This window comes from Salinivibrio sp. ML290, assembly GCF_001995695.1.
GTDB classification, from domain to species: domain Bacteria; phylum Pseudomonadota; class Gammaproteobacteria; order Enterobacterales; family Vibrionaceae; genus Salinivibrio; species Salinivibrio siamensis.
The window spans coordinates 1-115,343 of the sequence record NZ_MUEY01000008.1 but is presented as its reverse complement, the minus strand read 5'-3'; the positions used below and the strand labels follow the sequence as shown (position 1 = coordinate 115,343).

108 protein-coding genes and 5 pseudogenes (1 of these 113 running past the window's edge) are annotated in these 115,343 nt (G+C 52.0%); 81 read left to right on the top strand and 32 right to left on the bottom strand.

Translation table 11 applies throughout. The features are described 5' to 3' along the window. The 6 genes from ubiB to hemB form a co-directional block, all read left to right on the top strand. Positions 1–459 carry the final stretch of a ubiquinone biosynthesis regulatory protein kinase UbiB gene (ubiB, locus tag BZG23_RS09520; protein ID WP_046074592.1) on the top strand. It extends 1,188 nt beyond the left edge of the window, so 459 of the gene's 1,647 nt are visible here — the last part of the coding sequence; the start codon falls outside the window, past its left edge; the stop codon is at positions 457–459. A gap of 53 nt (positions 460–512) precedes the next feature. After that, the gene (gene tatA, locus BZG23_RS09515) at positions 513–761 is read left to right on the top strand and encodes a Sec-independent protein translocase subunit TatA (RefSeq protein ID WP_046074591.1); all 249 of its coding nucleotides are present in this window, start codon (positions 513–515) and stop codon (positions 759–761) included. Between the two features lie 3 nt (positions 762–764). Next, positions 765–1,118, top strand: coding sequence for a Sec-independent protein translocase protein TatB (gene tatB / locus BZG23_RS09510; protein ID WP_046074590.1), 354 nt, complete (start codon positions 765–767; stop codon positions 1,116–1,118). Positions 1,119–1,156: 38 nt separating this feature from the next. Further along, complete coding sequence (tatC, locus tag BZG23_RS09505; RefSeq protein ID WP_046074589.1) at positions 1,157–1,909, top strand: twin-arginine translocase subunit TatC; 753 nt, start codon at positions 1,157–1,159, stop codon at positions 1,907–1,909. Beyond that, positions 1,906–2,688, top strand: coding sequence for a TatD family hydrolase (locus BZG23_RS09500; protein ID WP_077606786.1), 783 nt, complete (start codon positions 1,906–1,908; stop codon positions 2,686–2,688). Before tatC ends, BZG23_RS09500 begins: the two co-directional genes overlap by 4 nt. A gap of 68 nt (positions 2,689–2,756) precedes the next feature. After that, on the top strand, positions 2,757–3,809 hold the full coding sequence (gene hemB, locus BZG23_RS09495) for a porphobilinogen synthase (RefSeq protein WP_046074587.1): 1,053 nt from the start codon (positions 2,757–2,759) through the stop codon (positions 3,807–3,809). 75 nt (positions 3,810–3,884) lie between these two features. Here the strand turns inward: hemB and asnC are convergent, their stop codons facing one another. Next, positions 3,885–4,346, bottom strand: a complete 462-nt coding sequence (asnC, locus tag BZG23_RS09490) for a transcriptional regulator AsnC (protein WP_046074586.1) — start codon at positions 4,344–4,346, stop codon at positions 3,885–3,887. A 128-nt stretch (positions 4,347–4,474) separates the two neighbouring features. Between asnC and BZG23_RS09485 the strand changes: the two genes are divergently transcribed. The 4 genes from BZG23_RS09485 (at position 4,475) to BZG23_RS09470 (ending at position 9,374) form a co-directional block, all read left to right on the top strand. Further along, positions 4,475–7,624 carry an ABC transporter substrate binding protein gene (locus BZG23_RS09485; RefSeq protein ID WP_241837204.1) on the top strand — a complete coding sequence of 1,050 codons (3,150 nt, stop codon included), beginning with the start codon at positions 4,475–4,477 and terminating at the stop codon, positions 7,622–7,624. A gap of 35 nt (positions 7,625–7,659) precedes the next feature. Next, positions 7,660–8,439, top strand: coding sequence for a class I SAM-dependent methyltransferase (locus BZG23_RS09480; RefSeq protein ID WP_077606785.1), 780 nt, complete (start codon positions 7,660–7,662; stop codon positions 8,437–8,439). Continuing rightward, positions 8,440–8,706: a hypothetical protein gene (locus BZG23_RS09475; protein WP_077606784.1), complete on the top strand. Its 267-nt coding sequence runs from the start codon at positions 8,440–8,442 to the stop codon at positions 8,704–8,706. Positions 8,707–9,020: 314 nt separating this feature from the next. Further along, complete coding sequence (locus tag BZG23_RS09470) at positions 9,021–9,374, top strand: Hpt domain-containing protein (RefSeq protein ID WP_052708052.1); 354 nt, start codon at positions 9,021–9,023, stop codon at positions 9,372–9,374. Between the two features lie 85 nt (positions 9,375–9,459). Here BZG23_RS09470 and gorA read toward each other — a convergent pair whose 3' ends face one another. Continuing rightward, the gene (gorA, locus tag BZG23_RS09465; protein WP_046074583.1) at positions 9,460–10,815 is read right to left on the bottom strand and encodes a glutathione-disulfide reductase; all 1,356 of its coding nucleotides are present in this window, start codon (positions 10,813–10,815) and stop codon (positions 9,460–9,462) included. 283 nt (positions 10,816–11,098) lie between these two features. Here gorA and prlC point away from each other — a divergent pair, with 283 nt between their 5' ends. Continuing rightward, a complete protein-coding gene (gene prlC, locus BZG23_RS09460; RefSeq protein ID WP_077578166.1) occupies positions 11,099–13,141 on the top strand; it encodes an oligopeptidase A in 2,043 nt (680 codons plus the stop codon). 68 nt (positions 13,142–13,209) lie between these two features. Here prlC and gppA read toward each other — a convergent pair whose 3' ends face one another. Together gppA and rhlB are read right to left on the bottom strand one after the other, a co-directional pair. Continuing rightward, on the bottom strand, positions 13,210–14,724 hold the full coding sequence (gppA, locus tag BZG23_RS09455) for a guanosine-5'-triphosphate,3'-diphosphate diphosphatase (RefSeq protein ID WP_077578167.1): 1,515 nt from the start codon (positions 14,722–14,724) through the stop codon (positions 13,210–13,212). Positions 14,725–14,754: 30 nt separating this feature from the next. Beyond that, positions 14,755–16,044, bottom strand: coding sequence for an ATP-dependent RNA helicase RhlB (gene rhlB, locus BZG23_RS09450; RefSeq protein ID WP_077578168.1), 1,290 nt, complete (start codon positions 16,042–16,044; stop codon positions 14,755–14,757). A gap of 112 nt (positions 16,045–16,156) precedes the next feature. On the opposite strand from rhlB, the gene trxA reads away from it, so the two are divergent. The 5 genes and pseudogenes from trxA to fre all read left to right on the top strand — a co-directional run bounded on the left by trxA (position 16,157) and on the right by fre (position 21,460). Further along, on the top strand, positions 16,157–16,483 hold the full coding sequence (gene trxA / locus BZG23_RS09445; protein WP_046074579.1) for a thioredoxin TrxA: 327 nt from the start codon (positions 16,157–16,159) through the stop codon (positions 16,481–16,483). A gap of 183 nt (positions 16,484–16,666) precedes the next feature. Then, entirely contained in the window at positions 16,667–17,932 is a 1,266-nt protein-coding gene (gene rho / locus BZG23_RS09440; protein WP_077578169.1) for a transcription termination factor Rho, read from the top strand. Positions 17,933–18,068: 136 nt separating this feature from the next. Next, positions 18,069–19,085: a hypothetical protein gene (locus BZG23_RS09435; protein ID WP_077606783.1), complete on the top strand. Its 1,017-nt coding sequence runs from the start codon at positions 18,069–18,071 to the stop codon at positions 19,083–19,085. Positions 19,086–19,159: 74 nt separating this feature from the next. Next, positions 19,160–20,599, top strand: a pseudogene (gene ubiD, locus BZG23_RS09430) (4-hydroxy-3-polyprenylbenzoate decarboxylase); the annotation flags it as partial. Between the two features lie 144 nt (positions 20,600–20,743). Continuing rightward, positions 20,744–21,460, top strand: a complete 717-nt coding sequence (gene fre, locus BZG23_RS09425; protein ID WP_046074576.1) for an NAD(P)H-flavin reductase — start codon at positions 20,744–20,746, stop codon at positions 21,458–21,460. 83 nt (positions 21,461–21,543) lie between these two features. Here the strand turns inward: fre and BZG23_RS09420 are convergent, their stop codons facing one another. Together BZG23_RS09420 and BZG23_RS09415 are read right to left on the bottom strand one after the other, a co-directional pair. Continuing rightward, positions 21,544–22,443, bottom strand: coding sequence for a carboxylate/amino acid/amine transporter (locus BZG23_RS09420; protein ID WP_077606782.1), 900 nt, complete (start codon positions 22,441–22,443; stop codon positions 21,544–21,546). A gap of 153 nt (positions 22,444–22,596) precedes the next feature. Then, a complete protein-coding gene (locus tag BZG23_RS09415; RefSeq protein ID WP_046074574.1) occupies positions 22,597–23,022 on the bottom strand; it encodes a universal stress protein in 426 nt (141 codons plus the stop codon). A gap of 221 nt (positions 23,023–23,243) precedes the next feature. Between BZG23_RS09415 and ftnA the strand changes: the two genes are divergently transcribed. The 5 genes from ftnA (at position 23,244) to BZG23_RS09390 (ending at position 28,766) form a co-directional block, all read left to right on the top strand. Next, positions 23,244–23,774 carry a non-heme ferritin gene (gene ftnA, locus BZG23_RS09410; protein WP_046074610.1) on the top strand — a complete coding sequence of 177 codons (531 nt, stop codon included), beginning with the start codon at positions 23,244–23,246 and terminating at the stop codon, positions 23,772–23,774. Between the two features lie 52 nt (positions 23,775–23,826). Then, positions 23,827–24,174: a universal stress protein UspB gene (locus tag BZG23_RS09405; protein ID WP_077578171.1), complete on the top strand. Its 348-nt coding sequence runs from the start codon at positions 23,827–23,829 to the stop codon at positions 24,172–24,174. Between the two features lie 97 nt (positions 24,175–24,271). Further along, complete coding sequence (locus tag BZG23_RS09400) at positions 24,272–25,384, top strand: mechanosensitive ion channel family protein (RefSeq protein ID WP_077606781.1); 1,113 nt, start codon at positions 24,272–24,274, stop codon at positions 25,382–25,384. A gap of 76 nt (positions 25,385–25,460) precedes the next feature. After that, on the top strand, positions 25,461–26,645 hold the full coding sequence (locus BZG23_RS09395) for an NAD(P)/FAD-dependent oxidoreductase (RefSeq protein WP_077606780.1): 1,185 nt from the start codon (positions 25,461–25,463) through the stop codon (positions 26,643–26,645). Between the two features lie 240 nt (positions 26,646–26,885). Beyond that, entirely contained in the window at positions 26,886–28,766 is a 1,881-nt protein-coding gene (locus tag BZG23_RS09390; protein ID WP_046074570.1) for a methyl-accepting chemotaxis protein, read from the top strand. Between the two features lie 57 nt (positions 28,767–28,823). Here the strand turns inward: BZG23_RS09390 and BZG23_RS09385 are convergent, their stop codons facing one another. Together BZG23_RS09385 and BZG23_RS09380 are read right to left on the bottom strand one after the other, a co-directional pair. Next, positions 28,824–29,534: a tRNA-uridine aminocarboxypropyltransferase gene (locus BZG23_RS09385; protein WP_077606779.1), complete on the bottom strand. Its 711-nt coding sequence runs from the start codon at positions 29,532–29,534 to the stop codon at positions 28,824–28,826. 87 nt (positions 29,535–29,621) lie between these two features. Continuing rightward, entirely contained in the window at positions 29,622–31,127 is a 1,506-nt protein-coding gene (locus tag BZG23_RS09380) for a hypothetical protein (protein ID WP_131825376.1), read from the bottom strand. Between the two features lie 94 nt (positions 31,128–31,221). On the opposite strand from BZG23_RS09380, the gene BZG23_RS09370 reads away from it, so the two are divergent. After that, positions 31,222–31,677 (top strand): EVE domain-containing protein, encoded by a 456-nt coding sequence (locus tag BZG23_RS09370; RefSeq protein ID WP_077606776.1) that lies wholly within the window; start codon positions 31,222–31,224, stop codon positions 31,675–31,677. Positions 31,678–31,724: 47 nt separating this feature from the next. Here the strand turns inward: BZG23_RS09370 and BZG23_RS09365 are convergent, their stop codons facing one another. From BZG23_RS09365 to BZG23_RS09355, 3 genes are all read right to left on the bottom strand, one after another. Continuing rightward, complete coding sequence (locus tag BZG23_RS09365; protein ID WP_077606775.1) at positions 31,725–32,534, bottom strand: Cof-type HAD-IIB family hydrolase; 810 nt, start codon at positions 32,532–32,534, stop codon at positions 31,725–31,727. A gap of 101 nt (positions 32,535–32,635) precedes the next feature. Further along, entirely contained in the window at positions 32,636–33,655 is a 1,020-nt protein-coding gene (locus tag BZG23_RS09360; RefSeq protein WP_052708049.1) for an alpha/beta fold hydrolase, read from the bottom strand. 136 nt (positions 33,656–33,791) lie between these two features. Then, positions 33,792–35,390 (bottom strand): AbgT family transporter, encoded by a 1,599-nt coding sequence (locus BZG23_RS09355; protein WP_046074566.1) that lies wholly within the window; start codon positions 35,388–35,390, stop codon positions 33,792–33,794. 250 nt (positions 35,391–35,640) lie between these two features. On the opposite strand from BZG23_RS09355, the gene BZG23_RS09350 reads away from it, so the two are divergent. From BZG23_RS09350 to BZG23_RS09335, 4 genes are all read left to right on the top strand, one after another. Next, positions 35,641–36,651, top strand: coding sequence for an acyltransferase (locus BZG23_RS09350; protein WP_077606774.1), 1,011 nt, complete (start codon positions 35,641–35,643; stop codon positions 36,649–36,651). A gap of 144 nt (positions 36,652–36,795) precedes the next feature. After that, positions 36,796–37,155, top strand: a complete 360-nt coding sequence (locus tag BZG23_RS09345; protein WP_046074564.1) for a DUF4145 domain-containing protein — start codon at positions 36,796–36,798, stop codon at positions 37,153–37,155. A gap of 139 nt (positions 37,156–37,294) precedes the next feature. Then, positions 37,295–37,930 (top strand): lysoplasmalogenase, encoded by a 636-nt coding sequence (locus tag BZG23_RS09340; protein WP_046074563.1) that lies wholly within the window; start codon positions 37,295–37,297, stop codon positions 37,928–37,930. Position 37,931: 1 nt separating this feature from the next. Further along, positions 37,932–38,231 (top strand): putative signal transducing protein, encoded by a 300-nt coding sequence (locus tag BZG23_RS09335; protein ID WP_077606773.1) that lies wholly within the window; start codon positions 37,932–37,934, stop codon positions 38,229–38,231. Positions 38,232–38,234: 3 nt separating this feature from the next. On the opposite strand, the gene BZG23_RS09330 is transcribed toward BZG23_RS09335, so the two are convergent. Both BZG23_RS09330 and rsmD read right to left on the bottom strand, forming a co-directional pair. Further along, positions 38,235–38,501 (bottom strand): DUF1145 domain-containing protein, encoded by a 267-nt coding sequence (locus BZG23_RS09330; RefSeq protein WP_046074561.1) that lies wholly within the window; start codon positions 38,499–38,501, stop codon positions 38,235–38,237. Between the two features lie 10 nt (positions 38,502–38,511). Then, positions 38,512–39,123 carry a 16S rRNA (guanine(966)-N(2))-methyltransferase RsmD gene (gene rsmD, locus BZG23_RS09325; RefSeq protein WP_077606772.1) on the bottom strand — a complete coding sequence of 204 codons (612 nt, stop codon included), beginning with the start codon at positions 39,121–39,123 and terminating at the stop codon, positions 38,512–38,514. An 87-nt stretch (positions 39,124–39,210) separates the two neighbouring features. Between rsmD and ftsY the strand changes: the two genes are divergently transcribed. From ftsY to BZG23_RS09285, 8 genes are all read left to right on the top strand, one after another. Then, positions 39,211–40,455 carry a signal recognition particle-docking protein FtsY gene (gene ftsY / locus BZG23_RS09320; protein ID WP_077606771.1) on the top strand — a complete coding sequence of 415 codons (1,245 nt, stop codon included), beginning with the start codon at positions 39,211–39,213 and terminating at the stop codon, positions 40,453–40,455. Between the two features lie 2 nt (positions 40,456–40,457). Continuing rightward, the gene (gene ftsE, locus BZG23_RS09315; protein WP_046074629.1) at positions 40,458–41,126 is read left to right on the top strand and encodes a cell division ATP-binding protein FtsE; all 669 of its coding nucleotides are present in this window, start codon (positions 40,458–40,460) and stop codon (positions 41,124–41,126) included. Further along, complete coding sequence (ftsX, locus tag BZG23_RS09310) at positions 41,119–42,057, top strand: permease-like cell division protein FtsX (protein WP_077606770.1); 939 nt, start codon at positions 41,119–41,121, stop codon at positions 42,055–42,057. Before ftsE ends, ftsX begins: the two co-directional genes overlap by 8 nt. Positions 42,058–42,190: 133 nt before the next feature. After that, positions 42,191–43,042: an RNA polymerase sigma factor RpoH gene (gene rpoH, locus BZG23_RS09305; protein ID WP_369795704.1), complete on the top strand. Its 852-nt coding sequence runs from the start codon at positions 42,191–42,193 to the stop codon at positions 43,040–43,042. Positions 43,043–43,361: 319 nt separating this feature from the next. Continuing rightward, positions 43,362–43,700 (top strand): thiosulfate sulfurtransferase GlpE, encoded by a 339-nt coding sequence (gene glpE / locus BZG23_RS09300; RefSeq protein WP_046074632.1) that lies wholly within the window; start codon positions 43,362–43,364, stop codon positions 43,698–43,700. Positions 43,701–43,720: 20 nt separating this feature from the next. Next, positions 43,721–44,551, top strand: a complete 831-nt coding sequence (gene glpG, locus BZG23_RS09295) for a rhomboid family intramembrane serine protease GlpG (RefSeq protein ID WP_077606769.1) — start codon at positions 43,721–43,723, stop codon at positions 44,549–44,551. A 252-nt stretch (positions 44,552–44,803) separates the two neighbouring features. After that, positions 44,804–46,165, top strand: coding sequence for a glycerol-3-phosphate transporter (gene glpT, locus BZG23_RS09290; protein ID WP_046074634.1), 1,362 nt, complete (start codon positions 44,804–44,806; stop codon positions 46,163–46,165). Positions 46,166–46,252: 87 nt separating this feature from the next. Continuing rightward, positions 46,253–47,047, top strand: a complete 795-nt coding sequence (locus tag BZG23_RS09285; RefSeq protein ID WP_046074811.1) for a DeoR/GlpR family transcriptional regulator — start codon at positions 46,253–46,255, stop codon at positions 47,045–47,047. Here the strand turns inward: BZG23_RS09285 and BZG23_RS09280 are convergent, their stop codons facing one another. After that, positions 47,048–47,464 carry a flagellar basal body-associated protein FliL gene (locus BZG23_RS09280; protein WP_046074635.1) on the bottom strand — a complete coding sequence of 139 codons (417 nt, stop codon included), beginning with the start codon at positions 47,462–47,464 and terminating at the stop codon, positions 47,048–47,050. 157 nt (positions 47,465–47,621) lie between these two features. Between BZG23_RS09280 and BZG23_RS09275 the strand changes: the two genes are divergently transcribed. Together BZG23_RS09275 and ubiA are read left to right on the top strand one after the other, a co-directional pair. After that, positions 47,622–48,164 carry a chorismate lyase gene (locus BZG23_RS09275; protein WP_046074636.1) on the top strand — a complete coding sequence of 181 codons (543 nt, stop codon included), beginning with the start codon at positions 47,622–47,624 and terminating at the stop codon, positions 48,162–48,164. After that, a complete protein-coding gene (gene ubiA, locus BZG23_RS09270) occupies positions 48,161–49,015 on the top strand; it encodes a 4-hydroxybenzoate octaprenyltransferase (RefSeq protein WP_077606768.1) in 855 nt (284 codons plus the stop codon). The genes BZG23_RS09275 and ubiA overlap by 4 nt, the downstream gene beginning before the upstream one ends. Before the next feature lie 86 nt (positions 49,016–49,101). Here the strand turns inward: ubiA and plsB are convergent, their stop codons facing one another. Beyond that, positions 49,102–51,552 (bottom strand): glycerol-3-phosphate 1-O-acyltransferase PlsB, encoded by a 2,451-nt coding sequence (plsB, locus tag BZG23_RS09265; protein WP_077606767.1) that lies wholly within the window; start codon positions 51,550–51,552, stop codon positions 49,102–49,104. A 213-nt stretch (positions 51,553–51,765) separates the two neighbouring features. Between plsB and lexA the strand changes: the two genes are divergently transcribed. The 6 genes from lexA (at position 51,766) to BZG23_RS09235 (ending at position 57,732) form a co-directional block, all read left to right on the top strand. Beyond that, positions 51,766–52,392: a transcriptional repressor LexA gene (lexA, locus tag BZG23_RS09260; RefSeq protein ID WP_077456800.1), complete on the top strand. Its 627-nt coding sequence runs from the start codon at positions 51,766–51,768 to the stop codon at positions 52,390–52,392. 120 nt (positions 52,393–52,512) lie between these two features. Continuing rightward, positions 52,513–53,307 (top strand): class I SAM-dependent methyltransferase, encoded by a 795-nt coding sequence (locus BZG23_RS09255; RefSeq protein ID WP_327294138.1) that lies wholly within the window; start codon positions 52,513–52,515, stop codon positions 53,305–53,307. 310 nt (positions 53,308–53,617) lie between these two features. Continuing rightward, entirely contained in the window at positions 53,618–54,727 is a 1,110-nt protein-coding gene (gene coxB, locus BZG23_RS09250; protein ID WP_077667401.1) for a cytochrome c oxidase subunit II, read from the top strand. Between the two features lie 9 nt (positions 54,728–54,736). Beyond that, positions 54,737–56,338 (top strand): cytochrome c oxidase subunit I, encoded by a 1,602-nt coding sequence (gene ctaD, locus BZG23_RS09245; protein ID WP_077578180.1) that lies wholly within the window; start codon positions 54,737–54,739, stop codon positions 56,336–56,338. Next, positions 56,328–56,855 carry a cytochrome c oxidase assembly protein gene (locus BZG23_RS09240; RefSeq protein ID WP_077606765.1) on the top strand — a complete coding sequence of 176 codons (528 nt, stop codon included), beginning with the start codon at positions 56,328–56,330 and terminating at the stop codon, positions 56,853–56,855. Before ctaD ends, BZG23_RS09240 begins: the two co-directional genes overlap by 11 nt. Positions 56,856–56,865: 10 nt before the next feature. Beyond that, positions 56,866–57,732: a cytochrome c oxidase subunit 3 gene (locus tag BZG23_RS09235; RefSeq protein WP_046074643.1), complete on the top strand. Its 867-nt coding sequence runs from the start codon at positions 56,866–56,868 to the stop codon at positions 57,730–57,732. 1 nt (position 57,733) lies between these two features. Here BZG23_RS09235 and BZG23_RS09230 read toward each other — a convergent pair whose 3' ends face one another. After that, the gene (locus tag BZG23_RS09230) at positions 57,734–57,940 is read right to left on the bottom strand and encodes a DUF2909 family protein (protein ID WP_074213800.1); all 207 of its coding nucleotides are present in this window, start codon (positions 57,938–57,940) and stop codon (positions 57,734–57,736) included. A gap of 45 nt (positions 57,941–57,985) precedes the next feature. Here BZG23_RS09230 and BZG23_RS09225 point away from each other — a divergent pair, with 45 nt between their 5' ends. From BZG23_RS09225 to cyoE, 4 genes are read left to right on the top strand one after another with little or no spacing between them, the layout of a single operon-like run. Further along, positions 57,986–58,693, top strand: coding sequence for an SURF1 family protein (locus tag BZG23_RS09225; RefSeq protein WP_158011371.1), 708 nt, complete (start codon positions 57,986–57,988; stop codon positions 58,691–58,693). Next, positions 58,690–59,211: a hypothetical protein gene (locus BZG23_RS09220; protein WP_077606763.1), complete on the top strand. Its 522-nt coding sequence runs from the start codon at positions 58,690–58,692 to the stop codon at positions 59,209–59,211. Before BZG23_RS09225 ends, BZG23_RS09220 begins: the two co-directional genes overlap by 4 nt. A 2-nt stretch (positions 59,212–59,213) precedes the next feature. After that, on the top strand, positions 59,214–60,236 hold the full coding sequence (locus BZG23_RS09215; RefSeq protein WP_077606762.1) for a COX15/CtaA family protein: 1,023 nt from the start codon (positions 59,214–59,216) through the stop codon (positions 60,234–60,236). Next, positions 60,211–61,113, top strand: coding sequence for a heme o synthase (gene cyoE / locus BZG23_RS09210; RefSeq protein ID WP_046074647.1), 903 nt, complete (start codon positions 60,211–60,213; stop codon positions 61,111–61,113). The genes BZG23_RS09215 and cyoE overlap by 26 nt, the downstream gene beginning before the upstream one ends. Positions 61,114–61,117: 4 nt before the next feature. On the opposite strand, the gene BZG23_RS09205 is transcribed toward cyoE, so the two are convergent. Then, complete coding sequence (locus BZG23_RS09205; RefSeq protein WP_077606761.1) at positions 61,118–61,366, bottom strand: DUF3862 domain-containing protein; 249 nt, start codon at positions 61,364–61,366, stop codon at positions 61,118–61,120. Between the two features lie 248 nt (positions 61,367–61,614). On the opposite strand from BZG23_RS09205, the gene dinF reads away from it, so the two are divergent. Continuing rightward, positions 61,615–62,955, top strand: coding sequence for an MATE family efflux transporter DinF (gene dinF, locus BZG23_RS09200; RefSeq protein WP_077606760.1), 1,341 nt, complete (start codon positions 61,615–61,617; stop codon positions 62,953–62,955). A 58-nt stretch (positions 62,956–63,013) separates the two neighbouring features. On the opposite strand, the gene nfuA is transcribed toward dinF, so the two are convergent. After that, positions 63,014–63,673, bottom strand: a complete 660-nt coding sequence (nfuA, locus tag BZG23_RS09195; protein WP_152795962.1) for a Fe-S biogenesis protein NfuA — start codon at positions 63,671–63,673, stop codon at positions 63,014–63,016. A gap of 36 nt (positions 63,674–63,709) precedes the next feature. Then, complete coding sequence (locus BZG23_RS09190) at positions 63,710–64,441, bottom strand: ComF family protein (protein WP_077578185.1); 732 nt, start codon at positions 64,439–64,441, stop codon at positions 63,710–63,712. 39 nt (positions 64,442–64,480) lie between these two features. On the opposite strand from BZG23_RS09190, the gene bioH reads away from it, so the two are divergent. The 3 genes from bioH (at position 64,481) to BZG23_RS09175 (ending at position 66,256) form a co-directional block, all read left to right on the top strand. Next, positions 64,481–65,260: a pimeloyl-ACP methyl ester esterase BioH gene (bioH, locus tag BZG23_RS09185; RefSeq protein WP_077578186.1), complete on the top strand. Its 780-nt coding sequence runs from the start codon at positions 64,481–64,483 to the stop codon at positions 65,258–65,260. A 98-nt stretch (positions 65,261–65,358) separates the two neighbouring features. After that, a complete protein-coding gene (locus BZG23_RS09180) occupies positions 65,359–65,718 on the top strand; it encodes a hypothetical protein (protein ID WP_046074653.1) in 360 nt (119 codons plus the stop codon). 64 nt (positions 65,719–65,782) lie between these two features. After that, positions 65,783–66,256, top strand: a complete 474-nt coding sequence (locus BZG23_RS09175; protein ID WP_046074654.1) for a hypothetical protein — start codon at positions 65,783–65,785, stop codon at positions 66,254–66,256. 63 nt (positions 66,257–66,319) lie between these two features. On the opposite strand, the gene BZG23_RS09170 is transcribed toward BZG23_RS09175, so the two are convergent. Both BZG23_RS09170 and greB read right to left on the bottom strand, forming a co-directional pair. Then, a complete protein-coding gene (locus BZG23_RS09170; protein ID WP_077578187.1) occupies positions 66,320–68,617 on the bottom strand; it encodes a Tex family protein in 2,298 nt (765 codons plus the stop codon). A 90-nt stretch (positions 68,618–68,707) separates the two neighbouring features. Next, complete coding sequence (gene greB, locus BZG23_RS09165; protein ID WP_046074656.1) at positions 68,708–69,202, bottom strand: transcription elongation factor GreB; 495 nt, start codon at positions 69,200–69,202, stop codon at positions 68,708–68,710. Between the two features lie 221 nt (positions 69,203–69,423). Between greB and ompR the strand changes: the two genes are divergently transcribed. From ompR to BZG23_RS09150, 3 genes are all read left to right on the top strand, one after another. Beyond that, positions 69,424–70,140, top strand: a complete 717-nt coding sequence (gene ompR / locus BZG23_RS09160) for an osmolarity response regulator transcription factor OmpR (RefSeq protein WP_046074657.1) — start codon at positions 69,424–69,426, stop codon at positions 70,138–70,140. A 2-nt stretch (positions 70,141–70,142) separates the two neighbouring features. After that, the gene (gene envZ, locus BZG23_RS09155; protein WP_077578188.1) at positions 70,143–71,468 is read left to right on the top strand and encodes a two-component system sensor histidine kinase EnvZ; all 1,326 of its coding nucleotides are present in this window, start codon (positions 70,143–70,145) and stop codon (positions 71,466–71,468) included. Between the two features lie 99 nt (positions 71,469–71,567). Beyond that, positions 71,568–71,963 carry a GntR family transcriptional regulator gene (locus tag BZG23_RS09150; RefSeq protein WP_046074659.1) on the top strand — a complete coding sequence of 132 codons (396 nt, stop codon included), beginning with the start codon at positions 71,568–71,570 and terminating at the stop codon, positions 71,961–71,963. Here BZG23_RS09150 and recG read toward each other — a convergent pair. The 5 genes from recG to gmk all read right to left on the bottom strand — a co-directional run bounded on the left by recG (position 71,948) and on the right by gmk (position 77,987). Then, positions 71,948–74,026: an ATP-dependent DNA helicase RecG gene (recG, locus tag BZG23_RS09145; RefSeq protein ID WP_046074660.1), complete on the bottom strand. Its 2,079-nt coding sequence runs from the start codon at positions 74,024–74,026 to the stop codon at positions 71,948–71,950. The genes BZG23_RS09150 and recG overlap by 16 nt on opposite strands. A gap of 39 nt (positions 74,027–74,065) precedes the next feature. After that, a complete protein-coding gene (gene trmH / locus BZG23_RS09140; protein WP_046074661.1) occupies positions 74,066–74,767 on the bottom strand; it encodes a tRNA (guanosine(18)-2'-O)-methyltransferase TrmH in 702 nt (233 codons plus the stop codon). Between the two features lie 82 nt (positions 74,768–74,849). Continuing rightward, positions 74,850–76,949, bottom strand: coding sequence for a bifunctional GTP diphosphokinase/guanosine-3',5'-bis pyrophosphate 3'-pyrophosphohydrolase (spoT, locus tag BZG23_RS09135; protein ID WP_046074662.1), 2,100 nt, complete (start codon positions 76,947–76,949; stop codon positions 74,850–74,852). A gap of 27 nt (positions 76,950–76,976) precedes the next feature. Beyond that, complete coding sequence (rpoZ, locus tag BZG23_RS09130) at positions 76,977–77,249, bottom strand: DNA-directed RNA polymerase subunit omega (protein WP_046074663.1); 273 nt, start codon at positions 77,247–77,249, stop codon at positions 76,977–76,979. A gap of 114 nt (positions 77,250–77,363) precedes the next feature. Then, positions 77,364–77,987 (bottom strand): guanylate kinase, encoded by a 624-nt coding sequence (gene gmk / locus BZG23_RS09125; RefSeq protein ID WP_046074664.1) that lies wholly within the window; start codon positions 77,985–77,987, stop codon positions 77,364–77,366. Between the two features lie 381 nt (positions 77,988–78,368). Here gmk and BZG23_RS09120 point away from each other — a divergent pair, with 381 nt between their 5' ends. Both BZG23_RS09120 and BZG23_RS09115 read left to right on the top strand, forming a co-directional pair. After that, positions 78,369–79,286: a phytanoyl-CoA dioxygenase family protein gene (locus BZG23_RS09120; RefSeq protein ID WP_077606759.1), complete on the top strand. Its 918-nt coding sequence runs from the start codon at positions 78,369–78,371 to the stop codon at positions 79,284–79,286. 131 nt (positions 79,287–79,417) lie between these two features. After that, the gene (locus BZG23_RS09115) at positions 79,418–80,521 is read left to right on the top strand and encodes a glycerophosphodiester phosphodiesterase (RefSeq protein ID WP_241837203.1); all 1,104 of its coding nucleotides are present in this window, start codon (positions 79,418–79,420) and stop codon (positions 80,519–80,521) included. Positions 80,522–80,711: 190 nt separating this feature from the next. On the opposite strand, the gene BZG23_RS09110 is transcribed toward BZG23_RS09115, so the two are convergent. Continuing rightward, on the bottom strand, positions 80,712–82,028 hold the full coding sequence (locus tag BZG23_RS09110) for an MATE family efflux transporter (protein WP_077606758.1): 1,317 nt from the start codon (positions 82,026–82,028) through the stop codon (positions 80,712–80,714). 679 nt (positions 82,029–82,707) lie between these two features. Here BZG23_RS09110 and BZG23_RS09105 point away from each other — a divergent pair. The 14 genes and pseudogenes from BZG23_RS09105 to BZG23_RS16760 form a co-directional block, all read left to right on the top strand. After that, positions 82,708–83,733 carry an ABC transporter permease subunit gene (locus BZG23_RS09105; RefSeq protein ID WP_046074667.1) on the top strand — a complete coding sequence of 342 codons (1,026 nt, stop codon included), beginning with the start codon at positions 82,708–82,710 and terminating at the stop codon, positions 83,731–83,733. Position 83,734: 1 nt separating this feature from the next. After that, positions 83,735–84,778 carry an ABC transporter permease gene (locus BZG23_RS09100; protein WP_077606757.1) on the top strand — a complete coding sequence of 348 codons (1,044 nt, stop codon included), beginning with the start codon at positions 83,735–83,737 and terminating at the stop codon, positions 84,776–84,778. A 46-nt stretch (positions 84,779–84,824) separates the two neighbouring features. Continuing rightward, positions 84,825–86,651 (top strand): extracellular solute-binding protein, encoded by a 1,827-nt coding sequence (locus BZG23_RS09095; RefSeq protein WP_077606756.1) that lies wholly within the window; start codon positions 84,825–84,827, stop codon positions 86,649–86,651. 8 nt (positions 86,652–86,659) lie between these two features. Beyond that, positions 86,660–87,526 carry an ABC transporter ATP-binding protein gene (locus BZG23_RS09090; protein WP_077606755.1) on the top strand — a complete coding sequence of 289 codons (867 nt, stop codon included), beginning with the start codon at positions 86,660–86,662 and terminating at the stop codon, positions 87,524–87,526. 15 nt (positions 87,527–87,541) lie between these two features. Further along, a complete protein-coding gene (locus BZG23_RS09085) occupies positions 87,542–88,429 on the top strand; it encodes an ABC transporter ATP-binding protein (protein ID WP_077606754.1) in 888 nt (295 codons plus the stop codon). A 288-nt stretch (positions 88,430–88,717) separates the two neighbouring features. Beyond that, positions 88,718–89,734: a TRAP transporter substrate-binding protein gene (locus tag BZG23_RS09080; protein ID WP_046074670.1), complete on the top strand. Its 1,017-nt coding sequence runs from the start codon at positions 88,718–88,720 to the stop codon at positions 89,732–89,734. Positions 89,735–89,796: 62 nt separating this feature from the next. Beyond that, on the top strand, positions 89,797–90,354 hold the full coding sequence (locus BZG23_RS09075) for a TRAP transporter small permease subunit (RefSeq protein ID WP_077606753.1): 558 nt from the start codon (positions 89,797–89,799) through the stop codon (positions 90,352–90,354). Continuing rightward, the gene (locus BZG23_RS09070) at positions 90,347–91,663 is read left to right on the top strand and encodes a TRAP transporter large permease (RefSeq protein WP_077578197.1); all 1,317 of its coding nucleotides are present in this window, start codon (positions 90,347–90,349) and stop codon (positions 91,661–91,663) included. The genes BZG23_RS09075 and BZG23_RS09070 overlap by 8 nt, the downstream gene beginning before the upstream one ends. Positions 91,664–91,742: 79 nt before the next feature. Beyond that, a complete protein-coding gene (locus BZG23_RS09065) occupies positions 91,743–92,243 on the top strand; it encodes a gluconokinase (protein WP_077606752.1) in 501 nt (166 codons plus the stop codon). Next, positions 92,240–93,730: an NADP-dependent phosphogluconate dehydrogenase gene (gene gndA, locus BZG23_RS09060; RefSeq protein ID WP_077606751.1), complete on the top strand. Its 1,491-nt coding sequence runs from the start codon at positions 92,240–92,242 to the stop codon at positions 93,728–93,730. The genes BZG23_RS09065 and gndA overlap by 4 nt, the downstream gene beginning before the upstream one ends. Before the next feature lie 109 nt (positions 93,731–93,839). Then, entirely contained in the window at positions 93,840–94,841 is a 1,002-nt protein-coding gene (gntR, locus tag BZG23_RS09055; protein WP_077606750.1) for a gluconate operon transcriptional repressor GntR, read from the top strand. An 8-nt stretch (positions 94,842–94,849) separates the two neighbouring features. Further along, positions 94,850–95,068 (top strand): hypothetical protein, encoded by a 219-nt coding sequence (locus tag BZG23_RS09050; RefSeq protein ID WP_131825375.1) that lies wholly within the window; start codon positions 94,850–94,852, stop codon positions 95,066–95,068. A gap of 239 nt (positions 95,069–95,307) precedes the next feature. After that, positions 95,308–98,448, top strand: a complete 3,141-nt coding sequence (locus BZG23_RS09045) for a DUF3427 domain-containing protein (RefSeq protein WP_077606748.1) — start codon at positions 95,308–95,310, stop codon at positions 98,446–98,448. A gap of 284 nt (positions 98,449–98,732) precedes the next feature. Beyond that, a pseudogene (locus BZG23_RS16760) lies at positions 98,733–98,922 on the top strand (tyrosine-type recombinase/integrase); the annotation flags it as partial. A 73-nt stretch (positions 98,923–98,995) separates the two neighbouring features. On the opposite strand, the gene BZG23_RS09035 reads toward BZG23_RS16760, so the two are convergent. After that, positions 98,996–99,856: a hypothetical protein gene (locus BZG23_RS09035; protein ID WP_077606747.1), complete on the bottom strand. Its 861-nt coding sequence runs from the start codon at positions 99,854–99,856 to the stop codon at positions 98,996–98,998. Positions 99,857–100,349: 493 nt separating this feature from the next. On the opposite strand from BZG23_RS09035, the gene BZG23_RS09030 reads away from it, so the two are divergent. Beyond that, entirely contained in the window at positions 100,350–101,024 is a 675-nt protein-coding gene (locus BZG23_RS09030) for an inovirus Gp2 family protein (protein WP_077606746.1), read from the top strand. A gap of 76 nt (positions 101,025–101,100) precedes the next feature. Here the strand turns inward: BZG23_RS09030 and BZG23_RS09025 are convergent, their stop codons facing one another. Continuing rightward, complete coding sequence (locus tag BZG23_RS09025; RefSeq protein ID WP_046075171.1) at positions 101,101–101,661, bottom strand: tyrosine-type recombinase/integrase; 561 nt, start codon at positions 101,659–101,661, stop codon at positions 101,101–101,103. Between the two features lie 175 nt (positions 101,662–101,836). Further along, a complete protein-coding gene (radC, locus tag BZG23_RS09020) occupies positions 101,837–102,340 on the bottom strand; it encodes a RadC family protein (protein WP_021024425.1) in 504 nt (167 codons plus the stop codon). Between the two features lie 157 nt (positions 102,341–102,497). Here radC and BZG23_RS09015 point away from each other — a divergent pair, with 157 nt between their 5' ends. The 10 genes and pseudogenes from BZG23_RS09015 to BZG23_RS16570 all read left to right on the top strand — a co-directional run bounded on the left by BZG23_RS09015 (position 102,498) and on the right by BZG23_RS16570 (position 112,151). Further along, positions 102,498–102,692, top strand: coding sequence for an AlpA family phage regulatory protein (locus BZG23_RS09015; RefSeq protein WP_077606745.1), 195 nt, complete (start codon positions 102,498–102,500; stop codon positions 102,690–102,692). A 133-nt stretch (positions 102,693–102,825) separates the two neighbouring features. Beyond that, positions 102,826–103,449 carry a restriction endonuclease subunit S gene (locus BZG23_RS09010; protein ID WP_077606744.1) on the top strand — a complete coding sequence of 208 codons (624 nt, stop codon included), beginning with the start codon at positions 102,826–102,828 and terminating at the stop codon, positions 103,447–103,449. Position 103,450: 1 nt separating this feature from the next. After that, positions 103,451–104,965, top strand: a complete 1,515-nt coding sequence (locus BZG23_RS09005) for a type I restriction-modification system subunit M (RefSeq protein WP_077606743.1) — start codon at positions 103,451–103,453, stop codon at positions 104,963–104,965. Beyond that, positions 104,955–106,175 (top strand): restriction endonuclease subunit S, encoded by a 1,221-nt coding sequence (locus BZG23_RS09000; protein WP_077606742.1) that lies wholly within the window; start codon positions 104,955–104,957, stop codon positions 106,173–106,175. The genes BZG23_RS09005 and BZG23_RS09000 overlap by 11 nt, the downstream gene beginning before the upstream one ends. Beyond that, positions 106,172–107,059 carry a GIY-YIG nuclease family protein gene (locus BZG23_RS08995; RefSeq protein ID WP_077606741.1) on the top strand — a complete coding sequence of 296 codons (888 nt, stop codon included), beginning with the start codon at positions 106,172–106,174 and terminating at the stop codon, positions 107,057–107,059. The genes BZG23_RS09000 and BZG23_RS08995 overlap by 4 nt, the downstream gene beginning before the upstream one ends. An 81-nt stretch (positions 107,060–107,140) precedes the next feature. Beyond that, the gene (locus BZG23_RS08990) at positions 107,141–110,422 is read left to right on the top strand and encodes a type I restriction endonuclease subunit R (protein ID WP_077606740.1); all 3,282 of its coding nucleotides are present in this window, start codon (positions 107,141–107,143) and stop codon (positions 110,420–110,422) included. Beyond that, positions 110,422–111,225, top strand: a complete 804-nt coding sequence (locus BZG23_RS08985; RefSeq protein WP_077606739.1) for a M48 family metallopeptidase — start codon at positions 110,422–110,424, stop codon at positions 111,223–111,225. The genes BZG23_RS08990 and BZG23_RS08985 overlap by 1 nt, the downstream gene beginning before the upstream one ends. 147 nt (positions 111,226–111,372) lie before the next feature. Next, positions 111,373–111,540: pseudogene (locus tag BZG23_RS16755) on the top strand (IS5/IS1182 family transposase); the annotation flags it as partial. Between the two features lie 57 nt (positions 111,541–111,597). Continuing rightward, positions 111,598–111,744 (top strand): annotated as a pseudogene (locus BZG23_RS16475) (IS30 family transposase); the annotation flags it as partial. 200 nt (positions 111,745–111,944) lie between these two features. Beyond that, entirely contained in the window at positions 111,945–112,151 is a 207-nt protein-coding gene (locus tag BZG23_RS16570) for a hypothetical protein (protein WP_131825374.1), read from the top strand. A 463-nt stretch (positions 112,152–112,614) separates the two neighbouring features. Here BZG23_RS16570 and BZG23_RS08975 read toward each other — a convergent pair whose 3' ends face one another. Continuing rightward, positions 112,615–112,848, bottom strand: a complete 234-nt coding sequence (locus tag BZG23_RS08975) for a hypothetical protein (RefSeq protein ID WP_077606737.1) — start codon at positions 112,846–112,848, stop codon at positions 112,615–112,617. 166 nt (positions 112,849–113,014) lie between these two features. Next, on the bottom strand, positions 113,015–115,012 hold the full coding sequence (locus BZG23_RS08970) for a YecA family protein (protein WP_241837202.1): 1,998 nt from the start codon (positions 115,010–115,012) through the stop codon (positions 113,015–113,017). A 194-nt stretch (positions 115,013–115,206) separates the two neighbouring features. On the opposite strand from BZG23_RS08970, the pseudogene BZG23_RS16930 reads away from it, so the two are divergent. Continuing rightward, positions 115,207–115,343: pseudogene (locus tag BZG23_RS16930) on the top strand (IS256 family transposase); the annotation flags it as partial.

The window sequence follows — 115,343 nt, the reverse complement described above, 5'->3', positions numbered from 1 at the left end:
GTGCAGCCACAGCTGGTGTTGTTGCAAAAAACCTTGCTCTACATTGAAGGGCTTGGGCGTCAGCTCTATCCGCAACTAGATTTGTGGACCACGGCGAAGCCATTTTTAGAGTCGTGGATGAAACAGCAAGTGGGGCCGCAAGCTGTCTGGGCGGCGGTGCGTGAAAAGGCACCGTTTTGGGCGGAAAAACTCCCCGAGATCCCAGAACTGGTGTACGACGGCTTACGGCAAGGTCGTCAGGTCAATCAGCGTTTAGAAGCCTATTATCACGGTTACTTGCAGACCAAACAGCGTCACTCGCGCGCCACTTATATGCTCGGGATTGGTGCGACGTTACTGCTGACGGCGACCATTTTGTTTGCCAACCGAGTCGAGACCTTACCGAGTGTCGCCGCTGCAGGTGCGGTTATCTTTTGGTTGTGGGGCTGGCGACTTTGTAATAAAACCTGTAATAAATAGCAGTTACACTGCTGCGCACATCAAGTTAACCAAACGGAAGAAAGGGAACCGGTATGGGTGGAATTAGTATTTGGCAGTTGCTGATCATTGCGGTGATTGTGGTGTTGTTATTTGGTACCAAGAAGCTACGTAACATGGGGGGCGATCTTGGCTCAGCGGTCAAAGGCTTTAAAAAAGCAATGAACGATGATGAAACCAAAACCACTGACAAAGATGCGGATTTTCAGCAGCAGTCATTGGACAACAGTGACGCCGACGCGTCGAAAAAAGAGCAAGCACGCAAAGATAAAGAGCAGGTGTAAGCCGTGTTTGATATAGGTTTCTGGGAGTTAGTGCTGATTGCCATTATTGGCCTCGTGGTGCTTGGCCCGGAGCGATTACCGGTTGCGATACGCAATGTGTCGCGCTGGGTGGGGGCGGCGAAACGGATGGCAGGATCTGTCCGTGATGAGCTTGAACAAGAGCTCAAGCTAAAAGAGCTCCAAGACAATTTACACAAGGCCGAACAAGCGGGGATGAAAGATTTGTCACCTGAGCTACAAGAGTCGGTCGACACTCTACGTCAACGTGCGGCGGATGTACAACGCCCTTATGCAGCGTCGCCTTCTTCTCATCACCCCGATGAAGGCGACGATGCGCCATCAACGGATAAGCGATAACGAGTCAGACGCTTTATGTTTTCGGTGAACAAACCACTATGTCTTCTGTGAACGATACTCAGCCCCTTATCAGCCACTTGATGGAGCTTCGTAACCGCCTGCTTCGCGCAATTATCGCCATCTTAGTGGTCTTTGCCTGCTTGGTGTATTTTGCCAATGATATTTACAGCCTGATTGCCCAACCGCTGATCGACAAACTGCCCGAAGGGGCGAGCATGATCGCTACGGATGTCGCGTCTCCCTTCTTTACCCCAATTAAGCTGACTTTGGTCATATCCGTCTTCGTCGCCATCCCTGTGGTGCTATATCAAATCTGGGCGTTCGTTGCCCCCGGCCTGTATAAGCATGAACAGCGGTTAGTGATGCCGCTTTTGGTGTCGAGTTCGTTGCTGTTCTACGCGGGCGTGGCATTTGCGTACTGGGTGGTGCTGCCATTGGTGTTTGGCTTTTTCACGTCTATTGCGCCAGAAGGGGTGCAAGTGGCAACGGATATTGCCAGTTATCTCGACTTTATCTTGGCGCTCTTTCTCGCCTTTGGCATTGCCTTTGAGATCCCTATCGCGATTATACTGCTGGTTTGGACAGGGGCGACCACGGCACAAAGCTTAACCCGCAAGCGGCCCTATGTGGTAGTGGCTGCGTTTGTGGTGGGGATGATGCTGACGCCACCGGATATGATTTCACAAACCTTGCTGGCCATTCCCATGTGCTTGCTGTTCGAGCTGGGCGTGGTGCTATCGCGTTTTTATGTCCCACGTGAGAAATCAGAATCCGAGGAGGCCAGTGAATGATCGATATTGGTGTTAACCTGACAAGCACACGGTTTGATCAAGACAGAGAGACCGTGGTGGCTGATGCCAAACAGGCGGGCGTCACGGGCATGATTCTGACCGGCACCAGTATCGATGAGAGCCAAGCAGCCGCCGCGCTTGCGAGCTCTTATCCTGGTTTTGTCTATGCCACGGCGGGTGTTCACCCGCATGATGCCAAATCGGTCGAGGCGACAGATTTAAGCGCGATTCAGCAATTAGCGCAGCGTCCCGAGGTGGTCGCAATCGGTGAGTGTGGGCTTGATTTTAATCGGGACTTTTCGCCGCGGCCACAACAAGAAGCGGTCTTTGAGGCGCAGCTTGCGCTAGCGGCTGAGCTTTCAATGCCGGTGTTTATGCACTGTCGTGATGCCCACGATCGCTGGTTCGCCATTTTGCGTCCATGGCTCGACAAACTGCCCGCGGCGGTGCTGCATTGTTTTACTGGCGATGACCGCGCGCTGCGCGATTGCCTCGATGCCGGTTTATATATAGGGGTAACGGGATGGCTATGCGACGAGCGCCGCGGACAGCAGCTTCAGCAACAGGTAAGCTGGTTGCCCGATGACAGGTTGATGATAGAAACCGATGCGCCGTATTTACAGCCTCGCGATATACGGCCGCGACCTAAACGCAGTCGTAATGAGCCGAAATACTTGCCCCATATCGCCCAAACAGTGGCACGATTACGTCAACAGCCTGTCGAACATATTATTGATTGCACAATAAAAAACACTCAGCGCTGCTTTTCTATTCAGTGACTGGGTGAACACTACACGAGGCAGTTCGCTGCCCCAAAGCCCAGGTCTGCAACTTAAAGGAGGATACAGTGACCGTATCCATTCAAGGCGCCTTTCCTGCTCGACGCCTGCGTCGTACACGCAAAACTGACTTTAGCCGCCGTATGGTGGCGGAACATTCATTGTCCGCAAGCGATTTGATTTACCCAATCTTCGTGCTCATGGGTAAGAATCGTCGTGAGCCAGTGGCATCCATGCCCGGCATCGAGCGACTCTCGATTGATTTATTGCTCCATGAAGCCGATTACCTTGCCAAGCTGGGTGTCCCTGCCATTGCGCTCTTTCCTGTGATCCCGAAAGAGTTTAAAACCAGCTGTGCCTCGGAGGCATTTAACCCCGAAGGGTTAGTGCCACGCGCGGTGCGCTTACTCAAAGAGCATGTGCCGCAAATGGGCGTGATCACCGATGTGGCACTAGACCCTTACACTGTGCACGGCCAAGACGGGATCATTGATGAAGACGGCTATGTGATGAACGAGCCCACCACTGAGGTACTGATCAAACAAGCCCTATCTCATGCCGAAGCGGGCGTCGATATTGTCGCGCCTTCTGACATGATGGATGGACGGATTGGTCGTATCCGTGAGGCATTGGAAGCCAATGGTCATATCAATACCCAGATCATGGCGTATTCTGCCAAGTATGCGTCCAATTACTACGGCCCGTTTCGCGATGCATTAGGCTCGGCGGCGAACCTGAAAGGGGGTAACAAAGCTAACTATCAAATGGATCCGGCCAACAGCGATGAAGCCTTGCACGAAGTGGCGATGGATATTGCTGAAGGGGCTGATACCGTGATGGTTAAACCCGGGATGCCGTATTTGGATGTGGTACGCCGGGTAAAAAATGAGCTTAAAGTGCCGACGTTTGCCTACCAGGTATCGGGCGAGTATGCGATGCACAAGGCGGCCATTGATAATGGCTGGCTAAAAGAGCGCGAGACAGTGATGGAGTCATTATTGTGCTTTAAGCGTGCGGGGGCCGATGGGATCCTCACCTACTTTGCTAAGCAAGTGGCCGAGTGGTTAGCGGAAGACGCGGGTGCCACCTTGCCTCCCAGACCGGAAGAGACGGTCGGCTAACTCGCCTTTTATGAAAGCGCCCTTGCCACGAGCAAGGGCGTTTTTTTTAGCCTGCCCTGGATGACCCCACAAAACTCAAGGGATCACATTGCGGTTAATGGGGTTCTGTAGTGAGATCAGTGTTTCTGTGGATTGTACTTCGTCGATGGCTTGAAGCTTGTCAATCAACACAAACTGTAGCTCTTCGATAGAGCGGCACATGAGCTTAACGAAAATATTATAGGCCCCCGTGGTGTAGTAGGCTTCTACCACCTCGTCGAGCTGATTGAGTTTTTCTAGTGCCGAGTGGTAATCTCGCGCCGCTTTAAGATTGATGCCGATAAAGCAGCACACGTCGTAGCCGAGTTTTTTGGTGTTGACCAATATTTCCGTGCCTTCGATGATGCCCGCGGCTTTCATTTTCTCAACCCGCACGTGAACGGTGGCGGGGCTGACATGAAAGCGCTTTGCCATTTCTGCGTAAGGGACGCGCGCGTCATCCAACAGCGTAGAGAGAATACGACGATCTAGGTCATCCAATTTTGGCAACTCGTTCATTGTTTTAGTCTTTTAGTTATAGCATGGCCAGATTTTTCGTTAACGCGGTTGCTTAGCCACTTCGTTAACGCCTAATGTAGGGTATCGCGTTGTTTAGCAAGATACCAACAAACCAACAGGAAGGGGATGTGGGGATCAAATACGTTTTCGGTGGCTTACTACTGCTCATCGCCAGTAGCGTCAATGCCGCACAAAAAGATGTGCTGGTGGTGCACTCCTATCATCCTGGTTTCTTTTGGAACCAGGCGTTGGTTGAAGGGTTGGAAACAGCCACGCAAGGCGAAGAGATCGCTTTCCAGCATTCCTACCTAGAAAGTAAACGCTACCAATCGGATGCCTATCGCGAACAGCTCAAAGATGTTTATATCCATAAACTGACCAACCATGATTTTGATGCCATTCTGACCACGGATAATGCCGCATTATGGCTGATCCATGAATTGCATGAGTACGTGGGCGATACACCGGTCGTCTATGCGGGGCTCAATAACTTTGGTCGTCAACATTACCCCTTACTGCCCAAGGTCACGGGGGTGAAAGAAGAAATAGACCTACCGCGCAACTTGGCGCTAATGAAGCGCTTGCATCCAGATTTAAAGCGGGTGTATGTACTGCTCGATGAGACGTTCTCCAGTCGTCAGTATTGGAATGTGGTGAAGGCGCAACTGAGAAAGGCGGGTCAGTCAGGCCTCGAGATTGTGAGGCTGTCCAACCTGCCATTCCAAGGTTTACGTGACCGTATTCAAGCGATGCAGCCGGGCGAGGCGGTGTATTACTTGTCCTATTTTCGCGATGCGAACGGCACCTTTCTCGATAGACTCAGTGGTATTCATACTCTTACCCAAGATTCGCCTGTACCGATTTATGGTGCGATGAGCTTTATGCTGGGTCAGGGCGTGATCGGTGGCATTGTGATCGATGGTAAAACTCAAGGTCAGCACCAAGGTCAGCTGCTGTTGGATGTACTGGCGGGCAACCTCCCCCCTGAAAGAGACAGTACTAACCTGACGTTATTCGATTACCCCGCACTGAAAGATTGGGGTGTGGATGTGAGCGCCATCGAAGACGCTGAGGTGATTAACAAGCCTCAGCCGCTTTGGCAAAAGCACCAAGTTGCGTTTCAAGCCGTGGCATTGGCGGTGTTGGTATTGGGAAGCGTGATAGCCATGCTCGGTGCCAACATTCGCCAGTTACGTCGCAGTGAGTCAGCGTTAAAGCGTCACCGAGCAATGCTTAAAGGTATTTTTGATCAAAGTAACCAGTTTATTGCACTGTTGGATGAGAACGGGATCTTGGTGTCAGGTAATGCCAGCTTTAATCAATTAATCAGCGTGAGTCACCCGTATCGTGGACGACCTTTGTGGTTTTGGCCGATTTGGCGCAATCCCGCCCGCCTCGAGGAGCACCTCAAGCTTACCGATTTCTCCCAGCCTCGCCGGTTTGAGCTTTGCCTCAGTGAAGCGCATCGTGAGGTGATTTTGGACGTGGCGGTCAAAGGGTTTCCCAGCGAAAACGGTCAACGTCGCGTGCTGTTAGAAGCTCGTGATATTACCCAGCGCAAACAAACCGAAGAGAAGCTACAGCGCAGCGAAATTGAATACCGCATGTTGTATGAACAGCAGCCTGTCATTCTATTAACCATTGATTACCAAGCACGTATTCAATCGCTCAATCAGTATGCCGCTGATTTGTTTGGTTATGATAAAGCCGCGTTATTAGGGCACAAGATCACCTCCTTATATGCGGATCATCAAGTGCCTCCCCATCGAATGATTAAACGGGATCACAACAACCAAGAGCAGGTGTGGCGGCGTGAGATCCCGTATCGTGCCGGCAATGGTCATACCTTGTGGGTTCGGGAAACCGTGCGCGCGATGCATAATCAGACGCAGCTGCTGGTGGTGGGCGAAGACATCACCGCGCATCGAGAAATGGAAAACCAGCTGACTTATCAAGCCCATCACGACTATTTAACGGGGCTGTATAATCGTAGTTATTTTGAACAAAAGCTCGCCGCCGCGCTGTTACAAGCGCGAGAAGAAGATCAGTGTCACGCGATGTACTACATCGATATGGACCAGTTTAAGCTGATTAATGACACCGCCGGACATGAAGCGGGGGACGAGGCACTTAAACAAGTTGCCCAGATCATCCAGCAACATCTGCCGGCAGGTGCGGTCTTGTCGCGACTCGGGGGCGATGAATTTGGTGTGATTGCCTATCATCACTCGGCCGAGAGCGCGTTGAGTTGGGGGCACCAACTCCTGGCAACCTTGGCGGACAGTGAGTTTTTCTGGCACGGCAGTCGCATGCGCTTGGCGTGTTCGTTGGGGATTCGTCTTCTGGATCGTACCGCCGGCTCGCCGCAGCAGGTACACGCGCAAGCGGATACCGCCTGCTATGCCGCCAAAGACGAAGGGCGTAACCGTTTACACCTTTATCACCCGGATGATGAGGAGCTGCAACGCCGTGAGCAAGAAATGGCATATGTCAGCCACATCCATGATGCCATTGCTCACGACCGCTTTGATATCTATGCACAGCAGATCGTCGATATCCGACCGGGTAGACAAGATACGCTCTACATCGAGGCGTTGGTGCGGATGCGCGATACCCAAGGCGGTTGGTTGCCGCCCAGCATGTTTATCCCAGCAGCCGAGCGCTACAACATGGCACATCAACTCGACACTGTGGTGGTGACCAAAACGCTGGCGTGGTTTGATGCTCACCCGGATCAGATTGCCAAGCTGGGTAAAATCTCGATTAACCTGTCGGGACGGTCAATCACCCAAAAAGATTTTGTTACCTTCTTAATTGCCGCGATTAAGCAAACCCAAGTGCCTAGCGAGTGCATCTGTCTGGAGATCACTGAAACCGCGGCGATTACCAACATGAGCAGTGCTATCGAGCTTTTCTCGCAGCTAAAAGCCTTGGGGTGTGTGATTGCCTTGGACGACTTTGGCGCGGGCATTTCGTCGTTTGGTTACTTGAAGCGCTTGCCCGTCGACATCATTAAAATCGATGGCCAATTTATCCGCGATATCGCCACCGATGACACCGATTATGCGATGGTGAAAGCAATCAATGAGTTGGCTAAACAAATGGGGAAACAAACCGTGGCGGAGTTTGTCGAGAACGCCGATATTCTCAACAAACTACGCGCGCTGGATGTGGATTATGCCCAAGGCTATCACTTTAGCGTACCCGCGCCCTTAGGCGAGCAGGTAAAAAATTGGTCGACGCGTCGAGAGACGATAAAGGAAAAAATCCATCTCTGATATACTCGGCGCATAACCAGCCGCGGAGAGCCAATGTGCAACTCAGTTTGATTTGCGACGCCCCTGACAAGTCCGAGCAATTTGAGGGACTAAAAAGCAAGTGGTCACTTACACACACACCTGATTCGTCATTTGCGTTGATCATGACCACGACACGCCTTGAGCTGCGCAAACAGGATGAGCCTAAGTTAGGCGCTGTGTATGTCGACTTTGTTGGCGGTGCGGTCGGCCATCGGCGTAAGTTCGGTGGCGGCAAAGGGCAGGCAATCGCGAAGGCGGTGGGGCTCAACAAAGGCGTCACGCCACGGGTGTTGGATGCCACGGCTGGCTTGGGTCGTGATGCGTTCGTATTAGCATCCTTAGGTTGTCAGGTGCAAATGATTGAGCGGCATCCAGTGGTCGCCGCATTGCTCGACGATGGGCTACAGCGCGCCTATCAAGACAGTGAGATTGGTACATGGATGCAATCGCGCATGACACTGCTGCATGCCAGTAGTGAGCAAGCACTTACCGATATGGCGCAGACCCCTGGGCTACAACGACCTGATGTGGTCTATTTAGATCCTATGTATCCCCACAAGAAAAAAGCAGCCTTAGTGAAAAAAGAAATGCGTGTGTTCCAAGCTTTGGTGGGCGCTGACACGGACGCCGATGCCTTGTTAGCGCCTGCGTGCCAGCTCGCGCGTAGCCGCGTAGTGGTTAAGCGTCCAGATTATGCTGAGCCCTTGGCGGCAACGCCACCACACTCTAGTATTACCACCAAGAAGAACCGCTTTGACATGTATATCAACGCAGCGTTAAGTGCGGAGGCGTAAATGGCTAAGTCTTTGTGCAAATGGCGACGGGGTGAGGTTGAGGCCAACTTAAGTGCGCTCGCATCGATTACCACGCCACCGCGAGCGGCTTGCAGTAAGTGTGCGCGAGTCGCCAGTGAAAAAGGTTATCTCTGTCGCCCTGTGCCTCTTGCCAGTGACGGGGATAAAAAAGCGCAAAAAGCCAAGAATAAAGCGGACAAGAAAGACAAAAAGGGCAAAAAAGCGAACAAAGAAAAAAAGAAAGGCAAAAAAAGGAAGGAAAAATAAAGGCTCCATAGCGAACTAAGGAGCCTTGAAGGGCTTAGTCGAGGCCTTTTACCATCAGTACGGTCAGTAGTCCGGTGATCACTGAGACAATCAGGCCAGAAACGATTAGCCAAGGCAACATATCCATCATGTTCTGCACTCACTTCTTTGTTATGAATTGGGGGAAAAGCGAGCATGATTGAGCCTGAGTTTAGCGACATTCTCAATGTGCTAGACGTAGACAGTTAAGCTTAGTAACGATTAGAAACAAGGTGGCGACAAAGCCATCAATCCGCCCCCGTGGCACATAGGTCTATCAGTACAAAGGGTCCATCATGAGTGTCAATCAAGGAAAAGCCGATGTATCGGTTTGGGATAAAGAAGAAGCCTTAAGCCGGCTAATGGATAGCCCGGCGCTTCTTGATGAGGCTTGCAGTATATTTGTTGAAGAAAGTGAGCAACAACTGCCAAGCATGGAAAAGCAGCTTGCTAACGCCGACTACACCGCCTTGGCGCGCGAAGCGCACAAAATGAAAGGCAGCGCTGGCAATTTAGCGGCGCTCGAGCTGCATCAGCAAGCATTGACGCTCGAGCAAGCGGCAAAGCAAGAGGCCGCCGACCAAGCCGCTGCTGCGTTAGCGGACATTAAAGAAGGCTTAGCACGATTTTGTGCGCAGCTCACTCACTAATCGCCTGTCTCATCATGCTCGCGAGTGACCAATAAAAAACGCCGTGTTGAACACGGCGTTTTGATGTGAGCCCATTTCGCGCGGTTTAGCGCATGGTAACAAACTCTTCTGACCCGGTGGGGTGAATCGCGACCACACTATCAAAGTCCGCTTTGGTGGCGCCCATCTTCATCGCTACCGCAAAACCTTGAATCATTTCATCAACGGTAAAGCCAATACCGTGCAGACCGACCACTTTTTCTTCATCGCCCGCGCAAACCAGTTTCATCTTACAGGGTTGACGGTGCTGAGTGACGGCGGTGTACATGGCCGCAAAGCTGGAGGTATAGACTTTAATATTGTCATCGCCGTATTTGGCACGCGCCTCTGGTTCGCTCAAACCAATGGTGCCAATGGGTGGGTGACTGAATACCACGGTGGGAACCAAATCATAGTCCATTTTGGCATGCGTTTGGCCGTTAAACAGACGTTCTGAGAGCAGACGTCCAGCTTTGACGGCGACAGGCGTCAGCTCAATCCCGCCATCCATGATATCCCCGACACAGTGAATGTGTGGGACGCTGGTGGTCTGATAGGGGTCAACCTTGATGTAGCCATCGGCCGTGGTCTGCACGTCGGTGGCGCCGAGGTTGATTTTATCGGTCGTCGGGTGACGGCCAATCGCCCAGATCAGGGTGTCCGTGTTGTGGGTGGTGCCGTTTTCAAAGGCCAGAGTCAGGCTACCATCACTTTCTTCAGTGACCGACACGGGGACATGTTGGGTGTGAAGAGTGGGGCCTTCTTTTTCCATTACCTCGACCAAGGTGTCGGTGACCATAGGGTCGAAGGTGCGTAATGGGCGGTCTTTACGCACAAATAAGTGGGTATCAGAGCCCAAGGCATGCAGTACGCCGGCGATTTCGACCGCAATGTAACCCGCACCGACCACGGCCACGCGTTTAGGTTGCTCGGGGAGGGCAAAGAAGCCATCGGAGTCAATCCCCAACTCTGCGCCTGGAATGTTCGGAATAGTGGGAGTGCCCCCCACGGCAATCAGAAAGTGATCGGCGGTGTAGTGCTCGCCATCCACTTCTACCGTGTTGTTATCGACAAAGCGGGCAAAACCACGAATGACATCGATATTGTTTTTACCCAGAACGTTGTCGTAAGCCTTATGAATGCGGCTAATGTAGGCTTCACGGTTATCCACTAAGGTCGACCAATTAAAGCCTTTCACGTCCACATCAAAGCCATAGTCTGATGCGTAAAGGTTAAGGGCTTCGGCAACTTGAGCGCCGTGCCACATGACTTTTTTAGGGACACAGCCTACGTTTACGCAGGTGCCACCAAGGTGCTTTGCTTCAATAAGGGCGACGTTAGCACCGTGCATCGCGGCACGGTTGGCTGAGGCAATACCGCCGCTGCCGCCACCGATACAGATGTAGTCGAAATGCTTCGCCATGTCTTTCTCCATCTTATAGGCACTGGGTGCCACTGGCATTGATATCGAGGTCAGCTTGTCGTGTTTGGTGTCACTTGTAAAGCCACTATCTCTGACCCCTACAGACATAGCATACCAAACCGACAGTGCGGCAGCAGTCTCAGAATCATTTTGTAACGCTCGCAATACACCCCGCTAAACGGGGAGGGATTGAAAAGCGTAGAGAGAGACGGCATATAGATAAGGTTACTTATCTGCCCGGGGCTCGCGATGCGAGCGCCTTATCAGCAAAAAGGAAGGCACTATGTCCAACCCGCTTCTTCAATTTGAGGATTTACCTCCGTTTTCCGCCATTAAGCCAGAGCATGTCAAACCAGCAGTGGAAGCCGCGATTGCTGACTGTCGCCAAGCGGTAGATGCCGCGGCGGCGACTGAGCAACCCAGCTGGGATTCGGTCAGTGTGCCTGTCACAGAGGCGGAAGATCGACTTGGCCGCATCTGGTCACCGGTGAGCCATATGAATGCGGTGGTCAATAGTCAGCCATTGCGTGAGGCGTATGAAAGCTGCCTGGCGTTACTGTCGGAATACTCCACCTGGCGTGGTCAGCACAAGGGGTTATACCAAGCATACAAAGCGATGAAAGACAGTGCTGAGTTTTCCGCCCTCGATGTGGCACAGCAAAAAGCGATTAACGATGCGCTGCAAGACTTTGAACTGTCCGGAATTGCCTTGCCAGCCGACCAGCAACACCGCTTTGGTGAGATTCAAAAGCGGTTGTCGGAGCTGTCATCATCGTTTAGCAACAATGTGCTCGATGCCACCATGGGGTGGAGCAAGCTGATTAGCGATGAAAGTGACTTAGCGGGGTTACCCGAATCGGCGCGCAACGCGGCAAAAGCGCAAGCCGAGAGCAAGTCGCAACAAGGTTACTTATTTACCCTGGATATCCCTTCGTATCTGCCCGTCATGATGTACTGTGATAATCGAGCGCTGCGTCAGGAAATGTACGAAGCCTTTACCACGCGCGCCTCTGATCGCGGGCCGCAGGCGGGGCAGTGGGACAATACTGAGCTGATGAACGAGTCGCTGCGCCTCAAGCATGAGTTAGCACGTCTACTTGGCTTTAATCACTACAGTGAACTATCCCTCGCCACGAAAATGGCGGAAACCCCAGACCAGGTGATGGGCTTTTTGAATGATCTGGTCGATAAAGCGCGCCCACAAGGCGAGCGTGAATTCGCGGAAGTGAAAGCCTATGCCAAAGAAGAGTTTGGGGTTGATGCCCTCGAGCCTTGGGATATCCCTTATTACAGTGAAAAACTCAAGCAAGCACGCTACACCATCTCTGACGAAGCGCTTCGCCCTTACTTCCCTGAAGCACGTGTACTCTCCGGCTTGTTTGAAGTGATGCATCGTGTGTTTGGCATGACGATTACCGAGCGTAAAGGCATCGACACCTGGCATGACAGTGTGCGCTTTTATGATATTCATGATAGCCAAGGCACCCTGCGCGGTAGCTTCTACCTTGACTTGTATGCACGAGAAAACAAACGTGGCGGCGCATGGATGGATGAGTGTCGCGTTCGTCGTCGTCAAGCAGACGGTGAGCTACAAACGCCAGTAGCGTATTTAACCTGCAACTTTAACCCACCAGTGGGCGATGACCCTGCGCTGTTTACCCATGACGAAGTAGTGACCTTATTCCACGAATTTGGTCATGGCATTCACCATATGTTGACGCAAGTCGACGTGGCGGATGTGTCAGGGATCAATGGTGTGCCTTGGGATGCGGTTGAGCTGCCAAGCCAGTTTTTAGAGAACTGGTGCTGGGAGCAAGAGGCACTGAGCTTTATCTCGGGGCACTACCAAACGGGAGAAGCCTTACCGGAAGACATGCTAGAAAAAATGCTCGCCGCGAAGAACTTTAATTCGGCGATGGCGATGTTGCGCCAGCTTGAGTTCAGTTTATTCGACTTCCGTTTGTTCAGCGAGTTTGACCCTGAGGTCGGCCCGCGGATCATGGAAACACTCAGTGCGGTGCGTGAGCAGGTCTCTGTGGTTCCCGCGCCTGAGTGGAACCGTTTCCCGCACGCGTTTGGCCATATTTTTGCCGGTGGCTACAGTGCAGGCTACTACAGCTATAAATGGGCAGAAGTGCTATCGAGCGATGCTTACTCGCGCTTTGAAGAAGAAGGGATCTTTAACCGCGACACCGGCGAGGACTTCCTGAATCATATTCTCAGCCGTGGCGGCAGTGAGGCACCGAAAGATTTGTTTGTGCGCTTTAGAGGTCGCGAACCAAGCCCTGACGCCTTATTGCGTCATAGCGGGATCACCACCGCGTAGTGTCGCAGATCTTCAATAAAAAAAGCCCGCATCATCACTGGTGCGGGCTTTTTTATTCATCGCCGGTGTTAGATGCGAGTCTCGTCAGTGAGCACCACTAGGGGCAACCCAAGGCTTGATTGGCGCAAGGCCTCTTGCTCTAACTCGGCACGCAACAAGGGGCTGGCCTCGAGTAATGTGGTGTCCAAGTGGAGGGTAAGGGCATCCTCCTCGGCAGTGAGGGCTAGCATCGGTCGGACGCGACTGTCGCGTCGATGGCATAAGATCACCGCAATTCGCAGCAGGCGCAACAGACGATTGGCGCTGGTGGTAGACAGCGCGTGCTGGCCATCAATGAGCACCAGTTGCTCTCGATAGTAGCGGAGTAAGGTGGCGACTAATTGTTTCTGTGCTCGCGTAAAGCCGGGCAGATCGAGATGGGTGATCAAATACGCGGCATGATCACCATCTTGTTTAAAGCCAATGCTTAAACCAATTTCATGCACGCAGGCGGCGGCATGGAGCAAGCTTTGTGCTTCCGGCTCAGGTACCCAGGATGCCGGACATTGATTGAGCAGCTCCAAGGCGGTGTCGGCGACATTGATACCGTGTGCTTCATCCAGCTGATAGCGCGACTGGATGCTGGCAATGGTGCGGGCACGAATATCGCTATGGCGCATCGCGGTCATCATTTCATACACCAAGCCTTCTCGCAGCGCCCCACCCGCTAGGGTCATGCGTGTCACCTCTAAGCACTCGAAAATGGCGATCAGTATCGATAAGCCGCTTGGAAACACCAGCGCACGTTCTAACGTCAACCCCTCTATATCCAATGCGTCCATTTGCCCACAGGCGATGGCTTGATCGCGCAAACGATGCAGTTTATCGAGTGTAATCACTTCATCCATGCCTTGGGTGACCATGATCTCTTGCAGTGCCTGCACGGTGCCGCTGGCACCTACGCAGCAGTCCCAACCGAGCGCACGATACTGCGCAATCAGCGGGGCTAACTCGGCTTTGGCGCCGGCAATCGCGGTATCAAACGCCGATTGATTGAGCACGCGATCGGCAAAATAGTCTTCTAAAAAGGTGACACAGCCCATATTGAGGCTTTGCAGTAAGGTAGGCTCAAATTGCTCGCCGATGATGAGCTCGGTGCTGGCACCACCGATGTCGACCACCAAGCGTTTGCCCGCTCCGCCAGAGGTATGCGCGACCCCTTGGTAGATGGTACGCGCCTCTTCTTCCCCCGAAATGATTTCAATCGGGTGGCCAAGCAGTTTGTTAGCTCGGGCTAAAAACGCATCCGCGTTGCTTGCGCGACGTAGAGCCGCCGTGGCGACGACACGGATATTGTCGGTGTTGAAATCTTGCAGGCGCTCGGCGAACAAGGCCAAGCAATCCCAGCCACGCTGCATGGCTTCGTCGCTTAGCTGTTGTTGGTCGTCCATGCCTGCGGCGAGACGAACTTTTCGCTTAATTTTCGCGAGAGTTTGCACGCTGCCTGCCACTTGGCGCACCACCAGCATATGAAAGCTGTTGGAGCCTAAATCAATCGCGGCGTACAGCGACGGGGTCGATGTGGGATGTCCGTGACCACTCATGATGCGCTCTGACCTATGTGCCGTTAAACCTTATGCCGACTTTTGCGGACGGCGACGTTGGCGGTTACGGTTATTTCCGCCACCTTTGTTGTTGCTGCGACGCTGCGTATTGGGGCGCTTGGCCATTTTCTTCGGCGGCGGCAAATCTTTTAGCAGTGCACTGCGGTCAAATTCGCTGACTGGAATACTGTGTTCGATGTATTCTTCAATCGCGGGGAGATTGACGGCGTATTCTTCACACGCAAAGCTGATGGAGCTACCACTGGCGCCTGCACGCCCCGTTCGGCCAATGCGATGCACGTAGTCTTGTGCGTCGTCTGGGAGATCATAATTAAACACATGGGTCACCTGCGGAATATGCAGGCCGCGCGCCGCGACATCAGTCGCCACCAACAAATCCAGCTCACCATTAGTGAATTGTTCGAGGATTTTAACCCGTTTTTTCTGCGGCACGTCACCCGTAAGCAAGCCTACACGGTGGTTATCGGCGGCTAGATGCGCCCAAATCGATTCGCAGCGATGCTTAGTGTTGGCAAAAATGATCGCGCGTTCAGGCCAGTCTTCTTCGATCAAGGTTTGCAGCAGCGGCATTTTTTCCTTGTTCGATGGCTGGAACAACTCTTCTTTGATGCGATGGCCGGTAATTTGTTCGGGCTCGACCACCACATGCTCTGGGTTCGTCATGTGCTCGAAGGCCAGTTCTTGAACGCGATACGACAAGGTCGCCGAAAACAGCATGTTCAAGCGCTGATCGGGGGCGGGCATGCGGTTAAACAAAAAGCGGATATCTTTGATAAAACCGAGATCAAACATACGGTCGGCTTCATCAAGCACTACGGCTTGAATACCATGCAAATCAATCACTTTCTTTTTGTAAAAATCGATGATTCGACCACAGGTTCCGATTAAAATGTCGACACCCTGTTCAAGTGTTTGTTGCTGTTTGTCGTAGCCTTCGCCACCATAGGCAAGTCCTGCGCTGATCGACGTATTGGCTAATAGCGGCTCCGCATCATTATAGATCTGAATCGCTAATTCACGCGTAGGAGCTAATATGATGGCACGCGGTTGATTCTTTTTACGCGATGCAGGGGCATCGGTTGTAAGGAGGTGATGAAACGTCGCAGCCAGGAACGCCAGGGTTTTGCCTGTCCCCGTTTGCGCCTGTCCTGCAATGTCTTGGCCGGTGAGCAGGACCGGCAATGCCAAGGCTTGGATTGGGGTACATTGAGTAAACCCTTTGGCCTCCAAGCTCTTAAGAACATCGGCGTGCAAGCCGAGCTCGGCAAATTTCTGCTCTGTGATATGCGTCATTTTCATCCGGATAGAATATCAGCTTAGGCTTGCAATACGGAAGCGAATCCAGTCAAATAGTCCCATAATTTACTGGTCGCAATTTAGCCAGTAACAAAAACATGTATTGGAGTAGAAGATGAGCGACAAAATTATGCAGCTAACCGACGACAGCTTTGAAGCAGACGTTCTAAAAGCTGCAGGGCCTGTATTGGTAGATTTTTGGGCAGAATGGTGTGGACCTTGCAAAATGATCGCGCCAATCCTGGACGAAATCGCTGAAGAATACGCAGGTAAAGTCACCATCGGAAAACTGAACATTGACCAGAACGCAGGTACACCGCCTAAGTTCGGCATCCGTGGTATCCCAACGTTGCTGCTCTTTAAAGATGGCAACGTAGCAGCAACCAAGGTTGGTGCAGTGTCAAAAACTCAGTTGAAAGAGTTTCTTGACGCCAACCTCTAATGCTAAAGTAACCGTCGCTGCCTCTCAGCGGCGGTTGTTTTTCTGCTAACTAGACGATACCCCATTTAGGTGCTACCTTATTGCACGGAATTTGTACTTCTGTTCATCTCTCGAACATACCACTGGTCTCGACACGCTAACTAATTTCAGACCTCAACTTTGACAAACAAGACACTCACCACTATGAATCTTACCGAACTGAAGACTCAACCCGTCTCGACGCTGGTTGCGCTTGGCGAAAGCATGGGACTTGAAAACCTGGCTCGCTTGCGTAAACAGGACATCATTTTCTCGATCCTCAAACAGCACGCAAAAAGCGGTGAAGATATTTTTGGCAATGGCGTACTGGAAATTCTTCAAGACGGGTTTGGCTTCTTGCGCAGCGCAGACAGCTCGTATTTGGCCGGCCCGGACGACATTTATGTATCGCCAAGCCAAATTCGTCGCTTTAACCTGCGCACAGGCGATACCATCGCGGGTAAAATTCGGCCGCCAAAAGACGGCGAGCGCTACTTTGCGCTATTAAAAGTTAACCAAGTTAACAGTGACAAGCCAGACAATGCTCGCAGCAAAATCCTGTTTGAAAACTTGACCCCATTGCACGCCAGCGAGCGCATGGTGATGGAACGTGGGAATGGCTCCACCGAAGACATCACCGCCCGTGTACTCGACTTAGCCTCGCCGATTGGTAAAGGGCAACGTGGCTTGATTGTGGCACCGCCAAAAGCGGGTAAAACCATGCTGCTGCAAAACATTGCGCAAAGCATCGCGTTCAACCATCCGGATTGTGAACTGATGGTGCTCTTGATTGATGAGCGCCCAGAAGAAGTGACCGAGATGCAGCGCTTGGTACAGGGTGAAGTGGTCGCGTCAACCTTTGACGAGCCAGCGAACCGTCACGTGCAAGTGGCTGAAATGGTTATCGAAAAAGCCAAGCGCTTGGTGGAGCACAAAAAAGACGTGGTGATCTTGCTGGACTCGATTACCCGTTTGGCGCGTGCTTATAACACGGTTGTACCGTCGTCAGGCAAAGTATTGACCGGTGGTGTTGACGCCAACGCCTTGCACCGTCCTAAGCGTTTCTTTGGTGCGGCGCGTAATGTGGAAGAAGGTGGCAGCTTGACCATTATTGCCACTGCGCTGGTGGACACAGGCTCGAAGATGGACGAAGTGATCTACGAAGAGTTTAAAGGCACGGGTAATATGGAATTACACCTGTCGCGTAAGATTGCTGAAAAACGTGTTTTCCCTGCCATCGATTTCACCCGCTCTGGTACCCGTCGTGAAGAGTTGCTGACCAAGCCCGATGAACTACAAAAAATGTGGATCCTGCGCAAAATCGTCCACCCGATGGGCGAGCTGGAAGGCATGGAATTCTTGATTGGTAAACTGGCGATGTCCAAAACCAACAATGAGTTCTTTGACGCCATGCGTCGGCAAAACTCGTAACTGATAACGCAATAATGTTAAGCACTGCGCATTCGCAGTGCTTTTTTATTGCCCCGTTGATACTGAGCTCGCACAATCATTGTCACCAAGGAAAGGTGACGCAGGACGCGTGGCACCGAAGATAGGATTGCAACGGATGGCAAGACGTTTTCGCATCAAGTTATTAGGGATTGGCCTAGGCCTAGTGGGCCTTTTCTCGCTCTCTGTGTCGGCCAACGCGCCAGCGACAGAGGGCCAAATTGTGACTCAGCCTTTTATCGAGCAAGTGTTAGATAAAGCGAGCACGATAGATGCCATGCGGACTGCCTTTACCCTCCAAGCCAATGGCGAGATCAGCGCGCTTGAGTCGCACATCCGACAACTGCCGCCGCTCACCCGAGAAGCGACCTTATATCGGCTGCTTTCTTCGCCTCTGCGGCTTGATAACGACAAGTGGCGTGAGTACCTTGCTACTTTAAGTCAGCAGCAGCCGCACTTCTTATTGCGTCATCAACAAGATGGTTACTGGGTGACCACGCCAGCATTTCATTATGCCGCCGCGGCCCGCAAGCAGCTAAATCGCTATCGTCAGCAGCAATTAACCCAAGAGCTCGGCATGCTATTGAGCTATCGCCAATTAGTGATGGCCGAATGGATTGACCCCGATCAGCCCGACTATCGTCAACGCCGTGACGCCTTGGTGACCATGATTGCCGATTATGACGCCGATGGCTTAGCGTATTTGGCCGATCAGTACCTCAATGACCCGACCCTAATGTGGATGCCCGACAATGCTATTTTGGCGGCGTTGGCACAAGCCACTGAGCGTTCTGCGCTGTATGAGCGATTGTGGCGCCGAGGCACCGATCAGTATAGCCTTGCGGCCTTGCACGCGCTGCGTGAGCGGGGAACTGATCCCTTTGCACTGCGGCAAATGATGGCGGCGGCTGACAACCCCTCGCTGCGAGGACCGGCGATTCGACAACTGGCCAATTTGTCGCCGTTACCTGCACCCGTTGCCGACTTTTTGCTAACACAGCTGTCGTTGCGTCAAGGTAAAGAAGTGGCACAACTGCTGGTGGAAGCGGGCAAGGGGGATTGGTTGAGCGGATTACAAGACCAGCTCGGACCGCTTGGCCAACAGCACATTGCATCTGCGTTACCGTCGCGCTAATGTCGAGCCTTTACCGATCCGGATACCGCTTAACTTGGTATCATAGAGGCGACCATTAACCCCTTGAGCCTGATATGAAACTTTCCGATTTGCGCGATTTTATTGACTATCTTGAAACCCAAGGCGAGCTAAAACGCATTAGCCAGCCGGTTGATCCCGATCTTGAGATGACCGAGATTTGCGACCGCACGTTACGAGCTGGTGGTCCCGCACTGTTGTTTGAAAATCCCGTGGGCTATGACATGCCGGTGCTAGCGAACCTGTTTGGTACCCCCAAGCGTGTTGCTTTGGGAATGGGGCGTCACGACGTCCTCGAGCTACGTGAAGTCGGCAAATTGCTTGCTTATCTCAAAGAGCCAGAGCCGCCCAAGGGCTTTCGTGATGCACTCGATAAACTGCCCGTTTTTCGCCAAGTGCTCAACATGCCGGCGAAAACCGTACGCCGCCCTCGTTGCCAAGAGGTAGTGCTGAGCGGCGATGAGGTCGATCTGGATACCATTCCGGTGATGCGCTGTTGGCCGGGTGATGTGGCACCTTTGCTTACCTGGGGACTGACAATCACGCGTGGCCCTAACAAAAAGCGGCAAAACTTGGGTATTTATCGCCAGCAAAAGATTGGCAAAAACAAAGTGATCATGCGTTGGTTGGCCCATCGCGGTGGCGCGTTAGATTTGCATGATTGGATGCAAACCCATCCCAATGAACCTTTCCCAGTGACCGTGGCCTATGGTGCTGACCCTGCCACCATTCTAGGCGCGGTGACGCCCGTGCCGGATACCTTGTCCGAGTATGCGTTTGCCGGCTTATTACGGGGCAGTAAAACCGAAGTGGCCAAATGTATCAGCAACGACTTGGATGTACCGGCCAGTGCGGAAATTGTGATGGAAGGCTATATCGACCCTAATGAGTACGCGGATGAAGGGCCGTATGGCGATCATACCGGTTATTACAATGAGGTTGAGCGTCACCATGTGTTCACTGTGACGCATCTGACCATGCGCAAAAAACCGATTTATCACAGCACCTACACGGGGCGTCCACCGGATGAACCTGCCGTTTTAGGTGTGGCACTCAACGAAGTGTTTGTGCCGATTTTGCAAAAGCAGTTCCCAGAGATTGTCGATTTCTACCTACCGCCTGAAGGATGCTCGTATCGCATGGCGGTGGTAACCATGAAAAAACAATACCCCGGTCATGCCAAGCGGGTGATGATGGGCGTGTGGTCGTTCTTGCGCCAGTTTATGTACACCAAGTTTGTGATAGTGTGTGACGACGACGTCAACGCGCGTGATTGGAATGACGTGATCTGGGCAATAACCACGCGTATGGATCCGTCGCGCGATACCGTGATGGTGGATAATACCCCTATTGATTCGCTTGACTTTGCCTCTCCCGTGGTTGGGCTCGGCTCGAAAATGGGCCTCGATGCCACCAATAAATGGCAAGGGGAAACCGACCGTGAGTGGGGGACGCCTATTGCTAAAGATCCAGAGGTCGTCGCACGTGTTGACGCGATTTGGGATGAATTAGGGATCTTAGACTAATCCTATTGGAATGCGCTAGCATTCACCATTAACGATACAAACACAGCCAAAGGCGGTAGTGATGCCGCCTCTAATAACCTCATCGGCTGTAGCAATAACAAACAGAGGAACAGAATGTCGATACTATGTGAAGTGACCGCCGTTGAGCCGTTGGCGTGTCACACCTACCGCATTATCCTAAAGCCGCAGCAGGCGGTGAGCTATCAGCCGGGGCAATACGTGATGGCGGTGATGGGTGAAAAAGATAAGCGCCCGTTTTCGCTGGCAAGCAGCCCATGTCGCGAAGCGGGTGCAGAGCTTGAGCTGCACGTTGGCGCGGCAGATGAAAACCCGTTTGCCTTAGAAGTGGTTGAAAAGGCCAAAGCCGCGTTAGAAAGTGGTCAAGCGGACTTTGAAATTACTGAGCCTGCCGGTGATGCTTGGCTACGTGAGAGCGAGCGTCCTTTGCTGCTGATTGCCGGTGGTACTGGTTTTTCTTACGTGCGCAGCATGGTCGATCACTGTATTAGCCAAGGTATACAGTCTCCGATCTTTATTTATTGGGGCGCCCGCACCCCTTGTCAGCTCTATGCGCATGATGAGCTGCAAGCACTGGCTGAGTCACACAGCAATATCACCTTTATGCCAGTGGTGGAGCAAGCCGAAGGCGAGTGGCGCGGCAAAGTGGGTAATGTATTGGAAGCGGTGATGGAAGATTTTGTCAGCCTGGGCGCTTACGACATCTATATCGCTGGCCGTTTTGAAATGGCGGGTGTGGCGCGTGACATGTTCTGCAAAGAGCGTGGCGTGAGCCGCGATCACCTTTACTCAGACGCGTTTGCCTTTATCTGATCGCGTCTTCTCTCTCGGATAAGTGAACAGGCAGGGATTTCCCTGCCTGTTTTGTGTTTGGGTGGCAGAGGCCGTGGGGCGGCCTACCGTGGGGCAGCATTCCGTTGGGCGGCACTCCGTTGCGCGGCAACGTGGCGTTTGACCCAGGTTTGGTTAAACCACAGCGCAGCTAAAATCAACACCCCGCCACTGAGTAATGGCATGAGATCTGCCTCGCGATTCCAAATCAGTACATTGACCACAATGCCGGCTGGGATCAGGGCGTTGTTCATCACCGCGAGTGCCCCCGCATTAACCAGCGTCGCACCTTTATTCCAAAAGAAATACCCCAGTCCTGAGGCGATAGTACCTAGATAAATCAATACACCCCACTGGGTGGGTGTCGTGGGCAGCTTGTTGCTGTTGCCCAGCAAGGCAAAAGCCAGCACACCCACCACTAAGGCGCCAAGATAAAACCAACCGAAGACCGCATGCTGAGGCAGCTGAGTTTGCTCTTTCTCAAGCAGGTATTTGTAACCAACTTGGCCAATCGCAAAGCACAGGTTCGCACCTTGCACCACCAAAAAGCCGATTAAAAAGTCAGGATTGACGGTCGCATAGCGGATCACCACGGCGCCAAGCACTGCAACCGCGGCAGTGACGAGATACCACGCGCTAAACTGGCGTTTTAAGGCATCGTAAATCAAGGTGACGTAAAGTGGGGTAAAGACGGTAAACAGCAGCACCTCTGGCACCGACAAAAATAAAAAGGATTGATAGAAAAAGCAGTACATAATGCCGAGTTGACATGCACCGACCAGCATCAATTTAGCGGCAAAGGCAGGGCGTACTTGGCGAGGGCGCAAAAAGGGCAAAAACACCAGTCCAGCCAATACAATGCGCATCAGCACAGAAAAATAACTGTCTACTTGGCCGGCGAGATACACGCCAATCAGGCTAAATGAAAAGGCCCACAGCAGTGTGACGCCGCTAAGATACCCCATGACTTCGGTTCCTTCGATAAAGTGGTAAAAAGGGCAGTGTACCGTTTCATCGCGGGGACGCAATCGGTTCATCCTGGTGTGGGTAGCAGATAAAGCGATGATGGCAGCAAGAAGGCGGAATCACCGCCTTCGCGGGGGAAGAAAGTGGTTCTGTTAGTCGCGGATAGGCACCATCAACAGATCCACCGGTGTTTTATTGAGTAACTGCTTGGTGGAGGAGAGCAACGAGCTCCAAAAGTCTTGGTGATGGCCGACCACGACCAGATCGATCCCCATATTTTGAATCGATTCAGTGATTTCCTCGGCAAGATCGCCACTGCTGACCAAGGTATGTGTCACTGGACTTTGCGCGTCACTGGCCAGTTGATTCAGCTTTTGCTGCGCTTCTTCAATCACACGGTTACGCGACTCGACCAAGTTAATGTCGATGAGCCCGGTGTAGAGCTCGGCGTAATTAACGTCGATATGGACTAAGGAAAGTTGGGCGTCGAGGGCACTGGCTAAGGCATCGGCTTTCTTGAGCAGGCGTTCACTGTCATCTGACAAATCGACAGCAACCAAAATATGCTTGTATGACATAGGGTTATCCTTTTTCTATCTGGCTGTCATCGCAGTTTAGCGAGCTTGCGTATAAAAAACAGTCACTGTGATCGCATTCCGATCAACAACTCGACGATGACACGAGTCATAAATTCGATACAAGACTCGGTCTCGWTGCGGTTAGTCGGCGTGATCCGCTTGAAAACCAACGTGCTGCTGGTCAGAATGGCAGCTAACCCCAAATAAAGAGGATGTTTTATATGCTAGCACCTGCCATGGTTGACAGGCTCAATGAGCAGATCAATTTGGAGTTTTTCTCATCAAATCTATACTTACAAATGAGCGCTTGGTGTGAGGATCAAGGCTTCGAAGGAGCCGCGCGATTCCTGCATAAGCACGCACAAGAAGAGATGCAGCATATGCAGCGCCTTTTTACGTACGTCAGTGAGACAGGGGCGATGCCTATTTTGGGTTCGATTGACGCACCGCGTCATGAGTTCGCATCACTGGGCGAAGTGTTTCGCGAAACCTATCAACACGAGCGCTTGATTACGGAAAAAATTAACAGCTTGGCGCACGTTGCGTTTACCACACAAGATTATTCTACTTTCAATTTCTTGCAGTGGTATGTAGCGGAGCAGCATGAAGAAGAGAAGCTGTTTAAAGGCATACTCGATAAGATCGAGTTAGTCGGCGAAGATGGCAAGGCACTGTTCTTTATTGACAAAGACTTGGCATCGATGGCGGTTGAAGAGTCTACGTCAGTGATGGACGGCTCAGCAGGGCAGTAATCTGGTTACCTCTCCCTCTGAGCGCTATCCGGCGTAGCGGAGGGAGAGGTCTATGAACGGTGATATCCTAATCGTGGCAGTTTTTACCGTCACACTGGTTAATTTCGCGCGCTACCTGTCTTCACTGCGCGCGCTCGTTGTAATGTTGCGCGACGCGAATCCGCTGCTTTATCAGCAAATTTGTCGCGGAGATAACAACTTTTTCTCACTCTCACCCCAAGGCGATATCTCGCGCCAAAAGCGCTTGTACCAGTACATTCGTAGTCAGGAGTATCTCCATCATCACGATGAAATATTCGTGGGCAAATGCAACAAAGTGCGCCATTTGTTCATCCTCAATGCTGCGTTGTCTGGTGCCTTGCTCGCGACCTTTTTTCTTGTCGCTTTTGCGGGCTGGTAAGCGGACGCCAACAATTTCGACAAAATGCTGACCTCGGTCAGCATTTTTTTTGTTAACCTGACGCCACTACTCGGATCACAGCGTAATTGAGGGAATCATGCAAAGCCTACTCCAATGGTGGCAGTCGCTTCATGAGGCAGCGGCGTGGGAATGGATCTCGGATGTTGTCACGTTAACGGGCATCAGTGCCATTGCCTGGACGATTTGGCACGTGCTGGTTGGGCGGCTGAAAGCCTTGGCGGAAAAGACTATCACCCGCTGGGACGACATCATTTGGCCGGCGATAGATACGCCTTTAAGTGTGTTGATTTGGTTATGGCCAGCCTCTCATTCGCTGGAAATCGTTGTCGATAACACCTTAGGCAATGTCTCACTCAGTTGGCTTACCTTGGTGCAAGATTTGGTGGTGATCTGGGTCATCATTTGGGTGCTGTTACGCCTAGTTAACAGCGGCGAGCAGGTGATGATTGAGACGAGCAAACGCGACCACACCACTATCAATACCTTGGGGAATGTCTTACGCGCCCTCTTTGTGTGCTTCGGGGTCTTGTCCTTGCTGAAAAGCCTGGGCGTTAGCGTCTCAGGTCTACTGACCGTCGGGGGTTTAATTGTTGGTTTTGCCGCTAAGGACTTGCTGTCGAACTTCTTCGGTGGGGTGATGATTTACTTTGATCGCCCGTTTAAAGTCGGTGATTGGGTGCGCTCGCCGGATCGCAACATTGAGGGCACAGTGGAGAAAATTGGTATTCGTATGACGGTGGTGCGCACCTTTGATTTGCGCCCTTTATACGTTCCCAATTCGGTATTCAGTAACGTGGTGGTCGAGAACCCCTCGCGGATGCTCAACCGCCGCATCTATGAAACCATCGGACTACGTTACCAAGACGCCGATAAAATCAGCGCGGTGATTGACGATGTGTATGCCATGCTTGAAGCCCACCCAGACATTGAAACACGACAAACCTTGATTGTGAACTTCAATAGCTTTGGCCCACATTCGCTCGATTTCTTTATTTACACCTTCACCAAAACGGTGAACTGGCAACGTTATCACCGCGTGAAGCAGGATGTACTGCTGCAAGTGATTGGTATTATTCATCAGCACGGTGCGGATATTGCCTTCCCAACTCGTACGCTGCATATGGATCCAAGCCTGATGGCGCAGGGCGCCGATGCCATGGTGCCACCGCCCGAAGCGCAGGCGCGTTAAATCGCGCTTGCCGCTCACGTGCGGGCTGCTACAATGCCGCTCCCACAGGGTGAGCAGAGAATAAACAGGTAAGCGTGTGACTGAGTATGATGTAATTGTGATTGGCGCCGGTGCGGCAGGATTGATGTGTGCGGCACAAGCAGGCCAACGTGGCCGCCGTGTTTTGGTGGTGGATCATGCCAAAAAACCGGGCCGCAAGATCCTGATCTCAGGCGGCGGACGCTGCAATTTCACCAACTATGATGTCACCGCGAGTAACTTCCTGTGTGAAAACCCGCACTTCGTCAAATCCGCATTGGCACAATACAGCCAATGGGACTTTATTGGTCTGGTGGCCACCCATGGTGTGGCCTATCACGAGCGTGACCACGGCCAGCTGTTTTGTGATGACAGCGCCAAGGATATCGTTAACCTGCTCTTGGCCGAATGCGACCAAGCCACCATCAGTCAACGCTATCGCTGTGAATTGCACGATATCGAACAAGAAGAAGCCGGCTTTCGCCTTAAACTCAATGGCGAGCCGGTGCGCTGCCAGTCGTTGGTGGTCGCCACAGGAGGCCTTTCGATGCCCAAGCTCGGCGCCACCCCCTTTGGTTATCAGCTTGCCGAACAATTTGGTTTAAAAGTGCTGCCCACCCGCGCCGCCTTGGTGCCGTATACCTTGCACCAAGAAGACAAAACCCGTTTTGCTGATATTTCTGGGGTGTCGGTGCCGTGTTCGATCACCACTGAATCGGGTGTGTGTTTTACCGAGAACCTGCTCTTTACCCACCGCGGCTTATCGGGACCGGCGGTGTTGCAAACCTCCTCGTTTTGGCAGCCGGGCGAAGCGGTCACCATCGATTTACTCCCCAGTGAGTCACTAAAAGAGGTGCTGGTGGCGATGCGTGATAAGCACCCCAACCAAACCTTAAAAACCTCACTGTCTCGCCTATTCCCCAAACGCCTGGTCGAGGTCTTGATTGCGCGCGATAGCTTGCCAGATAAACCGCTCAAGCAGCTCGATGACAAACAGCTCGATCAGCTTCATCACTACTTTCACCAGTGGTCCATTGCCCCAAACGGCACTGAAGGTTACCGCACCGCAGAAGTGACGCTTGGCGGGGTAGATACCCACGCAATTTCCTCGAAAACCCTTGAAGCGCGAGATATTCCCGGCCTGTATTTTATCGGTGAAGTGCTAGATGTCACCGGCTGGCTCGGCGGCTATAACTTCCAATGGGCCTGGAGCTCCGGCTGGGTAGCCGGGCAGCATGTGTGATCTTGATTCTAAGTGCTCTCTAGTTGACTGTTTTTTGTCTAAAAAATGGCAATCTTTCTTGCGCGCTGTTACATTAGCGCGCGCTTGCCATGTCGGATAAAAATTATTCGGCGCTGTGAACCCGCGACGCGCTGGATGGGCTCGCGGTACCCTAGGGACGGGGTGACGGCTGTTCACTATTGCTACCTCGGTTATCGGGGAGTTTGGAATTAACCTGTCGTTGCTTTGAGAGCCGTTCCCATGCAGTTATCACTAAAACAAAAATTAATTGGGGCATGCTTATCTGCTGTATTGCTGATGGCCGCCTTTCTCACCTGGCTTGCTGTAAGCCAAATTCAAGCCCAAACCCAGTCGAGCATCTATAGCCGCGTCAGTGGTATCGCCGATGCGGCGACCGAATCGATCAGCGGTTGGGTGCAAATCCGTGCTGATATCACCAGTGCCTTTACCGATTACACCAGCAGTAGCCATCGTGTGAGCTATTTACAGCAAGCACGTGAGGCCGGTGGGTTTGACGATATCTACTTTGGCACCCCCAAAGGTGCCATGTATCGCTCGCGTCCTGAGCGCAACCGCGATGATTATGACCCTCGCGTCCGCCCGTGGTACAAGCAAGCGGTGAGCGCTGGTAGCCCGATTATTACCACCGCATACAGTGATGCGATTACTGGTGCGATGTTGGTGACCTTGGCCGAGCCGGTGCGTCGTAATGGCGAATTAATCGGTGTGGTGGGCGCAGATGTGTTGATTGACCAGCTGATCCGTGACGTGACCCAATTAAAAGTGGGCAAAAATGCGAATGCGATGTTGCTAGGCGCCGATGGCACTTTTCTTGCTCACAAAGACAAAGCGCGCCTGCTAAAACCGTATCGCAGCCTGTCTCCTGAGCTGAATGAAAACCGCGTGCGTCAGGCGTTGGCACAGCAATCGCTGGTGGAACTGCCTGTGGATGGGGTTGATAAACTGTTTTATTTTGCCTCGGTTCCTAACACCGATTGGGTACTGGCGATTGAGCTGGATAAGCGCACTGAATACGCCAGCCAGCGTGATACCTTGTTCGACCTGATGCTGACCGCGGTGGTGATCACTTTGCTGGTGGCCGGTGCCGTGACGTGGTTGATGCACGTGTTGTTCCGTGACTTGCTCAATGTATCCGCCGCGCTAGAAGAAATTGCCTCCGGTGAAGGGGACTTAACCCAGCGTCTTGAGCCACACAGTAATGATGAAATTGGCAAACTTGCCAACAACTTCAACCGCTTTGTCGGCAACATGCACACTATGGTGTCGCATTTGCGCCAGCTGTCTGGCTCGCTCAAGCAACAAGCCGAGCTAACCGCAGCACAAGCCGAAGAGCGCTCCACCCGGATTGGTCATCAGCAAGATGAAATCAATATGGTGGCGACCGCTATCCATGAAATGGCCTCGGCGACCCAAGATATTGCAGGTAATGCCGATAACACCGCGCGCACCGCCCAAGAGACCGAAAGCGTTGCCAACGATGGCGGCCAGCAAGTGGAGCAAAGTAAGCACTCGATCACCGAGCTTGCCCGTGAAGTGGAAGCGGCGACCGGTGTGATTGGTGAGCTGGATCAGCATGCGCACAGCATCACCAGCATCTTGTCGACCATTCAAGAAGTGGCCGAGCAAACCAATCTGCTGGCGTTGAATGCCGCGATTGAAGCCGCACGCGCCGGTGAGCATGGCCGTGGCTTTGCGGTAGTGGCCGATGAGGTACGGATATTGAGCCAGCGTACTCATGCTTCAACCACCGAAATTCAGCAGATGATTGATACCTTGCAGCAGGCAACCGGTCGCGCGGTGACCATGATGCAAGATAGCCAGCAACGTGCGCATGCCAGTGTGGAAGATGCCAGCGCGGCGAACGAAAGCTTGAGCCAGATTGTCGCGGCGGTGAGCCAAATTAGCGATATGGCCACCCAAATTGCCTCGGCAGCGGAAGAGCAATCGAGCGTCACCGCGGAGATCACCCGTAACTCAGAGGGCATTCGCGATGTGTCCAATGAGCTATCGACCGAAGCGGATGAAGCCGCGCGTCAAGCCGCGACGTTATCCGAGCTTTCTCATAGCCTCGAGCAAGAGATCAGCCGCTTTAAGCTGTAGCCCATAAACGACGTAAACGCCGAGCATGGCAGCGCGCCGTGCTCGGCGTTTTTTTGTTCACGTGTTTGGCGTCAGCACCTTGGGGGCGGGGAGTGGTGTAGTGTGATGGTGGCGATCGGCTTCGTAGCTCTCCATAAAGTGGACAAGAAAATGGTCCAGCTGCGTGGCGGCGTTCACGTCGCCTTGGCTTCGTAGTAATGCACTCACCGCTTCACTGGTACACAGGTGTCCCGGAGGCTGGTTGCGCCTAAGCGTATATTGCGAGGCGGCAGTCGACGGCAAACTGACCCGTGGCAGACCATTGAGCCACGGGCTTTTATTGAGCATTTTTCGCGCCTGCTGCCAAGTGGCATCCAGCACCACAAACTGTAACGGCGTGCGAGGTGCATTGGTGGCGGCTAATGCCTCTGCGCAAGAAGCTGAACTATCCGTGCAAGAAACTAACCTATCCGCGCAAGAGACAGACCGAGCCACGTCAGCAAATAGTCTATCGGCGGGGACGGCATCATCACTGGGAAACAACAACCAAGGTGATACATCACCGCGCGCCCAGCTGTCGAGCAAGGCTTGCGGTGGTTGTTTGCGTTGCCAAATCTCTATCTGAGTGTGGGGTAGCGCCGCTTTAACCAGTTTGCCGGTGTTGGATTGGCGCGCCGCTTCGCTTTCGTGCATCACCAGCACGCATTGCAATTGGCTTTCCAGCGGCCAATAGCAGTGACAGATACAGTGATAGGTAAAACCGCATTGGCGGCAGGGCGAACGGGCCATCAGACTCTCCTCAAGGTGTCAGGTTGCTATTGTGCGCAAGTCCGACAAGGAATGCGAGCCCGCGTGGCACGGGCGCGCGCGTCTGCGTTATTCTTCTCCCAATACCACGCCTTGCTGGGTGGCATAGATGCCATCGGCAAATAATGCTGTGTCTGAGCCATCCGGTTTGGGCGCGCGAGGTGCAGTGCTGGGGTTGAGTGGATAACGCTGCCCATCAAATCGCATCACATGGTGACCGGCCGGCGCACCACCGCCACCGACTGGCACGCTCAAATCATGCCAACCCTGGCTTTGGCTGCGAGCTAATAAAAGGGGCACATGCACCAGTGTCATGCGGCTATTAAACTGCCAGCCTTGCGCGTCGCCTTTAAACACCAATAAGGTGCAGCCGCCACTGCCACAGCTGTCGGTTAAGACCAATAGCTCAGGCTGCCCGTCTTGATTGAGGTCGTGGGTAAGCCAGCGATAAGTGAGTGGGCCGGTTTGGCCGTTATCGCTAAGATAGTCTCTGAGTGCTTGCTCAACGCGCGGGTTTTTCTCGGTGCTGCCTTTAATGCCGGTTTGGTTCGATACGTTCACGGCATCCCCGACTTTGAGCCTCAGGGTTAACCCCTCATGACCCAGTGAATAGGTGTTGCCATTAAAGGTTTCCTCGGAGGCGGTGAGGGTAAACCCGTTACGTGTATATATGCGCTCAGACACCACCATTTGCTCACCACTGCGGGTAGTGAGCACTTGGACTTGATTGTCCCCGATCGGCTGCCAAATCCCGGTTTCTTTGGTCACCGTTTCCCCTTGCGGGTGGTAGGTGGTGATGGCGCTATGATCAGGCAGCAAAGTCAGTTGTGTGGTCAGTGTCGGTTGGCCGGGCGACTGGCTGGTACCTTGGTACTCACCCGCCCAATGCTGACTGGTATCTACCGAAGGCAAGATTGCACACCCTTGGTATGTGCCTTTCGCCGTTTTCAAACGTGCTTGCCAGCCATAGAGGGTGTTGGCGCTTTGTTGGCAGGCTTGCGCGCTAAGCGTTAAAGCGGCTTGTTGGGCGCGGAATTGTGCTTGGTCTTGGCTCATGCTTTGTCCGCTGAGCGGGCGCTCTTGTGAGTCTTGCTCGCTTTCCCAAGCTAGGTGCCCTTGGCCGACGGCCGCCGACCACGTGGTAGGGGTCTGGCCTTCTGCCAAGAGTGTATTGCGAGGTTGCGCGCACCCTTCTAGCTCGCTGGTGAGCATATTTAAACGTGTCATGGTCACCGCGGCAGGGTAATCGGCACTGTATCCGCGGCGTGACACCGGTGTGAAGTAGCCCTCAAATTCACTGTATACCGGCCCGGCCTGCTGGGATAAGGTCGCGCGTTGATCGGCGGTTAAATCAAGCCAATATTGCTTTTGACTGCCGCACGGCGTGAAGCTTGCTGTTTCGGGACTGACAGAGATTTGGCCGGTTTGCATAAAAGGCTGCGGCGTATGAACCAGACCCGTGTCAATCTTGTCGCTACGGTGACCCAGCTCTACGGGGCCCGAAGGACTGCTGCTACAAGCTGCGAGAGTCAGAATACTGACCGACGCGATAATAAGAGGGCGAAGAGATGGCACGAAAAACTCCTTGTACTGAGCGAAAAGAGAGGCTTGCGCCTTGAATGCGGGCAGGGCAAGATTGCCGCCATCATCCGGTTAAGAGCAAGCTAGCATGAGTTATTGGTTATTTAAAACAGAGCCAGATACCTTTTCGATAGACACACTAAAGCAGCAAAAGGTTTCATGCTGGGAGGGCGTACGCAATTACCAGGCACGTAATATGTTGCGTGATGAGGTAAGCGTTGGCGATGACGTGTTGATTTATCACTCCTCGTGCAAACACGTCGGTGTGGTAGGCGTCGCCACAGTCGTGCGCGCGTGTTACTCCGATCATACTCAGTTTGAGCCACAAAGCAGCTACTTTGACCCGAAAGCCACGCCTGAAGCACCGCGTTGGTTTATGGTGGATGTGGAATATCAGCGTCATTTGCCACTGATTAAATTGGCTGAAATGAAGCAAAACCCGGCGCTGGCTGAGATGCCTTTGGTGAAAAAAGGTAACCGGCTGAGTGTGATGCCGGTTACCGCAGCGCAATGGCAGGCAATCTTGGCGATGGCGGGGGAATAGTGCATCGCAAGCTGCTGCCTGTAGGCCCACCCTGTGGGCCAAACCGCTTAGGACAGGTTGTCTAACAGATGGGCTTTTAAGTAGCGTGCCACCGCCTCATCAGCGTGACTGCCAATAATGGCTTTATCTGAGAGGGTGGCTTTGACACGTGCTTGGGCGGTGGCCATCACCAAGCCTTGTCCGGCGGCACGTAGCATTTCGACATCGTTCATGCCATCGCCAAAGGCAATACAGTCCGCCAAGTTGAGCTGATGACGACGTGCCACTTCCTCTAACGCGGCCCCTTTGGACACCCCATTGCCCATTACTTCCAGGCAGAATGGCGTCGAAAATGCCACGCTGATGTTCTCGCCATACTGCGACAAAAACTGATGCTCGTATTTGAGTAGGTGGTCGTGATCGTGGCGAATAAAGAAAATCTTCGCGATGTTATCGACCGGTGGGTTGTCCACATCAAACTCCTGGGCGTTAAAGCCAGAGTCTTTATGATAGCGGGCGAGCTCTTCATCCATTTTGCTCAGCAGCCAGTCATTATCGCGGTAGAGGTGAATGGTGACGGTCGGATCCTGCTTCACCTCGTTAATCAGGTTGGCAACAATCTCAGGGTCAACATTGTGTTGGAATACCAAGTTGTCATCACTGTCATGCACGCGTGCGCCATTGGAGGTGATCATGTATGCAGGAATGCCAACGGTCTCGCGAATGCTCGCTACGTCAACATGATGACGACCCGTGGCAAACACAAAATGGATGCCTTGCTGGTGCAGTTGTTCCAACACCTGTTTGGTATAGGGCGCGATACTGTGCTCTGGGGTGAGCAGGGTACCATCGAGATCGGAAGCGACGAGTTTGTACATCATGTCCTCATTAGTTAGGCGATCACAATCACAGTATGTTTGAGTCTACTGCAACTGACGACGGTGAAAAAGGGAACCCTCTCACTGAGCGATTTCCGCTTTTAGTGTTGGCTCTGACGTTGAAAAAAATCATCAATGGCCGTGAACGCTGCCAGCCGATGTGTATCGGTTTCAAACAAGATTTCATGTCGTGAGCCTTGGAAAAACTGCCATTGACTCGGCTGATTGGCTTGCCGGCGTAAAAAATGGAACTCGGCCATCGCGGGATTAGACACAATCTGCTCGCCGCCAGCTTGGCAAATGAGTGTCGGAGTGGCCAATTGGGGGGCGATGGCTAAGCAGTGCTGGGCTGCGGCCATTCCCTCGGCAATCCAGCGAGCGCTAGGCCCGCCGATCTGCAGTTGAGGTTGGTTGATGTAGAGCTGACGAAACCAGGCATACCGTGCGCGAGAATGGGTTAGGCGGTTTTGCTCAAACGGCACATGACGATAACCAACTTGTCCGGGCCCAAACCGTGGTGGATGCTGATAGCGCGCCAGCGAACGACACAACCAAGGCGCGATACGTCCAAGCCACGGGCTGACGTGCACGCCAAACATCGGCGCGGTCATTGCAAGCCCGTCTATCGCGTGGGGAAATCGATGCGCATAGAGTGCGGCGATGGCCCCGCCCATAGAGTGGGCGAGCATAAAGGTATGGTCGTACTGTCGGTGCGCCCCGATAAACTGCATGAAGGTCGCCAGATCAGTGACATAGTCGTCAAAGCGTTCGACATGACCCAGATCGCGCGGTTTGATCACGAGCCGCTCGGACAAACCTTGGCCGCGGTGATCAAAGCTGTAAACGTCATAGCCCATCTGAACGAGGTCATAAAAGATCTCTTGATACTTCATCACGCTTTCAATGCGGCCATTGACCACCACGACCGCTTGCCTATTCTGCGGACGGGTAAAGCTGCACCAGTGTAAACGTAGCCCTCCTTCCCCGTGGAAGTAGCCTTGTTCACGCTGTTGCCAAAAAGGTGTTATGTGGTGCTTAAATGCGTCGCTCAGCACTGCTTCACGGGCGAGAGAGTGCGCGTCAAAAGCCGGCTGATCCTTACTGTCGGCGAGATCTGTCATCTTGGTTTACCATCACTGAGATAGGTTTACTATAACCGTCTTAAAGGATGGATGAAAATGACACTTATGGGAAAAGCGCCGCGCCAAAAAGAAAAGGCAAGCGCGAGCGCTTGCCTTAACACCGAATAACGATACGTTACTGGTTGAAGTTGTAGTAGGTTTCTGCACCAGGGCCAACGGGCAGACCGAGCACGAAAACCCATACGTAGAATAGAATGCTCCATCCCACCATAAAGATCATCGAATAAGGCAACATGGTGGCAATCAAGGTGCCTATGCCAAGGTTTTTCACATAGCGACACGCCACCGCCAGAATCAGCCCGAAGTAACTCATCATCGGGGTAATGATGTTGGTCACTGAATCGCCAATCCGGTAGGCTGATTGAATCGTCTCTGGGGCATAACCGACCAGCATCAACATAGGTACAAAGATGGGGGCGGTGATGGCCCACTGCGCCGATGCCGAGCCGACCGAGAGGTTAATCAGGCCACACATCAAGATGAAGGCAAAGAATAATGCTGGCCCTGTTAAACCGATGGTTTGCAAAAAGTCAGCGCCGCCGACCGCAATCACTTGGCCAAAATTGGTCCATTTAAAGAACGCCACAAATTGCGCCGCGAAAAACACCAGCACGATATACATGCCCATGGCGCTCATCGACTTAGACATCGAATCAATCACGTCGCGATCGTTATTGATGGTGCCGACGGTACGGCCAAACACAATACCGGGAACGGCAAAGAACACCATAATAAAGGCAACAATGCCTTTCAAAAACGGCGAGCCTGCCACTTCATTGGTCTCGGGGTGACGCAGTGGTCCCCACTCTGGGACGATGGTGAGCGCTAAAATGCCGCTGACAATCAGTACCGCAATCCCGGCATTACGAAGACCGCGTTTCTCGTCATCATTAAGCTTGCTCGCGGAGGCGGCGGCGACATCTTCAGAGGCTTGGTCGTGGTCATACTGGCCCAGCTTAGGCTCGACAATCTTATCGGTGATCCACGCACCAACAATCGCGATGAAGAAGGTAGAAACGAACATAAAGTACCAGTTCATTTCGGGCCCAACGATGTAGTCTGGGTCAATCATTTGCGCGGCTGACTCGGTGATCCCCGACAGCAAGGGGTCGACAGTTCCCAACAACAAGTTAGCAGAGTAACCGCCTGATACCCCGGCAAACGCTGCGGCAAGCCCGGCTAATGGATGACGGCCTAATGAATGGAAGATCATCGCGGCAAGCGGGATTAAAACCACGTAACCGAGCTCTGAAGCCGTATTCGAGATAATACCGGCAAAGACAATGGTAAAGGTGACGGTACGGCGCGACGCGCCCATTACCAGGCCGCGCATGGAGGCTGACAGCAGTCCTGAATGTTCTGCGACCGACACACCGAGCATGGCCACCAGCACGGTGCCGAGTGGGGCAAAGCCGGTAAAGTTTTTCACCAAGTTGGTGACGATCATTTGCAAACCTTCGGCGTTGAGCAGGCTTTGCACATAAATCATGCCATCTGCCGCACGTCCTTTTGCGCCCTCTGGGCGAGGATCGGCGACAGACACATCAAAGTAGCCAGCGACACCCGAGGCGATCAGGATAGCGACACAGAAAATCGCGAATAAGGTCACTGGATGAGGGAGCAGGTTGCCGAGCCACTCGACGGTATCGAGAAAGCGCGTAAACAGTGTGCGCTTGTGCGGCCCACCTTGTTGCTCTGTGGTACTTGAGTGCATGGGGTTGGTCTCCTTCGTTGTACTGCATTTCCCGTCTATGGGAAAAGGAGGCCGAATGTTAATTGTTTTTTAACTTAAATAGCAAGATTAAAAGCTAGTTAGTGAGCGTAAAACTCGATCTACGTGCTGCTAATAAGGCAAAAAAGAAACATATTTGACTGGATAATGACTTTAACGGACATCATTTGACGCGAAGTTGGCGTATGATGGATGCGTGCTCGATCCGGTCACTGGTTAAAAGTGTTAACAAATGCAACAGACTGAAACACAGACACATATTGATTACCTCGACATATTGCGTGTCCTCGCTGCCTTTTTCGTGGTGGCGATTCATGTACTGGGTCCGTATCGGTTTCAAATTGGTGATATTGCGCTGAGTGATTGGGTGGTCGCGGTAGGGCTAAACAGTGCAAGTCGCTGGGCGGTGCCGACTTTTATTATGATTTCGGGCTTACTGCTGCTCTCGTCGACGCGGCCTTTCCGCTTGCGCCATTTTATCCGTCGCCGCGTGGTTAAGGTGGTGGTGCCCTTTCTGGTGTGGTCGTTCGCGTTTGCGTGTTTGTCTGGACTGACGCCGGATGGTTTTTCGTGGCAGACCGTCACCCAAACATTGGGCGCGGCCCCTCAGCATGAAACTTATTATCACCTTGGCTTTTTCTACTATTACATCCCGTTGCTGCTGTGGGTGCCATTGCTACGCCCGTTAATGCCACGCTTACCGTCATGGTCAGTGGCTTTTATCGGATTAGCATGGATAAGCTTAACGGCTTGGTATTTAACCGGCGCGCATGGCTGGTGGCGGAATGATTTTATCCTCTATGGCGGCTACTTATGGTTAGGCTATTGGCTACACCAAGCGCCACGTGCGTTGTTACTGTGGTGGACGCTGGGCTTACTGGCTTTGGGTATGACCGAGTATCACGTGTTAACCACCAGTGTTGCGCATCAGCGTTATATCACTGAGGGTTGGTTATCGTATACCACGATCAACACGGTGCTGATTAGTGCGGCACTTTTCCTTGCCGTTAAACATTGGCGAGCGAATAAAGCGACACCATCGTGGGTTGCAACCCTGAGTCGTTATAGCCTGGGGATCTACTTGATTCATCCAGTGTTTCTTTGGCCCGTCAGGGCTTACTGGCCCACTTTATCGCCCGCTCTGGTTTGGATCCCCTTGCTGACGTTATATGCCTTTGCGGGGGCGGCGCTGACCACTGCTGTATTGCAACGATATCGCGCCACCGCGTGGTTGGTGCCATAAATGATGACACTTTTGACGACAACGGCGGTCATACCTGATTGAATATATGATGACAGGATCAGATCGCAATCATGAAGCCTGATGCCCCTAAATGGTATAAAAACCACCATACTCATAAAATGGGAGCTGGTAAGGAGAGAGACCATGGATGACGTCGCAGTCGTGATTAAACACAGTAAGCGCCTAGAAGGCTTGCTGCGTGAGCACTATCACGCCGAAGGGAAGGGGCTCCATCAGCTCATCGACAGTAGCCAAAAACGCCTGCCGCATGATGTGATCAAAAAACTGCGCTTTGTCGCCACTATTCGTAACAAGGTCGTTCATGAAGAGGGTTACGAAGTGGACGATATACGTGAATTTATATCGGTGAGTAAGTATTGTGAGTCAGAATTAGTACCGCGAAGCAACCGATTGATTTGGCGGCTTGCCGCGGGGCTTATCCTGCTGTTTACCGCGGGGGCAATTGGTTTTTACGCGCAAGTGTGGCCGCAATGGAGTGGCTAGCTAACCACAATAATCGGTTGTCACCCCACGGTTAACGTTACGATTTTTTTAAACTGGATCTTGTTCTCATCAAGGGACGCTGGACATCTCCGCCAGCCAGCCTAGACTTGGCGTCCTTGTCTTGAAAGGAATGATACTCATGTGGAGCTGGTTCGCTGTCTGTTGTTCTGGACTGCTGCATATCTCCGCAGCCTACCGGGGCCCACGTTGGCAGTTTTATCTTTTTAAACCGCTGACTATTGTGATGCTCATGGCGATAGTGGGCACTCACATTAGCGTCTCTCATTATGCGCAATGGGTCTTCGTCGCGCTATTGCTCTCTGTGGTGGGCGATGTCTTTTTAATGCTCCCCAAAGACAGGTTTGTGCAGGGGTTAACCAGTTTTTTACTCGCACACCTGGTCTATATCTTCGCGTTTTGGGCGCAATTTGACGGCCATATGGTATGGTGGCTGCCCGCCATGTTGTCTGGCCTGGGCATTATCGTCTTTCTTTTACTGCTCCCAAACTTAGGGCAGCTCGCGCTGCCTGTGGCCGTGTATATTGCCGTGATCACCCAGATGGTATGGGCGGCCGGTGAATACTGGCTCAATACTCACTCCCCCGCGGCGGCACTCGCACTGGCCGGTGCTATCTGTTTTATGGTGTCAGATACCGTGCTGGCGTTTGCGCGTTTTAAGGGCGAATTTCGTGCGGCACAAGCGATGGTGATGTCGAGTTACTTTTTAGCGCAAGCGCTGATCAGTGCCTCGGTGGTGATCGCCCAAGGAGGGTGAGATGGAAAAAGTCTATCACGCGATGAACACCTTGGAGGCGCACAGCTTAAAAGGCCTGTTATCCAGCCATCGTATTGATTGTGTATTGAAAGGCGAAGCGCTGAGTGCGGCAGTGGGCGAGTTACCCACTGATGTGCAAGGCGTAACCTTATGGGTTGCCCCAGAAAATGTCGCTCAAGCAAGGCAATTACTGCAGGCGTATGAAGAGCAAAGCGAGACACACTGGGTATGCCAGTACTGTGGAGAAGAGAACGCCGGCAGCTTTGAACTATGCTGGCAATGCCAGCATAGTCGTGAATGACACTTACATCATATGCTTGCGGCGAATATCGAGCAGCGCAAAAATCCCAAAAATCAGGATTGACCATTTTTCCCAGCGCGTCATGGTAATTTTGTCGCCAAATGCTCCCAAGAAAATCAGCATTTGTAGCCCATGCATCACCAACAAAAAGCCGGTCATGATATAGAGCGCCATGGCGGCCACCCCTGGAAACGGGTGAACGATATTGGCCAGTAAGACAATCCAAACAAAGGCGATGGCCGCTTTGGCGAGTAGAATTAGTCCTTTCATAGTGTGTCTCTTACGTTTGGTCGTTGAAATATAGACGGAAGTTGACTTGTCCGGCACGTTTTTCACGATGACAGTGCCAGTTTCCTGGGACGTGATAATCATCCAGCTCACTTTCCGCTTCAACGTAAATACATGCCCCAGGTGCGAGCCATCCGTTGTTTGCGAGCGCAGCCAAGGTGTCGTTAAGCAACCCTTGATGAAACGGGGGATCGACAAAGACCACATCGAATGGGCCGTTTTGCGGTGGCGCGGCGAGTAGAGTCAGTGCATCTGTGCTATCTACTTGCGCATTCTCTGCGCCAAGCTGATCGAGGTTATCTCGAAGTTGTTTGGCCGCTACGGGGTTTTTTTCGCAAAACTGCGTCCAAGTCGCGCCGCGAGAGAGCGCTTCAAAGCCCAGTCCACCACTGCCCGCAAACACATCCAAGCAGCGCGCTCCCGGAAGATGGGGCGCCAGCCAATTAAATACGGTTTCTTTCACCCGGTCGGTAGTGGGGCGTAACCCCTGTGCGTCTTGCACGACAAGCTTACGGCCACGCCAGCGGCCAGCAATGATACGAACAGCTCCAGCCCCACGGGAAGCGTGAGCTGATGAAGATTTGCGGTTGGCGCGTTTAACCATAGATTTTTTGACCGTAAAGAAGGTGATAGACTATGCCGATTCGGTATTGAGCCGCTGATTGTATCAAGCATGCTTTAGGATTTGCCAATGGCAGAAAAAAAGAAACGTGGATTTATGTCATGGTTGGGTCTGGGTCGGAAAAAAGACCAGACACAGCCTGAACCAGAACAAGCGTCACCAACGACTGCGCCAGACGTGGCGGAAGAGACGGCAGAGTCAACCACATCGGTAGAAACACCGATTGATGAGGCGAACTCGCAACAACCAGAGCCAGAGCCAGAGCCAGAGCCAGAGCCAGAGCCAGAGCCAGAGCCAGAGCCAGAGCCAGAGCCAGAGCCAGAGCCAGAGCCAGAGCCAGAGCCAGAGCCAGAGCCACAATCTGCTGCGGTTCGCGAGCGTGAAAGACCGCAACGTGAAGGCTTTTTTGCCCGTCTAAAGCGTGGCCTGCAAAAAACCAAAACCAACTTAGGTTCTGGATTTTTTGGCCTGTTTAGCGGTAAGAAAATCGATGATGACTTATTCGAGGAGCTCGAAGAGCAGCTGCTTATCTCCGATGTGGGGATGGAAGCGACCACTAAAATCATCGATAACCTGACCGATAAAGCCAGTCGCCGCGAGCTGAAAGATGGCGAAGCCTTGTATGGCATTCTTAAACAAGAAATGGCGCAGATGCTGGAAAAGGTCGAGCAACCGTTGGTGCTGACTGACCAAAAGCCTTACGTGATCTTAATGGTCGGGGTCAATGGAGTGGGCAAGACGACCACCATCGGCAAATTAGCACGCCAGTTCCAAGATCAAGGTAAATCTGTGATGCTGGCTGCCGGTGATACCTTCCGTGCGGCCGCGGTCGAGCAACTGCAAGCTTGGGGCGAACGCAATCAGGTGCCTGTGGTCGCGCAACACACGGGTGCAGACAGTGCTTCTGTGCTGTATGACGCGATTGAAGCGGCGAAAGCGCGTAACGTCGATGTGGTGATTGCGGATACCGCCGGGCGCTTGCAAAACAAAGCCAACTTAATGGAAGAGCTGCGCAAGATTGTGCGCGTGATGCAAAAGCTGGATGTGGGGGCCCCACATGAAGTGATGCTGACACTGGATGCCGGTACCGGGCAAAACGCCATTAGCCAAGCGAAATTGTTCAATGAAATTGCACCGATAACGGGGATTACGCTGACAAAATTAGACGGCACTGCCAAAGGCGGGGTGATTTTTGCTGTGGCAGAACAATTTAATATTCCGATTCGCTATATTGGTGTCGGTGAAGGCATTGAAGATTTACGCACCTTTAACGCCAACGACTTTATCGAGGCGCTCTTTAGCCGGGAGGAATAACCGTGATTCAGTTTCAGCAGGTAAGCAAAGCCTATCGGGGTGGCCGTCAGGCGCTGCAAAAAGTCAGCTTTGAGCTTCCCAAAGGGGATATGGCGTTGTTAACCGGCCATTCTGGCGCCGGGAAAAGTACGCTGCTGAAACTGATCTGCGCCATTGAACGCCCCAGTGATGGGCAGATTTACTTCAATGGCCATGATATTTCCCGCATTCCGCGCCAAGACATTCCGTTTCTACGGCGCCATTTAGGGATTATTTTTCAGGATCATAACCTGCTGATGGACGCGACTGTCTACGAGAATGTGGCGTTACCGCTGCGAATTGAGCAGCAGCCAGAGGGTGAAATCAAAAAACGCGTGTCTGCGGCGTTAGATAAAGTRGGGCTGTTGGATAAAGCGCGTTGTTTCCCGATTCAATTATCAGGCGGGGAGCAGCAGCGCGTTGGGATTGCCCGGGCGGTGGTCAATCGCCCGCAAGTCCTGTTGGCGGACGAGCCAACGGGGAATCTCGATGCCGCGTTATCAGCGCAAATCATGGAGCTGTTTCGCCTGTTCAACCAAGTGGGCGTGACCATTCTTATGGCGACCCATGACACCAGCTTGCTTGAGCAGTACCGCCACCTTAGGCGGTTTGATCTCCAGCAAGGCAGTTTGGCGGAGGTCAGTCATGGCTGAATCTTTTATGCAGACGCAAAAGCGTCATGCCTCCACTGCTTGGCGAGATCTGTTTCAACGCCCGATGGGGAATCTACTCACCTTGATGGTGTTAGCAGTTGCACTTTCCTTACCCGCGACCTTCTACTTATTGGCCAAGAATGTGGTAGCAGTGAGCGCGCAGTGGCATAGTCCTGCTGAGCTCAATGTGTTCTTAACCCCGGATCAATCGTCGCAGCAAGGTGAAGCACTGGCTAAGCAGCTGGGGGAGTGGCCCGCCATTGATAGCATTGAATACATCTCGCCTGACCAAGGTATGGCGTCGCTAAAACAGCAGCGAGGCTTTAATCAAGCGGTGAGCTTGTTAGATAATAATCCACTGCCTGCTGTGTTGGTGGTGGTGCCTGACGTGACCCCCGCAGATGGAGAAGACGCCACCTCTTTGACCGCGCGTGTGGAAGCCTTGTCCGACAAGCTTTCGGCACTGGCTGAAGTCGAGGAAGTGCGGTTAGATACTGATTGGCTGGCACGTTTGGACGCGATCAAAACACTGGCCATTACACTTGCTTGGCTTTTTTCCGGGTTGATGTTGGCAGCTGTCGTGCTACTTGTGGGGAATACCTTGCGGTTGCAGGTACTCCATCATCGTGCACGGATCCAAGTGATGAAAATGGTAGGAGCCACCGACCGTTTTATCTTACGGCCTTATCTTTATATGGGCGCATGGTTGGGCGGACTGGCGGCGATCGTCGCGTGGTTACTCACCGGGTTAAACACCTGGTTGATGGATGGGGCGGTGCGGCAATTTGCACAGCTTTATGACAGTCCCTTTACCCTTAGCGGACTCAATTGGGATGAATCTTTGCTATTGTTAATGGGCTCAATCCTACTAGGAGTGTTGGCGGCGTTGCTGGCGACGCGCCGACATTTAAAAGAAATTGAACCTGTGTAGGGTTAATACGGTCATAGACTCACAACAGACAGATAAAGGCTTGCAGTTTGCCCCTGCTTGGGTATATTTTTGCATGCTTAATCAGCAATTCGGTCTTCGACGATTCGGAAACGAGGTTTGAATGACAAAAGAGATGAACGCATTGGCACCGATTGTTCAAGATAACATCGACGGTTATCTGCAAGCGGTAAACAGCCACCCTATGCTCAGCGCTGAAGAGGAGCATTCGCTGGCCGAGCGTCTCCATTATCATGGTGATTTGGAGGCGGCGAAGTCGCTGATCCTATCTCACTTGCGTTTTGTTGTTCATATCGCCCGTGGATACACCGGATACGGTCTCCCGATGGCAGACTTGGTACAAGAAGGCAACATTGGTTTGATGAAGGCGGTGAAGCGCTTCAACCCAGAAGTTGGCGTGCGCCTCGTGTCCTTTGCTGTCCATTGGATCAAAGCTGAAATTCACGAGTACGTATTGCGTAACTGGCGTATCGTTAAAGTGGCAACCACCAAAGCGCAGCGTAAGCTTTTCTTTAACTTGCGTAAAAACAAAAAGCGCTTGGGTTGGTTTAATAACGACGAAGTGAATATGGTCGCAGAGCAACTCGGCGTGGAAGCGTCTGAGGTGCGCGAAATGGAAGCTCGGTTGGCCGCACAGGATGCGACCTTTGAAGCGCCGGCGAATGCCGACGATGAGCGCGAAAGCGGTCCAATGGCCCCTGTCTATTATCTGGAGGACAAAACCTCAGATATTGCCGCGTCGCTAGAGGCGGAAAACTGGGAGTCGCACGCAAACCGCCGATTGGCCAGTGCACTATCCGCATTGGATGAGCGCAGCCAACATATTGTCCGTTCTCGTTGGTTAGACGACAACAAAGCCACGTTGCAAGATCTCGCGGATCATTATCAAGTGTCGGCGGAGCGGATCCGTCAGCTTGAGAAGAACGCGATGAAAAAGCTTAAACAAGCAATGGGTGATGCGCTGTAAGATCGTCTTCGATCAAAGCTGAACCGGCCATGAGGCCGGTTTTTTTATGCCTGTTGTCAGGGAAAAAGAAAAGTGTTGAAGAGGTTATTCACAGCTTATCCTGGATCCTTACTACATCTAGTGGATCGGGTATGACGATCATCGCTTATCAACGCAATCCACACCTTTTTCCACAGTCGACTAAAAAACGAACACTGTTGGCGGGGGGAAGCAGACGTGTGAGATCAAACTCAGGTACAATGCGGACTTGTTTCGAGGAGCTCGTTATCCTCGTGTGACGTCAGCTGGGAATAACTTTGTGAGTGAAGGGGTAAAAGGTATGGATCAGTTTGCACACATCTCTGTGACCGATGCGTGGGAAATGCTGCGTGATGATCAGCAAAATGCAGTATTGGTGGATATTCGCGATCCACAAACGTTTCAGGTTGCGCACCCTCAAGATGCGTATCACCTAACGAACGATACCTTGGTGGCGTTTATGGATCAGGTTGACTTTGATCAGCCGGTGCTGGTGATGTGTTATCACGGGATCAGCAGCCAAGGCGCGGCGCAGTACTTGATCAATCAAGGCTTCGATGCGGTATATAGTGTCGATGGCGGGTTTGAAGCCTGGCAACGTCAAGCCCTTCCCACCGCGTCGGGTATCGATCTTAAATAGGGGCCTCAATAGGACAGCTCATGCAAAAAATCGCGGTACTGCCAAATGCGCGCTTGGCTCAGGCATTTGTCGATTATGCGGCAGCGCATCACGTCACTCTTGAACTCGCCCCTGAGCCGGAAACGCAGGTGGCGATTTGGTTGGTGAACGACAACGATAAAGCCTGGGTGGATAGCGAGCTGGAGCGGTTTATCGCTGACCCCATGCATAGCCGTTATCAAGCGGCGTCTTGGCAGGTGGCAGAAACCCGCCATGCCCGTTTTCACTACCCCTCCTCAGGGTTATGGCAAACGGTCAAAGATAAGTCTGGTCCAGTGACCTTGGCGGTGATGTGCGCCAGTGTGGTGTTGTTTGCGTTGATGACGCTGGGCGGGTTTGAGGTTGTCGTACGCAGCTTACTGTTTCCGGCTGATAGTGGTCAGCGCTGGCAGCTGTGGCGTCTATTCAGCCATGCGCTCCTGCATTTTTCCGCTTTGCATATTATCTTCAACTTACTCTGGTGGTGGGTGCTTGGTGGTCGCATCGAACGCCTCGGCAGTAGCAGTAAGCTGGTTCAAATCTTTTTATTCGCCGCGCTGTTCTCGGGACTCGGTCAGTATTGGTTGGAAGGGCCTTACTTTGGTGGTCTCTCGGGCGTGGTTTACGCGCTGTTAGGCTATTTATGGTGGATGACTTGGCTGGCGCCCTCGCGTGGCCTCACGGTCGAAATGCCATATGTTGTCTTTATGCTGGCGTGGTTGGTGATTGGCTTTTTCCAGCCGATGGGCATGAACATCGCCAATATGGCGCATTTATTTGGTCTGATCATTGGCTGTTTGCTCGCTCTGTGGGACGCGAAACGCCATTCTTAGCGGATCGGTACTTCTGTCTACATCGCATTATCTCTATCGCGTAAAGAAAAAAGAGCAGGTAACTGCTCTTTTTTTGTTCGTAAGCGCAATTTTATTGCGTCAGATCTATGTTTTTATGTTCGCTTTCACGGTTTTTGTTTTCAGTTTGAGTAATTATTCTACCCGTTGAGCGAATACGAAAATTTATTGCTCACTTCTTTGATTTTTATCCTTTTATAAATCCATCGCGTACATCTTACTGAGGACCCTCTCATGTTTGGAATCTTCCGTCCGGCTGCTCACCGGCAAAGATTGCCTCAAGCGCAGATCGGTGACACCTACACTCGACTGCGCTGGCAACTGTTTATCGGGATTTTTATCGGCTATGCCGGCTACTATCTCGTGCGTAAAAACTTTAGCTTGGCCATGCCGTATTTGATTGATGAATATGGCTTTAGTCGTGGTGATTTGGGGGTAGCGCTCGCCGCTGTGTCCATCGCTTACGGCTTATCAAAATTCTTAATGGGCAGTGTCTCTGACCGCTCAAACCCACGTTATTTCCTAAGTGCTGGGCTGTTAATGTCATCGTTGGTGATGTTCAGCTTTGGTTTCCTTCCTTGGACAACCAGCAGCATTACCATCATGTTTATCCTGCTGTTTATCAATGGTTGGGTACAAGGTATGGGCTGGCCTGCCTGTGGGCGCACCATGGTGCACTGGTGGTCACGGAAAGAGCGTGGTGAGCTGGTGTCGGTGTGGAACGTGGCGCATAACGTCGGGGGTGGCTTAATTGGGCCGCTATTCTTGCTCGGCTTGTGGCTGTTTAATGATGACTGGCGTGCGTCTTTTTATGTACCTGCATTTTTTGCCGCATTGGTCGCGGTGTTTATCTGGTTAACGCTACGTGACACCCCACAATCGTGTGGCTTGCCACCGATTGAGGAGTATAAAGACGATTATCCAGAGAACTATGACGAGGAAGCGTTTGAAAAAGAGATGACCGCCAAAGATATCTTCGTCACCTACGTGATGAAGAACCGTTTGCTGTGGTATATCGCGATTGCCAATGCCTTTGTCTATTTGATTCGCTATGGCGTACTCGATTGGGCACCGGTTTATCTTGATGAAGCGAAAGGCTTTACCGTGGATAAATCCTCTTGGGCCTACTTCCTCTATGAATGGGCGGGGATCCCAGGCACCTTATTATGTGGCTGGATGTCTGATAAATTCTTCAAAGGGGCGCGAGCACCTGCCGGTGTGTTGTTTATGGTGCTGGTGACCGTGGCAGTGTTGGTGTACTGGTTTAACCCAGCCGGCAACCCGGGCATCGATATGGTGGCGTTGGTGGCGATTGGTTTCTTGATTTACGGGCCGGTGATGCTGATTGGTCTGTATGCATTGGAGCTGGCACCGAAAAAAGCGGCGGGCACCGCGGCCGGCCTGACCGGTTTATTCGGCTATCTGGGTGGCGCGGTTGTCGCGAACATTGCGCTTGGCTATACCGTCGACCACTTTGGCTGGGATGGTGGCTTTATGCTGCTCACCGGCGGGTGTGGGTTGGCTATCTTCTTCCTGTGTTTGGCATGGGTCGGGGAGCATCGTGTGCGTCGTGACACAGCTGTGCACGCTGTCTAAGTGATCTGTCTTGGCATCGCCTAGTGGCTATGCGTAAACTAGGAAGCCCTCGTGATCGCGGGGGCTTTTTTTGTAAGGGGAGAAGCAGTGAAGCAAAACAAACGTCATCAGCAAATCATTGATCTGGTTAAGTCACAAGGATACGTGAGCACGGAAGACTTGGTTGAGCGCTTCAATGTCAGCCCGCAAACGATTCGACGCGATCTCAATGAATTGGCGGCAGAGAACCACATTCGTCGTCATCATGGTGGCGCGACGGTGCCGTCCAGCTCAGAAAATACCGCGTATGCGACCCGCAAGGTGCTTCAGCAGCAAGAAAAAGACACCATCGCACAGGCCTTGGTCAAACATATTCCTGATGGGGCGACCTTGTTTATCGATATTGGTACCACACCTGAAGCGGTGGCACGTGCGCTACTAGACCATCATAACCTGCGCGTGGTGACCAACAACTTGAATGCGGCCGCGATCTTAATGCCAAAGCAGGACTTTACGGTGATTATTGCGGGCGGCGAGGTACGGAATCGCGATGGGGGGATTGTCGGTGAGGCAACGCTCGACTTTGTCTCTCAGTTTCGGCTCGACTTTGGCATTCTTGGCATCAGTGGTATTGATGATGATGGCTCATTACTCGACTTCGACTACCATGAAGTGCGCGTCAAAAAAGCCATTCTTGATAATAGTCGTTGTGTGATGCTGGCAGCAGACCATACCAAGTTTGGCCGCAATGCCATGGTGAATTTGGGCAATATCACCCAGCTGGATATGGTCTTTACTGACGCAACGCCACCAGCTCAGATCCGTGACATGCTGAGCGCACAGGGAAGCCACCTTGAGGTGATTAGCCACCCTGAGCCCGTCGCTAACGTCACGGCTGAGTGATTATTGATATAAGTATTTTGTGAATAACAGGTCGGTGAGCATGCGGCGATTGGTTTCGGCGAGTAGGTGCTCGTTGACTTTCTCTAAACAGGTTTTGCGAATCGTTTCTCGGCCAGACAACGACTTTATCTGGGTGGCGGTTTGCTGGTTTAGGGTTTCAATAATCACATCGCGGATCAGGGGAGAGTGATACTCCAGCTCACTGACGAGTTTGGGGTTATCGACCATCAACTCGACTTTCACCTTGATAAAACCTAATCGACGGCCTTCGGTGACATAGTTGGTGGTAATCTCAGGCTCTAAGGAAAAGTAACTGTATTTGGGGTTACCCTCACCCTCTTCTTGTGCATGGACGGCGGCACTAAGCCAGAACAACACGCTCAGTACGACCATTAATAGGGGTTGTTTTTTACTCATAGTGACCCAGTTATTCCGTTCATGGTGTGACAGGGATAGGCTGAGCGCATTCTCCAAACGCAACCAGCCTGATACAATTACCAGCCGAGTATAGCAACATTGTCCCCCCCTTAGCGGTAAGGACAGGCGAATTTTGCGCGATGTGGCACAGGAAACAATGTCGGAATTAAATCATACCTATTTAGAAGCGCTGCAAACGGCACGCTGGGAGCGACCAGATATTGCGGCGCTAAAGCGCACCGCAGAAGGCAGTTGGTTACTCGAATCACATTCGATGACAGCAAGGTTGAAGCAGCACTGTCATGACTTTGACGTGGATGTGATTGCCGTTTATCAATTAACCCCAGACAAACTGACCGACAGCGAAGTGGCGCTGATTGGCCAAGAGGCTTGTGTGGTGCGTGAAGTGGTATTAAAAGGCGATGGACTTCCTTGGTTGTGCGCGCGTACCTTGATGCCGGCCTCCACCTTAGAAGGACAAGGGGGACACTTGCATGCCTTGGGAACAGAGCCACTAGGCCAACATGTCTTTAAGCAGCGCGCCTCACGGCGAGATGCGATTGAAACCGCTAATGTGGCGTGCCTGTCCCATCAGTTGCATGCGCGTCGCTCTCGGCTTTGGCTCCACAATCGCCCCATGCTAGTGGCGGAATTATTTCTGCCTAGCTCACCTGTGTATGGAAAGGAGATCCCTGCATGAGCGCAAAACTGGCCGCCTTCGGACAGCTGGCCCGTCTAGACCGGCCCATAGGCACGCTATTGCTGTTATGGCCAACCTTATGGGCCTTGTTTCTCGCTGCCGATGGCATGCCGTCACTGCTAACCCTGGTGGTCTTTGTGCTCGGGGTATATATGATGCGTGCCGCCGGGTGTGTCATTAACGACTATGCGGATCGCCATTTCGATGGCCATGTTAAGCGCACCAAAGACAGGCCCTTACCAGCCGGACGGATCAGCGAAAAAGAAGCGCTCGGCTTTTTTATTATGTTGGTATTCGGTGCGTTTTTGCTGGTGCTCACCCAAAATCGTTTGACCATTCAGCTTTCTTTTGTCGGCGTCGCGCTGGCGTTTATTTATCCTTTTATGAAGCGCTACACCCATCTGCCTCAGTTAGTATTAGGGCTGGCGTTTAGCTGGGCGATCCCCATGGCGTTTGCGGCGGCGCAAAATGCGCTGCCACCAGTGGTTTGGTTGCTGTTTTTCGCCAATATTTGTTGGACCATCGCTTACGACACCTTGTATGCCATGGTCGACAGAGACGATGACGTGAAAATTGGTATCAAATCGACGGCGATTCTATTTGGCCGCTGGGATAAAGCGACGGTGGGTGGCTTACAATTATTAACCCTCGGGCTGCTGATGCTCGCTGGGCAGTGGTTGGCGCTGTCGCCAGCCTATCAGTGGAGCTTATTGGCCGCCTTTGCATTGTTTGTCTATCAGCAATACCTCGCCAGAGAGCGCGAGCGGATGGCGTGCTTTAAAGCCTTTTTGAACAATAACTACGTCGGCCTAGCGATTTTTATTGGTGTATTGTTGGGTGTATACGGGTAGCCGAGTTTGAATAAAGAAAGAGAAGGCGCTTCGTGGTGAAGCGCCTTTTTTTTTGTCAGGAGGGCTGTATGAGTGGGCCGTTTCGCTTAGCGTTTGTCCGCCTTATTCGTGCCTAATGGCTGATTAAGCACTGCTTGAATGGTCAATTGCACCTCGGGGGAAATCAACTCACATACCAGATCGTTGAGCGCGGCGATACGCTCTGCATTGGCCTTGGCATCATCGTCCAAATAGCCTTGCTCGCGCAAGGTGTCGACAAAAATGGTGAACACTCGCTTGTCAAAGAACTCAGGGGCGTTGATCCCATGCAAACGGCTAAGTCGCTGCGCCAGCATCTGGCTGTGTTTTTCCAAATCACGCTTATCAATATGCGGCTGGTGGCTGAATAAGGTGAGTGTAATCGCGTAGCGCTGCAGCGTTTCGGCAATGGTGCGGCCGAGTAATTGCAGCTCACCGAGCTTGGCATTATTCATGGTCACTTTGCCATCGTCACAGCACAGCAGCGACTGGTCGTGCATTGCGTGCAGTAAGGCTTCGAAGTAGCTTTCAAGGCCGGCTTGGTCAAAGCTCATAAAGAGTTCCGCTTTAAGCAAGGGGTACAATTGCTGCACGCAGGCGCGCAAGCCGGATCGGCTAATCGATTTGTGGGTCACCAATATTTGCGCGATCAGCGACGGTAGCGCCACCAGATGAATGACATTGTTGCGATAGTAGGTCATCAAGATCGCTTGCTGGCGATCCAGAGAAATGACTTCACCCATGGTGTCTTTTTCGACCACCAATTTGTTGAGTGATAACGCGTGATCGACCAGATCCGCCGGTGAATCTTGAGGCACACTGCTGCTCGCCGAGTAGGGAGCCTGTGTCAGCAGGGCTTGATACACCCCTAACTGGGCCTCGAGCGCTTCACGGCTTAAGGCACGCTGACGTGAGGCCAGCAACGCGGTGGCGCACAAGTTGAGAGCATTGGTCGCGGCGGCATCGTTGATATGGGTCATTACCTTGGTCGCCAAATCACTGACGACCGGATTCATCCACGCCGGTTTTTGCGGCTCCATCGGGTTAATGTAATCGTGCCAGTCAGGCACCTGCTCATTAAGGTGTTGGTTGAGCGCAATGGGTTCACCAAAGTTCACGTAACCCAAGCCGTAGTTACGCAGCTTACGCACGATCCCTAATACTTGGCCGACGCTTTCTTTCTCTTTGCGCTGGCCTTGGAGCTCTTTGGCGTAAGTGTTGACCTCCATCACGTGCTCATAGCCGATATAGACAGGCACCAAGGTGATAGGGCGTTGTTGGCCGCGAAGCATCGCCTGTAGGGTCATGGCGAGCATCCCGGTTTTCGCTGGCAGTAGGCGGCCTGTACGAGAGCGGCCGCCTTCGGCAAAGTACTCGACCGAGTAGCCACGGGCAAACAGTTCTGCGAGATACTCACGGAATACGGTGGAATACAGGCGATTGCCTTTAAAGCTGCGGCGAATAAAGAAGGCACCACCACGGCGGAATAAGGGGCCGGCCGGGAAGAAGTTGAGGTTCACACCGGCGGCGATATGCGGTGGCACCAAGCCCTCTTTGTATAACACGTATGAAAGTAGCAGGTAATCCATGTGCGAGCGATGGCAGGGCACGTAGACAATCTCGTGGCCATCTTGCGCGAGTTGACGCACACGCTCGGCGTTGTTGACATGAATGCCTTGATAGAGCTTATTCCACAGCCAAGTAAGAATGCGGTCACTGTAACGGATCAAGCGATAGGAAAAGTTGGCGGCGATCTCCTCCATCATATCGACCGCTTCTTTGCGCACTTTGTCTACTGACACATCGCGCGTTTGCGCTTCATCGTGCACCACCTTGTCGATGGCTTTCGACGCAAGCAGCCGCTTAAACAGTAAGCCACGGTTGGGCAAGCGTGGTCCTGAAGCGGCGAGCTTTTGGCGTGAGAAATGGATCATCGCCACGCGCGCCAGTTTATGGGCGATAGCCTGGTCGGTGCCGTGCTTATCGGCCATATAGCGTAGCGATACCGCTTGGCTAAGTCGCACCATGCCATCGCGGCCACGGGTGAGGATGGTCCACAGTTTTTCTGGTCCATTCATCGCCCGCAGAATCGCTTGGTGGCGCTGGGTCTCATTGCCCGGATCGCGCTGCCATAGCACGGAGGCTGGGACGAGCTGGATATCTAATTCGCTATCTTGGCGGTGTAAGTGAAGTAAGTCTTTAAAATGCGCGAGCGAGCGCGCAGGCAGATCGTCATCCCCAGAAAACACCTTGCGTCCGTGGCTAATAAACACGTAGCGCGGCAAAGTGACATCGCCAATGGTCAAGGGCGTTAACGGATCGGGCAACCCCTGGCGTAAGCAGGTGCGCCGTAAGGTTAATAAATCGGTGTGAGACTGAAACGGCAACACATACACAATAGGGCGTGCGAGTGACAGATTAAGCTGTTCGACCGGTTCAGAGGGAATACATTGGGTGTTTACCCAGGCAGAAAGCGGCAAATTCAATAGCTTGTAATAAATCTTTTGCCAGAGAGCCATGATTGTCAGTGCCTCAAATTCAAAATGCGCGCCAAGGATAGCAGAAAAGTGCCGCGAACTTGCAAACAAAGGTCGAGATTTGCCATTAGCCTGCGCGTAATCGACGATATTCGCGATAATGAGATCGGCTTCTCGTGGCGTTAATTAGTGCTTTTCAAGCTGCATTTTACTGGATATACTCACAGTTAACTGTATAAAAAGACAGGTAAGAGCATGAAGCCGTTAACCGCGAGACAGCAACAAATCTTCGATTTGATTAAAGCCCACATTGAAGAAACAGGAATGCCCCCGACCCGTGCCGAAATCGCCCGTCAATTGGGTTTTCGTTCGGCGAATGCCGCAGAGGAGCATTTAAAAGCCTTGGCCCGTAAAGGTGTGTTGGAAATCATTCCAGGGGCATCACGTGGTATTCGTTTGATCAGTGAAGAAGAGGTGGTGACGCCGGAAGAGCAAGGGCTGCCTTTAATTGGGCGTGTTGCTGCCGGTGAGCCGATACTGGCGCAAGAGCACGTCGAAAGCCACTATCAGGTCGATCCTGCTCTGTTCAAGCCCAATGCGGACTTCCTACTTCGTGTCAATGGCATGAGCATGAAAGACATTGGTATTCTCGACGGTGATTTGCTCGCCGTCCACAAAACGCAAGATGTGCATAACGGCCAGGTGGTGGTTGCCCGTGTCGATGATGATGTGACGGTTAAACGGCTTGAGAAGAAAGGCGCACAAGTGGTACTTCATGCTGAAAACGATGAATTTATGCCAATTTCGGTGGATTTGACCGCACAATCGCTGACGATTGAAGGCGTTGCTGTGGGGGTGATCCGCAATACCGACTGGATGTGATCTTGACCGTGGCGGGCGATAGCGTCCGCCATTGGAACGCGGTTAAAAAAACACCTTTGCATTCTTGCTCAGTTAAACGATAATTATTATCATCAGTGATTATCGTGTGTGGAGGTGTCCGTGCGTACACAACAGCATTCTGTTCCCAGTAAGCTATTTAAGCCAATGTGGCTGCGCAGTCGTGAGAGCCTGACTGACGACGGCGTGATCTATGATCCCATGGCGGCGGCTGCCTGCCAGGGGTGCGTGTTGCAGCCTGAATGCGATTGGCACAACCTAGATCAAACCCAGCTTCTCTATGCCACGCTGACCAGTCAATGTGACGCGATTGTAAAACAATTCTTAGCCCAGCATCCCACTGCGTGGATTATTAACGTGGGTGGCGGACTCGATACCCGTTTTTATCGACTAGATAACGGCCGCTGTCGCTGGTTGGAAGTGGACGTAGACGAAACCCTGCTCTGGCGAGAGCGCTTGTTTCATACCAGTGAGCGTTTTCGCATGGTGCAAGGCTCGGTCAAGCAGCTTGATTGGCTGGCGCAGTTGGCGGTGCCGGCAGGTCATCCCACCATGCTGATTTGCGATCAAGCCTTGTTAGAGTGCACTAACCAAGAAATTTCTGCCTTTTGCCACCACATTAGCCGTTATTTTCCTCAACTGGAGGCTTGCTTGGTCTTAGCGGGGGATAAATGTCATACCCGAATGGGTCAAAAACTCGGCTGTGAGCACTATCAACATGGGTTCACCGACCCCAGAATGGCGATTATTAATGCGTTACCTTGGGCGTGTCGCGTGGAAGAAAAATCTCCGCTCGATAAGCCGTGCCCCCGGTGGCGTCTATGGCAGCGTGCACTGGCCGCGATGCCTCGCTATCGCCTCCGCTTTACGCCGGTGGTGCTACATATCGAAATCTGATGCCATGGCGGCCCCCTGCTTACTGTGTTGAGCATCAGTATGTGCTTGGCATCACAATCTTTTTCCCTCTGTTTTTTTGTCCTTTGGGCAAACCTCTCCTAAATTGAATGTAAATAAAACGTTAATGGTTGTGACCAGCTGTATCGAGGTTTTTCCTTAACGACGGCTTGCTGATATCGCTACTCTGACCGCTATAACAGCGTGCGACGTTGATATGTGGCGACAAGCAGTAAGGCTTTGCATTGATGCCGTGAGGCAGGAGGGAGCCGTGCTGAGGCACCAAAGACGAATCCTAGCGCTGAGTTTAACAATGTTCAGTGGCGGTGCAGTAGCCACAGAGCGCGAAGGCTGGAATCTCACCCAAGGGGTGACGGCCATCAGCCAGCAGGTGTATGACCTGCATATGACCATTTTCTACATCTGTGTCGCGATTGGCGTACTGGTGTTTGGGGTGATGTTTTGGGCCATCATCCGTCACCGTAAATCCAAAGGCGCGAAGCCTGCCTCATTTCATGAAAGTACCAAGGTAGAAATTGCGTGGACGCTCGTGCCGTTTTTAATTTTGGTGGGCATGGCGATTCCGGCCACCCAGGTGTTACTCGATATGGAAGACACTACCGAGCCGGAACTCACGGTGCAGGTAACGGGATCACAATGGAAGTGGCATTACCGCTATTTTGACCATGACGTTGCCTTCTTTTCACTGCTTGCCTCAAGTCCTGAACAAATCCGCAATGAGAGACAAAAGCGGGACACTTATTTGCTCGAGGTCGACCAGCCGCTGGTGTTGCCAGTCGGGCGTAAGGTGCGCTTTTTGATTACTTCGCAAGATGTGATTCATTCGTGGTGGGTGCCTGCCTTTGCGGTGAAAAAAGATGCTAACCCCGGCTTTATCAATGAGGCGTGGACCAAAATTGATAAGCCCGGCATTTATCGCGGCCAATGTGCAGAGCTGTGCGGTAAAGACCACGGCTTTATGCCGATTGTGGTGATCGCCAAGCCTCAAGAGGAATTTGATGCTTGGGTGCAAAAAACGGCCCTAGCGCAGCAGAAAGCGCGCGAAGAAGAGCAACGCTTGCTGGACATGGAAATGCCGATGGATGAGCTGATGGCGCTAGGCAAGCAGGTGTATGACAGCCGCTGTGGCATGTGTCACCAAAGCGAAGGACAAGGGATGCCGGGCGTGTTCCCTGCGTTGGCCGGCGCTGAGATTGCCATTCAGCCGGATAGATTGGTCGACCATATCGATATCGTCGTCAACGGTAAGGCAGGCACCGCCATGCAAGCGTTTGGTCCGCAACTGTCGCTCAAAGAATTGGCGGCGGTGGTGACCTACGAGCGCAATGCGTGGGGCAATGACACCGGTGATACCGTACAAGCTGCGCAAATCAACGCGGTGAAGTCAGGTGAAGATCTTTAGGAGCGCGTGATGACAGATACTACCCCAGATACCTTGCATGACGATCATCACCATAAACCGCGTGGGATCATGCGTTGGGTGTTGACCACCAACCACAAAGATATTGGCTCCATGTATCTGATTTTTAGCTTCACCATGTTTTTACTGGGTGGGGCGATGGCGATGGTGATCCGCGCTGAGCTTTTCCAGCCCGGCCTGCAACTGGTTGAGCCTAACTTTTTCAACCAAATGACCACAGTACACGGCCTGATCATGGTGTTTGGCGCGGTGATGCCCGCGTTTACCGGTTTGGCTAACTGGATGGTGCCAATGATGATAGGGGCTCCGGACATGGCGCTGCCACGGATGAATAACTGGAGCTTTTGGATCCTGCCGTTTGCGTTCTTACTGCTGATTGGCTCCTTGTTTATGGAAGGTGGCGGCCCTAACTTTGGCTGGACGTTTTACGCGCCGCTGTCGACCACTTATAGCCCAGACAGTACCGGCCTGTTTGTGTTTGCCCTGCATATTATGGGGATAAGCTCGATCATGGGCGCTATCAATGTGATTGTCACCATCACCAATATGCGCGCGCCGGGCATGACCTACATGAAAATGCCGCTGTTTGTTTGGACTTGGCTAATCACGGCCTTTTTGTTGATTGCGGTGATGCCGGTATTGGCAGGGGCCGCCACCATGGTGCTGACCGATAAGTACTTTGGTACCAGCTTTTTTGATGCCGCGGGGGGCGGCGACCCGGTTTTGTTCCAGCATATTTTCTGGTTCTTTGGTCACCCCGAGGTCTACATCATGATTTTGCCAAGCTTTGGCATTATCTCGGCAATCGTCCCTGCGTTCTCGCGCAAGCGCCTGTTCGGCTATAGCTCGATGGTATACGCCACCGCCTCGATTGCGGGGTTAAGCTTTTTAGTATGGGCGCACCATATGTTCACCACCGGGATGCCGGTGTTTGCCGAATTATTTTTCATGTTCTGTACCATGCTGATCTCTGTGCCCACTGGGGTGAAGGTCTTTAACTGGGTCGCCACCATGTGGCGGGGTTCCTTGACCTTTGAAGTGCCTATGTTGTTTGCGATTGCCTTTATTGTGCTGTTCACCATCGGTGGTTTTTCTGGCTTGATGCTGGCGATCACCCCGGTCGATTTTCAGTATCACGACACCTATTTTGTGGTCGCACATTTCCACTATGTGCTGGTTTCGGGCGCTGTGTTCTCGATTATGGCCGCGGCTTACTACTGGCTCCCTAAGTGGACGGGCCATATGTTTAATGAAACCTTGGCCAAGTGGCACTTCTGGTGTTCGGTGATTTCGGTCAATGTGCTTTTCTTCCCCATGCACTTTCTGGGGCTGGCGGGGATGCCGCGCCGGATCCCCGATTATGCCCTGCAGTTTGCGGACGTAAACGCCATTGTCAGCATCGGTGGCTTTGCCTTTGGTTTATCGCAACTCATCTTCTTGGTCGTCGTGGTTAAGTGCGCGCGTGGTGGCGCCCCAGCGGCTGCCAAGCCTTGGGATGGCGCCGAAGGGCTAGAATGGACCGTGCCATCGCCCGCACCGTATCACACCTTTGAGACACCGCCTGATCTCAAGGAGGTGCGAGATGGTCACTAAATCAACCCGCTCCGCTCGTCGATTATTGTTGTTAGCGGTGGCCATGTTTGGCTTTGCGTTTGCCTTAGTACCTTTGTATGACGTGTTCTGTGAGGTGACAGGGATCAACGGCAAAACCGATAACGAGGCGGCCGCATCCAGTGCGGGCATTGACCAAGACCGCTTGGTGACCATCGAGTTTATCGCCTATATCAACCCGGGGATGCGCTGGACGTTCGAGCCCCAAGTCAACCAGATGAAAGTGCACCCGGGTGAGACCCACACGATTAATTATCTCGCAACGAACAACGCACGCTATGACACCATTGGCCAAGCCGTGCCTTCGGTCTCGCCGGGTTTAGCCGCACAGTACTTAAACAAAATTGAATGCTTTTGTTTTAACCGTCAGCCATTGCCGCGTGGCGAGGATGCCTCTTTACCGCTGATCTTTTACGTGGATCCTGAGTTGCCGGACGATATTAACCACTTAACGCTGGCTTACACTTTGTTTGATGTGACTGCCAGCGCCAAGGAATAAGGAGGCGATCATGGCGACGCCTGAACGTTATTATGTCCCTGCCGCGAGTATTTGGCCGATCGTGGGTGCGGTGGCGCTGTTTTTGATTGCCGCTGGTGCAGGTGCCACGGTGGGCGGTTTATTTGGTGGCAACGGTCCTTGGCTGTTACTGGCTGGCACTGTGCTTATTTTGATTATGCTCACTGGCTGGTTTCGCGACGTGATCCGCGAATCCATGCAAGGGCTTTACTCAGCGCAAATGGACCGTTCTTTTCGCCAAGGAATGAGCTGGTTTATTTTCTCTGAGGTAATGTTTTTTGGTGCCTTCTTCGGCGCGCTCTTTTATGCCCGCTTTATCGCCGTCCCTTGGCTGGGTGGTGCGAGCAATAACGCGATGACCGCGGCGGTGCTGTGGCCAGATTTTGTCGCCCAGTGGCCGTTGACCCTCACGCCTGGAGGGATTGAAACCACTGCGATGCCGGCAATGGGACTGCCCTTACTTAACACGCTGATCCTACTCACTTCATCGGTCACGCTCCATATTGCCCATACCGCGATTGAAAAAAATCAACGTGAGCGATTGAAAGGCTTTTTACTGGTGACAGTGCTGCTTGGGGCGCTGTTTATGTTCTTTCAAGGCGAAGAGTATGTGCACGCCTATCAAGAAATGAATCTGCGGCTCGACTCCGGGGTGTATGGCAACACCTTCTATTTATTAACCGGCTTTCATGGCCTACACGTGACCTTGGGTACCATTATGCTGTTGGTGGTGTGGCTGCGTGTGATGCGTGGGCATTTTAGCCCTGAACATCACTTTGGCTTTCAAGCCAGTGCCTGGTATTGGCACTTTGTCGATGTGGTCTGGCTATGCCTGTTTGTCTTTGTGTATATCTTGTAGCTCAGTAAGGGCGCGGGTTGGGGGCAATCCAGCCCATGGATAGCGCAATCAGCAATAACACGAAGACAACCACGGAAAACAGCACACGCCGACCGAGATAACGTGACAAAGGCACAGCGCTATCGCCTTTTAGTAGCACCGGCAAGGCACGGAAGAGATTAAACAGAATAAAAATCAGTAAACAAATCAGAATGGCTTTGACCAACATAAGCGCTCCTTAGCGCAATAGGTAATCATGAAACAAGGACGGCGAATGGGGTTTCTGATATTGACTGTGGTTGTGGTCTTGCTGCTCGTCAAGTTAAGCCATTGGCAATGGACGCGTGGCGAGCAAAAAGCCCAACATCTGGCACAGTTTGAGGCCAATCAAGCACCAGGTTCACTCGCAAGCGCGGTGCAAAAAGGGCAATTTCTGGCGATCGATGGCCAGTTTCGCCCCGAGTTTGCCGTGTGGCTCGATAATCAGACCCACCAAGGTCGCGTAGGCTATCGCCTTTTTCTTCCCTTCATTCCAAACCAGCAGCCATCGCGATGGTGGCTGGTGGAATTGGGTTGGGTGGCCGCGCCTGCTGTGCGTGCCTTGCCGGCGGTACCCGCGTTGGCGTCGCGCTATCAGCTGTCTGGCTTTATTGATACACCGTCCAGGCGGGTGGTGCTCAAGAAAGAAACGACATCGCATAAGTGGCCCGCTCGGGTGCAGCGCATTGACTTACAAGCACTTAAGGCTCAAATGCCCGCGCTGGAAGCGCAGTGGTTGATACGGGCAGAAAAACTGGTGGATGTGACCACGCCGAGCACAGATGCCTTGGCGCAAGCGGGGGTGACACCGGTGTGGCAGCCGGTGGTGATGCCGCCAGTAAAACATTATGGCTATGCCTTGCAGTGGGCGTTAATGGCGCTCGCGGTCAGTATTGGCGCGGGCATCTGGTGGTACAAAACTAAACAGAGGGAAGCGGTGTGAAAGGACGCATGACGCTCGTGGCTTTGATTGGCATCTTTGTCCTGCCCGTGGTGGTGGCGAAATTGGTGTTGGAGCAAAGTTGGTATGAAAAAGGGGTCACCAATTACGGACAGTTTCTCACTGAGCCGGCGACCTTGAATTGGTTACCTGAGCAAGGCCAGTGGCGGTTGATTTATCGGGTGCCAGAGCAATGTGACTCTGTGTGCGAGCAAGCGCTGTTTCAGTTAACACAAATTCCGATTGCGGTCGGCAAAGAGCGCGATCGGGTCAGTAGCGTGGTACTGACAAGCTCGACCCCTAACGCGCCGGAGGTACTGACATGGCAAACCCTGACCACAGAGCAAGCGCGGGCATGGCAGCAGCAAGCGTTTGATAAAAATACCATCTATCTTAGCGATCCGATGAATAATGTGGTGCTGGCCTATCCGGTCAGTGATGATAAAACCAAGTGGGTCGCGCAAGGCAAAGGCTTGTTACGCGACCTCAAACGGCTCCTTAAATTGTCTAAGGTAGGCTGATTATGGCAACGCGTCACTACCAACTCGCCGTCTTATCGACACTGATACTGGCCGTGCTGGTGGTCGGCCTCGGCGCGTTTACCCGTCTTACTGAAGCGGGGCTTGGCTGTCCAGACTGGCCTGGATGCTATGGCCATTTGGCCGTGCCCGCTAGTGAAAGCGCGCAATCGGTCGCCATGTCGCGTTTCCCAGATGCGCCCATTGATATCAACAAAGCGTGGAATGAAATGCTGCACCGTTATGTGGCCGGCACCCTCGGGCTGGCGATTTTTGCGTTGGCCTGGATCAGCTGGCGACGTCCTGACTATCGGGCGTTCCGCGCTCTAACTACCTTGCTCAGTGTGGTGGTCGTCGCGCAAGCGGCCCTAGGGATGTGGACGGTGACCCTAAGTTTAATGCCGGTGGTGGTGATGGCGCACTTACTCGGTGGTTTTACTACCGTATGCTTGCTGGTTTGGCTGACGGTGGCGACAGGCGCATGCCGGTTGCCGGTGATTGCAATGTCGTCATCGGCGCGCCGCGTGGGCACGTTGGCTATGGTCGCGGTGATTGTTCAAATCGGGCTCGGCGGTTGGACCTCCGCCAACTATGCCGCCACTGTGTGCACCCAGCTACCTATCTGCGAAAGCCCTTGGTGGCAGCTTTTCACCCCTTCCGCCTTTCATCCCGTCAGTCCGCTTAGCGACACCTATCAGTTTGGCGTGCTTAACCATGCCGAGCGGGTGACTATCCATGCCTCCCACCGTCTTGGCGCCATGGTGGTCACCGCATTAGTGCTCGCTTGGGCATGGATGCTGTGGCGTGTTGGGGCGCGCGCGCTGGCAATGACGGTGAGTGGTGTGTTGGCGATGCAAATTACGCTGGGGGTGACCAATGTGGTCGCATTACTGCCGCTGAGTGTGGCGGTGGCGCATAACCTCGGTGGATTGTCGCTGTTGGCCACATTACTCCTCACCCGATTTTTATGTCTTTCACCGTCGACCCGACAAGGAGCCCGTGATGGCACAGTTTCAACGTACCGCTAGTGTTTCGACACCTGCTGGCGCCAATTGGCGTGATTATTACGAGCTGACCAAACCGCGTGTGGTTGCCATGTTGCTTCTCACCGCGTTGGTGGGCATGTGTTTGGCAACCCCAGGTTGGCCACCTTGGTCGGCGGTGCTGGTGGGATTATTTGGCATTGGTGCGCAAGCCAGTGCGGCGGCGGTGTTTAATCACGTTATCGATTGGAAAATTGATACGAAAATGCAGCGCACCCGCCATCGTCCCGTTGCTGAGGGGCGAGTCAGTCAAGGCGCCGCGTTGGCCTTTGCCGTGGTGCTGATGGTGAGCGGTTTTATTGCTTGCTGGTGGCTGAACCCGCTCACCGCCTGGTTAACGTTTGCCAGCCTGGTCGGGTATGCGTTGGTGTATACCCAGTGGCTTAAACCCGCGACCCCGCAAAATATCGTGATTGGCGGTTTGGCCGGTGCGATGCCGCCATTGCTTGGCTGGACCGCGGTGACCGGAGAGCTTCACGCCCATGCGCTACTGCTGGTGATGATCATATTTACTTGGACGCCGCCTCACTTTTGGGCGTTAGCAATACATCGCCGCCATGACTATGCCAAAGCCGATGTACCGATGCTGCCTGTCACTCACGGGGTAGGGTTTACCCAAACCATGGTCTTGCTTTACACCCTACTGCTGGTCATCGTGGGCATTTTACCTTGGCTGACCGGGATGAGTGGTTGGCTGTATCTGGTGGGGGCGACCACCTTAAATCTGGTCTTTGTCGGCTACGCTTGGCGACTGAAAACCCAGTCGCAAAAAGGCATCGCGTGGCAGACCTTTAAGTTCTCGATATGGCATATCTTCGCGACCTTTGTGGTGTTGCTTGCCGACCACGCGTTGCGCTATTGAGAGGCTACTTTAGCCCTTTCGCCGACAACACGGTGGCTTTGTCGGCGACAAACGAGACTTTGATATGTTTACCATCGCCGCCCCATACACAGTGTGTTAAGCCCATGGTGTCGTCGCATTGGCTAGGCTCGCCAATGTGACTCACAACCACGTCATAACTCATGCCCACTTCGAGCTGATCGTAGTTTTGCTTGGTCACTTTCGAGCAACCCGCTAGCAATACCACCAACACACAGGCAAAAAATACACGCATAACCTTTCCTTATTCACAGAGGTGATGAGCGCTAGTTAGCGCAGTGCAACTGGCGCAGTGCAACTGACGTCGTGTCACTGGCGCAATACAATGGCCGCTCGTCGATGAGATTGTCGCAATGGTACACTGCTGCACCCATAAGGGCTACCCAAGGATGTTATCGCTTGTAGATGCAATCGTGTTCTTTATCAAAAATAGACGATCTCTCAAACGCAGTGCAGATCATTTAAAATTCAAATCGAGGAAGTATGTGGCAGTCTTTAACCCAGCGTGAGCTTCACTGGCGGGTCTTATCGCTGGCTTTACCTATGGTGATCTCCAATATCACCGTTCCGTTATTAGGGTTAGTGGATGCCGCGGTGATCGGCCATTTAGACCATGCATGGTATTTAGGTGGTGTGGCGGTTGGCAGCACCATGATAAATGTCACCTTTTGGCTGTTGGGCTTTTTGCGTATGGCGACCACCGGGTTTACCGCGCAAGCCTATGGCGCGAGTGATAACCGTGAGCTGGCGGCGACCTTTGTGCGTGGGGCGACCTTAGCGGGCTTGCTGGCTGTACTGTTAATCGCACTGCATGTGCCTATTTTAGAGGGGGTGATGCACTTTAGTGATGCCAGCGCTGAGGTGAAACACTATGCGAGCCAGTATTTCTCCATTCGGATCTTTAGTGCACCGGCGACCTTGATGAACTTGGTGATCATGGGCTGGCTACTGGGGGCCCAAAATGCGCGCCAGCCGATGTGGCTACTGATTGTGGTTAACAGTGCCAATATTATCCTTGATCTGCTGTTTGTGGTGGGCCTCGATATGAAAGTCGAAGGGGCCGCAGCGGCGAGTGTGGTTGCCGATTATCTCGGCCTCATGCTGGGGCTCTATTTTGTCAAAGGTATCTGGCAGTCGCGTCAGTTACCGACCGTTCGGTCGGTATTTGAGCGCGGGCTGACTGAGATGAGCCGCTTGCTAAAGCTTAATCGAGACATCTTTTTACGTAGCCTTAGCTTGCAGTTGGCGTTTACCTTCATGACCTTCCAAGGGGCTACGCTTGGTGACGAGATTGTGGCCGCCAATGCGGTGTTGATGAGCTTTCTGATGCTGATTTCCTTTGCAATGGACGGTTTTGCTTATGCAATGGAGGCAATGGTCGGTAAAGCGATTGGCGCGCAGAGTAAGTCTGAGCTGTTAGTGTCACTCATAGGCAGCACTTTTTGGTCGTTGGTGATTTGCTTGGCGATCACGCTGGCGTTTGGTGTGGCAGGCCATCACATTATTGCGCTGATTTCCGATATCGAGGCGGTGCGTGACCAAGCGGCACGTTATTTACCTTGGCTGGTGGCCATGCCTTTGGTATCGATGTGGTGCTTTTTGCTGGATGGTATTTTTATTGGTGCCACGCGGGGTAAAGACATGCGCAATGGGATGTTTGTCGCCACCGCAGGTTTTTTTGCGGCATGGTGGTTAGCGCAAGGGTGGGGCAATCATGCACTGTGGTTAGCGATGCTTACTTTTATGGCGCTAAGAGGGCTCAGTCTTGCGGTGTGCTTTGTTTACCATTGGCGACGGGATAGCTTTTTTCACGTCACGCACTGAGGCTAATGAAAAAAAAACAGGCCATTTGGCCTGTTTTTGCGATAGGAGACGGCGTTTATTAGTAGTAAGAATGATCGCCACGGGCATGCTCAGTCACATCACGCACGCCGTTTAACTCGCCGCTAAACTCAGCCAGCAACTGCTTTTCGATCCCTTCTTTTAGGGTAACGTCCACCATCGAGCAGCCATTACAGCCGCCACCGAATTGCAAAATCGCAACCGCATCATCGGTGATTTCTATCAAGTTCACATGGCCGCCATGGCTGGCAAGCTGTGGGTTAACTTGGCTTTGAATCACGTAATCAACCCGCTCCATCAAGGGGGCATCGGAGGCGACTTTACGCATTTTCGCATTTGGTGCTTTCAGCGTCAGCTGTGAACCCATTTTATCGGTGACAAAGTCGATTTCCGCTTCGTCTAGAAATGGCAGGCTCATTTCATCGATAAAGGCAGAAAAGCCGTTGAACTTAAGTTCGGTATCGCTGCTTTCTATCGCTTCGGGTGGGCAATAAGAAACACCGCACTCGGCGTTTGGCGTGCCTGGGTTAACCACAAACACGCGAATATTGGTGCCCTCGGGCTGCTGCTCAAGCAGCTTCACAAAGTGGCTTTGTGCATTTTCTGAAATATTGACTTCTGACACGACAAATACCTGACTAATCCAGTGTGTTTTATACAGTGTACTCCGGTTTGCGTTGGCTATCACCCCTTGAAGCATGTGGCTACTTTATGAGCATGGATAGCACGCTTTCCGTTAGGGTAGATCGGTACGTGCCAAACAGTAAATATCGATCGTTTCTGCTCCCGCACGGCGTAATAACCGGCACAGTTGTGACACCGTTTGTCCAGTCGTGACCACATCATCAACAATCGCCACATGCGAACTTGGCAGCTCGCCCCTGATCGCAAACGCATATTTCAGATTAGAGAGCCGCGCCTGTCGGCTTAAACCTTGTTGTGGCGCAGTATGGCGATGTCGGACTAAAACGTTATCGACAACTTGAGTATCAAGGTGGTCGGCCAGCGCCCAAGCTAAATGCACACTTTGATTAAAGCCGCGTTGCCAGCGACGCCGCCAATGCAGAGGGACAGGAAGCAGCACGGGAGCGGGATGAAGGATACGCTCGCTTAACTGGCGTGCAAATGGCAAGGCCAACTCGAAGGCCTGCTGGTATTTGAATGCATGGACAAGTTGCGGCAAGGGATCATGGTAAGCGCTGATGGCAAACAGGTGATCCCACGCCGGTGGGTGGCTCAGGCAGGCACCGCATCGCGCTTGGGAGTCGGTCACCGGCAAACCGCAACACTGGCAAAGATGATATTGATAGTGGGCGTCCCAGCATGCGTCGCAACACAAAGCCTGTGTGGCCCCCACCGACGTGGTCGCCAGTGATAAGTGGCAAACAGGGCATTGCAAGGGCAAGATCTTGCCTCTCCAATGGGTCAGCCAACGCGTCAAGCGCCGTGGGTTGATTGCTGGTATCATAGGCACCTTGATTGAAAAGCAACCAAGGCAGTGTAAAGCATGGCGTTATGTGATTGGCAATCTTATGGTCAAGGCCCCGATCTGGTTCTCATTCACGGCTGGGGGATGAACAGTGCTGTTTGGTCGCTGTTACTGCCTTACCTGACCGCGCATTACCGTGTTCACTGTGTTGACCTACCAGGTTTCGGCCACAGCGCCCACCAACCGGATCTTAATATAGAGAAACTGGCACAACTGTTGCTTAAAGAATCACCAGCGCATGCAACTTGGATCGGTTGGTCGCTGGGCGGGTTAGTCGCCACACAGGCGGCATACTTATCGCCACAGCGTATGAGTGGTTTAGTCACCGTGGCCAGTTCACCCAAGTTTGTTGCAGAGCCAGGATGGCGCGGAATCAAGCCGGCAGTATTGACCGACTTTGCCGACCAACTTGAGCGTGATTTTTCGCAAACGGTGGAGCGCTTCATGGCGCTGCAAGCCATGGGGTCACCCACGGCGAGAAAAGATGTGAAAGCGCTCAAACAAGCGGTGTTTTCGCGGCCGGCGCCCGACCCTCGTGCTTTGGCAGATGGATTGTCGATGCTGGCAACCACAGATCTTCGCCAACATTGTGAGGCGATCACTGTGCCTTGGTTACGGTTATACGGGCGGCTAGACGGTTTGGTGCCTGCGTCGGTGGCGGAAGCGGTGTCTGCGTTGGCGCCTCACTCACAATGCGAGGTATTAGCACACAGTGCTCATGCCCCCTTTGTGACGGAGCCTGACGAAGTGGTGGACAAGCTACTTGCCTTTTTAGGCAAAAACTTGCCGCCCAAATAGTGTGCGCGGATCGTTTTTTGGTAGAATTGACTAAATCCTGTCATGGTTCTGCCGATAAGTTAACTATGTCACTTGCTCTGACATTAGGAGAGACCATAATGAACGTAGGTAACGTTGGGCAGTCTCAGGCGTATCATCAACAAACGATGAAGCCAAAAGCGCCGACACAGCCGCAACAAAATGCGGACAACGCGGCCAAAGATACGAAAGAAGCGAAGCCTGTTGAAAAGCTTTCTGCTGCTGAGGCAGCAAAAGAAAGCAAAGATGTGAAAGCAGCGAAAAACGCTGAAGGTGTTAAAAAGCCAGAAGAGAAATCATCGGTTGAATCCTTTACCTATGGTGCGTTGGGCATGGACCACCCGGAAAAAGTGAAAGAAAACGATGATACGGCCTATAGTGCGGGACAATTTTTGTCTGCGTTGGGCACAATAGGCACCATACTCGCGGTTGTCGTCTAAACTATAAGGAGACGAGGCCGCACTGACAATTAGGCCTTCAGCTGATGTTGGGAGGTAGCATCAGATGAATATATCGCCAGCAAGCGTCAGTATCCCAACTGTCGCGCCATCGGTGAACCCGCCAACCGAGCAAGTTGCGCGGGACAATCGCATGCGCGAAAAAATCGTCCCCACCAAGCAAGCCCCAGAGCCAGAACACGGCAAAGCGGCCACCGATCAAGGCAAGCAGCTCGGCCGCTCATCTTGGGATCCGTCACAGCACCCTAACTATTCGCTCGACTACAGTCGCGAGTCTTTGTCTGACGCTGATTACGATGGGGCGAACATTGCCGGTCGTGTCGACGCCATGGCACGTACCGAGCCTGGAGAGCAAGCACGTAAAGACAACGGCTACCCGCTGGGGTTGAAAATGCCGGAAGAAGTGCTTGAAAAAGTGGAAGAGCTGAAAAGGTTCGAGCAAACGCGTGCAGTCGTCGCCATGCGCTATCAGCAAGCGACCGTGGCGAATATGCCCTCAGAAGTGCTGATCGTGATTTAAGCGCTTTCCGTTGAGCCGATTGACGTCAAAGCCCCGCGTATTATCGCGGGGCTTTTTGCTTGGCTAAGAGCGCTTGGCGCGGGCAAAGGCATCCGCCATGCTGCCCATTGTGGCGGGTTTTTCCTGGCGCTTTTTCGGACTTTTCTCACGCTGCTTAGGGGCGGCAACTGTGGTTTCGCTCGCGGCTGGGGTATCGTCGAGGCGCATCGATAACCCAATGCGTTTGCGCGGCGCATCCACCTCCATGACTTTCACTTTCACCACATCACCGGCTTTCACCACGTCGCGGGGATCGCTAATAAAGCGGTTTGATAGGGCGGAGATGTGCACGAGGCCATCTTGGTGGACGCCGATATCGACGAATGCGCCAAAGTGCGTGACGTTAGTGACCACGCCTTCGAGTTGCATACCTGGTTTTAAGTCACTGATCTGATTCACGCCCTCGGCAAAGGTGGCGGTTTTAAACTCAGGACGCGGATCGCGGCCCGGCTTGGCCAGCTCGTTCAGTACGTCGGTGACCGTGATCTGTCCAAAGGCCTCGGTGGCATAATCGCTTGCGTTTAAGCTTTGTAGCATACCCGAATTGCCCACCAAGGCATCGATGGCCTTGCCGGTCTTTTGGGCGATTTGTTTAACCAAAGGGTAGGTTTCTGGGTGGACACCTGAGCGATCCAGCGGGTTCGCGCCATCCATTACCCGTAAAAAGCCAGCACATTGCTCATAGGCTTTCGGGCCAAGGCGCGGCACTTTCAGCAGTGTTTTACGATCGCCAAATCGGCCATTTTCATCGCGAAAGGCAACAATGTTTTGTGCCATGGTTTGGCTAAGGCCTGCCACCCGGGTGAGAAGTGGTGCGGACGCGATATTTAGATCAACCCCTACGGCGTTCACACAGTCTTCCACCACGGCATCGAGCTTTTTGGCAAGCTGACTTTGAGAGACATCGTGCTGATACTGACCGACGCCAATCGATTTAGGATCAATTTTAACCAGCTCGGCGAGGGGGTCTTGCAAGCGACGGGCAATGGAAACCGCGCCACGTAGCGAGACATCGAGATCGGGAAACTCATTGGCTGCCAGCTCTGACGCCGAATAAACCGAGGCACCGGCTTCACTGACCATCACGGTTTGAATGCTTAAGTCGGCTTGCTTGAGCATGTTGGTGACAAAGTGTTCCGTTTCACGCGAGGCGGTGCCATTGCCGACGGCAATCAAGTTCACGCCATGGCGATCAATAAAACGGCGCAGGGTTTTGCTTGCCCCTTCAATATCGTGTTTAGGCGCGGTGGGATAAATCGTGGCGGTGTCGAGCAGTTTGCCCGTGCCATCCACCACCGCCACTTTACAGCCGGTACGTAGGCCTGGGTCTATCCCCATGGTGCAGCGAGGGCCAGCCGGTGCAGCCATCAATACATCTTTTAAGTTCGCCGCAAACACATCAATGGCATCATTTTCCGCGCGCTCTTTCAGATTGGCCATGAACTCTGTCTCGAGGTGCATCAAGATTTTTACCCGCCACGCAAAGGCAATCACCTGCTTGCGCCAACGGTCAGCCGGTGCGGTGCCTAAAGACAGCTGGTAATGCTGAGCAATCATGGTTTCGCATACGCTTTGCTTGCTGTCTGGTGCTTGGTCGGGGTCGGCAACCAGCGCCAGCTGCAGTACGCCTTCATTGCGACCACGTAGCATCGCCAGCGCGCGGTGAGAGGGCACTTTGGCAATCGGCTCTTGGTGGGCAAAGTAGTCTTTGAACTTTGCCCCTTTCTCTTCCTGACCCGCAATCACAGTGGCGCGTAGCACCGCATATTGCTTAAGGTATTGGCGCAGCGCCTCAAGTAAGCTCGCATCCTCAGCGAGGCGTTCCATCATGATGGCGCGGGCCCCCTCGAGTGCCGCTTTGGTATCGGCGACGCCCTTTTCAGCATTGATGTATTGCTCGGCAAGCGTGTCAGGGTCGTGCGAGGCATCTTGCCATAAGGTGTCGGCCAAGGGGGCGAGGCCGGCTTCAATCGCGATCTGTCCTTTGGTTCGGCGCTTGGGTTTGTAAGGCAGATAGAGATCTTCTAGGCGGTTTTTACTCTCCGCGGCGAGAATATCGCGGCGCAGGCTCTCGGTGAGTTTGCCTTGTTCGTCAATCGATTTGAGGATGGTGTCGCGCCGGGCATCCAATTCGCGAAGATAGACCAATCGCGTTTCTAGGGTACGCAACTGCGAGTCATCCAGGCCCTGGGTCGCTTCTTTACGATAGCGAGCGATAAAAGGGACAGTGTTACCATCGTCAAGCAGCTCAACCGCTGTCTTAACTTGACCTGGTGCGACATTGAGTTCGTGCGCCAGGGTTTGTGTAATGGATGTGTGCATGTGTTTCCTTTTCTCTACAAGCACGGCAGGGGATACCCTGCCAAGGGATAGCATTTTTGACCGCGATGGAGGCGAAGGTTCCCTCCGTGATTACTGAGCGTCGGTGTCATTGGGCTTTGGGTAGGTAATGGTATTCACAAACCACTGCTTTTCACCTTCAGGGGTTGAGACCACCACTTCGTCATCAACGGCTTTTTTTAATAGCGCCCGCGCCATAGGGGCATCGATAGAAATGTAATCTTTACGTTCATAAATCTCATCAGGGCCAACGATTCGAAATTGCTTGGTGTCGCCGGCCTCGTTTTCTATTTCCACCCAGGCGCCAAAAAAGACCCGTCCTTCTTGTTCTGGCGCGTAATCAACAATGGTTAAGTCATTGAGGCGTTTGCGCAGATAACGGACGCGACGGTCAATTTGACGTAACAGCCGCTTATTGTAGGTGTAGTCAGCGTTTTCTGAGCGATCACCTAAACTGGCGGCCCAGCTGACAATTTTGGTCACTTCTGGGCGTCGTTCGTGCCACAGGTAATCGTGCTCGGCTTTGAGCGCGTTAAACCCCTCTCGGGTCACCAATTTGGTTTTCACGTTACCTCTCCTTTCGCTAGCCATTCGGCGTCGCGCGATATAACCTTGTTCAGGAAACTACAAGAAGCGGACAAGCTTGTCGAGGCAACACTCGGTAACAATTTACTCCGCATGTGGTGACAGACAAACACGCGGTCTGACATTCAATTGTGGCAAAATTCAGTATGATATAAGTGACGGTCAATCCATGGCCGGGCAACGATCAGCATTGAGGGCTTAGCATGCAAGAGAACTATAAAATTCTAGTGGTGGATGATGATATGCGTCTGCGCTCGCTACTGGAACGCTACCTGACCGAGCAAGGTTTTCAGGTACGCAGTGTGGCCAATGCCGAGCAAATGGATCGCTTACTCGCGCGTGAAGCCTTTCACCTGATGGTACTGGATCTGATGTTGCCGGGTGAAGATGGCCTGTCTGTGTGTCGCCGTTTGCGTCAAGCGAATAACCAGTTGCCGATTTTGATGCTGACCGCCAAGGGCGATGAGATTGACCGCATTGTTGGCTTAGAGGTGGGTGCCGATGATTACTTGCCCAAGCCTTTTAACCCGCGTGAACTATTGGCGCGGGTACGGGCGGTATTGCGCCGGCAGACCATTGAAGCGCCAGGCGCGCCGAGTGCAGACTCAACCACGGTGACCTTTGGCGAGTTTCGCCTCAACTTGGGCACGCGAGAAATGTTTCGCAATGATGAGCCCATGACGCTTACATCTGGCGAGTTCGCGGTGCTTAAAGCCTTGGTGACCAATGCGCGAGAGCCTTTGTCACGTGATAAGCTGATGAACATGGCGCGTGGCCGTGAGTATTCGGCTATGGAGCGCTCGATTGATGTGCAAATTTCGCGGTTGCGCCGCATGATAGAGGAAGATCCGAGCAAACCACGTTACATTCAAACCGTATGGGGGCTCGGCTACGTGTTCGTTCCGGATGGAGAGGTGTAGCGATGCGGATGTCACCGCGGACTAACTTTGCGCGTACCTTGTTTATCTTGGCTGGCTTATTAATTGCCAGCCAAGTTTTTTCTTATCTGACCATCGTCAATTATGCCTTACTGCCCAGCTTGCAGCAGTTCAACAAAATCTTGGCGTTCGAAGTACGCCTGATGCTGGAGGAAGACTGGTATCTTAAGGATGGTGAAGTCCTTCACCTTGGTGAACCTGTGCGGCGGCAGCTATTGGAGCAGATTGGTGTCACCTTGCATGCGCCCAACAGTGACCAAGCGGCGGCGTTTAAAGACGCGATGGAGATTGATTACTTAAGCGAGCACATCAGTAAAGAGCTGGGCACGCAAACCGAAGTACGCTTGGTCAGTGGCGAAGACAGTTATGTGCTATGGCTGAAGTTTGACCAGATTGACGATTTTTTAATGCGGATCCCGCTGTCGGAACTGCATCAAGACGACTTTGCCCCTTTGTTTCAATACAGCTTAGTGATTGCCCTGTTGGTGATTGCGGGCGGGTGGCTATTTATCAAGATGCAAAACCGTCCACTCGTGGCTCTTGAGCGGGCGGCGTTAGATGTGGCGGATGGTCGTTTTCCCGATCCTGTCCCCCCGCGAGGGGCGTCGGAAATTCAGGCGGTGACGGTGGCGTTTAATAAGATGTCGGCCGGCATACGCAAACTCGAAGAAGACCGCGCTTTGCTGATGGCCGGGGTGAGCCATGATTTGCGCACGCCACTGACGCGCATTCGCCTTGCGACTGAAATGATGTCATCAGATGATGCCTACTTGGCCGATAGCATTACCGAAGATACCGAAGAGTGTAATGAAATCATCAACCAATTTATGGACTACTTGCGCGCGGTGCAGCAACAAGATCCTGATCCGGTTGATTTAGCCAGTATTTGCCGCGATGTGGCGAGTAATCAGCAGCAAGTCGGTGTTGATATTGAGCTCGATTTAGGGGCGTTGCACGGAGAGTTATTTGCCAACTCGGTGGCCTTAAAGCGTGCGGTGACCAACCTGGTGGTCAATGCGGTGCGTTATGGACACGGTTGGGTCCGTCTCGGCTGTGGCAGCAATGCCGATCACACCTATCAGTGGGTGGAAGTGGAAGACAATGGCCCGGGGATCGATGCCAATTTAGAAAATTCGCTATTTCAACCCTTTACACGCGGCGACACTGCACGCGGTAGTGAAGGGACAGGCTTAGGGCTGGCTATCGTCAAACGCATTGTGGAACAGCTCCATGGTGATATTCGTCTTTCTTCACGAACCGAAGGTGGGCTGAGAATTCAAATGACGTTTCCCGTGGGCAATAAAAAATAACCCCTCGTGTGCGTGTGACCACGTTTTTAGCGGCGGAAGTCGCGGAATGCGGGCGTTAGGCCATACTGTCATAGAGATTCAATACACTGGGAAAAGGCTATGCGTTTATCGCTAGACAGTCAGGATCCGACGCCTAAATTTCAGCAGCTTATTGACCAAATTCAACGGCAAATTGCCAGCGGTACGCTTTATCCGGGGGCGCGTCTCCCCTCGGTGCGGCAATTGGCCAAAACACTGGCGATGAACCCAATGACGGTATCGCGCAGCTATCAGCAATTGGTTGAAGACGGTTGGCTAGAGCGCTTGCCCGGCGTGGGTATGCAGGTCAGTGATGCCATGCGTCCTGCTGAGCCAGAGCAACGTCTGCAATATGTTGAAGCAACGCTGGCGCAATTTATTCATGCGACCAGCGAAGCAGGCTACAGTAAGTCAGAAGCCATGGCGCTGATCATGACCCATTGGGAGCGTTATAGCGGTGATCAGGCGTTGGAGTAATGGGTTTTATGCCCCAGCCAGCGGCGAATAATCGCATCCGCATGTTGTGGGTAATGTTGATGGATATGGGTCGCCAGTTTTTGTACTTCAGGGATCAGCGCTTGGTCTCTCACCAAGTCGGCGATTTTAAATTCGGCCAAGCCCGTTTGCCGAGTCCCCAATAGTTCACCCGGCCCGCGGATTTCAAGATCGCGCTGGGCGATAACAAAGCCATCATTACTGTCGCGCAGTACCCCAAGCCGCTGACTCGCGGTTTTAGATAAGGGCGCATGGTAAAGCAGTACACAATGACTGGCGACTGCGCCTCGGCCGACACGGCCACGTAACTGGTGCAGCTGTGCGAGCCCCAGCCGTTCTGGGTTTTCAATGATCATTAAACTGGCATTGGGCACATCGACCCCCACTTCAATCACAGTGGTCGCTACCAATAACTGCAGTTCGCCTTGCTTAAAAGCGTCCATCACCGCTTGCTTGTCCGTCGCTTTCATTCGCCCGTGAACCAAACCAATTTCCAGGTTGGGTAGGGCGTCTTTGAGTGCGGTGGCCGTGTCTTCGGCGGCTTGCGCTTCTAAGGCGTCGGACTCTTCAATCAAGGTGCATACCCAATACGCTTGTCGACCGGCGGCACAGGCAGCACTGACGCGGGCGATGATATCGTCACGGCGGGTGTCGGGGACGGCAACGGTTTGAATGGGGGTACGACCTGGGGGTAACTCATCAATCACTGAGGTTTCTAAATCGGCATAGGCGGTCATCGCCAAGGTACGAGGAATGGGGGTCGCGGTCATGATCAACTGGTGTGGATGCGCACCTTGTTGCTCGCCTTTTTCACGCAGCGCAAGACGCTGATGAACGCCAAAGCGGTGTTGCTCATCAATAATCACCAGTGCTAAGCGGTGGAACCGGACACTGGCTTGAAATAACGCATGAGTACCGACCACCATTTGTGTTTTGCCATCGGCAACTTGTGCCAGGGTGTCTTCGCGTGCTTTTCCTTTTAACTTGCCAGCCAGCCAACCAACCTGAATCCCCAATGGCTCAAGCCACTGGGAAAAGTTGGTGGCGTGTTGCTCGGCCAAGAGCTCGGTCGGTGCCATCAATGCCACTTGATGGCCTTGCTCAATCGCTTGCAAGGCGGCGAGGACGGCCACCAAGGTCTTGCCCGCGCCGACATCCCCTTGCACGAGGCGCATCATTGGAAATGGTTTAGCTAAATCGGCACTGATCTCGCTCACCACTCGGGTTTGTGCGCCGGTGGGAGTGAAAGGCAGGTTATCTAAAAGACGCTGTCCCAGTGACTGACTGGGCGCGAGCGCAAACCCTTTCACTTGCTGTGCCTGGTGGCGCACAGACAGCATCGACAGGTGCTGGGCAAGGAGCTCTTCAATGATTAAGCGCCGCTGAGCGGGATGTTGACCGGTTAATAGATCCTCTAGCGCGGTATCTGGCGGTGGGCGATGTAATAGGTGCAACGCCTCGCGCAATGAGAGTTGTCGATCGTACAAGCCCTCGGGCAGCAGCTCGTCGACGCCACTTTTATCCAGCAACGCCAGCGCTTGATCGGTCAGGCTGCGCAGGGTCGCTTGGCGCAGCCCCTCCGTGGTGGGATACACGGGGGTCAGGGTTTCTTCCATCACCAATTCGGTGGGCTCAGAAAACACCTGATACTCGGGGTGAATGATCTCCAGCCCATGCTTTCCGCGTTTGAGTTCGCCGTAGGCTTTCACTTGCTTGCCGACCGCTAAACTGTTTTTCATCGCGGCATTAAAATTGAAAAACCGTAGTGTTAACGCGCCGCTGCCATCTTGCACCCGGACGGTGAGCATCCGGCGGCGACCAAATACGGTATCGTTGTGGGTGATCTCACCTTCGATAGTCGCATGTTGGCCAGGTAAGAGGCTAGCGACCGGCCAGACACGGGTACGATCTTCATAGCGATAAGGCAGGTGAAACAACACGTCCTGCACTGTATGCAGGCCAACTTTTGCCAGTTTTTCTGCCATCTTATTGCCAACACCGCTTAAGGTATCGACAGTAACGGCACTCAGCATGGAAGATCGCATCCGTTTCTCTATTTGGTTAGCGCTGGCTATTGTACATGACTAACGTGCGTGTTTAGCCGCTTGCATCTGTGCCCACCACGCCTCATCCGCCACGATTTGACCATGTTCATCTAAAGGCGGATAAGGCAAACCTTTTTGTTTTGCCACCCGGGCAAGTACCGGATGGCCGCGCTCGAACAAAATGTGGTGGATCTCGTGTTCGGGTAAGCGGGTTTTATCCTGTTGATACATGCCAGCCGCTTGGCGCTGGCGCTGTGCTTCGTACAAAATCAAGGCACTGGCCACTGACACATTGAGTGACTGTACCATACCCACCATAGGAATGAGGATGTCTTGGTCCGCTTTGTCGAGCGCTTCGCGACTGATGCCTTGTTTTTCTTGCCCCAGCACGATGGCAGTCGGACGGGTGTAGTCAATCTCGCGAAAATCAACCGCGGTATCCGATAAGTTGGTGACTAACACCTGCATCCCTTGGGCTTGCATGGTATTAAACGCTTCTTCCGTGGTGTTGTGAGTCACCACATCTATCCAGTTGCGTGAACCGGCCGATGTGCCCCCGAGGGTGCGCATCTTCGTGCCTTCTGGCCACACGGCATGCATGCGATGAATCCCCACGGCGTCGGCAGTGCGAATGATAGCGGAAATATTATTGGGTTTATGAACTTGCTCCATGCAGACAGTGAGATCAGGCTGGCGTTGGGCCAAGACCTGATGAATGCGTTCAAAGCGTTCAGGGGTCATGATTCAATTCCGTAAATGGCAGACGAAAAACAAATGCGCCCGCCAAAAAGGACGGGCGACGGGCAATAGTGTATTGAGGCGATCAGTTTTTCTGGCGGCTAACCTTCACCACGTTAGGCATCACCCGCAGGCGGCGCATGATATTGGCTAGGTGCACTCTGTCTTTGGTCGTTAGGCGAACAAAGATAGTGTACAAGCGGCCATCGCGCTCTTCGGTGGTTAGCCCTTGGATATTGGAGCCGGTTGATGCAATGGTATTGGTTAAATCTGCCAGCGCCCCTTGATGGTTTTGCATATCCACACGCACCCGTGTGCTGAACTCTTGTTCAAAATCGTCCGCCCACTCGACCGGCATATATTTATCCGGCTCTTGGCGGTGGCCGCGGATGTTAGCACAGGTTTCACGGTGGATAACCAAGCCTTTACCTGGGCTGACATGGGCAATGATCGGGTCACCTGGGATTGGGCGACAGCAATTGGCATAGGTGACCAAGATACCATCGGCACCACGGATAGGCATTTTGCCCTCGGTGGGGGCCGCCGGGTCTTGATCTAGCAAGCGACGTGCGATCACTACGCTCATGAGTTCGCCAAGGCCAATCGACGCCAGTAAGTCGTCGCTGGTTTTCAGCTTTAAGTCACTCAGTACTGCCTCAACCCGCTCAGGGTTGATATCCGGCAGGTTTTGCTCTCCAAGCGCATGATTGAGCAGACGACGCCCTAAGGTCACCGACTCTTCACGGCGCATGGTTTTCAGCACTTGACGAATTTTCGTCCGGGCCCGCGCGGTCACTACATAGTTAAGCCAAGCCGCGTTGGGGCGCGCGCCGGGTGCGGTGATAATCTCTACTGTTTGACCATTTTTGAGCGGTTGACTTAGCGGGTAAGGTTGACGATTAACCCGCGCCCCGACACAGGTATTGCCCACATCGGTATGGACGGCATAGGCAAAGTCGACCGCGGTGGCATCGACAGGGAGCTCGACAATCCGCCCTTTGGGGGTAAAGACGTACAGCTCATCGGGGAAGAGATCCGATTTGACGCTCTCAATAAATTCAAACGAGCTACCGGCACTTTGTTGGAGCTCAATAATGTTTTGCATCCAGCGCTGCGCCCGTTTCTGTGCGGTGGTGCCAGAGGGCCTGTCGGCACCGCTTTTATACGCCCAGTGTGCCGCGACCCCTTTGTCGGCCATTTGATCCATGTCTTCGGTACGAATTTGTACTTCCACCGGGACACCATGTGGACCAATCATAGAGGTGTGCAGTGATTGATACCCGTTGGCTTTAGGCACCGCGATATAGTCTTTGAGCCGGCCTGGGCGTGGCTTATACAAGTTATGCATTTGCCCTAGCACGCGATAGCAGGTATCAAGATCACCCACAATCACTCGAAACGCGTATAAATCCATGATGGTATGGAAACGCTGCTCTTTATTCTTCATCTTGTTATAGATGGAGTAGAGGTTTTTCTCTCGGCCCAGCACACGGGCGTTAATCCCGGCATCTTCCAAACGACCTTCAATTTCCGCATGGATTTTTTGGATCATCTCTTTGCGGTTCCCCCGCGCTTGCGCGATCACCTTTTTAAGGACGCGGTAGCGATTGGGGTACAAGGCCTCAAAGCCGAGCTCTTCAAGCTCCACCTTTATATTATGGATACCCAAGCGGTGGGCGAGAGGGGCGAAGATTTCTAGCGTTTCACGGGCAATACGGCGTTTTTTGTCTGGGCGGAGGGCGCCCAAGGTACGCATATTGTGGGTGCGGTCACTCAGTTTTATCAGGATCACGCGAATGTCATGGGCCATCGCCATGACCATTTTGCGAAAGTTCTCGGCTTGGGCTTCTTTACGGTCGCGAAATTTAAGCTTATCAAGCTTAGAGACGCCGTCGACCAAGTCAGCCACCACATCACCAAAGCGTTGCTGCAGATCGTCTTTGGTCACCTCAGTGTCCTCAATGACATCATGCAGCAATGCCGCCATCAGGGTTTCACAGTCCAAGCGCATTTCCGCCAAGATCCGTGCCACCGCGATGGGGTGAATGATATAAGGTTCGCCGGTTGAGCGAGTTTGCCCGTCGTGGGCATCCCTGGCTACTAGGTAGGCTTGCCGAAGCGCTTCAAGCTGTGACTCCGGCAAATACTGGCTAGCAACTTCTTTCAGGCTATCAAATAGATACAAACGGCCTGTCCCTGATAAATGCAGCGTTTAACGTTGACCCGAAATGGTGCTTACCGCGGCCATTTCAGCGGCTTCTTGCTCTTGCTTTTCCTGACGCTCACGCGCGTCGAGGACTTCTTTGTTGATCAGTCCTTCTTCAACTTCACGCAAAGAGATCACTGTGTACTTGTCGTTTTCTTCTGCGACGAGGGCATCTTTGCCACCCGTTTGCATTTGACGGGCGCGGCGAGCCGCAACCAGAACGAGATCGAAGCGGTTACCAATTTTTTCAACGGCGTCTTGAACAGTTACGCGTGCCATGAAGGACTCCAGCTATGTCATCAATAGGTCATTCAAAATGACCGAAAAGTATACAAAAGGCCGCGACCTATTGCCAGCGTTGGCTGGGGCAATGGCCACGTCTCAATGTGGTGGTTAGTCAGCCAACAGTTCGTCGATCATTGCATGATACTTGCTGGCTTGTTTGGCTTGTGCCATCCGCTCGGCACGGATGATGGCCTTAATATCCATCAATGCGACATCAAAGTCATCATTAATAATCAGGTAATCATAATCAGCATAGTGAGAGATCTCGGAGCGTGCTTCCTGCATGCGTTGCGCAATCACTTCCTCACTGTCTTGGCCACGTGTCGTGAGGCGTCTTTCTAACTCTTCACGGCTTGGTGGCAAAATGAAAATACTCTTGCTGTTCGGCATTTGCTGACGAATTTGCTCAGCGCCTTGCCAATCGATATCGAGAAAAATATCGACACCATTATTAAGCATTTTTTCAATCCATACGCGCGAGGTGCCGTAATAATTGCCAAACACTTGCGCGTGCTCTAAGAACGCTTCCTGTGCAATCAGTGACTGAAATTCTTCCACCGAGACAAAATGATAGTGTACGCCATTTTCTTCACCCGGACGCATGGCGCGCGTCGTGTGAGACACAGACACTTTCATGTCATAGCGAGGGTTATCATTCAGCAACGCTGAAATCAGACTGGATTTGCCCGCACCACTTGGGGCGGAAACAATGTAAAGCGTACCTTGGCTCATGGATTGATCACTTTCACTGGCTGATGCCCATCCGCAGTATAGCGTATACGTACAGGCGTCGATCGACGAATAGATAGTTGTTCCCCGTGGGAGGCGCGCAGGGTAGCACGAACTCATTTGGATTTGAACGGGATCGCGGTGAAAGCGATCATTAAGATGGCTTGTCATGACGCATAGCGGTTGTGGGTTTACAAAGGTTCACTGTTCGATGTGGAGCTGGTAGGGTAGCGCGCAGTTATCTAAGAAGATGCATAGCACGCGTTGGGGGTTGATTTTAGATTAGCCGCCCACACCTGTGTTGTGTGCAATTCACGCCCTTTAGGGCCTCAAACAGCGAGAAGATATCACTAAAAAACGAACGACATGAAGGAGGTGTCAATAATGGAAGGTACACCCGATTTGTATCCCTCACGCGTCAATGGAAAAGAAACCCTCTCCCCACGTCTAGACCCTGTTGTGTACGGCAGTGCGCAACCCAAGGTACCGCATAGCTTAAGCCAGCACGAGCTGGATACGTTCGAGCGCCAAGGCTTTCTGGTTATGAAGGATTACATGCCGGAAATGGTGGCACCGCTTAAGCGTGAAATAACACGTTTGCGCGATGATATGGCCGGCTATGAAGAGCTATATACCGAGCCGGATAGTGACGAGCTGCGTACTATTTTTAAACCTTTTGCCTACAGTGATTTGATTGATCGCTTCTCACGCGATCCGCGCATTCTCAATAAAGTGCGGCAAATTTTGGGTTCGGACGCATATTTGATGCAATCGCGCGTCAATATTAAGCCTGCGTTTAAAGGCAAGTCGTTTCCTTGGCATTCTGACTTCGAGACTTGGCACGTTGAGGATGGAATGCCACGGATGCGAGCCGTGACCGTATGGCTGATGTTAACCGACAACACCGAGCACAATGGGCCTTTGTATGTGATCCCCGGCTCGCACCATCATTATGCGTCTTGTGAAGGCAACACCGGCGAAAAAAACTATCAGCAATCGCTGAAAAAACAAATGCTGGGCGTGCCCAAGCCAGAGACCATGGACGCATTGTTAGAAGGCAATGGCATTGCCTCGGTAACGGGACAAGCCGGTACCTTGGTGTTCCATGATTGTAACTTGATGCATGGCTCACCCGATAATATCGCCAACGACCCACGTTCGATTTTAATGTTCGTTTATAACAGTGTGGAAAACAAAACGGTGAAGCCATTTAGTGGGTTGCCACCGCGCCCGCACTATTTATCTAACCCCGACCAACGCCCCCTGCAGGCAGTAGAGTCACTCTGGCCGCTGGCCTCCTAACCGTGTTGACGCCCACGTCTTTGTGGGCGTTTTTATTTTTTCGCTTTAAATCAGGGTTTTGCTATGCTGTCGAGATAATTGAACAAGCGTTTAATTATCTCGCCAACTTCAACGACATTAAGGAGTTTCCGTTGAACACATCATTAAAAGCGACCCTGAGCGTGACAGCTACTGCCCTGAGTGTGGCCAGTGCCGTATCCTTCTCTTCTTTTGCTCAAGCCAGTGACACGGCGTTAAGCGCACAACTTGGCATTGCCGATCACGCGGTCATTGCCCACCGTGGTGATTCTTACAATGCGCCAGAGTCGACCTTGCCGGCTTACCAGCTTGCCTGTGAAGTGGGAGCCGATTATCTCGAGCTTGACCTACAGCGCACCAAAGACGGCAAATTGATCGCGGTGCATGACGACAACCTTAAGCGCAACACCAATATTGAGACAGTCTACCCTGAGCGTGCCGACGATCCGGTCAATACCTTTACTTGGGCAGAGCTGGAAAAACTGGATGCCGGTAGCTGGTATAACCAAGCCTATCCCGAGCGCGCACGCGAGAGCTTTAGCGGCTTGAAGCTAGTGACGCTGGATCAGGTACGTGAAATCGCGGAAGACTGTGCGCATCAGCCTGGGCTTTATATTGAAACCAAGGTGCCTGAGTTCTTCCCGGGGATTGAGCAGGATTTGAAGCAAGACTTGACCGAGCATGGTTGGTTAGATGACGACGCCAAAGGCAAAGTGATCCTGCAGACTTTTAACAAATCGAGCCTTGAAGCGCTGCAAGATGTGATGCCGAATGTGCCAAAAATCTTGCTGCTTTGGGCGGGTGATGGCTACATTCCCACTAAAGACAGCGCGCCGAAAGCGGATGATGAGTCTTACGCTCAGTACTACGCGCGTCAAGAAGTGGCCTCAAAATCCGGCTACGCAGAATGGTTGGATTATGCCAAGGAGCATGGCGCCATCGGTGTGGGGCCGTCGGGCACCCAAGCCAACTTTGATGATGCTTGGTCAAGCCAGTTTAGCTATATGGACTTGGCGAAGTCTTGGATGGTGGATATGAGCCATGAAAAAGGCTTGCTGATGCACATGTATACCTTGGACGATCGCGAAGATTTGATTCGTTACCGCGAGCGCGGTGTGGATGGCTTCTTTACCAACCGTCCTAACGTGGCGGTTAAAGCCTTAACCGACAGCGACGGTAAAGACATTGAAGCGACCTTAACGCAACTGGGTTATTAACCCCGCGCGCCATCTGTATTTACCTTTTGAGCCCGCCTGTTATTAGCGGGCTTTTTTAGTTATGTGCATCGACTGGAGCCGCACGCAGACACGCCGTTAATCCATCCCTGGAGGCTCCGCCGCGCCATCCTTGGCGCGGAGGGTCTGCTAAGCGAATCCAGTCGATGATAGCAGCGAGCATCGACTCAGTTTAGCGGGGCTGATGCGCCATCAGTTTAGCCAGCGTACGTCGGTACATGGCATAGGCCACGGCGCCTGCAAGGAGGTTACCGATTAAGGCACCGGCAAACAGGCCAAACAGCTCGCCAATTTGTGCGCCTAGCCAGAGGCAGGGCAGGAAAAACGCAAATAGGCGGAGCGCAGAAATGGTTAGGGCGGTGTATGAGCGGCCTAATGCATTGGTAATCGACACCATCAACATACACACCCCTAGCGCGCCCAGGCTAAACGGCACTAGCGTAAGGTGAGTGTACAAGATATCGGTGACTTGTTGATCGCTGGTCATCAAGTCCGCCAAGGGAGCGGCAGCAAGCCAGGTCACCACGGCAATCAGCAATTGAAAGCCGAGAATAAATTGACACGCTAACTTAACCAAATGGCGCACTTCGGTCAGATCGCCTTTACCCAGCAAACGACCCACCATGGGTGGCATTGACATAGTCAGCGCCAGTACCGAGACAATGGCAAAGAACTCAAAGCGTGAACCTAGCGCCCAGGCGGCCACTGCCGCTGAGCCAAAGCTGGCGAGCAGCTTGGTCGCCAGCATAGATGACACCGGCGGCAGCAGCTGGCTTATCATCGCTGGCCCCATAATATGCCCAATCGAACCCACACTTTGTTTGATGTTTAAGTCCTGCCAGTCAAACGAAACCCAGCCTTTACCGAACACGCGAGGCGCGACAATGGCAATGCCAGCGCCAAACGCAATCAAGGTTGCCACGGCCGCGCCATTAATGCCCCAATCGAGCCAAAAGATAAATACCGGGTCGAGCGCAAGGTTTAACAAGCTGGTGACCACCATCATGGAGCCGGGCAACATGGTGTTGCCATTGGCGCGTGCCAGGCTATAAAAGAAGTAAAGTACTGCGCCTGTCCAGGCACTGACTAACCAAATTTGCCAATAGCTATCAATTACCGGAAATACCTTGTCCGGCGCATCGAGCAACATCAAGATTGGATGGCGCAAGGCGTAGAGTAAGCCGGCAAACAGAGCAACGCCTGCGGTGCCAATAAATAAAATCAGGCCGCCTAATTGTTTGGCATAGCGGCACTGATCGGCCCCGAGCGCGCGTGAGATCACCGCCGTGGTCGCAATCCCGAGTCCGACTTGAATGCCGATAATGATCATCTGAATGGGCAAGGTGAAGCCTTGTGCCGCGAGAGGTAGCACGCCCAACTGACCAATGAAGGCGCTATCGACAAGTTGAAAACTCATCAGTGACAGTACGCCAAACAGCATGGGTAGGGTGGTCGAGAACAAGCGCTTTGCGCGAGAAGCAGACTCCATCAGGCACTCTTTGCTTAATTGGATGAAAAAAAGCCGAGCAGGAAGAGGCTCGGCATCACTCAACCAATTGTAGAGGATTGCTAAAAATTACCAACCCCTAATAAATACGGTTATTCAGTGTCAGAGAGTCTGACCCTAGCGATGCGATGGACGTTCAGGGGGCGACTGCACACAATCATTGGGGTTAGTGATTCATGCTGTTAGCTCTGGTTTATAGTGAAACAAGTCACTATCACTGTTGCGCTGATCCTGATGAATGAATATGAGATTGAGGATGGAGCGGGAGGATGGTTGTCTGTTTATCAAGGCAGGCACTGTGGTGGGTTATCGGTGCGTGCAATCACAAGAAGATACAAGGTTTCGGTGAAATGTCATTTTTATTGCATTTTAAACCAAACCTTTTTAACTATTGATTGAAATATTTATTGCTTTTAGCGATAAGCAAGCTAGCACAACACAGTAATTAGTGCCGGAATAACGTCATTGTTTTGTCGCAAAAAAATGAATTTTGACAGCGTGTTATCGTTGATCGTGACCAAAATTCAAGATAAATATAGACCACTTTATATAAGTGTGTAATACGTATTGTTGCTTTCAGTGCTTAGGATGGCCAAGAGAACGCAACGGCAGGCGCAGTGCTCTGCAAAAATATCAGACAGTGGACAGGGAGTAGTGGACTATGCTGTCGTACTTTTTACGCCGGTTACTGTTGGTGATCCCGACGTTTCTCGGCATTACCATTTTGATTTTCGGTATCACCCGCCTAGTACCAGGTGGGCCGGTCGAACGGATGATGACGCAAATGCAGGCTCAAGCCGATGGTGGCTCGAGCTTGCAGCGTGCTGGCGATAGCTCAGCGTTATCAGACGATCAGATTGCTGAACTCAAGGCATTTTACGGCCTCGATAAACCCGTGCTCGAGGCCTACGTGGATTGGCTCGGCAAACTGGCCAATTTGGACTTGGGCGAGTCGACCCGCTACTACGAGCCGGTCACCGACATGATTGCCGAGCGTCTGCCCGTCTCTTTGTTTTATGGCGGGATGACCTTCTTCATCAGTTATTTCATTTCTCTTCCGCTTGGTTATTACAAAGCCCTCAAACACGGCTCGGTGTTTGACTCCTCTTCCTCTGTGCTGATCTTTATTGGTTTTGCCTTACCCGGCTATGTGGTGGGGGTATTGCTGATCACCTTATTTAGCTATCACCTCGAATGGTTTCCGATGGGGGGCTTTGTGGGGGACGCTTACTACGATGCCACCAGTTTTTGGGAACGCGCCAAAGATGTGATGTGGCATGCGGTGCTGCCGCTGATTTGTTATCTGATTGGTGACTTTGCCACTCTGACCATGACGATGAAAAACAATCTGATGGAAAACTTGTCGGCGGACTATATCCGTACTGCTATCGCCAAAGGGTTACCGTTCCGCTCGGCGGTGCGCAAACACGCGCTGCGCAACAGCTTAATTCCGATAGCCAGCCATTTTGGCAACTCCTTGTTGTTCTTTATGACTGGTGCGTTTTTGATTGAAGTGATTTTCAACATCAACGGCATTGGCTTACTTGGCTATGAGTCGATTATGGAGCGCGATTATCCGGTGGTAATGGGCATTGTCGCCATCAATGCGCTTTTACTGCTGGCCGGCAACATTATCTCCGATATCTGTGTTGCCTTGGTTGACCCTCGCGTGAAGTTTGGATCTTGATATGTTGACGTTTAGCCCTTTAACTCAAAAGAAAATCCGCAGTTTTAAGCAAATTAAACGTGGTTACTGGTCGTTTATCATCTTGACCACCATGCTGGTGTTGTCGCTGTTTGCCGAGCTTTTTATCAACAGTAAAGCGTTAATGGTCAAATACGACGGCGAGTATTATTTCCCGGTACTGAGTGATGTGTACTTGGCGAGCGATTTTGGGCAGGTAGGAACCAGTGAGGCCAACTATCGTCAGCTCGCGAAAGCCTTTGCCGCGCAAGGCGGTGACAATTATGTGGTGATGCCCCTAGTGCCGTGGAACCCGCTTGAGCAAGACTTTAGCGGTGATTTCCCGCCGACAGCGCCCAGTGCTGAGCATCAGCATTACCTTGGCACTGATGAGATTGGTCGCGACATCCTCGCCCGCTTGGTGTACGGCTTTCGTATCGCCATGGGCTTTGCGTTGCTCACCATGGCCGCTTCCTATGCGATTGGCACGGCTGTCGGCTGTGCGATGGGCTTTTGGGGCGGCAAGTTTGACCTCTTCTTCCAACGCTTTATCGAAATCTGGTCGATGGTGCCGTTTTTGTACGTGATCATGATTTTGGTCTCGATTCTTCAGCCCACCTTTGCCCTGTTCGTTGCGATTAATGTGCTATTCGGCTGGATGGCGATCACCTGGTATATGCGCACCATGACCTATAAAGAGTCAGCGCGTGATTATGTGATGGCCGCGCGCGCACTCGGTGCCTCGACCAGCCGGATCTTATTCCGTCATATTTTGCCCAATACCATGGTGATGATTGTGACTTTGGCGCCCTTTACCATCGCACTCAATATTACCGCGCTAACGGCGCTGGATTATCTCGGCCTAGGACTGATGCCGCCGACGCCAAGTTGGGGCGAGCTGTTGCAGCAAGGCAAATCAAATTTGGACGCGCCATGGATTGTTGCGTCCGTGGTGACCTCACTGGTGGTGGTATTGGTGATGGTGACCTTCATTGGTGAAGCGGTGCGCGCTGCTTTCGACCCGAAAAAATTCACCCGTTACGACTAACGTTAAACACAATGTGCAATGTTTGAATCACGATAAGGAAATCACGATGAAAAAACTGATCCTTGCGACCTCAATCTCAATGTTTAGCCTGACTGGCTGGGCGGCGGATTTGCCTGAAAACCTCAATTGGCAAACCAACTGGGATGCGCCTAAAATCGGCTCTCCCGACGCCAAACGTGGCGGCGTTTTGCGCTCACACTTAAGCTCCTTTCCCCAGACGCTGCGCACGGTTGGCCCAGACTCCAACGCAGGCCTGCGCAGTTATTTTCTCGATGAAATGCCTTCATTGGTAAAGCGCCACCCAGACACCTTGGAATGGATCCCGGATTTAGCCAACGAGTGGGCCTATGGTGACGACCATAAAACCATCTACTTTAAGCTTAACCCAGAGGCGACCTGGTCGGATGGCGAGCCCGTCACCGCTGAGGATTTTGTCTTTATGATGCAGTTCTACCGCTCGAAAGACATTGTTGCCCCTTGGTACAACGACTACTACACCAACACCATTGGTGGGGTAGAGAAAATTGACCAACACACCATTGCGATCTCGACCGCGATAGAGAAAAGTGACGAAGATCTGATGTATACCTTGGGTAGTTTGGTCCCACGTCCCGCGCATTTTTACGCCAATCCGCGTAAAGATGAAAACCAAGACGGCATTGCCGACGACTTTGTGCGCCGTTATAACTTCAAAGCGACGCCCACCCTGGGTCCGTACGAATTAGCGCGGGTGCAAAAAGGCCGCAGCGTCACCTTTGAGCATGTCGATGACTGGTGGGGCTACACCAACCCCTATTATCAGCACCGCTATAACGTCGACAAAATTCGCCTGCGTGTGATCCGGGATAACGACATCGCCATGAAGCACTTTGAGAAAGGCAACTTGGATGTGTTCGACTTGCTCTTACCGGATGTGTGGCACGACAAAACCCAATCTGAACCTTATAAAAAAGGCTATATCACCAAATTCTGGGGCCACAACGAATTACCGGTTGGCGCGGGTGGTTTATGGATGAATACCGCCATGCCGCTACTCGATGATATCAATGTGCGCAAAGGCATCATCTATGCCACCGACTTTGATGGCATGATTGAAAACATTACCCGTGGTGACTACTCACGCAAGCCACATGCAATGGGACATGGTCATGGTGAGTACGACAATGATGGTGCGACGCCACAACCGTTTGACCCTAAAAAAGCGATCAGCTATTTCGAAAAAGCCGGCTTTGACCAAGTGGGGCCCGATGGTATTCGTGTTAATGACAAAGGTGAGCGCTTAAGCTTTGCCATCACTTATGGGTATCAGCATCACACGCCGCGTATTGCCTATTTGAAAGAGCAAGCGAAGCAAGCGGGGTTGGACTTTACTATCCACCTGGTTGATGGCTCATCGGCGTTTAAATACGTGCGGGAGAAAAAGCATCAGCTGGCGTTTCTTGATATGGGTACCTCAGAAATCCCGGCCTATTGGCAGTACTTCCACTCGGATAACGCCAATAAAAAGCAAACCAATAACCACACCAATTACAGCTCCCCGGCGCTGGATAAGCTGATCATGGCGTACAAGACCGAGTTCGACATGGCGAAGAAATACCAGCTGTCGCACCAGATCCGCGCTAAGATCTCAGAAGCCAGTGTGATTGTGCCCGGGTACATGGTGCCCTATGTGCGTCAAGGTTTTTGGCGTTATGTGCAAATCCCAGATAACGCGATGACCAAGCGCACCGAGAAGATGGTGACCAGCGGCCGCGTGATGGGCTTTGGCACCTTCTGGATTGATGAAGAGATGAAAGACGCCACCGAAGAGGCCATGGACGAGGACAAAGCCTTTGAGCCGGTGACCATCATTGATGACAGATACAAGCTGTAGAGGCGGTTATGACCCAGGATGTCATTCTTTCGGTTAAGGATTTGACCGTTAATTTTACCACTGACGATGGCCCCCGTGAGGTACTTCACGGGGTGAGCTTTGAAGTCAAAGCCGGGCGCACGCTCGGCTTAGTGGGCGAGTCGGGCAGCGGCAAAAGTGTTACAGCGATGTCGATCATGGGCTTACTGCCTAAGCCTTACGGGCAGGTGACGGGTGGTGAAATCTTGTACCGCGGGACCGACTTGGTCACTCTGCCAGCCAAAGAGCGCTATGCGATGCGCGGCAATCGGATCTCGATTATCTTTCAAGACCCGATGACGGCGCTGAACCCTGTGCACACCATTGGCCGGCAAATCAATGAAGTCTTGACGCTACACCGCCCAGAGCTCGACAAAAAAGCCCGCGCGGCGTGTGCGCTCGACATGCTGGCTAAGGTGAAAATCCCGATGCCAGAAAAGCGGCTGAACGAGTATCCGCATAACCTATCCGGCGGGATGCGTCAGCGGGTAATGATCGCGATGGCACTGGCCTGTAAGCCTGACATCTTGATTTGTGATGAGCCAACCACTGCCTTGGATGTGACGGTGCAGGCCTCGATTTTGGACTTGATCAACGAGCTGCAAGAAGAAACCGGCATGGCGGTGATTTTTATCACCCATGATCTGGGGGTAGTCGCCGAGGTGTGTGACGATGTGGCGGTGATGTACGACGGCCAAATTCGCGAACGCGCTGATATCTTTACCTTGTTTGATCATCCAGCCCATCCGTATACCAAGCGGTTGTTGGGATTAATGCCAGGGCGTCACCATCAGCCCAAACAGATGATTGATATTCGGCCGTTGGAAGAGTTTGATGCCGCGCCATCATCCACGTAGTTGCAGGAGAACTCGATGAGCAAGGAAGTCCTCAGAGTAGAAAACCTGAAGCAGTATTTTGTCTCGGGCAAGGGCCTGCTTCGTCAAGGTTACACCATTAAAGCCGTCGATGGCGTATCGCTCTCGGTATCCCAAGGCGAAACGCTCGGGTTGGTGGGTGAGTCGGGGTGTGGCAAAAGCACCCTTGGCCGTACCATGCTTAAGCTGTTTGAACCGACCGAAGGGAAAATTTTCTTTGAAGGTAAAGACATCACGCATTTATCGCCACGTCAGATGCGGCCACTGCGTAAAGACATGCAGATTGTCTTTCAAGACCCACTCGAGTCGCTCAACCAGCGCCATACCATTGGTGGGATCTTAGAAGAGCCCTTTATCATTCACAATATAGGCTCCGCGAAAGAGCGTCGCCAATGGGTGTTTGAGCTATTAGATAAAGTCGGCTTGCCCCATGATGCGGTTAACCGCTATCCGCATGAATTCTCGGGCGGTCAGCGCCAGCGGATTGGTATTGCCCGAGCGATCGCTCTTAAACCGAAACTGCTTATTTGTGACGAATCCGTCTCCGCCTTGGATGTGTCGGTGCAGGCACAGATTCTTAACTTGCTGCTGAAGTTACAGCAAGAGATGAACTTGGCGATGATTTTTATCTCCCACGACTTATCGGTGGTTCGCCATATCTCCGATAAGGTGGCAGTGATGTACTTTGGTCATGTGGTGGAAGAGGGTCCGACCGAAACCGTCTACCATCAGCCGCAGCACGAGTACACGCAAACGTTACTCTCCGCGATCCCGATCACCCATCCCAAATACCGCAAACACAAACGCCGCGCTGAGCAGCCGGCCGCTGACGCGGACATTCAGCACGAGTCGGTGGGCGAAAAAAAGCCTGAAACCACCCGCTAGCACCGTTTCCCACCCTGTTTCAGGGTGGGCATCGGCTCATGCTTACGCTTTTTACCGAGGACGCTAGCACGACAACCGCCAATGTGGTGTGCCTCACACTTCTTCCTCTTTGCTTTATCCTTGTGACAAATTAATCAATAACTGTGAGTGCGATCTCTGTTCATGCATCAGTGTTACCGGTAACTTTACGGCGTAGAACGTTGGTAACATAACTATTACATCCAGTGTTTCGACCAATCGCATTCCAGGATTTTGGAATAAGTGGAAATAAAACAAGGACATCCTACTATGAAAGCAATAACGAAAACCCTGCTCGCTGCCTCTATCTCTGGCTTGTTCTCTGTGTCAGCGATGGCGGCGGATTTTAATCTGAAAATCCAATCCTCTGATCCCTCTGGTGATCTCAACTTTAAGGTTCAGCAGCGCTGGGCGGATCGTGTTGAGACCATGTCTGATGGCCAAATCAATATCGATTTATTACCTGTCGGCTCTGTGGTGAAACACACCGAGACCCTTGGGGCGATAAAAATGGGGATCCTGGACGGCCATGTTACCGCCACGGGCTACTTTTCGGGCAAAGATCCGGCCTTTGGCTTGATTGGTAATATGGTCGGTGCTTGGTCCGATACCACCCAGCTGCTGCAATACATGAATTACGGTGGCGGGAATGAGCTGATGACTGAGCTTTACGCTCCGTACGGCGTGCAGTTTGTAGGCGCATCGACCACAGGCGTTGAGTCGTTTATTTCCAAAAAACCGATTGATGGCGTGGCTGATCTGAAAGGGCTCAAATTGCGTGCTCCGGAAGGCTTGGTGCAGCAAGTGTTTGCCGCCGCTGGCGCCACACCGGTTAACTTGCCGGGCTCGGAAGTCTTTACCGGTCTGAGCAAAGGGGTGATTGATGCGGCCGATTACACCGTATTTTCCACCAACCAAAAAGCGGGCATGAATGATATTGCACCGCACCCAGTGCAACCAGGCTTCCACTCGCTGCCACTGATTGATATCTCTATTGCGCAGAAAAAATGGGACAAGATGCCGGAAGACTTGCAGACCATTTTGAAAACCTCTGTTCGTGACTTTTCTTACGACATGACCACCCAACTGAAAATGGCAGATATGGCAGCCGTGAAAGAGGCCAAAGCCAACCCAGAGATCACTATCCACGATTGGTCTGACGAAGAGCGCAAGAAGTTTCGTGAAATTGCCAAAACCCAATGGAAAGTGTTTGCCGAGCGCTCACCGAATGCACAAAAAGTGTATGACTCAGTGACCGAGTTCTTAGAAACCAATGGCTTGTTGTAAGCATTCATCCTTGTCTTGTCAGTGATAGGAGGGCATCGCCCTCCTGATTGTGGACCTATTTTATGACTGAACAAACACCTCATACCCCGCCCGAGCCCGACGAGCACCCAAGAAACGTACTCGATAGAGCGATCATTAAGGTGAGCCACCTATTAAGTTGGTTGTTTATCGCCACCGTCTTTATCTCTTTTTATGAGGTGGTGATGCGCTACCTGTTTGATTCGCCCACCACCTGGGTGCATGAAACGGCCTCATTTATCGGCGGCTCTTTGTTCATTATCGGTGGGATTTATGCCTTCGCGGCCAATCGCCATGTGCGTGTCGTCCTGGTTTACGACGCGGTGTCGTCACAAACGCGCAAATACCTCAACTTGGTTCATCACCTCGTGGGGCTCGCGTTTGCCAGTATGCTGGCTTATTCATCCTACTCGCTTGCCAAGGAAGCTTGGTTTGCACCTTGGGGCGAATTACGGCTTGAGACCTCGGGGTCTGTGCTTAATGCGCCCTATCCGGCGCTGCTTAAAGGGCTGATTTTTATCGCGCTGTGTATTCTCGTGATCCAGTTTGTATTGCATCTCATCCAAGAGCTGATGGGACTGAGGAACAAAGACGATGTTTGATTTATCTTCGATTGGACTGGCATGGGGAAGCCTGCTCATGCTGGTGATGCTGATTGGACTGCTGCTCACTGGGATGCAATTGGCGTTTGTGTCTGGGTTTGTGGCGATCTTTTTTACCCTCTTTTGGTTTGGCCCCGAGGCGATGCCATTAATTGCTAGCCGTACCTACAGTTTTGCCTCTGGTTACGTCTTTTTAGCCGTGCCGATGTTCGTGTTGATGGCAGCACTGCTTGACCGTTCAGGCATTGCCAAAGATCTTTTCGATGCCATGAAGTCCCTAGGACGCAAGGTGAGAGGCGGAGTCGCGGTACAAACCATTTTAGTCGCGGTGTTGCTGGCTTCTATGTCTGGCGTGATTGGCGGTGAAACCGTGCTATTGGGGATCTTGGCGTTACCGCAAATGCTCCGCCTTGGTTATGATCGCAAACTGGCGATCGGGACCACCTGTGCCGGGGGCGCGCTCGGGACCATGCTGCCGCCCAGTATCGTACTGATTATTTACGGCATGACCGCCAGTGTATCGATTGGCGATTTGTTCAAGGCATCCTTTCTCCCCGCCTTTATTCTTGCCGCCTGTTACATCGCTTATGTGTTGATTCGCTGTAAGTTAAACCCATCTCTGGCACCGATCCCAAGCGACAGCGGCGAAGAAGAGGAGCCGCAAGTGAGCTACTTTAAAGCGCTATTTTTCCCGCTTTTCTCGGTAGCGGTGGTGCTTGGCAGTATTTACACCGGGGTGGCCTCGGTCACTGAAGCCTCGGCGCTTGGCGTGGTGGGGATCATGCTGTCTGCGATTGTCCGTGGTGAGATGAACCTTTCGATGCTCAAAGAGAGCGCGATTGCCACCATGCGCACTTGCGGGATGATCATGTGGATTGGCATTGGTGCCAGCGCCCTGGTGGGAATCTACAACCTGATGGGCGGGATTGATTTTGTTGAACAAGTGATCCTGAGCCTAAGTGGCGGCAGTGCGATAGGTACCTTGCTTATCATGATGGTGATCTTACTCGTCTTAGGGATGTTTCTAGACTGGGTCGGGGTGGCGCTGTTAACCATGCCGATTTTTGTACCCATTATCACCGGGCTTGGTTTTGACCCCATTTGGTTCGGGGTGGTGTTCTGCCTCAACATGCAGGTGTCGTTCCTTTCGCCACCATTTGGACCCGCTGCCTTTTACCTTAAATCGGTCGCCCCGAAAGACATTAGTCTTGGTGAGATTTTTACCTCACTCCTGCCTTTTATCGCTCTGCAAGTGTTCGTGCTGTCATTGGTGATTATCTTCCCTGAGTTGGCAATGTGGTGGCAATGATCATGGTATTAAAACAGCAATATCGAGTTCTCAAGATGTTATCGCTGGCGTGTGGCCTGGCTAAGGGTTGTGGTGTGTAATGAAAGTAAAAAAACTATTAATCATGGGGGTTTCAGGGTGCGGCAAAAGCCTGATTGGCAGTGAAATTGCCCGTGCACTCGACCTGCCTTTTTATGACGGTGACGATTATCATCCCGCTGACAATGTAGAAAAAATGCGGCAAGGGATCCCACTGACTGATGCTGACCGTAGTGGCTGGTTGCGCACCTTGAACCGTCTGTACACCGACAACGAAGCGGCGGTGATTGCCTGCTCAGCATTAAAACCGGAGTACCGTGACGTTCTGCGACAAAACAACCCAGAGTTAGTGATTGTCTACCTGCAAGGGGATTACGCCACGATTTGGTCACGGCTACAAAAACGGGCTAACCACTATTTTCATGGTGAAGCCATGCTGCGTAGCCAATTTGACGCCTTGGTTGAGCCCAGCGCCGAAGAGGCCTTGTTTGTCGATATCTCTTACCCCGTCGACACCGTGGTCGCGCACGCGTTGCAACAAATAAAGGAGGTGGAGTCATGATGCCATCACAGATAAGTCTGGTTGGATTAGGTGTGATGGGGAAAAGCCTGGCTTTAAACCTTGTCGATCATGGCTTTAACGTCGCAGGCTTTGATATTGATCCGCATCACCGGCAAGCGGCGCGCGAGGCCGCGCTGCCCCTCAATCAGGTCTCGGGAAAAGGCCAGCTAACGGTGGTCGATTCGCTATCTCAGCTGCTGGCCAGTTTGCAAACGCCGCGTGTTATCGCCTTGTCGGTGCCCGCCGGCGAAGTTGTTGATCAGGTGATCGATGAGTTGTTGGCGGCGGGCCTGGCACCTGACGATATTGTTATCGATACCGGCAACAGCCTGTGGACAGATAGTGAGCGGCGCGCCCACGACTACCAAGGGCAGTTGCGCTTTTTTAACACCGCCATCTCCGGTGGGGAAGTGGGCGCGCGTACCGGCCCCTCGCTGATGGCCAGTGGCGATGCGTCAGCGTGGGCGCAGGTTAAACCCATGTGGTTGGCGATTGCGGCAAAAGTGGATCACGCCGGTCAGCCTGTGGGCCAGTTTGAGCAGGGGGAGCCGTGTGCCGCTTACTTGGGCGGTGCGGGTGTGGGTCATTATGTCAAGATGGTACATAACGGCATTGAATATGCGGACATGCAGTTAATCGTGGAAGCGTACCATTTTATGTCGCAAGCATTAGGAATGTCGGCGGTGGAAATTGGCCAATGTTTTGCTCGTTGGAACCAAGGGCCGCTCAATAGCTACTTGATGGCAATCAGCGCCGAGATCTTACAAACTCCAGACCCTATCACAGGTAAGCCGTTCGTCGAGGTGGTACTGGATAAAGCCGGCCAAAAGGGGACAGGCATGTGGACGGCAGTGAATGCGCTGCAAACCGGTGTCGCGGCCCCGACCATTGCCCAGGCGGTGTTTGCACGCGCCCAAAGTGGCTTAAAAGCGGTGCGAGTGGCGGCAGCGAAAACCCGTACCAACTCAGCGGCTGTTGCGTATGATGATATTGATACGCAGCTTGAAAACCTACACGACGCCCTGTATTGCGCCAAATTATCGGTGTATGCCCAAGGGTTTGATCTGATCAACACCACCGCGCAGCAACAAGGTTGGACACTGGATTTTGCGCAAATTGCCAAGATCTGGCGGGCAGGGTGCATTATCCGCGCGCAATGTTTAAGCGAGATTGCTGGTGCGTATCAACAGACGCCAGATGTTGCTAACTTACTTCTCGTCGCGCCCTTTGCCGAGGCGATGAGCCGCCAAGCTCCCGGCTGGCGAGCGACCGTTGCCAGTGCCGCGCAAGCGGCGGTGCCTATTCCCGCGATGGCGGCGTCATTGAGCTATTTTGATGCTCTTCATAGCGAGGTGTTACCCGCTAACTTGCTTCAGGCTCAGCGCGACTATTTTGGCGCCCATGGTTATGCACGTGTCGATGATGATGGGTCACGCCAGTACCATTTGACCTGGAGTGAGCAGCCAAAGCGACAACAAACACGATAAGCCAACGCGCGCTGTGATGGGCGCGCCTTTTTGTTACACGTAACAACAAAAAGGGCCAAAGAGTGGGTATGATGGAGCTAAAACAAGACTGCATCAACGAAAGACCCAGATGGCGAATAAGAAAAAGCGACCGACATTACAAGACATTGCCGATCGAGTCGGCGTCACCAAAATGACAGTAAGCCGCTGTTTACGCGACCCGGCGATGGTCTCGGACGCCGCCCGCGAAAAAATCCAATTGGCGGTAGAGGAGCTGGGTTACATTCCCAATCGTGCCCCCGATATTCTCTCCAATGCAAAATCCCATGCAATTGGCGTACTGGTACCTTCCCTGACCAACCAAGTCTTTGCCGAAGTGATCCGTGGGATTGAATCCGTCACCTCACCAGAGGGCTATCAAACCATGATTGCCCACTACAGCTACAGCGCCGCGCTTGAGGAGCAGAGCATTGAGTCTTTGCTCTCGTATAACGTCGATGCGATCATTTTGTCCGAAAATGTCCATACCGATAGAGCGCGTAAAATGCTGCAAACCGCCTCGATTCCGGTGATTGAAATCATGGACAGCGTGTCGCCACGCCTCGAGCAAGCGGTCGGTTTTGACAACACCAAAGCCTCGCGCGATATGACCAACGTCCTGATTGAAAAAGGGCGCCGATGCATTGCGTATTTTGCTGCCCGTATGGATGAGCGCACGCGGTTAAAGCTTGAGGGCTATCATCAAGCGATTGCTCAAACCCAGCAAACGCCGATCAGCCTGCAAACTGAAGACGCCTCGTCATTTACCTTAGGGGCCAAGTTACTCGGCCAGCTCCTTGAATTACATCCCGAGGTGGATGGCATTGTTTGTACCAACGATGACTTGGCGATTGGCGCTTTATATGAGTGCCAACGACGCGGGATCAAGGTGCCGGAACACATTGCGATTGCCGGTTTTCACGGCCACGACATCAGCCAAGCCATGCTCCCCAAACTGGCGACAGTGATCACCCCCCGAGAAGAAATCGGCCGCGTCGCCGCCACCGAGCTTATCGCCCGACTCCGCGGCGCTGACACCTGGCCGAGCCACATCGATCTTGGCTACCGCATCGAACACGGGGAGAGTATTTGAGGTAGGGATTGTCGTATAACTGTGAGGTGTTTTCAGCGAACGCGTTAACCGCTATTTATCGCCAGTGTGAGCCTGGCTGTCAGCAAGCGCACGAGCAAGCAAATCGCACTTGCCCCAGTGGCTACGATGCGGCGTCACGCTATTTGCATCAGCTGTTTGAGGCCTACCAGCTTCACGATAATTCTGCGTCCTTTGAACGGTGGTTTAAGCGCTTTGTAGCAAGCTAATAGCCGTCGTGAAGCGTTGTTCGCAAAAATATCGTTCAGTTTTGATTGGTTGAAAGCCTTTATGTCCGCCTCTAGGTCTACACATTGTTACCTATTAAGTCACTTTGTGTTGACCTCAGATGAGAGTGTGACTTAACTCTTTGTTGCTATTGTTTGAAAAGTATAGAAAAGTGATCCTTTCATAGCGCCTACAACCCGTGGTTTGTAAGGTGAAACTGGCTCATCACGTGGAAGGAAAAATGCAGCAGGTCGGAATTTATGAGCAGCTGGTAACGCAGCTTATTGAGAGCCGTATTGATCGAGAAAGATTTTATGTTGGTGAGCGAGCGCTTACCAGCAACGAGGCGTCAGTTTGGTTGTCTCGTTTTTTATCGCATGTTTTGCACCATGTACTCGACGCCGTGCCTGCCAGTGATGATCGCCTAGAGCAGCAAATCACACTATCCAACCAATTCTTGCTTTGGCTGAAAACCCAGATCCACGATAAAGACATTATCGACGATAATTTGCTCGCGAGTCAGGGAAAAATCCTGACGGCCCTTTATGAGTTTGAAAACCCGATAGCATCTGATTTAGCGCGCTATGTGCAAGATATTTTCCCACTCACCGGCTTAACGCAGAGTGAGCTTTTTTGTGGCAGTAATGCGGGTCTTTCATTGGAGTCAGAGCTGAAAAGAGAGATTTTATCCGCAGACAAAATCTATTGGTTGGTATCATTCATCAAGTGGGCGGGGATAAGAATTTTCCGTAAAGAGCTGGAAGCCTTTACTCGCAGTGGCCGCGAGTTAAAGGTCATCACCACGTCATACATGGGCGCGACAGATGCGAAAGCGGTGGAGTACTTAGCCAGCTTACCCAATACCGAGGTGAAGTTAAGCTACAATACCGAGCGCGAGCGTCTGCATGCAAAAAGCTATTTGTTTTTACGCGAGACCGGCTATCACACCGGTTATATCGGATCGTCAAACCTCTCTCACTCTGCACTGACGAATGGGTTGGAGTGGAATCTCAAAATTACCTCGCAAGAAATTCCCCACATTATCAATAAATCACTCAGCACCTTTGAAACGTATTGGGCGTCGAATGAATTTGAACGATTTGACGGAGATGCAAAAAGTACCGAAAAACTGAATCAGGCCCTTCGGCAGCAGCGCAGTGGTGACGAGGGTAGTGCTACGTTTTTCTTCGATCTCTCTCCTTTCCCGCACCAACGTGAAATTCTGGAGCAGCTGACGGTTGAACGTCAGACGCATCAGCGTTTTCGCAATTTAGTGGTGGCGGCAACAGGCACTGGTAAGACACTGATCTCTGCGTTTGATTTTGCCTGTTTTTTGAAAAAACACCCTGATGCCAACTTTTTATTTGTGGCTCATCGTGAAGAAATCCTTAAGCAGGCGCGTGCGGCCTATCGAGGCGTATTACGTAACAGTACCTTTGGCGAGCTGTGGGTCGGTGGTCACACGCCAGATCATTACCGGCAGCTATTTGTCTCGATTCAAACATTGAACAACCAGCTCGATACGCTCAACTTGACGGCCGATTACTATGACTACATTGTGATTGATGAAGTGCATCATATTGCTGCGAGCAGTTATCGAGCGGTTTTGCACCACTTTTCGCCGTCAATACTACTGGGTCTGACGGCGACACCCGAGCGTCACGATGGCGGCGATATTCTCGCGGATTTTGGTGGTGTTATTGCGGCTGAGATTCGGTTGCCAGAGGCGATTAACCGTCGTCATCTTTGCCCATTCCAATATTTTGGTATTGATGATGATACCGATCTACGGACCATTCCTTGGCAGCGTGGCCGCTATGATATTGCACAGCTGACTAACCTCTATACCTCCAACCAAGCACGGGTGGATAAGATATTACTCAGCATGAACGAGATCATCACGAGTCTTAGCCGTATGAAAGCACTCGCTTTTTGTGTGAGTAAAGAACACGCTCAATACATGGCTCAACAGTTTTCACTGCAAGGGCTTAAGGCGGATGTGTTGACCAGCGACAATCGGCATGATCGCCAACGAAAGCAGCAATTGCTGCGCGCCGGTGAGGTCAATGTGCTTTGTGTGGTTGATATTTTCAACGAGGGGGTCGATATCCCTGAAGTCGATACCTTATTGTTTCTGCGTCCCACCGAGAGTTTAACCATTTTCCTTCAGCAGCTAGGCCGCGGTTTACGGTTAGCCGAGGGCAAAGAGTGCTGCACCGTCCTCGACTTTGTCGGTCATTCGCGTCCCGAGTATGACTTTGCAAACAAGTTTCGGGCGCTGGTGGGTAAGAGCGCTCGTGCGATTAACCGTGAGATTGAGCAAGGCTTCCCTCATGCGCCTTTGGGCTGTCGCATTGAGCTTACTAAACGCACCCAAGAAATGGTCTTGGATAACATTCGCAAAGCGTCGTTAACGCTAAGGTCCTTAGCGGCAATGGTTCGGCAATATCCTCAGCACACCCACCTGCCGCTGACGCTAGCGAACTTCCTAACCCTGTATCCGCATATTGATTTGAACGAACTATACAAGCGAGGCTGTTGGTCAGAACTGGTGTTCAAAGCAGATCTACAGGTCAATGACTCTCCTGTTGATGAAAGTGCATTTAAAACAATTAAGAAGGCGATTTTTCAGCGGATTTTAACCACTGATGATCATGCGTATCTAGAGTTTTTAAAGCAGCTTTGCCAAACAGATTTTGCGCCTGATACGGGTAGCGAACGGCATCGACTGATGTGCCATTATGATGTTTGGCAACAAACAGGGCCAGCTCTTGGCTTTTCATCCATTGCGCAAAGCGTTGCCGCGTTAAGGCGGCTGGGCATCAAAGCAGAATTAATGGACGTGGTGGACTGGAAACTGGCACAAACCAAGCATGAACAGTTAAGGATGGACGATTTACCTGATGTGCCATTACGGCTTCATGCTCGATATGCGCGTGAGCAAATCTTGGTTGGGTTTGGCGCTACCACCTTGGAGCGGCAGCCACCTGCACGAGAGGGGCTCTATGCGCTTAAAGATCAAAACATTGAGTTGCTATTTGTCACCTTGGATAAAAATGAAAAGCAATTTTCCCCGACAACCATGTATCACGATTATGCGATTAATGCGTCGCTCTTTCACTGGCAATCGCAAAACAGCTCGCGTCCTGATAAAGGCCGAGGCAAAGATTACATTCAACATCAAAAGATAGGGAAGCGCCTGTTTTTGTTTGTACGAGAGCAAACCAAAGATGAATTCGGGCGTACCATGGGATTTGTGAATTTTGGCGAAGTGAATTATATCTCACACACCGGCTCTCAGCCGATGGATATTACGTGGGAGCTGGTCACCCCGATGCCAAACTTTATGTGGCAGCAAGCGGCGAAGTTGGCGGTAGGCTAGAGACCGATGCGTGTCTTTTGTCGCCACGAGCCTCAAATGTAGGGCAAATAATGGCTGAGCGAATATAGGGTAAGCAGATAGAGGCAGCTCAATGTATAGCGCTCGAGCTATCTCTATCTGTCTGAACGTCAGTGCTGAGAATTGCTAGTGATTACTCAATATTCTGGATCTGAATGTGGGCTTTATTTAAATATTGCTATTTATCAGTTAGTTATGATGGATTCTTTCTTGAATATCGATTGTTACCCACCATGTTACCCACCTCTTGGTGAGGTGGCATATTTTGTAGCGAAATGGGGTTAGTTATTGTTGTCATTGAAAAGGTCGTTGGCCACCAGCCCAGGGATGCTTAGGGTGTACAACCACTATGAGTATCTCGATGAACAGCGGGACGTCTTAGAGGCTTGGGGCGACAAGTTGCTGTCTTTAACGCAGGAGAATGTTCACCCGTTACCATCGGCCAAAACAAGCTAGCAGGGGCTTGTAGGCTGGCAGCGAGAGCCAGCCTCCTCATGCTCAAACGCATCACCATCCCAAACGCTCTGTGTCAGTCTTTTATTTCAAAACCGTACCGTTCACCTTCTTCACGAATCAATGTCTCTACAAGCTCGTTGATACGCATTCCTTTTCTATCGGCTAGCTCGTCGAGCATTCCCTTTGCTGTTTCAGTTAAGCTGATGCTGTAAGGCTTTTTGCCGCTCTTCTTATCTCTGAACTTCTTTTGGCTCCAAGCCCTTTTCATATTTAAGATGAGCAAGTCCTTTTTGTCTAAGTTCTCGCTCAGTAAGTCAAAGCCTGTGATTAGCGCTTGTTTCTTATCACTCTTCGCTAAGAACCTGAGCAGTCTATCTCTGAAAAAATGTTGATAAGTCAGATAATCCCAAGCCCATTCAATTTGGATCTCGTTATCAGTGATCCATTTCACTATCCGTTTGTCACTCTCTATCTCTAGCCATTCCTCTACCAGGAGTTTGTTGACATCCTCAACTTCCGTGTTACTCATTTCAGAGAAGATAAAGCTGTTTTCAATCTCCTCTCTTATTCTTTTTATGTCTAAGGATAGGTCATTGAGTTCTTTTTCTGATATCGTTTTTATTTTTCTTCCTACTCTGTTAGGTCGGTCTATGAGCATAGGTCGCGACAAAGCCCCATGGATATCCTTTTTATGTTTTTTCATAAAAATTAAAGCCCAATATAGAAATCTTGGCTCAGCTTCTTTTACCCAATCGAGAGCGCCGTTTTCTTTTCTGCTGTTGATGAACGCTTTCTTCATTTTTTTAGCAAGGTCAGAATGCCCTCTCTCGCTCGCTATTTTTTCATCTGCTCTTTGGAATATGAGAACTGGCTCCTCCAGCAATGAACCCTTTTTTATTCCTAGGTTTTCTTGCAAGTAATTAATGTAAAACATTCGCTCCTTTGATGAGCGTATTTTCAACTGTGGTTTGAGGGGTCTAGGTTCTCTTATGTTAAAACTCATTACCATTACCTTGTAACAAAATATGCCCTATATCGTACATAACTAAAGTATTACTGTGTAGTATTTATCGTGGTTTTATGACAAATGTCTCGTGGTTTTAAAGAGTGTTTATCGTGGTTTTATACTAACTTTATAGTGGTTTTGCAGTGATTTTATTAAAGGGGTATACCCATAGAAACCGCTCTTAAACTGGGTTTTTCCTGCCTGGAGATAGGGTTCATAACTTCCACATACTCAGTTCGTCGGTGACAGAGGGAGAGGCTAGGTTGGCTGGTGGGTGACATGGTCACAGTGGGAGGGGGTGTTGTCGGTATAGTAATATACGTATTCGCTCTTCTCTTCATATACCCATTACCAGTAAAGAAGATAAGGTAAAAAATAATATAACCAGTGTTCCTTTGTAGTACTCACAGAGGAGCATGAGATGGACACACATACCTACAAAGACTTTCCTATCCTTCTACCTATCAATGAATGTAAGGCACGTTACTTAGAGAAAATACGCAATATGTTAGCTGATGGTTATCAGGACTATAATAACCTTACTGTTGCTCGTCTTGACTTAAGGTTTCCAGCTACTGATGAGTCTGATGACTTTCTGAAGCGTGATGAGGCCCTCTTCTTCGAGCGATGGAAAAAAGGCACGATTAAACGATTTATTCGAGCTATTGAATTAGAAATGGCAAAGCAAGAGTGTGAGAAGCGAGCGAAGGGTAAGCGGGTGCATCGTTGTAAGGTGCGATATGCTTGGGCAAGGGAGCGTAATCATTCACACAACGATCATTATCATTTCGCGTTGGTATTAAACAAGGATAGGTTTTATTGCTGGGGGAAGTTTGAGAACGTCGAATGCGGTGATGGTTTATATAATATCATTGTCCGTGCCTGGGCGAAGGCAATCGGCCTGTGTAACAATCAAGCGATGGGGTTAGTGCATATCCCTGATAATAGCATTTACTACCTTCACGGTCGTCCTGAGAGCTCTAAGCGCGCTGAGCAGGAATATAAAGATATATTCTATCGACTAAGCTATTTAGCCAAAAAAAGAACCAAGCGTCGCAACGAGGGGTTTCGTTGCTTTGGCTCTAGCACCAAGTAAATCGTGCACAATCGTTTTTTATTGATGATATATATTTAAAATCCCGTCGGCCGTACTGTCATGGTGCGGCCTTACCTCATATCTCTAAGGCAATAAAATCATTGTCGACATCTTCCTGCGTGATCCCGATATAACGAAGCGTGATGCCTTCTGAGGTATGGCGCAGCATTTTCATCACCCGACCAATATCTTTTGTAGCTTGATACAGCATATAACCGCGTGTTTTTCGCATTGAGTGCGTCCCTAACGAGAGGTTGAGCTCTTGCCCGACCTGTTGAAAGGCGAGAGTAACAGCGCGCCGAGAGAGCGGTTTAGGCGGCAACTGCTTAATCTGCTGACAGCGGTGAGATTGAAACAGGTAGACGTGATCAGGATGGTCTGCCCGTATCTTTTCAATGCGCGCCAGTGTTTTGGGGTTGAGCTGGATATCAGCAATCTTACCTGTCTTACGCTCTTTGATTCGCAATCGGTCACCGTGGATATCGTCGAACCTAACAGCAAGCAGATCGGAGATACGTAACGCCAGGTTTAACCCGATATACCAGACGTCGGCCATTTGGCGATGATAACGAATACTCAATAGGTGGCCGATAAGCTGAACAGTCTCAGCATCTTTGATGGCTTGAACTTCTGACATGGCTTACTTCCTTTTTTCTTCACAGAGGGAGGTTTTGAGAAGCACAGCACGACAGCGACAACCAGACCCTTGTTGCGCCTGGGTTGGCTGCTTCCCGTTTTAACATAATGAGAAGCAGGGAAAGGTATCGCTGCCTGTGTGCATGTGTGACGTGTAAAAATGGCCTGCGAAGCCGCTACACGACTGGGATCCAGCCTCGCTCGGCGAAAGACACACAGTCTTCACCGACAACCACATGATCTAAAACGCGAACATCAATAAGGCCCAACGCTTTGATCAATTTGTCAGTGATGTGTCGGTCTGCCTGTGACGGCTCAGCAATCCCAGAGGGGTGGTTGTGCGCAAAGATAACGGCAGCTGCATTGTGACTCAGTGCCGCTTTCGCCACTTCGCGTGGATAGATAGACGCGGCATCAATGGTGCCAAAGAACAGGATATCGAACTGGATCAGCCGGTGTTGATTATCCAGCAGCATCAACGCAAACACTTCACGATCGTACGCGCCGAGTTTGAGCTTTAAGTATTCCATCACGTTGTTGGGGCTCGTGAAGGTGCCTTCGCGTTTGTACTTTTGGGCCAGTGCTTCTGCCGCGTGCTCTAAGAGCTGGTTCAACTCAGATGGCTGGTGGGCAGGGTAGTTGTCTGCAGGGGTAAATAGGGGAGTGTGTGACGTACGCATAGGGAGTCTCCTTTAAGTGATTGATGTGGCTATGCGTATCGATGACATATATCTGAAATCAGGTTGGTTAGGGGAGTGGGTACCCCAAAAGCTAGTCAAGGTAAAAATTAACGCATGGGGACTTGTTATGAGTTGAACTACCTAACAAGGACCAATCATGAAGCTTTTAAAACTACAACAAGTTATGGAAAAGACCTCACTGTGCAGCAGTAGCATCTACAACTTGATGAAAGAAGGCGACTTCCCCAAAAACATCTCCGTGATGGGTAAGCGTAAGGCCTGGTTGGAGAGTGAAGTCGAAGAGTGGATGATGGCAAAGATAGCGGAGAGAGATAGTACGGTGGACGTTTGACTCGGTCCTTTTAGAATTAGTTGAAAAAGCGAAGAAGAGAAGCGCAAGCAATTTTAAGCAAATCATGCATCTTGCCTGGTGATGCATAGTGAATTACGATGCTCAACTATTATTGCATCATTGAGCATACTGCATGAGCGAGCAGTTCAAACAAAAACGCCCTCTGCGCAGCTTGGCGACTATCCAGCCCGGCTACCCGTTCCGGGGAAAGCTCCCCATCGATAGCAACGGGGACGCTTACGTGGTGCAGTTCCGGCACATTATTCTCGGAGAGCGCCTGAGTGACAAAGACGCAAAAGCCCTCGACCGGGTCAAGCTGCCGGGCCGAAAGCACCCCAATTACCTATGCCCCAGCGACCTGATATTCATGGCTAAAGGCACTCGTAACCATGCGGCAGTGATAGCCGACGTTCCTAGCAATACAGTGTGCACGCCAAACTTTTATCACATACGCCTAAAACCGGAGGTGGCCCGGCTCTTGCCTGAGTTTCTGGCCTGGCAGCTCAACCATGTAGATGCCCAACGGTACTTTGCCTCTTGCTCCCAAGGCTCGGCGGCACCCAGCATTACCAAATCGCAGCTGGGTGACTTACCCATCGTCATACCATCCATTGAACAACAGAAGCTGATGGTCAAGCTATCTGATGCTGCCACCAGTGAGCAAAAACTTTTGAGTCAGTTAATGGAAAACCGACGGCGCATGCTTGATGCTGTCGGACACCATATTCTTCATCCGGATCACTTCACAGGAAATTGATATGAGCAACGACGCAGTAAAGCAGGAACAGATCAACAAAGCGGTCTGGAACGCCTGTGACACCTTCCGGGGCACGGTAGACCCCAGCATCTACAAGGACTACGTGCTAACCATGTTGTTCGTGAAGTATCTGTCGGACGTTTGGCAGGATCACTACGACAACTATGTGGCTGAATACGGCGATACGCCGGAGCTGATTGAAGAGCTGATGAAGAACGAGCGCTTCGTTCTGCCCCGGGGTTCCAGCTTCTACGACCTGCACGACAAGCGCCATGAGCCTGGCAACGGTGAGCGGATCGACAAGGCTTTGCACGCCATTGAAGAAGCCAATATCGTCAAGCTGGCCGATGTGTTCCAGGACATCTCTTTCAACTCGACTAAACTGGGCGACGAAAAGCAGAAGAACGAGCTCCTGCGCTACATCCTCGAGGACTTCTTCCGGCCGGAACTGAACCTGCGTCCGAGTCGGATCGGGAGGCTGGATGTGATTGGTAACGCCTACGAGTACCTGATCAAGAATTTCGCTGCCACCTCCGGCAAGAAAGCCGGCGAGTTCTATACCCCGCCAGAAGTCTCCGAGTTGATGGCCGAGATCGTTGATCCCCAGGCCGGCGACGAAATCTGCGATCCCGCGTGTGGCTCAGCCTCCCTGTTGCTGAAATGCGCCAACCAGATTCGCAAGGAAGACGGCTCCAAGAACTTCGCCCTGTTTGGTCAGGAAGCCATTGGCAGCACTTGGGCACTAGCCAAAATGAACATGTTTCTGCACGGCATCGATAACCACAAACTCGAATGGGGCGATACCATCCGGAACCCGTTGATGCTGAATGAAAACGGCGGATTGAAGCACTTTGATGTGGTGGTGGCCAATCCGCCGTTCTCACTGGAGAAGTGGGGTCATGAGGGCGCGGACGGCGACCCGTATGCTCGCTTCCGTCGCGGTGTACCGCCCAAGTCCAAGGGCGACTACGCCTTTATCCTGCACATGATCGAGACCCTGAAGCCGAAGACCGGCCGCATGGCGGTCGTTGTACCCCATGGCGTTCTGTTCCGAGGCTCAGCAGAAGGCAAAATCCGTAAGAAGCTGATCGAAGAAAACCTGCTGGATGCCGTGATCGGCCTGCCCGAGAAGCTGTTCTACGGCACTGGCATCCCGGCCGCCGTGCTGGTGTTCCGCAAGGACAAAACCGACAACAAGGTGCTGTTCATCGATGCCAGCCGTGAGTTCCAGGCCGGTAAGAACCAGAACCAGTTGTGCGATGACAACATCGCCAAGGTGGTTGACACCTACAAGCAGCGCGACACCCGGGACAAGTATTCGTACGTGGCCACTCTGGAGGAAATTCAGGAAAACGACTTCAACCTCAACATCCCCCGTTACGTGGATACCTTCGAGGAAGAAGAAGAGATCGACCTGATGGCCGTGCAAGCGGAGCGGAAGGAAATCGAGGCTGAGATTGCGAAGCTGAACGAGCAAATGGAAGGGTATCTAAAGGAGTTGGGTTATGGTGCCTGAAGGTTGGAAGCCGACAAAGATTGGGGACATATCATCGCTAGTAACGAGTGGTTCCCGTGATTGGGCAAAGTTCTATTCAGACTCTGGCAGCAAGTTCATCCGGATGACGAATCTTCGAAGGGATGGCATACACCTGAAAATGGATGACCTGAAGTTCGTTAACATCGAGTCAGACTCTGCTGATGGGAAACGAACTTCTCTTCAAACTGGTGACATTCTAATTTCCATCACGGCAGAGTTGGGCAAAATTGGTTGGGTTCCACCTGGCTTAGGTGAAGCCTATATCAACCAGCACACCGCGCTAGTCAGGGTGAAGCCAACAGAGTCAGAATCTAAATTCGTAGCATATCTCCTTTCTTCGAAACCCTATCATCGTCGAATCAATGCGTTGAATGATGCGGGCGCAAAAGCAGGTCTCAACCTAACCACCATTCGATCTCTACCGATAGCATTACCTGATATCCCCGAACAAAAAAAGATCGCCCAGCTCCTCTCCACCTGGGATCAGGCCATCACCGCCACCGAGCGCCTGCTTGAGAACAGCCAGCAGCGGAAGAAAGGGTTGATGCAGCAGTTGCTGACCGGGAAGAAGCGGTTGCCGGGGTTTGAGGGGGAGTGGGCTTCTGCTCAGTTAGGTGATCTAGTAGAGATAACGTCCGGTTCTTCAAAAGCAAAATACATAGATCAAATCGGCGGCAACTATATCATTGATATGGGTTCGGTAACCCGCACGGGTAGGCTGGCACCAACGAAAAAAACCTCGTTGGATGGGCCGTATCTCGCCAAAGGTCAGCTTGTTATGCCCAAAGATGATATTGGTGGCGGGAACATTATTGGTCGTGTTGGAGTGATCCCAGAAGATAATAAATACCTGTTAGCTGATCACGTCTATGCGTTAACTCCACATGGTACAGATAGCCAGTTTCTTGGTTACCTCGTAAATTCAGACAAAGTGAATAAAAGCCTTCGCCGCAGAGCTAATGGAACGGCACAGCTAGGGCTGGGAAAGAAGGATGTTCAAAAACAGGCAGTGCTTATTCCATCTGACCCAGCCGAACAGAAGGCGATTGGTGAAATCCTCTTATCTACGGATCAGGAATTTGATTTTCTGGAAAAGCGTTTGGCGATGCTTCAACAGGAAAAGAAAGCCCTGATGCAACAACTCCTCACCGGCAAGCGGCGGGTGAACGTGGAAACGGAGGCGGCATGATGGGGCAAAAGCGACCTCGTACTATTCAGATATTTTTACCCACGGGCGACCCCGCTGGAATTCGCATTGCCGAGCAAACCACTTCGATTATTCGCCTGATTGAGGTGCCTCGCAATGATATGGCCGAGTTTGTAAAAATGCCTGAGGCCAAACAGGTGGGTTTGTATTTTTTGGTGTCAGGCGAGAGTGAAGATGAGCTGTATATTGGTCAATCAGGCGATGTGGGTAGTCGCCTGATGCAACACCATAAGGATGAGAAAAAGGACTGGGAGCGTGCGCTGGTGCTGGTGTCTCTTACCAACAACTTAACGCAAACTCATGTGCTGTATTTGGAATCCCTGTCGATTGAAAAAGCGAAAACCTGTCAACGCTACGAGCTACTTAACGGTAATGGTGGGCAAAAGCCACATACGCCTATTCCGTTAAAAGCCGATTGTGATGAAATTCATGAAATTGGTAGCTTACTCTTAGCCACCCTTGGCTACCCATTATTTGAACCACTCACGGTACCTACCRCGGCTAAAGAAGAACAAGCTTTCTTTTGTCGTCGTACCGGAGTGGACGCAAAGGGGATCTATACCAACGAGGGGATGGTGGTTTTAAAAGGGTCATCAGCTCCTATGACCACGAAGCGCAAAACAGAGCAACGATTCTTTGAGAAGAGAGACCAGCTACTGGCTAAAGGTGTGATTGAGCAACAAGGTGAGCGGTTTGTTTTCCAGCGTGACTATCTGTTCCAAACACCCAGTGGTGCATCGATGTTTTTACTTCTTGCTTCTTCTAATGGGTGGGTTGACTGGAAAACAGAGCAAGGTATGACGTTGCAAGAGCATCAAGGTCGAACTCTTGAATCAGCAACAGAACACTCAACGAGTATGGACTAACCAGCCATATAGACAGAATAGAAATCAAATGTTCCCCTCGCTTCTAAAAAGACCATTAGTGATAATGCTGGGAGATAAAGCATGAACACCACCCCTCAAGGGAATGAGCAGTATTCCAGCCACATCCCGGCCTTGGCTACATTGATTAACCTGGGCTGGACGTTTCTGCCAGCCACGACGTGCATGGCGCTTCGGGGCAGTCAGCGGGATGTGGTGTTAAAGCCAGTGTTGGAGCAGGTGTTGCGCCAGCGTCGATTCGAGTTCAAAGGTGAATCGTACCCGTTATCCGATCAGGCCGTGGATCAGGTGATGCGAGAGATCACAACGCCGTCCATGGCGCAGGGTCTGATGGCGGCTAACCAGTCCGTTTACGACATGCTAACGCTCGGTATTACTGTGACCGAGTTTGTCGACGGCAAGAAGGCCACGCCCACGATCCACCTGATCGATTGGGAGAACCTGGACAACAACCAGTTCCATGTCACCGAGGAGATGGACGTGCTGTCTGCCCAGGGCACCCACACCCGCCGACCGGATGTGGTGACGTTTGTTAACGGCATTCCCCTAGCAGTGATTGAGGCCAAGAAGGCGGCCTCCGGCAACCCCAATAAGGACATGGTGGAAGAAGGGATCAGCCAGAACATCCGTAACCAGAAAAACGATGAGATCCCGTACCTCTACGCCTTCGCCCAGCTGCTGTTTGCGATCAGCCGCAACGACGGCCGATACGGCACCACGCATACGCCGATGAAGTTCTGGTCGAAGTGGCAAGACGAGGAGTTCGACGACCGGTACGTTCAGGGCATCAAGAATCAGCCACTGTCAGCGTCGGACAAGGACGCCCTGTTTCAGGACAAACCCGGCAAGATCCGCGATTACTTTGAAGCCCTCTGGTCGAAGCCGGTGATGCCCACCGAGCAGGACCGGCTGCTGGTCGGCTTGCTCGACCGGCACCGTTTTCTGGAATTTCTGCGGCTGTTTATCCTGTTCGACCAGAAGATCGGCAAAATCGCGGCCCGATACCCACAGGCCTTCGGCATTAAGGCCCTGCTGGAACGCATCTCTGACTTTAAGCCCTCGGGTGAGCGTAAAGGCGGTGTGCTCTGGCATACCACTGGCTCCGGTAAGTCCTTCACCATGGTCTATCTATGCCGGGCCCTGCTGCTCAGCGACACATTGAAGAACTGCCGGATCATCGTGGTCACCGACCGGGTGGATCTGGAGAAACAGCTGTCCAAGACTTTCCTAACCGGCGGGGCCTTTGGTGGCGACATCGCCGGCAAGAAGAGTGGCGATTCCCTGGCCAAGACCCGCTCCGGTAAAGATCTGGCCAGGCGCATTGGGCAGGGCAATGACCGGATCATCTTCACCATCATCAACAAGTTCGCCTCAGCCGCCAAACAGCCAGAGTGCTACAACCCCTCCGAGAACATCATCGTCATCGTCGATGAGGGACACCGGAGCCAGGGCGGCGAGAACCACCAGCGCATGCGACTGGCGCTACCCAATGCGTCGTTCATTGCCTTCACCGGCACCCCTCTGCTGGACAAGGAAAAAAGCGAGACCGCCGAGAAGTTCGGCGCCATTATCCACGCCTACACCATGAAGCGGGCGGTGGAAGACGGGACCATCACCCCGCTGCTGTATGAAGAGCGCAAGCCGCTGCTAAACGTAAATCAGAAAGCCGTGGACACCTGGTTCGAGAAGGTAACCGCGTCCCTGTCTGACGACCAGAAAGCCGACCTCAAGCGCAAGTACGCCAAGCAGGGCCAGGTCTACACCGCCGAAGACCGCATCAAGCTCAATGCCTTCGACATCAGCGTGCATTTCAGCGAGAACTTTAAAAAAGCCGGACTGGAGTTGAAGGGCCAGTTAGCCACCGACAGCAAGCTCAGTGCGATTCGCTACAAAAAAGCGCTGGATGATCTGGGCCGGGTGACCAGTGCCATCGTGATTTCTGCCCCGGACACCCGGGAGGGCCACACTGAGGTAGACGAGACCAGCCTGCCGCTGGTGCAGGAATGGTGGAAGAAAAACGTCACGGGCGATCCAGAGGACTATGAGAAGACCATCATCGAGCATTTTGGTACCGACGGGCCACCGGACATTTTAATCGTGGTCGACAAGCTGCTGACCGGTTTCGACGAACCCCGTAATGCGGTGCTCTATATCGACAAGCCGCTCAAGGGGCACAACCTGATCCAGGCCATTGCCCGGGTGAACCGCCTGCATCCTCAAAAACGTTTTGGCTACCTGATTGATTACCGGGGTATCCTCAAAGAGCTGGATACCGCGATCCGCGATTATCAGAACTACGAGGACCAGACACAGGGCGGATTTGCCATCGAGGACATCGAGGGCCTATACGCCAACGTAGATACGGAATACAAAAAGCTGCCGGCACTGCACGACCGGCTCTGGAGTTTCTTCAGCCACATCGACAATCGACTGGATCAAGAGTCCTATCGCCAGGTGTTTATGCCCAAGTACGAGTCAGACGAGGACGGCGTAGAGATGGATAGCCGGCAAGCGTTACGGGAAGACTTCTACGAAGCGTTGACCGAGTTCGGCATGTGCTTGAAGACCGCACTCTCCACCCAGAGCTTCTTTGAGGATAAGGCGTTCTCTGAGGCAGATATTCGCCGGTACAAAGCGGATCTGAAGTGGTTCTCCGAGCTGCGAAAAACCGTGCGTATGGATGCTCAGGAAACTGTCGATTACTCCGCCTACGAGGGCCAGATCCGGGATCTGATCGACCGGTACGTGACGGGCGTTGATGTTGATAGAGGCGAAGACGCAGTGGTGATTGAATCGATTGGCGAAACCCGCCCAGACTATTGGTCAGACGATAAGGCTCGAAACGAAACCGATAAAATCAAAACGCGTACCAAAAAAACCATCGAAGAAAAGCTTGGCGACGACCCCTATGCCAAAAAGGTGTTCTCAGCGCTGCTGCAAGAAGCCATCGAAAAAGCCGAATCCATGTTCGACTACAAGGCGCAGTTCAAGCTGTTCAGCGATTTGGAAGCCATGGTGGAAACGCGGGACGTACCCGATTTGCCGACTGACCGGTTCGAGGGCAACAAGCACGCTCAGGCCTACTATGGGGCCTTCAAACTGGTAGTGGGCGAGGATTTCGCTGCACTGGAAGCCGAAAAGGGCGAACAGCTGATTCAAGAGGCTTTCGAGATCGACCAAGTGGTGAATCGCGCCGTGGCTGAAAACTCCCTGAATCCGGTCGGTATTGAGCAGGACGTTCGCAAAACTCTCTTGCCAAAGCTGTTCGGCCTGATCGGGCTGGATAAAGCCAAGGTCATGCTTGATGAAGTGGTGCAGATTCTGCGTAATGGAGTCGCCCGTTGATGGCCTCCGTAGAGTCACATCAGGACGAACAGCCGCTGGAGTACGTATCCCGCTACGGTGGTCGGGAATTCCGGTACCACCTGTGCTATGTGCCTGATCACAAGAAGGCCACCATTAGGGTGCATGTGCATCCTAATGGCATGGTGCAGGTGGACGCCCCGGAGTCGGCGCAGCTGCCGGAGATCAAGTCTGCCGTCCAGCGCCGGGCTCGGTGGATTCTAAAGCATTTGGACGACATTGAAGCGCGCCACCGGGATGTCCGCCCGCGACAATGGGTGAGCGGGGAGAGCATGCTGTATTTGGGCCGGCGATACGTGTTAAAGGTGATCAACGACCCCAATCAGCAGAAAGTGACCTGCAAGCTCTTAGGCGGGCAGTTACGCGTGCAAGGTAAGGACGTCAGTCGAGAGCGGACGCAGAAAGCGGTCAGCCAGTGGTACCGGGACAAGGCCCGGGACGTGTTCGAGCGACGGCTTAAACTCATGGTCGACGCCTTGCCCTGGACGCAAACCGTTCCGCCCTGGCGCATCATGGAGATGCAGACCCAGTGGGGTAGCTGCTCACCCGAAGGCGCAGTGCTCCTAAACCCGCACCTGGTCAAAGCCCCAACCCGGGCCATAGACTACGTGATTCTGCACGAGCTGTGTCATCTGGTGGAACACAACCACAGCCAGCGGTTTTACCACCTGCTGGATCGGTTTATGCCGGAGTGGCGGGCAATAAAAGAAGCTCTGGATGGAAAAGCGGAGATTTTGCTTTCGGAAACAGCGTTGTTTCCAGCATCATTGAACTCACCACGCTAGCTGCGATCAGATCAAAGCCAAGTACAAAATAAGCAACTGGAAGTAATACAATCAGGCATGAGTAAACCGTGGTTCGATTGCCTTTTGGATTGATGGCGCCGCTATCTAGGGTTAGTACTGCAAACACATCATGGAAGAGAAGGGGATCATCAACGCTTTCTATCAGAAACCGGCATGCCTCGAGACCAAAAACGACTCAGTCCACAGCTGACACTACCTGATTACGATGCACAAGTTGGCGAAGCATTGGTCAACATGAAAGCGATGAGCAAAGTCATAAGACTCGGTATGCCTGTTAGTTACCGAGTTGATTGATAAAAGTACTCCCATTGGGCTCTGTGCGTTAGGTAGATGATTTGATCAACAACGCTTGTCCATACCACCACGGAAGATAACGGGAGAGAGTTTGCAGGCCATGAAACCATTGCAAAGTAGTTGGAGGCTGGTGTGTACTTTGTTGCCCATCCTTATAGCTCTTGGGAGCGTGGAGCTAATGAGAATGCTAACGATTTTTTAAGGTAATATGTGAAGAAAGGTACCGACCTAACGACCTTATTATATCACTGAATCTCCGAAGCCTCTTCTCGCAGAAGCTTCGGGATCTGATTCTCTATCAGATCTTTCCACTTCCGCTGATACTCTTGCTGGGTCTGTAGTCGGAAAAATCGCGCCTTGAAAGAGTTCTTTTTCCCTGGTTCTTGGTTCCACTGAGCATAAATGTGGAAGTGATCGCCAGCCAAATAGCCTTTAACCTTGCATTGCTGACGCTCGTTTTCTTCCTGTTTATCGTCAAGGGCCTGACTTCTAATCAAGGTGTGAAGCCGTCCTCGCCTTGGCCAAGAGACCTTCCAAGCATTCCCGGCCTGATCGTGCACCTCTGCTTTTTGCACTTCGCCGAGGGGAAAGCCGTTCGGAACGGATATTAAGATGCTTTCCTTTGTTCCTTCGGGTAGTTTTATTGGTTTACTTGGCGTCTGATCGTAGACTCACCTTTTATTTGCCCAGTGATACCATTTGAAAACATGATGTCTGCGGCGCCTAGGCCTCACAAAGTACCTGACATAATCCACTGCTACAGGACGACGACCTACAGACCTGATTGTAATTTTATGTTTTGGGTTGGCCTCTCCCGAGGAATGTTCAAAGGAGAAGTCGGATTCACATTGCAGGCATGGGTTATCTCTCTTATGCGCCCGGTAACGAAGAATCAGACCGATAACGCCAGTTACAGTACCGATAGTTCCCGTAACGGCGCCCCAAATTGCCAATGTCTGAACCAGATTACTTTCTTCTATATGACCCTAGGATACAACGCCTTGCCAGAGGCGAGCGAAGCAACTCATGGTGAAAGCCAAGCTTTTTGTGGCTGTAACGAATCTCAGCGGCTTGTTAATGAGTTGCAAGTTCAAGCTCACATGGCTGATCAGGGTATGCCATTGCGAAGTCAGGTGAATACCCGACAAACCGTTCGTCAATCTCTATTTCAGGATATTTTGGTTTTAAAAGCTCATAGGTGACGCGAACCGCCTCATCTACTGACTTAGCACCAGCAACAGCTCTCGCAATGAAAATCATTTCGTTATCAGTGCCTGCTTTGCAGAATGTAACTTCGTATCGTTTCATAATTATCCTTATCAATTACTCATTAACGTCATGCTTACCGCACCAGCGCTTTGTTATACGGCATTTGAATTACCTTACTTTTCCCACATATGGTGAATAAAAGGCATCTAAACCTATCTAATTTAAAGGTCAATTGGAACTCTGCCACCATTGAATGCATCATTATTTAGCGACCATGGCACTTTTTATATTTCGCACCACTTCCGCAAAGGCAAGGTTCATTTCGACCAATTTTCTTTGCTTTCTTAGGTTTCGACTCATCTGCCGTCTGTGGGACGTTAGTTTTTTTTCTTTTTAAACTCATGCGCTTGGCATCGTCAAAGATATGGGCATTCTCCGCAGTCTGTTCAGAAGGTGTATCAACCTTGAAGCATTGAGCGTTTTTATAGGTACGCCCTTTACCAACTTCAATAAACACACCAACAACATCAGGAGACGCAATAGACAGCGCAGCTGCACTTGCTTTGTCATTTATCCTTTTCCAATCGGCAGCCTGCTCCGAGCTTTGCATCCAGACGAATAGCGGCTGACCATCGCCAGCAAAGGCGAAGTAACGCTCTGTGTACTGTCCTATCGTTTTGCCTAAATCTGACAACAGCTTGGCAAGATCCTTACGTGCTTGCTCACCATAGTTGCGTACAAGACTCTCGGCTGAGAGCCATCCTCGTGAACGGGTATTGTCGAGGGCCCCAAGCAGCATCAACAACTCATCCGGGAATTCTTGCATCGGAATTGAACTGTCTTCCCAGCTCTCCCCTTCAAAGCTTCTGTCGATAACATTGCTCATGCCGTCCCATACCACCATGTTTGCTTCACCCTCCCTAAATTGGTCTGCAATATCCTTATCAAAGCGGTTCTTAGTTATGTATGCGCCAAGATGATCAAACTCGTCAAAAAGATGAGCACGCTTCATGCCAGCAACAGCCTGGCGTACCTCCATGTAGTGCGCAAACATCCCTGGAGTTGGGAGGATGCGCTTTAGGACAAACAGATCATCAATCGACATTGATATAAAAGCATGCTTCCCGAGAAGCTGTTCAACCTGTGGTAATTCCTTACAAAAAGTAGACATGGGTGAGAATGATTCGACTGTCAATCCAATAGGTAACATCACACGATAGTCAGAGTGACGGATTCGGCCACACTCATGATATTTACCGTCCGCTCGGCTGTAGAGAGGAACCTCATCCGCAGAATTTAAATAATTAAAAAAACGCTCGCACTGTTTGTAAGCCTTTAAAACCAAGTCTTGTACTGACTGACTGTGCCGTTTGAAATCGAGCGCAGGCGAAGCAATAGTTGCGGCTGCACCAGCTTTGGCTTCTATTAGGTAGAGGACATCATCGATTAGGACCAAAGTGTCGTTTTCGGACCACTGATTAGTCGCTGGATCTTTATAGTAAACCTCTTGGTAGACTACCGCGCCCGGCAATTGGCCTGAGAGGATTGTTGGAAACGCTCCTTCGCTCATTATTTTCTGGCGGTCTATGAAAGATTTCTTATAGTCTGGCTTTCGCTGCAAAAGATTAAAAAGAAGTGAACGATACCCCGCGTCTCGAGTAAAACATGGATCCACAGCGAAGTAGTCCGCCCCCAGCTTGATTAAGGGCTTTTTGCGAGCAGGCAGTGTACGATACGGGGTTCCGGCGAAGTCACCTTCAGCAAAAAACTCAGTTTCTTCACCGCGTCGATATGACAAATCTGCCAATAGCTTTAGTGGTAATTTCGTGTGACGACTAACATTGGCAGTGCCGCCTCGGAGCATGTCGTCCATTGCTCGCCCAGCGGCTTCCGATTGATCTACATTTGCTGAAACCCATTCTTCCATAACATCTTCAAGAGGTTTTTCTTGCTCTAAGGCAAATTTCTGCGCAGCTTCGAACTGCCTCATCATCTCTTCAGCTGCTTCCGCATGACCCGTAAGGGTAGCATTTGCCATATCTTGAAAACCTTCCGCAATCGCAGTGGCACCAACTCCATAGACCTCTTTCAATACATCATCATGTGGCGCAAGCACGTAGCTGTAAAACTCACCTTCTAATACTTGATAGCGGTTCCCTCTAAGCATGACCCATGTTGACTTTATTTGGAATTCTATATCCGCAGTATCCGGCCCAAAATCCTCATTTTCTGTATCAATAGACGAGCCCATGGCGAATAACATGGCCTGCTCTTTAAGCTTAGAGCTAAGGGCGAACAGATCGGCGCACCGAGCCTCATCGAATTTAACCTCATCCGGTTCCGCATCTGATGCAAGAACTGCATGCACGTACTCAAGTAGAAACTGGATTTCATTAGGTAGTGTTCAAAAGTCTGTGTCACTCCTATAGTTAACCCTCAACAGGGAGTGATACATCAATGTCCGACAAATACGAAATTGATATTCAAGCTTTTGCTAAGGCACTGCAATCTGGACAAGACCTCAACGGGAAAGATGGACTGCTAACGCCGTTGATTAAACAGATCACCGAAGCTGCTTTGGCTGCTGAGATGGA

Bases quoted from the DNA above. Each gene is read 5' to 3' on its own strand.
- lexA (WP_077456800.1), top strand. From the start codon at position 51,766: ATGAAGCCGTTAACCGCGAGACAGCAACAAATCTTCGATTTGATTAAA.
- BZG23_RS09045 (WP_077606748.1), top strand. From the start codon at position 95,308: ATGCAGCAGGTCGGAATTTATGAGCAGCTGGTAACGCAGCTTATTGAG.
- BZG23_RS08975 (WP_077606737.1), bottom strand. From the start codon at position 112,848: ATGAAACGATACGAAGTTACATTCTGCAAAGCAGGCACTGATAACGAA.
- radC (WP_021024425.1), bottom strand. From the start codon at position 102,340: ATGCGTACGTCACACACTCCCCTATTTACCCCTGCAGACAACTACCCT.
- BZG23_RS09025 (WP_046075171.1), bottom strand. From the start codon at position 101,661: ATGTCAGAAGTTCAAGCCATCAAAGATGCTGAGACTGTTCAGCTTATC.
- BZG23_RS09085 (WP_077606754.1), top strand. From the start codon at position 87,542: ATGAGCAAGGAAGTCCTCAGAGTAGAAAACCTGAAGCAGTATTTTGTC.
- BZG23_RS09015 (WP_077606745.1), top strand. From the start codon at position 102,498: ATGAAGCTTTTAAAACTACAACAAGTTATGGAAAAGACCTCACTGTGC.
- BZG23_RS09390 (WP_046074570.1), top strand. From the start codon at position 26,886: ATGCAGTTATCACTAAAACAAAAATTAATTGGGGCATGCTTATCTGCT.
- BZG23_RS09035 (WP_077606747.1), bottom strand. From the start codon at position 99,856: ATGTTTTACATTAATTACTTGCAAGAAAACCTAGGAATAAAAAAGGGT.
- BZG23_RS09175 (WP_046074654.1), top strand. From the start codon at position 65,783: ATGAATATATCGCCAGCAAGCGTCAGTATCCCAACTGTCGCGCCATCG.
- trxA (WP_046074579.1), top strand. From the start codon at position 16,157: ATGAGCGACAAAATTATGCAGCTAACCGACGACAGCTTTGAAGCAGAC.
- BZG23_RS09230 (WP_074213800.1), bottom strand. From the start codon at position 57,940: ATGTTGGTCAAAGCCATTCTGATTTGTTTACTGATTTTTATTCTGTTT.
- BZG23_RS09350 (WP_077606774.1), top strand. From the start codon at position 35,641: ATGCAACAGACTGAAACACAGACACATATTGATTACCTCGACATATTG.
- gppA (WP_077578167.1), bottom strand. From the start codon at position 14,724: ATGAGTGGTCACGGACATCCCACATCGACCCCGTCGCTGTACGCCGCG.
- BZG23_RS09180 (WP_046074653.1), top strand. From the start codon at position 65,359: ATGAACGTAGGTAACGTTGGGCAGTCTCAGGCGTATCATCAACAAACG.
- BZG23_RS08970 (WP_241837202.1), bottom strand. From the start codon at position 115,012: ATGTTATTCGCCATGGGCTCGTCTATTGATACAGAAAATGAGGATTTT.
- envZ (WP_077578188.1), top strand. From the start codon at position 70,143: ATGCGGATGTCACCGCGGACTAACTTTGCGCGTACCTTGTTTATCTTG.
- tatA (WP_046074591.1), top strand. From the start codon at position 513: ATGGGTGGAATTAGTATTTGGCAGTTGCTGATCATTGCGGTGATTGTG.
- BZG23_RS09435 (WP_077606783.1), top strand. From the start codon at position 18,069: ATGGCAAGACGTTTTCGCATCAAGTTATTAGGGATTGGCCTAGGCCTA.
- BZG23_RS09500 (WP_077606786.1), top strand. From the start codon at position 1,906: ATGATCGATATTGGTGTTAACCTGACAAGCACACGGTTTGATCAAGAC.
- ftsX (WP_077606770.1), top strand. From the start codon at position 41,119: ATGGCTGAATCTTTTATGCAGACGCAAAAGCGTCATGCCTCCACTGCT.
- gntR (WP_077606750.1), top strand. From the start codon at position 93,840: ATGGCGAATAAGAAAAAGCGACCGACATTACAAGACATTGCCGATCGA.
- ompR (WP_046074657.1), top strand. From the start codon at position 69,424: ATGCAAGAGAACTATAAAATTCTAGTGGTGGATGATGATATGCGTCTG.
- BZG23_RS09070 (WP_077578197.1), top strand. From the start codon at position 90,347: ATGTTTGATTTATCTTCGATTGGACTGGCATGGGGAAGCCTGCTCATG.
- coxB (WP_077667401.1), top strand. From the start codon at position 53,618: ATGTTCAGTGGCGGTGCAGTAGCCACAGAGCGCGAAGGCTGGAATCTC.
- BZG23_RS09065 (WP_077606752.1), top strand. From the start codon at position 91,743: ATGAAAGTAAAAAAACTATTAATCATGGGGGTTTCAGGGTGCGGCAAA.
- BZG23_RS09405 (WP_077578171.1), top strand. From the start codon at position 23,827: ATGAACGGTGATATCCTAATCGTGGCAGTTTTTACCGTCACACTGGTT.
- gmk (WP_046074664.1), bottom strand. From the start codon at position 77,987: ATGAGCCAAGGTACGCTTTACATTGTTTCCGCCCCAAGTGGTGCGGGC.
- BZG23_RS09215 (WP_077606762.1), top strand. From the start codon at position 59,214: ATGGCAACGCGTCACTACCAACTCGCCGTCTTATCGACACTGATACTG.
- rpoH (WP_369795704.1), top strand. From the start codon at position 42,191: ATGAACGCATTGGCACCGATTGTTCAAGATAACATCGACGGTTATCTG.
- gorA (WP_046074583.1), bottom strand. From the start codon at position 10,815: ATGGCGAAGCATTTCGACTACATCTGTATCGGTGGCGGCAGCGGCGGT.
- BZG23_RS09005 (WP_077606743.1), top strand. From the start codon at position 103,451: ATGAGCAACGACGCAGTAAAGCAGGAACAGATCAACAAAGCGGTCTGG.
- BZG23_RS09090 (WP_077606755.1), top strand. From the start codon at position 86,660: ATGACCCAGGATGTCATTCTTTCGGTTAAGGATTTGACCGTTAATTTT.
- BZG23_RS09030 (WP_077606746.1), top strand. From the start codon at position 100,350: ATGGACACACATACCTACAAAGACTTTCCTATCCTTCTACCTATCAAT.
- BZG23_RS09225 (WP_158011371.1), top strand. From the start codon at position 57,986: ATGGGGTTTCTGATATTGACTGTGGTTGTGGTCTTGCTGCTCGTCAAG.
- BZG23_RS09280 (WP_046074635.1), bottom strand. From the start codon at position 47,464: ATGAGTAAAAAACAACCCCTATTAATGGTCGTACTGAGCGTGTTGTTC.
- rsmD (WP_077606772.1), bottom strand. From the start codon at position 39,123: ATGGTTAAACGCGCCAACCGCAAATCTTCATCAGCTCACGCTTCCCGT.
- ctaD (WP_077578180.1), top strand. From the start codon at position 54,737: ATGACAGATACTACCCCAGATACCTTGCATGACGATCATCACCATAAA.
- BZG23_RS09190 (WP_077578185.1), bottom strand. From the start codon at position 64,441: ATGATACCAGCAATCAACCCACGGCGCTTGACGCGTTGGCTGACCCAT.
- BZG23_RS09335 (WP_077606773.1), top strand. From the start codon at position 37,932: ATGGAAAAAGTCTATCACGCGATGAACACCTTGGAGGCGCACAGCTTA.
- prlC (WP_077578166.1), top strand. From the start codon at position 11,099: ATGTCCAACCCGCTTCTTCAATTTGAGGATTTACCTCCGTTTTCCGCC.
- BZG23_RS09340 (WP_046074563.1), top strand. From the start codon at position 37,295: ATGTGGAGCTGGTTCGCTGTCTGTTGTTCTGGACTGCTGCATATCTCC.
- BZG23_RS09330 (WP_046074561.1), bottom strand. From the start codon at position 38,501: ATGAAAGGACTAATTCTACTCGCCAAAGCGGCCATCGCCTTTGTTTGG.
- rhlB (WP_077578168.1), bottom strand. From the start codon at position 16,044: ATGAAAATGACGCATATCACAGAGCAGAAATTTGCCGAGCTCGGCTTG.
- BZG23_RS09120 (WP_077606759.1), top strand. From the start codon at position 78,369: ATGGAAGGTACACCCGATTTGTATCCCTCACGCGTCAATGGAAAAGAA.
- glpT (WP_046074634.1), top strand. From the start codon at position 44,804: ATGTTTGGAATCTTCCGTCCGGCTGCTCACCGGCAAAGATTGCCTCAA.
- BZG23_RS09010 (WP_077606744.1), top strand. From the start codon at position 102,826: ATGAGCGAGCAGTTCAAACAAAAACGCCCTCTGCGCAGCTTGGCGACT.
- BZG23_RS09470 (WP_052708052.1), top strand. From the start codon at position 9,021: ATGAGTGTCAATCAAGGAAAAGCCGATGTATCGGTTTGGGATAAAGAA.
- rpoZ (WP_046074663.1), bottom strand. From the start codon at position 77,249: ATGGCACGCGTAACTGTTCAAGACGCCGTTGAAAAAATTGGTAACCGC.
- cyoE (WP_046074647.1), top strand. From the start codon at position 60,211: ATGGCACAGTTTCAACGTACCGCTAGTGTTTCGACACCTGCTGGCGCC.
- BZG23_RS09100 (WP_077606757.1), top strand. From the start codon at position 83,735: ATGTTGACGTTTAGCCCTTTAACTCAAAAGAAAATCCGCAGTTTTAAG.
- tatC (WP_046074589.1), top strand. From the start codon at position 1,157: ATGTCTTCTGTGAACGATACTCAGCCCCTTATCAGCCACTTGATGGAG.
- BZG23_RS09075 (WP_077606753.1), top strand. From the start codon at position 89,797: ATGACTGAACAAACACCTCATACCCCGCCCGAGCCCGACGAGCACCCA.
- BZG23_RS09475 (WP_077606784.1), top strand. From the start codon at position 8,440: ATGGCTAAGTCTTTGTGCAAATGGCGACGGGGTGAGGTTGAGGCCAAC.
- BZG23_RS08985 (WP_077606739.1), top strand. From the start codon at position 110,422: ATGGCCTCCGTAGAGTCACATCAGGACGAACAGCCGCTGGAGTACGTA.
- bioH (WP_077578186.1), top strand. From the start codon at position 64,481: ATGGCGTTATGTGATTGGCAATCTTATGGTCAAGGCCCCGATCTGGTT.
- glpG (WP_077606769.1), top strand. From the start codon at position 43,721: ATGCAAAAAATCGCGGTACTGCCAAATGCGCGCTTGGCTCAGGCATTT.
- dinF (WP_077606760.1), top strand. From the start codon at position 61,615: ATGTGGCAGTCTTTAACCCAGCGTGAGCTTCACTGGCGGGTCTTATCG.
- ftsY (WP_077606771.1), top strand. From the start codon at position 39,211: ATGGCAGAAAAAAAGAAACGTGGATTTATGTCATGGTTGGGTCTGGGT.
- BZG23_RS09205 (WP_077606761.1), bottom strand. From the start codon at position 61,366: ATGCGTGTATTTTTTGCCTGTGTGTTGGTGGTATTGCTAGCGGGTTGC.
- BZG23_RS09415 (WP_046074574.1), bottom strand. From the start codon at position 23,022: ATGTCATACAAGCATATTTTGGTTGCTGTCGATTTGTCAGATGACAGT.
- BZG23_RS09080 (WP_046074670.1), top strand. From the start codon at position 88,718: ATGAAAGCAATAACGAAAACCCTGCTCGCTGCCTCTATCTCTGGCTTG.
- BZG23_RS09275 (WP_046074636.1), top strand. From the start codon at position 47,622: ATGTCGGAATTAAATCATACCTATTTAGAAGCGCTGCAAACGGCACGC.
- ftnA (WP_046074610.1), top strand. From the start codon at position 23,244: ATGCTAGCACCTGCCATGGTTGACAGGCTCAATGAGCAGATCAATTTG.
- BZG23_RS09000 (WP_077606742.1), top strand. From the start codon at position 104,955: ATGGTGCCTGAAGGTTGGAAGCCGACAAAGATTGGGGACATATCATCG.
- fre (WP_046074576.1), top strand. From the start codon at position 20,744: ATGTCGATACTATGTGAAGTGACCGCCGTTGAGCCGTTGGCGTGTCAC.
- BZG23_RS09240 (WP_077606765.1), top strand. From the start codon at position 56,328: ATGGTCACTAAATCAACCCGCTCCGCTCGTCGATTATTGTTGTTAGCG.
- recG (WP_046074660.1), bottom strand. From the start codon at position 74,026: ATGCGATCTTCCATGCTGAGTGCCGTTACTGTCGATACCTTAAGCGGT.
- BZG23_RS09365 (WP_077606775.1), bottom strand. From the start codon at position 32,534: ATGTACAAACTCGTCGCTTCCGATCTCGATGGTACCCTGCTCACCCCA.
- trmH (WP_046074661.1), bottom strand. From the start codon at position 74,767: ATGACCCCTGAACGCTTTGAACGCATTCATCAGGTCTTGGCCCAACGC.
- BZG23_RS09105 (WP_046074667.1), top strand. From the start codon at position 82,708: ATGCTGTCGTACTTTTTACGCCGGTTACTGTTGGTGATCCCGACGTTT.
- BZG23_RS09235 (WP_046074643.1), top strand. From the start codon at position 56,866: ATGGCGACGCCTGAACGTTATTATGTCCCTGCCGCGAGTATTTGGCCG.
- plsB (WP_077606767.1), bottom strand. From the start codon at position 51,552: ATGGCTCTCTGGCAAAAGATTTATTACAAGCTATTGAATTTGCCGCTT.
- asnC (WP_046074586.1), bottom strand. From the start codon at position 4,346: ATGAACGAGTTGCCAAAATTGGATGACCTAGATCGTCGTATTCTCTCT.
- BZG23_RS09095 (WP_077606756.1), top strand. From the start codon at position 84,825: ATGAAAAAACTGATCCTTGCGACCTCAATCTCAATGTTTAGCCTGACT.
- gndA (WP_077606751.1), top strand. From the start codon at position 92,240: ATGATGCCATCACAGATAAGTCTGGTTGGATTAGGTGTGATGGGGAAA.
- BZG23_RS09345 (WP_046074564.1), top strand. From the start codon at position 36,796: ATGGATGACGTCGCAGTCGTGATTAAACACAGTAAGCGCCTAGAAGGC.
- BZG23_RS09385 (WP_077606779.1), bottom strand. From the start codon at position 29,534: ATGGCCCGTTCGCCCTGCCGCCAATGCGGTTTTACCTATCACTGTATC.
- BZG23_RS09420 (WP_077606782.1), bottom strand. From the start codon at position 22,443: ATGGGGTATCTTAGCGGCGTCACACTGCTGTGGGCCTTTTCATTTAGC.
- nfuA (WP_152795962.1), bottom strand. From the start codon at position 63,673: ATGCTTCAAGGGGTGATAGCCAACGCAAACCGGAGTACACTGTATAAA.
- BZG23_RS09355 (WP_046074566.1), bottom strand. From the start codon at position 35,390: ATGCACTCAAGTACCACAGAGCAACAAGGTGGGCCGCACAAGCGCACA.
- rho (WP_077578169.1), top strand. From the start codon at position 16,667: ATGAATCTTACCGAACTGAAGACTCAACCCGTCTCGACGCTGGTTGCG.
- BZG23_RS09370 (WP_077606776.1), top strand. From the start codon at position 31,222: ATGAGTTATTGGTTATTTAAAACAGAGCCAGATACCTTTTCGATAGAC.
- BZG23_RS09110 (WP_077606758.1), bottom strand. From the start codon at position 82,028: ATGGAGTCTGCTTCTCGCGCAAAGCGCTTGTTCTCGACCACCCTACCC.
- glpE (WP_046074632.1), top strand. From the start codon at position 43,362: ATGGATCAGTTTGCACACATCTCTGTGACCGATGCGTGGGAAATGCTG.
- BZG23_RS08990 (WP_077606740.1), top strand. From the start codon at position 107,141: ATGAACACCACCCCTCAAGGGAATGAGCAGTATTCCAGCCACATCCCG.
- BZG23_RS09150 (WP_046074659.1), top strand. From the start codon at position 71,568: ATGCGTTTATCGCTAGACAGTCAGGATCCGACGCCTAAATTTCAGCAG.
- ubiA (WP_077606768.1), top strand. From the start codon at position 48,161: ATGAGCGCAAAACTGGCCGCCTTCGGACAGCTGGCCCGTCTAGACCGG.
- BZG23_RS09400 (WP_077606781.1), top strand. From the start codon at position 24,272: ATGCAAAGCCTACTCCAATGGTGGCAGTCGCTTCATGAGGCAGCGGCG.
- BZG23_RS09360 (WP_052708049.1), bottom strand. From the start codon at position 33,655: ATGACAGATCTCGCCGACAGTAAGGATCAGCCGGCTTTTGACGCGCAC.
- BZG23_RS09170 (WP_077578187.1), bottom strand. From the start codon at position 68,617: ATGCACACATCCATTACACAAACCCTGGCGCACGAACTCAATGTCGCA.